The sequence below is a fragment of the Carnimonas bestiolae genome (assembly GCF_051251145.1).
Classification (GTDB): Bacteria; Pseudomonadota; Gammaproteobacteria; order Pseudomonadales; family Halomonadaceae; genus Carnimonas; species Carnimonas bestiolae.
In genome coordinates this window covers 230687-328434 of sequence record NZ_JBPCZK010000003.1, presented here as the reverse complement: position 1 = coordinate 328434, position 97748 = coordinate 230687, and the positions used below count along the sequence as shown (strand labels likewise).

Below are 97748 nucleotides of genomic sequence, written 5' to 3'. Positions count from 1 at the left end.
TGTTCCGGTTGTGATGCCAATTGCATTGCCGGGTAGCTATGTTCGGACGGGATAACCGCTGAAAGCATCTAAGCGGGAAGCCCCCTTCAAGATGAGACTTCCCTGGGGCCTTGAGCCCCCTAAAGGATCCTCGAAGACGACGAGGTTGATAGGCACGGTGTAGAAGCGCTGCAAGGCGTTAAGCTAACGTGTACTAATGGTCCGTGAGGCTTGACCATATAACCCCAAGTGGTTATGTCGAGCCGATGAAAGCGAGTTAATCCGGATACGCAGAGACGCATCTCGCTCAGCATGATTTACCGAATTCGTTGTTATCCGCGCGCGTAGAGCAGGGCACTAGCCACTAGTGAGTCGGATAGCAGCACCAGTTTTGCCTGACGACCTTAGCAAACGGGCACCACCTGATCCCATGCCGAACTCAGAAGTGAAACCGTTTAGCGCCGATGGTAGTGTGGGGATTCCCCATGTGAGAGTAGGTCATCGTCAGGCATTTATTCCAAACCCTCGATTGGTTAACACCAGTCGAGGGTTTTTCTTTGGCTGAGGGAAAGGCCGCACAGCGCGGAAAGCCGGCTGGCGAGCGGCCACCACCGACCGGGGCCATTCTTTCCTAAACTGCTAGAGCACCGAGGCGCGCGTGAGTACCAGGCACGCTCCACGGCTCACTCTAAAGACTCCGTCAACGTCACTCGCCACGGTCGGCGAGCGCAATATAGATCTTTTGCCCACTTCTTATCCTATAACGCCCCATACCCGGTAGGCCTGTCACATAGGTGTCAGATAATAATCTCCATCGATTAACGATCACGACCGCAATGCCTCCTCATCGAACGTAACTTCGGTGATTTCTATACATAACGGTGTGCATTTTTCAGGAATGGCAGCTATTGCTTTGATGTTTTTCGAGAGTCTGGACGAAAGCTTCTTCTATCGGCCTTGAATATGCTATTGAGCGATAGCTCACTAAATAAATTTTGTGGATATCATGTTCGCTGAGTTTTATCGTGGCTCGTAGTCAATCATGCGGTGAGATGTCTGCTGGTGGCGCGTGAGTGACTTGTATTTTCGACACTTGTGTTACTTTTTTGTAACTAATATTTCCGACATTTGTCAGCATTTTAATTTCTGTGAGTTATTGGGTTATAGCTCAGCAAGATCTCATTGATGATCTCGATCGAAGGGGAGGTAAAAGTGCTTTTTTTCTTGCACTTTTGGTCAGTTTATTACTATATAGAGAACGCTCACATGGATGACTCATGTGATATTGAATTCGTACAGAAGAGAGTCTCGACATGAAAAAAATCTTGGGAATGATGGCTGCCAGTGCTCTGGTGATTACTGCACTGACTGGCTGTGACAACGGATCTTCTGACGCAGCTAAAAATGCTTCCGACGCGGTAGGCAACGCTGCCGACAAGGTTTCTAACGCTGCCGATAGCGCGAAAGAAAAGATTTCTGACCTCACTGGCAAAGCTGGTGACAAAGCTTCCGATGCTGCTGACGGTGCCAGCGACAAGGCTTCTGACGCTGCTGACAGCGCTTCCGATGCTGCTGACAGCGCTAGCGACAAAGCTTCCGACGCTGCTGACAGCGCTAGCGACAAGGCTTCCGACGCTGCTGACAGTGCTAAAGACCACGCCTCTGACGCTACCAGCGAAGCTGACAAAGCATCTGACTCTAGCAACGCTAGCGACAAGGCCTCTTCTGCTATTAACAGCGCTAAAGAAAAAGCATCCAATGCTGTATCGCACGCTCGCGACAGCGCTCGTGAAGCCACCGACAAGGTATCTCACGATACACTTCACAACGGTGAGTAATCACAAGGTCTGATTGCTGCTGACTCAGCAGCATCGATCAAAAGCCCGGCACTTTTCAGTGTCGGGCTTTTTTCATTGCGGGGGAGGTTGGATGGAGCACACCTATTCACCTAAAAGTCGATCTCGACACGCGTTGCGCTAGCGTTGAGAATTGCCGTTCGGAGTTGGTTTCTCAATAAGTGACAGACTACACTACATTCGTTACGTTAGTTTACTCACGCCGCTTCGCCCTTTGCTAATATGGGTGGACACGTTAGTAATGAGTGACGCACCTTTTCTGTCTTAAGGGAGTATTGTAATGAAAAAGCTGCTGGGAATGATGGCTGCAAGCGTTTTTGTAATGACAACTCTGGCGGGCTGCGACAACGGCTCCCCGAGCGATCAGGCATCGAACGCCGCCGACAGCGCAACCGACGCAGCTAACAGTGCTGCTGATAGCGCCTCTAGCGCAGCAAGCGACGCGTCTGACGCAGCGGGTAATGCTGCCGATAACGCTGCCGATAACGCTTCTGATGCCGCTCACAACGCTGTAGACAAAGCGTCTGACGCTGCTGGCGATGCGACCGACAATGCCTCTGACGCTGCTGACGACGCTAGCGACAATGCTTCTGACGCTGCTGACGACGCGAGCGACAGCGCTTCTGATGCCGCCGACGACGCTAGCGACGATGCAGCTGACAGCTCCGATGCTGGCGATAGCGCTAAAGAAAAGGCATCTGACGCTTGGAACAAAGCAAAAAGCGCCGCTAGCGATGCTAAAGACAAAGCATCTCAGGCGATCAACGGCGATAACTAATCGATCCTTGACCGCGTAGCGTGGTAGGGCACCATGGAAGGTGCTTCGAGATCAATATTCGATTGATCGGTAAAGCCACCGCCCCCAATACAACTCACCGTTGTATTGGGGGTTTTCTTTTGCGAGACGGTAATGCTTCGGTTAGCTAGCTGATTGCCACCGAGGATATGGACGTTGCCTTGCCGGCGTAACGGCGGCCGGCTGGTTTGTTCTAAGCAATAAAAAACCCCGCCGTTAAGGCGGGGTGATTGCGAGCACAAGGCTGAGTAGCGGCGTTAGCGCTGCTCGATGCCCTGAATATACCAAGGAGCCTGATCACGCACATCGCGGACCAAATGCCACACTTCGCTGAATTCGTTCTGCTCGCCGTTCTCTTTGATAACGCCGTGGAACAGTACGGAAGCTTCAGCTTTTTGATCAAACTGCTGAATATCGCCCAGCTCTGCGAAGAGCTTGATCACCTCAGTGCTGTTGTCATCCGGCTGCTTGGCGCGCTCCTGGCGTAGCAGGTTATAAAGCTCCGGTGTTACATAGTCCTGGATGTCGGACAGGCTATTGTCGTCCCACGCTTTCTGTAGCGTCTCGAAGTGCGCCTTGGCATCTTCCAGGAAGCGCTCACGATTAAACCAGTCAGGCGTAGTCCCGTAGCTGCCACCGCCGCTCTGAGCCGTATTGAACTGCTGGGCGTGCTGCTGGCTTTGCTGCTGCTGATACTGTTGGTTTCCCTGCTGCTGATTGGCATAGGCATGTCGGCGTGAGCGCATGAATAGATAGATGCCGAAGATCACCAGCGCGATCAACAGAATGTCAGCGAAACGCAGACCATTGAACGCACCACCGAAGAACAGGGCCCCAATCAGACCGCCAGCAAGCAGTCCCGCCATCGGACCCATGAAGCGATTTCCTGCCGCTGCCGGACGCGACGCCGGCGCTTGGCGAGGCGTGGATGCCTTCTGGCCGCTGGTGGCGCTACTGGAACGCGAGTAATGGCCCATGCTGGCGCCGCCCCCAAAACGCCGCGCGTCGGCGTTATCTACCGCGATTCCAAACGTCATAAACCCGACCAGCAGGGTAATAATCAGCTGTCGCATCATTTGGCAACTCCTGGTTAATTCACGCCATATAAGGAGTCTATATCGCGAGAGCTTATTGCTCGCCGCGCGTAAAGACCCACTCGTTCTCGGTAGATAGCGCCGCATTGAATGCATAACCGGCGCCATCAAAGTGTTTCAGTTGCTCTGGATCATCCACGTTATTGTTGAGAATCCAGGCGGCCATCAGTCCCCGCGCTTTTTTGGCGTAGAAGCTGATGATCTTGAGTTTGCCGTTCTTCTCATCCTTGAAAACAGGCGAGATGATACGTCTATCCAGGCGCTTGCGATCAATTACCTTGAAGTATTCATTCGACGCAAGGTTGATTAGTACCTGGCTACCGCTGGCGTCGATTGCCTTTCTTAGATCGTCGGTCAAACGTTCACGCCAGAAATCATACAGCGTATTGCCCGCAGGATTGGGTAGCTTGATACCCATTTCCAGACGATAGGGCTGGATAAGATCAAGCGGCCTGAGCAAGCCATAAAGCCCCGACAGTATGCGCAATTGATCCTGACCACGCTCTATCACTTGCTGCGATTGGGACGTTGCGTCAAACCCTGTGTATACATCGCCCTGAAAAGCGAAGATCGCCTGCTTGGCTGGGTTTTGTGTGTCATCCAGCTTGAACGGCGTATGCCATTCAGCGTAGCGAGCCGTGTTCAACTGAGCCAGCTTGTCGCTGATGCCCATCAGCTTCGATAGCTGTGCTGGCGTGAGCTTGCGCAGGTGTTCAATCAGCGTTTTGCTCGACTCCAGATAATCTGGCTGAGTATGAGTATCGAACGGCGATGAACTATCGAAATCCAGCGATTTTGCAGGCGAAATAACGCTTAGCATACGCATGTCCTATCAGCGTGAAGATGAAAGATTACCACTAGTCGCTCACGCTCCCATTAAGGGAGCATGAAATGGAAGTGAAATAGTTTCTCACACTCAGGGGCAAGGGTTAGGGAAGCGACGATGGATATTCTCGATAGCGTCGATAACATCATCAGAGAGCTCTAGTGACTCACTGGCGATATTGCTGTCGAGCTGCTCGAGCGTGGTTGCTCCGATGATATTACTGGTCAGGAACGGGCGCGTGTTCACATAGGCGAGCGCCATCTGCGCCGGATCGAGCCCATGCTCTCGGGCGACGCCTACATAAGCCGCAGCGGCTTCAGCGGCCAGTGGCGAGGCATAGCGCTGGAAGCGTTCGAACAGCGTCAAGCGCGCGCCCTCCGGACGCTTGCCATCGAGATACTTGCCGCTCAACACCCCGAATGCCAGCGGTGAATAAGCCAGAAGCCCCACATTCTCGCGATAGCTAACTTCTGCCAAGCCTACTTCGTAGCTGCGATTGAGCAGGTTATAGGGGTTTTGCACGCTGGCAACGCGCGGTAGACCGTGCTCTTTGGCCAGTTCCAGGCATTTCATGGTGCCCCAGGCAGTTTCGTTCGACAGGCCGATGGCGCGAATCTTGCCCGCATCCACCAATGTCTTGAGCGCCTCCAGCGTCTCGTGCAGCGAGATGGCTTCTTCGTCCTGATCAGGCGTAAACCCAAGTTTGCCGAAGAAGTTGGCCGAACGTTCGGGCCAATGCAACTGGTAAAGATCAAGATAGTCGGTGCCAAGACGTTGCAGGCTGGCGTCGAGCGCTTGAGTAATCTGTTCCTTGTTAAGGCGTGGACCGCCGCGCAGATGCGTCATATCACGATTAGGGCCGGCTACCTTGCTGGCCACCACAAGGTCACTGCGATTGCCGCGCGCCTTCAGCCAACTGCCGATGTAGCGCTCGGTGAGCCCCTGCGTTTCTGCTTTCGGAGGCACTGGATACATTTCCGCAGCATCAATGAAATTGATACCGGCTTCTACTGCCCGATCCAGCTGCTGATGCGCTTCCTGTTCGGTGTTCTGCTCACCGAAGGTCATGGTGCCAAGGCACAGGCGGCTCACCTGAATACCGGTATCGCCCAGGGAAGAAAACGTCATGATCGCTCCTTGTGTGCACGGGAAAGTACGTTGGAAGAGGAGTAGGGCCAACCCGTCACAATAGCTTCATTGTGACGAGTTGGCGTAACGCCAGACATAGACAGCTTGTCTGAGCTCTGGTGCCGCTATTGCTTGCAGCATGAACGGACCAGCAGCCAGCAATCGCTGCCTTGGCGAGCAGGTGGCGTGGCAAAAATAGTCGGGCTTATTGCTCGCCAAACATGGCATCAAGCAGCGTATCAATGTTATCGCCAACGTGCAGGCTGTCCATGGTGCTCCGACTCATGAATCCATGCTGTGTGGTGTTTTCCAGAAACTCGAGCAGCGGTGTGTAGAAGCCGTCACTGTTAAGCATTGCCACCGGCTTACTGTGTAGCTCGAGATACGACCAGGTCCAGATTTCGAACAGCTCCTCGAAGGTGCCGATACCGCCAGGCAGCGCGATAAAACCATCGGAGAGGGCGCTCATGCGCGCCTTGCGGGCATGCATATCAGGCACGCGGATCAGTTCGGTAAGGCCGCTGTGGCCCACTTCGAGCTGTAGCAGACTGTCAGGGATAATGCCGATCACCTCGCCGCCAGCAGCCAATGCACCGTCGGCACAGCGCCCCATCAGGCCCACATGGCCGCCACCGTATACCAGTCGCCAGCCGCGCTCGGCAATGCGTCGACCCACCTGCTCGGCAACTTCACCCCACCGAGGAGAGTCGCCGTCACGAGAACCCATGTATACACAAACGCTGGTCATGAGCGTATTCCTTTTTGCTTTTTCGTGCGGCGTTGCCGCGAAAGTATCGGTAAGTGCGTCTATCAGGCGATGGAGGCAGCTACTTCAGGATAGTGCTGGTCGATCCATGCGCCGATCGCGTTGTGGGTGCTGAGATGATGCGCGTACTGGGTATGCAGGCAGCGGACCTGCTGCCAGTTGCTGATGCCGCCCACGCCGCGCTCCTTGAGCAGTGAGTCAAATCCCAGGGCGTTGACATCGGCTTCGATATCAGCGGTCATGAAGCGCCAACGGTCGGCCACGTAGTCTTCGTGGCTACGACGGTAGGCCGTCATCAGCTCTGGAGTTTCGAGCAAATGGGCTTCAAGCGCCTTGATCACACCTGCCGCCTCAAGGTGGGAAAGCTCTACTTTCAAGCGATCGCTGCACAACCAATAGAGCGTCGGGAAGGGGGCCTTGTCCACCAGCGAATGCATGCGAAGGGCCAGCGGCGTACCGTGACTATCGACGGCGGTAACGGCCTGAATGCCCTTGGGTTTTCGCCCGAGTTGCTCAGCAATGATCTCGAGCTGCTGTGGGCTGGGAGGAAGGTCGACGCGGGTAAGCATGAAATGTCCTGAAACGCTTGGATAAGGTGAAGTAGAGCTTGTGTGAACCATCGGTGCCACGCGCATTCAACCACTAATGGCTGCCACCGTGGTATCGAGCAAATCGATCAGCGCCTGTGGGGCTACGGCGATCTCAAGACCGCGCCGACCGCCGCTGACGAAAATTTCATCGAATGCCAGCGCACTTGCATCAATAAGCGACGGCGCGCGCTTCTTCTGCGCCAATGGGCTGATGCCTCCCACTACATAGCCGGTGGCTCGCTGCGCATCCTGCGGATTTGCCATCCGTGCCTTGCGTGCCGCAAACGCCTGCGCGACTGCTTTCAAATCAAGCTGACCAGCCACTGGCACCATCGCAACGGCGAGCCGTTTGCCATCCAGCTCTACCATGAGGGTCTTGAACACCTGCTGTTCGCTCTGGCCTAGCTCAGACGCTGCAGAGCGTCCGTAATCGCCGGCATGGTGAGCAGAAGAGAATTCGATTATCCGGTGTGCAATACGATGCTTTTCAAGCAGCGCGATGGCTGGGGTCTGCGCCATGGTTGCCTCTGGTTCTACGATCTTTTCAGTGACTATATTACCAGACCGTCACAGCAAGCGTTGTCTTTGGATATCGCTCCAGGCATCTTCGAGATAGGGGCGTAGTGGGAACCGAGCAGGTTCCGGCAGCGCTGCCAGCGCCGTATCCAGTGATGCATGGGAGCGAATTCGTAGCCAGGTATAGGCCCATGCCGCGCGTTCTTCGTCGCTGTTGGGTAGCGGGTGCCCCGGCATCTGTACCAGCAAGAACAGTGCGGTTTTAGCTATCCACAGCGGCGGCTTGTGCTGCCGCCACTGATCGACTTCCTGTGGCGTTGGATTGTCATCTGCAGGGCCGCCCAGCCCGGCGATGCGGGCAGTATCGCCAAGAATAATAGCGAGCCGCTCGATGGGCGCATCGGCATTATCGATCAGCCGTGCGACCAACTGCGGTAGGCCAGCCATCGCCTTGGCATAAAAGGATAGGTGGGTCATAGTCTGGGCAACTGATCACTCACTGGTTTGAAGGTAGTAGCATGGGATTTGATTTTACCTCGCGCTGGGATAGGCGGCTTCATCCTGCCAAAAAGTGGACGCGCTACGCTAGTGATGTGCTGCCATTGTGGGTAGCGGACAGCGATTTTGCGGTAGCACCGGTCATTGCGAAGGCGCTCGAAGAGCGCGTCAGTGAACATCCACTGTTCGGCTACACCGCGCCGCCCAAGGCGCTGATGGACTCACTCTGCCACTGGAGTCGTGATCACTACCAGTGGTCGATAGAGCCCAGCTGGCAGCAATGGCTGGCAGGCGTGGTGCCGGCGCTGCATGTGGCTAGCCTGGCATTAACAGCGCCCGGCGACGAGTTGTTAACCGTAACGCCCATCTATCCTCCGTTTCTCGACGTGGGTAAGCATACCGGGCGCAACACGCTAACGGTGCCGATGCTGCCGCCTACCGAGGAAGTTCCGCGCTGGCATTTGGATCGCGAAGCATTTGAAGATACCGTGACGCCGCGCACCCGCATGCTGTTGTGGTGCCATCCGCATAATCCCACCGGGCGCGTATTTGATCGCGAGGAGCTTGAGTGGCTGGCCGATTTTGTTGAGCGCCATGATCTGCTGGTCTGCTCTGACGAACTGCATTGTGACCTTATCGTGGAAGAAGGCGGTCGGCATATTCCGTTAGCGTCACTTAATGCGCGTATCGCGCAGCGCACCATCACGCTATGGGCCGCCACCAAAACGTTCAATATCGCGGGGCTCACAACCGCCTGTGCGGTTATTTCAGATCCTCAGCTGCTTCAGCGTTTTCGTGAAGGCTGCGACGGGCTGATGCCGTCGCACAACGTGCTGGGCCTGATCGCTACTGAAGCGGCCTACCGTGAAGGTAACCCGTGGCGCGAGGAGATGATTGAGGTATTTCGTGAAAATCTGGCGCTGCTGGGTCGTTACATCGAACGATGGCCGGGCGTTAGCTGGGTGCCTCAGCAGGCAACCTTCCTATCGTGGCTCGATTGTCGTGAGGCAGGGCTGGGCGATAACCCTCAGCAGGCGATACTCGGTAAGGCGCGAGTGGGGCTCTCGGACGGTGCTGATTTCGGCTGGCCGGGATTTGTTCGCATTAATCTGGGCGCGCCGACCGCAGTGATTAACGAGGCGCTTGAGAGAATGGACACGCTGCTAGCGCGTCACGCGTAGCGTTAGCGACGCAACAATAAAGCGCCCCGTGCAACGAGACCTTCATTGCACGGGGCGCAGGCGTTCAGTGGGATTAGTAGAGCAGGGCGAACATCTTGCGGCGATAGTCGATCGTTAGCGGATGATCGTTGCCCAATGCTTCAAACACCTTCAGCAGCGTTTTACGCGCGGCATCGTCGCCGTAAGCCCGATCCGTTTTCATGATCGCCAGCAGCCCTTCCAGACCTTCTTCGTAGCGCCCGTCTGCAATCTGGCGGAAGGCGCGTTTAAAGCGTGCCTCGCTGTCATCCTGATCGCCGAGAGCTGCAATCTCTTCGTGGGAAGGTGCTTCTCCCGCGAAGCCCAAGCGGGCTTTCAGCGCTTTGGCACGGGGCGAGCCTTGCTGATCTGCCGACAGTGAATCGAGTATCTCCTGCGCTTGAGCGGTATCGCCCTCAGCGGCAAATACCTCGGCGAGGCCAACGCGGTGCTCAGCATTGGTGGGCTCTGCTTCGATCAGTTGGGTGTAAAGCTCGCGTGCTTGTTGGGTTTCGCCGGCTTCCAGCGCCTGAGCGGCCTGTTGGTCGAGCGGCACGCCGGCGTCGGCAGGCGCTTGAATGTGCTGGCTGAGCCACTGGCGAATCTGGCTTTCCGGGAGGTCGCCCTGAAATTGATCGTAGAGCTGGCCCTGTACGATCAGCTTTACGTCAGGGATTGAGCGAATCCCCAACTGCGCGGCCACCTGGGGATTGGCGCCGGCATCCAGCTTCGCCAGCAGGAAGCCGCCGTGATATTCGCGGGCCAGCTTCTCAAGCGTGGTGACGAGCGCAGAGGAATCAGCCTGCGTGCTCCACGAAAGCAGCAGTACCGCGCCCTTCATCGAGCCTTCCAGAACCACCTGCTGAAAGTTTTGCAGATCAACATCGACAATCACGTCAGCGCTGGCGGCACCGCCCTGAGCAGCCCCGGCTGCTGATCCTTGGGTGCCAGTCGTATCGGTGGTAAGCGGCGCGCCGGTGCGCGGATCAACAATGGCCATGTTGGGTACCTGTATAGCAGTGCGTAAATGCGAAAACGGGCATTTATCGAGAATGTATCTGCCCTTGGTTATGCTGTCACTGAGCGCAGAATTCAACCCTGACACAGCGTAAGAATAGCTGAGCAGCAACAAAAAAACGGGGCACCGTAAGGCGCCCCGTCGTTATTGGCGATGTCGAACCCTGCTGATTAGTGACTTAGCAGGCTACGCAGCACGTAGTGGAGAATACCGCCGTGGCGGTAGTATTCCAGTTCGTTGCCGGTGTCGATGCGACTTTTCGCATCAAGCTCGAAGGTTTCACCATTTTGGCGCTCAATCGTTACCTTGATGGTGCCGCCGGGTTCCATGCTGGCGAGACCGGTAATGCTGAACACTTCGTCGCCGGTAAGGCCCAGACTGTTACGATCCTGACCTTCCGGGAACTGCAGCGGCAGCACGCCCATGCCGATCAGGTTAGAGCGGTGGATACGCTCGAACGATTCGGCAATAACTGCACGCACGCCCAGCAGGTTGGTGCCTTTGGCGGCCCAGTCACGCGAAGAGCCAGTGCCGTATTCCTTACCGGCCACTACTACCAGCGGCGTGTTGCTCTCAGCATATTTGACCGCAGCATCGTAAACCGCCATTTGCTCGCCGTTTTGCGGACCGTCACCCACATAGCGAGTGTAGCCGCCTACTACGTCGTCGAGCATTTCGTTGCGAATGCGCACGTTAGCGAAGGTGCCGCGCGTCATCACCTCAAAGTTGCCGCGCCGTGAGCCGTAGGAGTTGAAGTCGATAGGCTCGACGCCGTGCTCCTGCAGGTAGCGACCGGCAGGGCTGTCCTGCTTGATCGCGCCGGCGGGCGAGATGTGGTCAGTGGTGACAGAGTCGGCCAGTTTCAGCAGTACGCGTGCGCCTTTGATGTCGCTGATGGTGCTGGGTGTTGACTGCATGCCGCTGAAGAAGGGCGGGTTCTGGATGTAGGTCGAGCTGTCACTCCACTGATAGCTTTCAGAGGGCGTAACGTCGATCGAACGCCAGCTTTCGGTGCCTTCGAAGACCGCGGCATATTCCTTGCGGTACATGTCGGTTTTCACCTGCTCGACCGCATCGGCGATTTCTGCCTGAGAAGGCCAGATATCCTTGAGGTAGACCGGATTGCCGTCGCTGTCGTGACCAAGGGCATCCTTCGACAGATCAACCTGAAGGTTGCCGGCGAGTGCGTAGGCTACGACCAGGGGCGGTGACGCCAGCCAGTTGGTTTGGACCAGCGGGTGAATGCGTCCTTCGAAGTTACGGTTGCCCGACAGTACTCCGGCAACCGTGAGGTCGTGATCCTGAATCGCCTGTTCGATAGGCGCGGCCAGCGGGCCTGAGTTACCAATACAGGTAGTACAGCCGTAGCCGACCAGGTTGAAACCGAGCTTGTCGAGGGAGTCGTTGAGACCGGCGGCAGAAAGGTAGTCGGTGACCACCTTGGAGCCGGGGGCGAGCGAGGTTTTTACCCAGGGTTTAGTGCTGAGCCCTTTGGCAACCGCCTTCTGTGCCAGCAAACCTGCCGCCAGCATGACGCTGGGGTTTGAGGTGTTGGTACAGGAGGTAATTGCAGCGATCACCACGGCGCCGTCGTCAATACGGTAGCGCTGACCTTCGTGCTCAACGTTGGGATTCTCGTAGTAGGCATCGATTGCGTAAGGTGCAGTAGAACCGCCTTCGTCGGCCCATTCGCTTTTTGACTGCTGCGATGCGTCAGCGCTGGAATCGGCAAGAATCTTGCGGAAGGTTGACGTCATGGCGCTTAGCGCAACACGGTCCTGCGGGCGTTTCGGCCCTGCCAGGCTCGACTCGACATCGCCCATGTCGAGCGCCAGCGTGTCGGTAAATACCGGCTCATGGCCCGGCAGACGCCACAGCCCCTGTTCTTTGGTATACGCCTCGACCAGATCAATCTGCTCTTGGCTGCGGCCGGTCAACTGCATGTAGCGCAGGGTTTCTTCGTCAACCGGGAAGAAGCCGCAGGTAGCGCCGTATTCAGGTGCCATGTTGGCGATGGTGGCGCGATCGGCGAGGGGCAGGTCTTTCAGACCGTCGCCGTAGAATTCGACAAATTTACCGACCACGCCTTTTTCGCGCAGCATCTGCACCACGGTCAGCACCAGGTCGGTGGCAGTGATGCCTTCCTTGAGCTTACCGGTCAGCTTGAAGCCTACTACTTCAGGAATCAGCATCGATACCGGCTGGCCGAGCATCGCTGCTTCCGCTTCGATACCGCCAACGCCCCAACCAAGAACGCCAAGCGCATTGATCATGGTGGTGTGGGAGTCGGTGCCGACCAGAGTGTCGGGATAAGCGATGGTTTTACCATCGATATCACGCGTCCACACCGATTTGCCGAGGTATTCCAGATTGACCTGGTGGCAAATGCCGGTACCGGGAGGAACAACGCTGAAGTCGTCAAACGCTTGCTGGCCCCAGCGCAGGAACTGATAGCGCTCGTGGTTACGCTCCATCTCGATTTCGACGTTATCGTCGAAGGCTTCAGCGTTGCCGAAGCGGTCAACCATGACCGAGTGGTCGATCACCAAGTCAACAGGAGAGAGCGGGTTGATGCGCTTGGGATCACCGCCAAGCTCTGCTACCGCATCGCGCATGGCAGCAAGGTCAACAACGGCAGGCACACCAGTGAAGTCCTGCATCAGTACACGGGCTGGACGATAGCCGATCTCGCGGGTGGAGCGGCGCTGCTGCTGCCACTCTACCAGTGCTTTTGCGTCTTCTTCGGTGGTCGTGGTGCCATCGATATTGCGCAGCTGGTTTTCGAGCAACACCTTCAATGTAAAGGGAAGTTTGCTGATATCGCCGTAGGCTTCTTCTGCACGAGCAAGGCTATAGTAACCATAGCGCTTCTCTCCTACAGGAAGCTCGGCGAAGGTGTTAGCCGGATCTTGCGAACTCATCTCGCGCCTCCTTCATCAAGATGCCGCCTGTGTCATCAGACGGTCGTTTTTGAGCCGTTGGGCGTTATTCCATCGCCAAGATCAGGGGAAACGCTGATCGTTCCAACCTGAATTCATGGATTCGCTGCCAACGACGTGATTGCCTTCCTCAAGTGTAGACAATTTATTGCTACGACGATTGTGTCAAAAACGATTAAATTTTTGCAATTACCCATAGGTGCCACTGGCGCGACCTGTAACACCGATATTGGTTAGATCGTCGATCGTTGGAGGGTAATGGTCTGCTGCAATCATCGCTATAGGTTGCAGTTGAGCGGCGGCTTGGATACCTTGCGTAGAATTTCCGAAAGATTGCTGGGTGGACTTGGCGTCTGGGATAGCGTGGCGCTTAGTAGCGTTAACGGCTATCGCGCACCAAGCTGACGTGGCGATCTTCTCACCATTTTTTTGCTGTGCTAAGCACTTCGAGGCATTCATGTCAGAGGTTATTCATCGTTCGCTTATTATCCTTGGGTCCGGACCGGCGGGCTATTCAGCGGCTGTCTACGCAGCGCGCGCCAACCTGAAGCCAATGCTGATTACCGGCGTAGAAGTGGGCGGCCAGCTCACTACCACCACTGAAGTCGATAATTGGCCCGGCGACGCCGACGGCGTGCAGGGACCGGAATTGATGGAACGCATGCGTCGTCATGCGCAGCGCTTCGACACCGAAATCGTTACCGACTTTATTACCGAAGCCGTGTTGACCGAGCGGCCCTTCACCCTGAAAGGTGGCGAAACTACCTACAGCTGTGATGCGCTGATTATCGCAACAGGTGCTTCCGCACTTTATCTTGGCCTTGAATCCGAGAGCCGCTTCCGCGGGCAGGGCGTGTCGGCGTGCGCTACTTGCGACGGTTTCTTCTATCGTAACCAGCAGGTGGTAGTGGTTGGTGGCGGCAATACGGCGGTAGAAGAAGCGCTCTATCTTTCCAATATTGCGTCCAAGGTTACCCTGGTACACCGTCGCGATTCGCTACGTGCTGAGAAAATCATGCAGCAGCAGCTATTGGAGAAGGCCGAGAACGGCAACGTGGATATTCTGTGGAATCACGAAGTCGACGAAGTGCTGGGCGATAATTCCGGTGTTACCGGCGTCAGGGTGCGCTCGGTCAAGGACGGCAGCGTTACCGAACTCGACGCACCTGGGCTGTTTGTTGCCATCGGCCACAAACCTAATACCGATATCTTCGCTGAGCAACTAGCCATGAATGGCGGCTATATCGAGATTGCTTCCGGTACACAGGGCAACGCTACCCAAACCAGCATTCCCGGCGTATTCGCTGCGGGTGACGTCGCTGACTCGATCTATCGTCAGGCAATCACCTCGGCGGGCAGTGGCTGCATGGCAGCGCTAGACGCCGAGCGCTATCTTGATAAGCTCGACCCCACTGTGCCGCACGCCTAATGCGCAACTGACAGCGCGGCACTATCGTCGCGTGATTGTGCGACGTAAAAATATCCCGCAAACGAGACTATCGTCTGCGGGATATTTTAATGGCTGACTGGCTGAATCGCTTACTTCGGGGCAAATGCCATGCGGTAATAACGGTGTATCAGTAGTGGGGCGGGCGCTCGTCCATGCTCTGCCACTCGTGATCGCCTTCCTGTGCGTCGCGCGCTTCCTGTAATCGTTCGATCAGAAGCCGCTGACCGTGCTGCAGCTGGTCAATCAGGTGCTGCTGTTCCAGTAGACGAGTATCGAGCTTTTCGAGCCAGTCTTCCTGGTAGGTCACTCGCATTTCCAGCGTCTCGATACGCGCACTCTGTTGTTCGAGCAGTGTGTGAATTGGCATGTTACTATCAGCCCGATGCCTTGGGTCGCTCATGTGTGGGAGTCCTGCAGGTGTTTTTTTATTGAGTGAAACATTATTAAGCCCGGCCGTTCCGCGTCTTTCGAAGTGTTACGACACGCGGCACTGCTTGATTAGAGAGAATGGTAGTAATGAGTGCTAAATCGCTTCTACGTTGTATCATTATTAGTGTGTTACTGGCACTGTTGGCGCCGCCGTTAATTGGTTTTTTCGTGTCTCTTTCAGATAGCGAGTATTACTCCGCGCTACTGAACGACATTGCCTCCAATGGTGGCTTGTTAACAGTTTACCTGCTGGCAGTTGCGGGCAGCTTTATCGTACTGATTATTGCTACCCTGGCCATGCAATTACTGACGCCTCAATTGGCGAACATCGCGCAGATCGAAAACGATGATCGCGAAGTGGGCGTGGTGAAGTGGTTCAATGTCAACAAAGGCTACGGCTTTATTACCCGTGAAGGCGGCGAAGATGTGTTTGTGCATTTTCGTGCCATTCGCGGTAAAGGGCACCGTACCTTGGTAGAGGGGCAGCGCGTTCGTTATCACGCGATTGAAAATGACCGTGGTTTGCAGGCAGAAGATGTCACGGTAATTACGTAACTTTCAGCTGTCGATGTATACCAAACGCCTCCTTGGAGGCGTTTTTTTGTGCTTGTCAGCTTGTTTAGGCCACCGCATCAGCCGCCGTGATGATCGGGCCACTCGATAACGCTTTCCTGACCGTCCCGTTCAATGCGCAAGAAGCGATCCGGCGCATCGCCCGGGTGCCAGCCGCCCAGCGAGCAGCGTACTTCAACGCCTAATGCTGTATTCAGGTCGCGAGCGAGATCGATGTCTCTTGCCCAGGGGGACTCTGGACTGTCGATCCATAGACTGGCGAAGCCATCGGCCACGGATTCCATCAACAGTACCGGCAGTGGCTGCTGTTTCTCGGATAGCCCCGTGCCTGCCCACTGGCGCTTGCCGGTGCTGTCTAATGTAACGTGCAGTCGTTGCTGCAACCACTCGTTCAGCGCGGTAATTTTCAGAGGCGCCAAGTACACCTCGATATCCGGGTAGCGCTCTTCGCTCATCGAGACTCCTCGCTGCCAAGCAGGCGTGTAATGATGCCTTCGTAAATACGGGTAAGCGTATCGATATCGCGGGCCAGCACGCGTTCGTCCACCTGATGGATAGTGTCGTTGTTAACGCCCAGTTCGATGACCTGTCCTCCCAGGGTAGCGATGAAACGTCCATCGGAGGTGCCACCCGAGGTGGACAGCTCCGCCTGGGTGCCAGTGAGCGCCTGAATACTCTGCTGGGCGGCATTGACCAAATTGCCCGGCTCGGTCAAAAACGGCTGGCCCGACAGCGCCCAGTCCAACTGATAGTGTTCGCCCTTATGCAGACCATGGCGCTGCAAGATGGCTTCGGTGCGGGTCATCAACTGTTCGGCACTGCTTTCGGTGGAAAAGCGGAAGTTGAAACGAATATCGGCGCGTCCCGGTACCACGTTGGTGGCGCCGGTGCCCGCGGTGAAGTTCGATATCTGGAAGGTGGTGGCGGGGAAGAAGTCGTTGCCATCATCCCAGCGTTCGCTCACCAGCTCCGAAAGCGCCGCGCTGATCATATGAATCGGATTGCGTGCCTTGTCGGGATAGGCGACATGTCCCTGAATGCCGTTAACCACGAGGTGTCCGCCCAACGATCCACGCCGACCGTTTTTGATGGTATCGCCCAGCGTCAGGCTGCTGGACGGCTCGCCGACCACGCAGTAATCGATACCTTCGCCGCGCGCGCTTAGTGCGTCGATGACTAGCCGCGTGCCGTCGATCGCTGGCCCTTCTTCGTCACTGGTCAGCAGCAGCGCCAGCCGGCCGGTGTGCTGCGGACTGCGCTCGACGTACTGGGTAACCGCGGTGACGAACGCCGCCACGCCCCCCTTCATGTCAGAAGCACCGCGCCCGCGCAGATAGCCGTGTTCATCAATCACAGGCTCGAAGGGGGGCGTTTGCCACTGCTCAGCGGGCCCTGCGGGCACCACATCAGTGTGTCCCGCAAAGGCCAGCGTAGTGCCTTTACCGTGGGTCGCCCACAGGTTGGTAACACCGTTGTGCTCGAACCATTCGAGTTGGAAGCCCAAGGCGTTCAAGCGTTCAGCAATCAATTGCTGGCAGCCCTGGTCGTCAGGGCTGACGGAAGGGCGTGCAATCAGCTCGAAAGCGAGCGCGAGCGCTGGAGATAATGACGGCTGCGGAACGGATGGCGACATGGTGCGCTGGGTTTCCTCAGTAAGCGACGCCCGCCATGGTTTGGCAGGCGTATGTGTAGCAGGTCGGCCGACAGTAGCGCCGGCCCTCTCCATGAACGATAACCCATGCGTTTGGGCTACCGTCGGATTAGTTGTGCGCGTGCAGCGCTTCGTTCAATGCGATGGCTGTTTTGTTGGTGCGGCACTCAACACGGCCGGTAACCGAATGACGAATGAACAGCAGGTCGGAGTGTCCCGCAAGCTCGCGTGCGCTGACGGTGTTCGCCTCGTTACCTTCGTTGTCGATGACCGTTACCTTGGTTCCCGCAGTGATATAGAGCCCGGCTTCGATGGTGCAACGGTCGCCCAACGGAATGCCGCAACCTGCGTTAGCGCCTATCAGGCAGTTTTCACCGAAGGAAATCACAATATTGCCACCGCCCGACAGGGTACCCATGGTTGAGCAGCCGGCACCCAAATCAGAGTTGGCACCTACGAACACGCCTGCCGAAATGCGGCCTTCGACCATGCCGGGGCCTTCGGTGCCGGCATTGAAGTTACAGAAGCCTTCGTGCATGACGGTAGTGCCTTCACCGAGATAGGCGCCCAGACGCACGCGCAGTGCATTGCCGATTCGCACGCCAGATGGCATTACGTAGTCGGTCATTTTGGGGAATTTGTCGACGGATTCGACGTCTAGCGCACGACCTTCAAGACGCGCTTGCAGACGGCGCGCGGCCAGCTCTTCTACATCGATGGGGCCTTCGTTGGTCCAGGCGATGTTCTTAAGCACGGCAAAGATGCCGTCAAGGCGCGTGCCGTGTGGTTTCACCAGTCGATGCGAGATCAGCTGCAGTTTTAGATAGGCTTCGGGAACGCTTTCAGGGGCGGAATCCTCGTCGAGGATAACCGCCACCAGCGGCCGAGTAGCTGCCGCCAGCGACTCGGCCAGCTGTGCCTGATCATCGTGTCCGGCCCCGCGCAGCGCGGCTGCCAGCTCTTTGCACTGTGCGCTCTGGAAAGGAATCACACGCGCATCGTCAGCGGCGCCCAGTGCCTGGCGGGTTTCCTTGCCGAGTGCGACAGCGGGGGAGAGCAGCGGAGTCGGGAAAAACACTTCGAGCCACTCGCCCTTGCTATTCTGAGTGCCGGTGCCGAGAGCAAAACTGAACATACTGAAATCCTTCAACGAGAGGTAACTAAAGAAAGGTTAGCGCTGAGCAAACTGCTCATAGGCGTGCTGATCGAAGCCTACCAATAGCTGCTTGCCTGCAACGAGTAGTGGTCTTTTCAACAGCGTGGGGTGACTGATCGCGAGTGAGCGCGCTGAATCAGCGTCCAGCGAGTCACGCTGCTGCTGGTCGAGCTGGCGCCAAGTGGTGCTGCGACGATTGATCAGGGTGTCCCACGATGCATGGTCGAAGAACCAGTCCGCCAACGTTTTGTCGAGTTTGCCGTCGCTATCAGTGGCTTCTGCGCGCAAATCCACGAAGGTGTAGTCAACACCCAGCGAGTCAAGGAAGCGACGCGCCTTGCGGCAGGTGTCGCAGGTATTAAGGCCGTAAAGTGTGGCAGTCATGGCAGCGTCCTAATGTCGAAAAGCGAATTCGGGCAGATGTTACCCGTCGCAGCGATAGCGCGAGAGTGTATCAGACAAGCGTTGTTCAAGCCTCCGCATCCAGTACTTCGCGTAGGCGTTGCATAAGTGCCTGCGCTTCATTCGCCTCATCCAGCGGTTGCCCGTCGCGAGTGGTAATGAAAAATACGTCTTCGACGCGCTCGCCGAAGGTAGCGATTCGCGCATTGACGATGGAAACGTCAAATTCAACGAAGATGCGGCCTACTCGCGCCAGTAGTCCAGGTCTGTCAGCGGCCACAATCTCAACGATACTGCGCTGGTGGGCTTTATCCTGGCTGAAGTGGGTTTGGGTGGGCACCCGAAAATGCTTCAACTGGCGAGAGGTGTGGCGACTGATAATGTGGGGATACTCGTCGGGATCAGTCAACGCCTCGGTTAGCACCTCGTGAACCTCGCGCAGCGTCCCCGGCGCGCGAATCGCCTGGCCTTGATCATCCAGCAGCAGGAAGGTATTGAGCGTCCAGCCATCTTCGGTAGAAATAATGCGCGCATCGTGAATGGACGCATTGAGCTGATCAATGGCGGCAGCGGTAGCGGCAAACAAATGGTTGGCTTCGCGGGTGTTGATAAACACTTTCGTGCCGCCATCGGCAGCATCGCTTTCAGGCGTTGAAATCAATACCAGCGGGCGCTGCTGGGTTTGCAGTATGCCCAGGGTTTGCCAGACGATTTCCTGTGGTGAATAAGACAGGAAGTAATCGGCGCCAAACGAATCCCACAGTTCTCGATAGCTTTCTTCCTCGACATGGCGCGCCGCCAGCAGCTGACGCGCTTCGGTGCGAGTATCGTCAATCCAGTCGGCGCGCTCGAATGGGTGTTCCAGTCCTCTGGAGAGCGCTCGCCGGGTTTCGTTGTGCAGGGTTCTCAAAAGCGCCGCACGCCAGCTGTTCCAGAGCGTTGGGTTGGTCGCATCGATATCCGCCACGGTTAACAGGTAGAGATAGTCGAGGTACATCTCGCTGCGCACCCGCAGCGCGAAATCGCTGATCACATCGGGTTCGGCCAAATCGCGCTTCTGGGCGGTCCACGACATCAACAAATGATGCTCAACCAGCCAGCTCACCAGTTGGGTGTCGCGTGGTGACAAATCGTGACGTTCGCAGAAGCGCTGAACATCGATAGCGCCCAGCCGCGAGTGATCGCCGCCGCGTCCTTTGCCCAGATCGTGGAACAGGCCGGCGATCCACAGCAGTTCGAGCTTGGGAATATGACGGATAAGCTCGTGGGGCAACGGGAAGTCCTGCGCGGTATCCGCCGAGCGGAAACTTTGCAAACGCGACAGCACTCGCATGGTGTGCGCATCGACGGTGTAGATATGGAAGAGATCGTATTGCATCAATCCTTCGATATTGCCGAATTCAGGCAGGTAATTGCCCAGCACGCCGTAGCGTGCCATCAGTGCCAGCTGGCGCGCGACATTGCCGCCGCTACGCAGCAATTCCATAAAAAGCGTGCGATTGCGCACGTCACGGCGGAAGCTATCGTCGATCAGATGGCGATGCTCGCGAATCAGCCGAATGGTCTGTGCATTCACGCCTTTGATAGAAGGGTGCTGGGCCATCAGTAAAAACAGCTCCAGCAGTGCGCTGGGGCGCTGCTTGAAGACGCTGGCAGAACGTACCTGGATGAGATCGCGCTGGACGCTGAAGCGCTTGTTCAGCACTTCTGGTGGTGCTGCGGAGGCCGTCGCCAGCACTTCGTCGGCGAAGTGCAACAGCAGCATATCGTTGAGTTCGGCCATTGCCCCGACCATCACGTAGTAGCGGTGCATCAGCTGTTCGACGGCCAGACTGCCTTTGCGATCGCGATAGCCTAAAAGAGTTGCCACAGAGCGCTGATGATCAAACAGCATGCGGTCTTCGGCGCGATGCGTCAGCATATGCAGGGCGTAGCGTAGCTGCCACAGAAATGCCTGGCCGTGGCTGTAGATGCGCAGGTCGGAGTCCGTCATCGAATCGCGCTCAACCACGTCGTCCAGTTCTTCGGTGCCGAAGAAACGCTTGGCAATCCACATGATGGTGTGCAGATCGCGCAGTCCGCCGGGAGAGCTCTTAAGGTTCGGCTCGAGGCCGTACTCGCTATTATTGAATTTGAGGTGTCGCTGCTGCTGCTCTTCGAACTTTGCCCGGAAGAACACGTCGATAGGCCACATCTGCGTAACGTCGACGCGCCGCATCAGTGCTTCTCGCAATTCATCGCTGCCTACCAAAGTGCGCGTTTCCAGCAGGTTGGTCATGATCGTGGCATCGTTGCGTGCTTCTTCAGCGCACTCATCGAGCGTGCGAACACTGTGACCAATAGCAAGGCCGAGATCCCACAATAGCGTAACGAAAGCAGACAGCGGTGCCTGTAATGCGCTGTCGTCGCTGCTGCCAAGCAAAATCAGCAGGTCGATATCCGAGTAGGGGTGCAGCTCACCGCGCCCATAGCCGCCGACCGCGATCAGGGCGATATCCGTGTGATTGGCAGGCCACTCCATACGCCGCCAGGCGATGTTGAGCAGCTTGTCCATCGCCCAACTGCGTCCGCACACCAGATCACGGATATCGTTGCCTTGCAGAAAGCGTTGATCGAGCGTTTCCGACAGATCGCTAATGCGCTGTTTGAAGGCGGCAATGTGCTGCGGCGTGACGCGCTGTCCCGTTTGCTTATCGAGGGCGTCGAGTTCGGCTTCCAGCCCAGCGTCATCAAGGATGTCGGAGGCAGGCGTAAACCGGTAGTGATGCAACAGCATGACAGGAACCCCTTCACTAGCAGCCAGCTTGTTGGTGTATTGACGGCAATGGACTAAACGACGCGGCCACTTGTGTCAGGCGTATTCGCCGCCAAGGAAGGAAAGGTCTTCGTCTTCCCGTTTGGTTGTCACGATAACGCCGTCTGCACTAACGATTAGCGTGTGTTCCCACTGCGCCGAGAGGCTTTTATCGCGGGTAACGGCTGTCCAACCATCCTTCAGTACCTTGGTTGGCCAATCGCCGGCATTGATCATCGGCTCGATGGTGAAGCACATGCCTTCTTCGAGCACCGCGTCAGTGGAGGCGTCGTAGCCGTCATAGTGAAGGAACTGAGGGTCCTGATGAAATTCAGTACCAATGCCATGCCCACAAAAATCACGCACAACGCTGAAGCCGTTTTTTTCCGCGTGCTGTTGGATGCAGCGACCAAGCTCCGACAGTTTCACCCCGGGGCGAATCATCTTCATCGACTCGTAAAGGCACTCTTGGGTAACGCGTGACAAGCGCTGCCCCTTGATGTTTTCGCCTACGATGAACATCGCACTGGTGTCGCCGTAGTAGCCATCCTTGATGATGGTGATATCAATATTAAGGATGTCGCCTTTTTTCAGCTTCTTGTTGAAGTCAGGAATGCCATGACACACCACATGGTTAAGCGAAATACAGCTGGCGTGCTGGTAGCCGTGGTAACCGATGGTCGCTGAAACACTCTCGATATCATCTTCAATATAGCGGTGGCACAGGCGATCCAGCTCGCCAGTGGAAATGCCTGCCTTCACATGCGGCTCGATCATCTCCAATACCGAAGCCGCGAGGCGGCCGGCAATGCGAAGCTTGTCGATTTGTTCTGGCGTATGGATGGGAATGTTCATGGCGCTGCGGGGCTCCTGCGTAGTGCTCATTAGGTGGTAAGGAGTAAACGGGTTATCGGCCGCCGATGACCTTGCGAGTGCGCCGGTTTTGCGACCAAATGGAATGGCGCAAGCATATCGCCTCAGCCGCTTCTTGGCGAACGCAGAGGCAGCAGATCAACGCCGGAAAGCGGGATGTAGAAAGGTCGGCAATGCTTCTTTTTCGCCCTGTATTGTGGTATAAAGCCGCGCCTGAGATTGGTAGAGCGATGTTCTCCAATATCAGTCATGCGTTTGTCCAATGGGCAGGCGCTAAATCAAACGGGCGCATTGATTAATGCGTCTGATACTGAAATTAAAACACCACACACGTTCCGGCACATGGTCCCGGGTGCCGCGCAAGCGGTCGGATCCATGGGGTGCGTGGAGGCGTAACCCAATTCAAGGAGAAGTTCCATGGCAGTTAAAATGATCGACCTGCTCAAGGCAGGTGCGCACTTCGGTCACCAGACCAAATTCTGGAACCCGAAAATGAGCCAGTACATTTTCGGTGCGCGCAACAAGATTCATATCATCAACCTCGAATACACCCTGCCTGCGCTGAACGAAGCGGTTGCAGTGGTCGAGAAGATGGCCGCCAGCAACAACAAGATTCTGTTCGTTGGTACCAAGCGTGCAGCGGGCAAAATCATTGCCGAAGAAGCGTCTCGCGTAGGTCAGCCGTACGTCAACCATCGCTGGTTGGGCGGTATGCTGACAAACTACAAAACGATTCGTCAGTCCATCAAGCGCCTGCGTGAGCTCGAGCAGATGCACGAAGATGGCACCTTCGACAAGCTGACCAAGAAAGAAGTACTGATGGCTACGCGCGAGCAGGAAAAACTCGAGCGCTCCATCGGTGGTATCAAAAACATGGGCGGTTTGCCTGATGCACTGTTCGTGATCGACGTTGACCACGAGCGCATCGCCATCAACGAAGCCAACAAGCTTGGCATTCCCGTTATCGGTGTTGTTGATAGTAACTCCAACCCCGACGGCGTTGACTACGTTATCCCCGGTAACGACGACTCCATCCGTGCGATCCAGATTTACGTTAAAGCCATCGCTGATGCGTGTGGCAAAGCGAAAGAAGGTCGTCCTGACGAGTTCGTTGAAGTCGAAGAAACAGCCGCTGGCGAGTAATCGCCAGGGTGGGCTTGCCGCACTGGCTGTGGCAAGCCCCGATAACGACTTGCTGCTCCTCATCAACGTCTCTTGCGGGCACTTCGCCGGAGAGATAGTCAAACGCCTCAGGGCGTCCGGCGCGGGTGATGAGGCATCAGCGTAGCGCTCGCTGCTCTTCTTCACGGCGTTTCAGCCAAGGGTGGCGAGCCTTTCTAATCCTGACCAAGCGCATCCAGCGGTTGGTTGTTAGATAATCACGGAGATTCCCGACATGGCAGCGATCAGTGCTTCTCTGGTCAAGGAACTGCGCGAGCGTACCGGTCTCGGCATGATGGAGTGCAAAAAAGCGCTTCAGGAAGCCGACGGTGATATCGACGTAGCGATCGATAACCTGCGTAAAAACGCAGGCCTCAAGTCCGCCAAGAAAGCTAGCCGCGTGGCTGCTGAAGGCGTAGTAACCGTACGTGTGGCTGACGATGCCAGCTATGCCGTACTGGTAGAAATCAACTCGGAAACCGACTTTGTTGCGCGCGACGATAACTTCAAAGCGTTCGCTGATCGTGTTTCTGACGCAGTTTTCGAAAGCAAAAACGCAGATGTTGCTGCGCTAATGGAAGGCGAGCTTGAAGAAGCGCGTGCTCAGCTAGTGCAGAAAATCGGTGAAAACATCTCGGTTCGCCGCGCCGCTATCGTTGAAGCTCAGGACGGTGGTGCTGTAGGTGGTTACGTTCACGGTGCTCGCATTGGTGCTGTTGTCTCGCTGAAGGGCGGTAACGTTGAAACTGCACGCGACATCGCGATGCACGTTGCAGCAATCAACCCGGCCGTTGCTCTGCCGGAAGATATGCCGCAGGAGCAGCTTGATCACGAGAAAGCGATCATTCTTGCCCAGCCTGACATGGCAGGTAAACCGACCGAAATCGCTGAAAAAATGGTTCAGGGTCGTCTGAAAAAATACCTCGCGGAAAACAGCCTGGTAAATCAGCCGTTCGTTAAGGATCCTAACCAGACGGTTGCCAACTTCGCCAAGGACGCTGGCGGTGAAGTCATCGGCTTCGTACGTTTCGAAGTGGGTGAAGGCATCGAGAAAGAAGAAGTTGATTTCGCGAAAGAAGTCATGGAACAGGCGCGTCGCTAAGCGCGATGGCGTGTTCTCTCGGCGTTGCGCTGGCGCAGCGCCGAATTTTTATCGACAATGGCGTGCATAACTCTATGCGCGCCATTGCATGTCAGGCGTCCACCCAGAGTAGTATGAGACGGCTGACCTAACACTCGCTGATCTTCACCGGTGGCCAGGAGAAACAGATGTCCGCGAACAACGATCGCAACGCCAAATACAAACGAATTCTTTTGAAGCTATCAGGCGAAGCGCTGATGGGGGAGCTCGATTTCGGTATCGACCCCAAGGTGCTTGATAGGATGGCGTTGGAAATTGGCCAGTTGGTGGGTATTGGCGTTCAGGTTGGTTTGGTGATTGGCGGCGGAAATCTGTTTCGCGGCGCAGCGTTGAATGCAGCAGGGATGGAACGTGTTACCGGCGATCACATGGGGATGCTGGCAACCGTAATGAACGGTCTCGCCATGCGCGACGCGCTGGAGCGCGCCAGCATTCGCTCGCGCGTCATGTCGGCCATTCCCATGAGCGGCGTCGTCGAGCACTACGATCGTCGTGCGGCCATCCGCTATCTAAGCAGTGGCGACGTTGTCATTTTCTCGGCCGGTACCGGCAACCCATTCTTTACCACCGACTCGGCAGCCTGCTTGCGCGGGATAGAAATCGACGCTGATGTTGTCATAAAAGCGACCAAGGTAGACGGCGTGTACGACAGCGATCCGGTGAAGAACCCGGATGCCGTCAAGTACGACAAGCTCGACTACGACGCAGTGCTTGATCAGAAGCTCGGCGTCATGGATTTGACCGCGATTTGCCTGGTGCGTGACCATGACATGGCGGTGCGCGTTTTCGATATGACCAAGCCCGGCGCGCTGCTCAATCTGGTGATGGGTGGGCGTGAAGGTACGCTTATTCATGGCGGCAAATAGAGCGTTTTGCCGTAACCAATAATTTCTTCAACGCTGGCGCAAGTGCTGCCAGCGTATCTCTTCGCTTTAGAGGAAAGTCTTCGTGATCAAGGATATTCAGAAGGACGCCGAAAATCGTATGAAGAAGAGCGTCGAGGCGATTAATTCGGCGTTTCACAAGATTCGTACCGGGCGCGCGCATCCCAGCATTCTCGATGCAGTATTAGTCGACTACTACGGTGGCGACGTGCCCATCAACCAGGTGGCTAACGTCAACGTAGAAGACGCACGCACGCTGGCAGTGGTGCCGTGGGAAAAAAGCATGGTGCAGAAGGTTGAGAAAGCAATCATGACCTCTGACCTTGGTCTCAATCCTTCTACGGCGGGCACCGTTATTCGTGTGCCCATGCCGCCGCTGACCGAAGAAACTCGCCGCGGCTATACCCGTCAGGCGCGTGCCGAAGCTGAACAAGGCAAGGTGGCTGTACGCAACGTTCGTCGCGACGCCAATGGCGATATCAAGTCGCTGTTGAAAGAGAAGGAAGTCTCCGAAGACGAAGCGCGTCAGGGCGAGGATGCCATTCAGAAACTGACCGATAAGTACATCGCTGAAATCGATCAGCTTCTGGAACAGAAAGAGCATGACCTGATGCAGGTGTAATAAACGCTCATGTCATCAGATTCTCATCCAGTGGATGAAGTGCCGTCTGCTTCATCGCCACTACCCGGTCACGTTGCCATCATCATGGATGGCAACAATCGCTGGGCGCGCGCACGCGGGCTTTCAGCGATACGTGGCCACCATGCTGGCGTTGGTGCGGTCAGGGCAGTCGTACGGCGAGCAGCGGAGCGCGGGGTTGGCACGCTCACGCTGTTCGCTTTCTCCAGCGAAAACTGGCGGCGTCCGAGGGACGAAGTCAGCGCACTGATGGAGCTGTTTGTGCTGGCGCTTAAACGTGAGGTCGGCAAGCTTCATCGCAACAACATTCGGCTCTCGATTGTGGGTGACCGCTCCGCCTTGCACGCTTCTCTGGTGCGGCTGATTGAAAAGGCAGAAGCAAAAACTCGCGACAATACTGGGCTGCATTTGATTGTGGCGGCTAACTACGGCGGTCGCTGGGATATCGCTCAGGCGGCGCGTCATTTGGCTGAACGCGCCGCAGCCGGTGAATTTCCTCCCGATCAGATTTCCGAGCAAATGCTGGCCAGCGAGATGGAGACGCATGTTCCTGAAGTGGATCTCTGTATTCGCACCAGCGGCGAACAGCGCATCAGCAATTTTTTGCTGTGGCAGCTCGCCTATGCCGAACTATTTTTCTCCCCCGTGCTCTGGCCCGACTTTGGCGCCGAGGCCTTCGACGAAGCACTGGGTGCCTATGCATCGCGCACACGCCGGTTCGGTAAAACGGACGAGCAGATTGAGGTAGAGCGTGCTTAAACAACGATTTTTGACCGCCTTGGCGATTGGTCCAATCTCATTAGTGCTGCTGTTTACGCTAACGGGTGGTTGGTTTGCCAGTTTTGTTGGCATTATTGTCGCGCTCTCCGCGTGGGAGTGGGCCAATTTGGCTGGGTTCTCGGAGCAGCGTGACCGTCTGCTCTTCTCGCTAGCGATTTGCTTCGTCATGGCGCTACTGTGGTCGAGCGGCATCGTGTGGCAACGCTGGCCGCTGTGGTTGGCATTCTGGGGCTGGATTATCTGCTCTTTCTGGGTGATGCGTTACCCCTCGCTGCAGGAACAGTGGTCGAGTAGAGCGGTGCGCATCATCATGGGCGTAGGCGCGCTGTTGCCATGCTGGATGGCGCTCAACCAACTGCGCACTGAACCGTGGTGGCTGCTGTACGTGCTGTTCGTGGTGTGGGGTGCCGATATTTCTGCCTACTTTTCAGGGCGCGCCTTCGGTGGTCGTAAACTGGCGCCTAACGTGAGCCCCGGCAAGTCATGGGCGGGCGTGTACGGTGGTCTGGCGGGTACGGCGGTATTGGCAGTGCTGATGACCTTCATTCAGGGAATCGGTTTCGGTGGCTTCGTGTGGCTGCTGATCGTTACCTGGATCATCACCTTCGCCTCGGTAATGGGCGACCTGGCTGAAAGCATGCTCAAGCGTGCGCGCGGCATCAAGGATTCCAGCCAAATGCTGCCAGGGCATGGTGGCATGCTCGATCGCATCGACAGCCTAACTTCGGCGGTGCCTCTGTTCGCGCTGCTCGCGGCCTGGTCTGGTCACTAGCACTAGAGGCCCCAGCCGATGGGTATTATCGAAAATATCATCGCGGTGATTGTCGTGCTCGGGGTATTGATTACCTTCCACGAGTACGGCCACTTCTTTGTAGCGCGCCGCTGCGGTGTCAAAGTGCTGCATTTTTCGGTGGGCTTTGGTAAGCCGCTGTGGTCGATTCATGATCGTCACGGAACGCGCTTCTCGATTGCCGCCATTCCGCTTGGCGGCTACGTCAAAATGCTGGATGAGCGTGAAGGGCCGGTTGCGCCGGAAGAGCGCCATCGGACATTCAACCAGGCATCGGTGCTGCGACGTATCCTGATTGTGGCGGCGGGGCCGCTGGCCAACTTCCTGCTGGCGTGGGTGATCTACTGGGCGCTGTTCGTTTACGGTATTTCAGCGCTGGTGCCGGTGGTAGGGCATATAGCGCCCGATTCTCCCGCGAGTCGCAGCGGTATCGCGGAAGGCGAGCAAATCTCTCGTGTGGAAGGGCGCGAAGTGCTCACCTGGGAAGATATCAATCTGCGCCTGGTGGATCTCATTGGCCGCAGCGGCAGCGTGTCCATCGACACTACCGAACATCATTACGAGCTGCCCGTGGAACGCTATCTGGTCGGCGAAGATCCGTCGAATCCATTGCAACCGCTTGGCATGTCGGTATGGCAGCCCAAGGTCGCGCCACGTATTCAGCGGGTAGTGGCGGATAGCCCAGCAGCGCAGGCCGGCCTCAAGGCGGGAGACGTGATCACGCAGGTGAATCATCAGTCGGTCAGCGACTGGGGAGCCTTTGTTGCACAGGTTCAGCAGGCGGGTGGTCACCCCTTGCAACTGCACGTCGAAAACGACGGCGTGAGTCGTGAAGTGAAACTGACGCCGCAGCTGAAACAGGCCAGTAACGGTAAGAATATCGGCTATATTGGAGCGGCAGCCGAAATGCCGGCCTATCCCTCTCAGTATATTCGCGATATCAGTTTTTCACCGTGGCAAGCTGTTCCGCGCGCCGTTGGTAAAACCTGGGACATGATCCAATTGACCACGGTGTCGATCGGCAAGATGGTGGTGGGGCTTATATCGCCGAGCAATCTGTCTGGCCCCGTGACCATTGCGCGTGTCGCCGGTGATTCAGCGCGTGGCGGCGTTGAAGCGTTCGGCAGCTTCCTGGCGTATCTATCGATCAGTTTGGGTGTGCTGAATTTATTGCCGATTCCCATGCTTGATGGGGGACATCTGCTTTATTTTGTTGTCGAAGCGGTACGCGGGCGGCCATTGTCCGAAAAGGTACAGATCCTTGGCCTGAAAATAGGCATGCTGTTAGTGGGTACTTTAATGGTGCTGGCTCTGTACTTTGACCTAATGAGGCTGTAGCGTCGCGGTTTCGCACAACGCGTAAGAAATAAGTAAGCGTATCGCGGTTATCAATGGTGGTGTGGGTTGCCATCAATAGAAGCAATTAAGCAAATGTCAGCGTTTTTTACCGCTGGATATGCGCAACTGCGCTTGTCAGGTAGGGTGGCTTGTGTATAAGGTGCAATGCACATTTCACAGTCATTCGTCGGCTCGGTGTCGCACTGGTAGCGACATGATTCGATCCTGGTGATCCGAAAGAATCTGAATTAAGCGAAAGGACGGCATGAAGATCAAGACCCTCGGTTTGGCAGCGATGTTGTTGGGCTCGTCCCAGGTGGTTCACGCTGCGTCTTTTCAAATTTCTCACATTCGTGTCGAGGGGTTGCAGCGAGTTTCTTCGGGAACCGTGTTCAACGTCTTGCCTTTCAATGGCAATCGTCAGCTCGACGAAAGCCAGCTGAGCCAAGCGGGCAAAGCGCTATACGGCACGGGATTGTTCGACGACATCAGCTTTGAGCGCCAGGGCCAGAATCTGATCTTGCACCTCAAGGAGCGCCCGTCGGTTGCCAAGATCAATATCAGCGGCAACAAGCAGATCTCATCTGAAAACCTTAAAAAGGGTCTCGCCGACGCGGGTATCCTCGAAGGTCAGGTGCTGCAGCGTTCTACCCTTGAGGAAGTGCAGCGTTCGCTCGAAAACGTTTATCAGGATCAGGGACGCTACAACGCATCGATCAAAACATCGGTGGTGCCTCTCGATGCCAACCGAGTCCAGGTTAATATCAACGTGAATGAAGGCGGCAACGCGCGCATTCGCCAGATTAACTTCGTGGGCAACCACGCCTTCAGCGACGATCAACTGCTCGACGAGCTCGATATGGCCGACCATCCCGGCTGGTTTTTGGGCTGGTTCTCGCACGATAAGTTCTCCACCGAAGCGATGTCGAAGGATCTCGAAAAGCTGCGCGCCTTCTATCAGGATCGCGGCTACGTCAACTTCAACGTTACTTCCAATCAGGTGTCGCTATCTCCCGACAAGGCGGATATCTACATCAACATCAATGTGGATGAGGGAGAGCGGTATCGCATCAGCAACATCAACTTCGCCGGACAATTGGGCGGGCTTAGCGAGGAACAGGCACGCGGCCTGATCCAGGCCAAAGAAGGTGATGTTTATAACCAATCGAAATTGACGGCGTCGGCAGATGCGATTCGCGAAGCGCTGGGTAACGAAGGCTACACCTTCGCCAAGGTAGATGCCGTACCGCGCACCAGCGACAGCAACGACACCGCAGAAGTCACGTTTAATATCGATCCCGGCAAGCGTGCCTACGTGCGCCGTATCAACTTCAGCGGAAACACCACCACCTCCGACGAAGTGCTGCGTCGTGAATTGACGCAAATGGAAGGCGCGCCCGCATCGTCTTCCAGCATCAAGGACTCGCAAGCGCGCTTGCAGCGCTTAGGGTTCTTCAGCGATGTGAAGGTCGATACCCATCCGGTGGAAGGTCACCCTGACCAGTTGGATGTCGATTATTCGGTGAAAGAACAGCCTTCCGGCAGTATCTCGGCGAGCCTTGGTTTTGCTCAGTCCGAGGGGCTTATTTACGGTGCGTCGCTGTCGCAGAGCAACTTCCTTGGCACCGGTAATCGTGTCGATATCGGCGCGACCAAGAGTAACTATTTCACCAACCTCAACTTCTCCTATACCGATCCATACTGGACGTTGAGCGGTATTTCGCGCGGCTTCAACCTGTACTATCGCAAGTCCGATTACGACGATAGCGATATCGATATCTCGTCATACTCAAGCGACGCGATTGGCGGCGGAGTTAACTTCGGTTATCCGATCAGCGACCTGTCGCGCCTGAACTTTGGTATTGGGGGCGAGCACCTCACCCTCGATACCTACAGCGATACGCCGTGGGAAATTTATCAGTACGTCAAGGATGAAGGGGATACCTTCGACTCCTACAAACTGTCGGTCAGTTGGACGCGCAATAACCTCAACCGCGGTATCATGCCCACCGACGGCAGCTATCAGCGTCTATCGCTTGAAGGCAATGGCCCCGGTAGCGATGCCCAGATCTATAAGCTACGCTATCGTGGCGATAAGCTGTTTGAACTCAACCCTGAGTGGTCGCTCAAGTTCAGCACCAATCTCGGTTATGCCAACAAGTATGGCAAAACCGATGTGTATCCGTTCTACGAAAACTTCTACTCAGGTGGCTTGGGCTCGGTGCGCGGTTTCCGCAGCAACTCGCTTGGTCAGCGTACGACGCCGCGCGGCGACAACGACGACGACTACACCCTGGGTGGTAACATCCAGTTGGAAGGTTCTGCCGAGCTGATCTTCCCAACGCCGTTTATCGAAGATCATCGTCAGGTACAAACGTCGCTGTTCGTCGATGCAGGTAACACCTATCTGTCGCACTGCTATTCCACCGGTAAAGGTCCTGACTCGGACTGCGAATCCGGCGTCGACTTGGGTGATATGAACCTGTCGGCAGGTATCGGGTTGTCGTGGCTTACACCGGTAGGTCCGCTAACCTTCAGTGTCGCGAAGCCGATTCACAAGGCGAGCGGTTCGGAAAGCCAGTTCTTCCAGTTCTCACTGGGTCAAACCTTTTGATGCTGGCTAGTTGATAAGCAGTAAAACTTTTGTTCTCAACGGGCCAGTCAAGGCCTGCGGGTCCAGGTCATTCAGGAGAAAGAAACATGCGTAAACTTGGTATCGCTTTAGGAGTAGCAGTAGCGCTTGGTGGTGCTTCTTCCGTTGCTAATGCTGCCGGTATTGGTGTGATTGATTGGCAGGAAGCGCTGATGAGCACCAGTGCCGCCAAACAGTCAGTCAACCAGTTGAAAAGCCAGCTGGGTAACAAGCCGCAGCAGGTTCAGTCCTTGGGCCAGGAAGTGCAGCAGCTTCAGCAGCGTTTGCAGCGCGATGGCTCGACCATGTCTGAATCCGAGCGCAACGGTCTGATCAAACAGCTGCAGACCAAAGGCCAGCAGTTCCAGGAGCAGCGTGCCGAAGTCGAACAGGCACGTCAGCAGAAAGAGCAGGGCTTCCTGAAGCAGGCTCGTCCGCGTCTGGATAAAGCGATTCAAAGCGTAGCGAAACGCCATAACCTCGACATGATCATCGATCGTTCCGCCGTGATCTACGGTGATGACGCGATGGACCTGACGAAAGAGGTCACTGCTGCGTATAATAGCGGCAAGTAATTTTCAGCTATTGCATTAACGCATAGCTTCACACGCCGGTAGCGGGTTCAATCGACCTGCTACCGGCGGTCGTCAAGTGGATGCACATGACTACTACGGCTAACTCCGGCTGGACCCTGGGCGAGCTTGCTGAGCGCGCAGGGGCTGAATTGAAAGGGGATGGATCTCGTCGCGTTACGGGATTTTCCACGTTAACTGAAGCCGGCAGTAACGATCTCGCCTTTTTGGCAAATCCTGCGTACCTGAAACACCTCGCGACAACCAAGGCGGCCGCTGTGCTGGTAAGTCCCGAGCACGCAGGCGAATGCCCAACCAACGCGCTGGTACTGAAAAATCCCTACCTGGGGTTCGCAGTGCTCTCCAGCTGCTTTGCGCGCTCGACTCAACCGCCTGAAGCGGGAATACACCCCAGCGCCTGCGTCAGCGATAGCGCGGTGATCGGCGACAACGTAGCCATCGCGGCTAATGTGGTCATCGGTAATAACGTACGCATTGGCGACGGTAGCGTTATTGGGCCCGGTTGTTTTATCGGCGATGACACCGAACTCGGCGCAGATGCTCTGCTTTACGCTAACGTGACCATTTATCACGGCGTGATGATCGGTGAGCGGGTCATCATCCACAGCTCTGCGGTGGTTGGCGGCGACGGTTTCGGTTTTGCCCACGATGGTCGTCACTGGGTTAAAATTGCCCAGATTGGCGGTGTCACCATCGGCAACGATGTCGAAATCGGCGCGAGCTCCAGTATCGATCGCGGCGCTCTTGGCGACACTATCATCGGTAACGACGTAAAAATCGATAGTCAGGTGCAGGTCGCTCATAACGTTCAGGTTGGCGATCACAGCGCATTGGCGGGCTGCGTCGGGGTCGCAGGGTCGACCAAGATCGGGCGCGGCTGCCTGCTGGGCGGTGGGGTAGGCCTTGGCGGTCATATCGAAATTGCTGACGGTGTTACGCTGACCGGCATGAGCATGGTCACCAACTCTATTCCCGAACCCGGTGTATACTCTTCCGGCACGGGTGTTCTTCCGAACGCTCAATGGCGCAAAAGCGTCGTGCGCTTCAGGCAGCTTGATTCGCTGGCCAAGCGTATCGGGAAACTGGAAAAGTCATAAGCAGTTGGGATGCGGTGCGTGGCGCTGCATCCCTCGCTTTCTTTCCAAAATGTTGGGGGCCAGGGCCGACCAAGCCTTGGTCCCGATATTCTTTGGAAAAAACGCGGTTTATAGAAGTGCTGTTGCAAGGTGCAGCCTTCTTCAACACCAATAAAGGCTGTCGGCTGCGGCTCGGTCTTAAGGTTATCTTTTCATTCGACTGTCATCGTTTTGGACGATCGCACTGTTATATTGCGAGGCTTGAGCCTCAGAGGTTTCTGCATGGTCATGGATATTAAGGAAATCCAGGAATTCCTACCCCACCGATACCCGTTTTTGCTGGTTGATAGGGTGTTGGAGCTGGAGCTGGGAAGCTATATCAAAGCCTTCAAGAATGTCAGCGTCAACGAACAATTCTTCAACGGCCATTTTCCTGATTATCCCATCATGCCTGGGGTCCTGATCATCGAGGCACTCGCTCAGGCATCCGGTATCCTTGGCTTTAAAACCGGTGATAAACGTCCGCGCGACGGGTACGTTTACTATTACGTGGGCAGCGACAACGTGCGTTTGAAGCGCCCCGTTTACCCCGGCGATCAACTTACGCTGGAATCCTGGATCGTCAAGTCGCGTCGCGGCGTGTGGAAGTTCCAGTGCCGAGCTCACGTAGGCGACGAGCTAGTGTGCGAAGCTGATATCATGTGTGCAGAGAGGAAAGTCGCTTGATCCATTCCACCGCGATCATCGATCCCAGTGCGAAGCTGGCCGAAGATGTCGAGATTGGACCTTTTTCCATTATTGGTCCCGACGTTGTTATTGGCCCGGGGTGCAGGATCGAGTCTCACGTTGTTATCAAGGGTCCTACTACCATCGGTGCCAATAATCGCTTCTTCCAGTTTTGCTCGATTGGAGAAGAGTGTCAGGACAAGAAGTACAAGGGCGAGCCGACGCGTTTGACCATCGGCGACAATAACGTGTTCCGAGAAAGCGTTACGGTTCACCGCGGGACTGCGCAGGATAAGTGGAGCACGGTGATTGGCAGTGACAACCTGCTGATGGCGTATAGCCATGTTGCGCACGACTGCGAAATCGGCGACCACTGTATTCTGGCCAACGGCGCTACCCTGGCAGGGCACGTTACCATGGGCGATCACGCCATTATTGGCGGCCTTGCGGCAGTGCACCAGTTCTGCAACCTGGGTGCTCACTGCATGGTGGGCGGCATGACGGCGGTCAGCATGGATATCGTGGCGTACGCGATTGCCAACGGCAATCCAGGGCGCCTGCACGGTCTCAATGTGGTGGGCCTGAAGCGTCGCGGCTTCTCCGCCGACGCGGTAGCCACGCTGCGCGACGCGTACAAGGTGGTTTTCCGCAGCAATCTCAAACTGGCGGAATCGATCGCCGAGCTTGAGAAGCGCGACCCCAGCGATGAGCTTCAAACCTTCATCGATTCTCTCAAGCGCGCGGAGCGTGGTATCACCCGCTAACGTCGCGTTACTCGCTGCACGTTCGACGTGCAGCGATGCCTTCCTGTCGTCCCACTTTCTCGGCTGATACTCCCCACTATGACCACGCCTGCTCCTGCGTCCTCTTCTTCCGCTTCGCCTGCACTCAAGGTGTTTGTCGTGGCCGGTGAGCTGTCGGGCGATGTATTGGGTGCTGGGCTGATACGCGAGTTGAAAGCACGCTATCCGCAGGCTGAATTTCGTGGCGTTGGCGGCCCCGGCATGATCGCGCAGGGGCTTGAAAGTCTGGCGCCCATCGAGCAACTGTCGGTGATGGGGCTGGTGGAAGTGCTGAAGCATTTGCCTTCGCTACTGGCGTTGCGTAAACGACTCAAGCAAGAAGCCATCGAATGGCGTGCCGACGTCATGATTGGCATTGATGCCCCCGACTTCAACACCGACCTTGAGCTGGCGCTGCGCAACCGCGGCATAAAAACGCTGCACTATGTCAGTCCATCGGTATGGGCCTGGCGACAGGGTAGGGTGAAAAAGATCCGGCGGGCCGTCGATCGAATGCTGACCTTTCTTCCGTTCGAGGCCGACTTCTATCGACAGCATCAGGTGCCTGTCAGTTTTGTAGGCCATCCGCTCGCCGACGACCTGCCGCTGGATGACGATCAAACGGCGGCGCGTCGTGACCTTGGCATTGATCCGCACATTCCGCTACTGGCGCTACTGCCGGGTTCCCGCCACAACGAAGTCAAGCTGATGCTGCCGGTGTACCTTGAAGTATTGCGCCAGCTAAGAGGGCACCACTTCGAGTTGGAAGCGGTTATTCCAGCGGCTTCCAAGGCGCGCCGTGATGAGATTGAAGCGTTGATCGAACAGGCGAATATCGATCCCGGCACGCGTCAGGCCATCCACCTCATTGATGGGCAAGCTAGCGCGGCGATGACAGCCTCCGATGCCGTGTTGCTGACCTCAGGTACTTCTGCATTGGAAGCGCTGCTGTGTCACCGCCCCATGGTCGTCGCCTATCGCATGGCGGCCACTACCTTCTGGATCGCGCAGCGGGTCGTGCATACCGAGTGGATATCGCTGCCCAATTTGTTGGCGCAGCGTACCCTTGTGCCGGAGCTTATCCAGCACGATGCCAGCGTCGAACGCATTGTTAGCGAGCTGGCACCGCTGCTGTTTGAGGGGGCCGGTGCTCCACTGGTAGCGCGTTTCAAGGAGATGCATCAAGCATTGGCGCAAGACGCGAGTGTTCGTGCCGCCGCCGCGGTAGCAGAGGTCGTTGAAGTGGAGCGCGCCTGCGAGAACGGAGAGCCTTCCTGATGGCACTGAAGGCAACCGATTTCCCTGCGCTTGATATCCCTTATCGCGGTACGCTGCTGGCCGGCGTCGATGAAGTAGGCCGTGGCCCTTTGGTCGGCGATGTCGTGGCCGCGGCGGTGATTCTCGACCCGACGCATCCCATTACCGGGCTTACCGATTCCAAAACGCTGTCCAGCGCCAAGCGAGAAGCCTTCGATCAGCTGATTCGCTCGGGCGCATTGTGCTTTGGCATAGGCAGGGCAAGTCCTGCCGAGATCGATGAATTGAACATTTATCACGCCACACATCTGGCGATGCGGCGCGCGATCGATGCACTGCAGCCAAGCGCAGAATTTTTGCTGGTCGATGGAAATCGGTTGCCGGGCCACGCGCTGCCTGGCATGGCCGTGGTAAAAGGGGATTTGCGTCATCCGGCAATCAGCGCTGCGTCGATCATTGCCAAGGTGGCGCGCGATGCCGACATGCTCGCGCTCGAGCAGCGCCATCCCGGCTATGGCTTTGCCAAACACAAGGGCTACCCGACTCGCGAGCACCTTCAGGCGCTCGCACAGCGTGGCCCCATCGCTGAACACCGGCGCTCGTTCGGGCCTGTGCAACGAGCGCTGTCATCCTGACCTACCGCCTATCGCTTGTGCACTAAACAATCGCGGTATAGCAACTGAATCCAGCGCTGCGATGTTTTATGATGAACGCATCGGCGCCACACATTTCTATTCACCGGCCACCCCGTGGGGCGAGCAGGATTTCTACACCTATGACTCCTTTCGTACATCTACGTGTTCACAGCGAATATTCGTTATCCGATGGACTGGTTCGCCTGAAGGCGCTCAATAGCGCTACCGAGCAGATGGGCATGCCCGCAGTAGCGGTCACCGACGAGAGCAATATGTTCGGTTTGGTCAAGCTGTATACGGCCGCACAGGGGGCGGGTATCAAACCGGTTATTGGCGCTGATTTCTGGATGTACAACGCGCAGGACGAGGCGCATCCGTATCGAATCACGCTGTTGGCGATGAATAACGTCGGCTATCGCCATTTGATCGAGCTGATTTCACGGGTATGGCAAGAAGGCCAGCATCTTGGCCAGGCGTTCGTGCACAAGGAGTGGATATTCGAAGCCGCCGAGGGGCTGATCGCACTATCGGGTGCGCGTGAGGGGGAAGTCGGGCGCTTGTTGTTGGGCGGCCATAAGGAAACCGCGCGCACGGTGCTGGGAGAGTGGCAGCGCTTCTTTCCTGAGCGTTTTTATCTGGAGCTACAGCGTACCCAGCGCGAAAACGACGAAGAGTGTCTGCATTTGTCGGTGGAGCTGGCAGCCGCTACCCAAACGCCGGTGGTCGCGACGAACGACGTGCGCTTTATACACCGCGATGACTTCTGGGCCCATGAAACACGGGTGTCGATTGGTGAAGGCCGAGCGCTCGACGATCCGCGTCGCGAGCGTCGTTTCAGTGAAGAGCAGTATCTAAAGTCGCCCGACGAAATGGCCGAGCTGTTTGCGGATGTCCCCTCCGCGATCGAGAACACGGTGGCAATAGCCGCGCGCTGTAGCGTTGACGTGCGGATGGGCGAATACTTCCTGCCTGAATATCCGATTCCCGATGGCATGACCATCGAGGAATTCATCTCGAAGATTTCTCATGAAGGGCTGGATGAGCGACTCCACCAGTTGTTCGACGCACCCGATGCTATCTATAGCGGTCGCCAGCGTGCCGAGGAAGAACCCGCCTATCGCGAACGGCTCGAGTTTGAGCTCAATATCATTAATCAGATGGGCTTTCCCGGCTACTTCCTGATCGTGATGGACTTCATCCAGTGGGCCAAGGATAACCAGGTGCCAGTAGGTCCCGGGCGTGGTTCCGGGGCGGGCTCGCTAGTGGCCTACTCGCTCAAGATTACCGATCTTGATCCGCTCGAATACGACCTGCTGTTCGAACGCTTTCTTAACCCTGAACGTGTCTCGATGCCCGACTTTGACGTCGATTTTTGCATGGAGAAGCGTGATCGCGTTATCGATTACGTGGCGGATCGCTATGGGCGTGATGCGGTGTCGCAGATTGCTACCTTTGGCACTATGGCGGCCAAGGCGGTGGTGCGCGACGTGGCACGTGCCCAGGGCAAACCGTATTCGCTGGGCGACAAGATCTCCAAGCTGATTCCTTTCGAAGTGGGCATGACGCTGGCAAAAGCGGTCGAGGCCGAACCCGCACTTAAAGAGTACATCGAGAACGACGACGAAGCCGGTGAAATCTGGGAGATGGCGCTCAAGCTTGAGGGCATTACTCGCGGTACCGGTAAGCATGCAGGTGGGGTGGTGATCGCCCCCACCAAGTTGACTGATTTCTCACCGCTGCTGTGTGATGAAGAAGGGCAGGGGCTGGTGACGCAGTTCGACAAGAATGACGTCGAAACCGTGGGATTGGTGAAGTTCGACTTTCTTGGTCTACGTACGCTCACCATTATCGATTGGGCACTGGAAATGGTCGATACGGTACGCGCCCGCGATGGCGAAGAACCGTTGGATATCAGCACCATTCCCCTTGACGACAAGCGCACCTTCGATCTGCTGAAGAAGGCTGAAACGACCGCGGTGTTCCAGCTTGAGTCGCGCGGCATGAAAGAGCTGATCAAACGCCTGCAGCCCGACTCCCTTGAGGACATGATCGCCCTGGTGGCGCTGTTCCGTCCCGGGCCGCTGCAATCGGGCATGGTGGATGACTTTATCAACCGTAAGCACGGTCGCGCTGAATTGGCTTATCCACACCCGGATTATCAGCACGAGTTGTTGAAACCGGTGCTCGAACCCACTTACGGCATCATCCTGTACCAAGAGCAGGTTATGCAGATTGCCCAGGTGCTGGCGGGCTATACGCTTGGTCAGGCCGATATGCTGCGTCGCGCCATGGGTAAGAAAAAGCCCGAAGAGATGGCCAAGCAGCGCCAAGGCTTCCTGGATGGGTGCGCTGCCAATGGCATTAACAATGATTTGGCCGGCAACCTGTTCGATCTGGTAGAGAAGTTCGCCGGCTATGGCTTTAACAAGTCGCACTCGGCGGCCTACGGGTTGGTTTCCTATCAAACCGCGTGGCTCAAAACGCACTACCCGGCGCCCTTCATGGCGGCGGTTATTTCTACCGAAATGGACAACCTCGACAAGGTAGTGCCGTTGATCGAGGAATGTCGGCGCATGAAGCTGACCGTCACGCCGCCGGACGTCAATTTGGGTAGCTATAAGTTCAGCGTCAACGAAAACGGCGAAGTGGTGTACGGGCTTGGCGCTATTCGCGGCGTAGGCGAGGGCCCCATTGGTGCGATCGTCGAAGCACGTGATGCGGGCGGTCCCTTTGTGGATATCTTCGATTTTTGCGAGCGCATCGATGCCAAACGCCTCAATAAACGCACGCTGGAAGCACTCATTCGCGCCGGCGCACTCGATAACATCGGGCCTAACCGCGCAGTCATGATGGCAGCGCTCGACGATGCCATGAAGGCAGCGTCGCAAAGTCACGCTAACCAGAGCGCTGGTATCATCGATATGTTCGGCGACGTGTTCGGCAGTGACGAAGCCGCCGGTGATAACTACGCCAACTATCTCGATGCTCGCCAGTGGACCGACCGTGAACGACTAGGCGGAGAGAAAGACACCCTGGGGCTCTATTTGACCGGCCATCCCATCGATGAGTACGAGCCCGAAATCAAACGCTTCGTTTCAACACGCATCAATGAGCTCAAGCCGTCTCGCCAGCCCCAGCGCGTGGCAGGGCTAGTGGTGGGTACGCGTACCATGAAATCGAAACGCGGCGATACCATCGCCTTTGTTACCTTGGACGATCGTACGGGTCGCATTGAAGCCTCACTGTTTGGTGAAATGTACGATCAGGTTCGCGGTCAGTTAGAAGATGCGCAGGTGTTGATTGTCGAGGGAGAAGTCTCCACCGATGATTACTCCGGTGGTCTACGCATGCGCGTCAAGGAAATAACACCGATGGTGGATGCGCGCATGCGCTATGGCGAGGCGGTTGAGGTAAGCGTCGATGGCAGCCGCTTGGACGCTCACTTCGCCAAAGCATTGCGTGAAGGCCTCAGCGCTCATCTGGACAGTAATGGTTTGCCCGTGCGCATCCACTATCGCAACAGCGCCGCCAGCGGTGCGCTGCAGCTTGATGAATGCTGGCGGGTAGCGCCCAGTGATGACTTGCTGATCCGCCTTGCTGAAGTGCGAGGGCAGCAAAATGTGCGCCTTTGCTATCGCTAATTCCTACTGCTTCGACGCTGCACGGCTTTTCGTTAAGTGTCAGGCATGGGATAATGTTTCACTTTGTGTCCGGGGGAGGTTGTATGGCTCCCTCAAACATGCCGGTTTGGCGCTGCGTTCGCGCGGCTATCGGCCCTTTGTCAGAGCTTTTAGACACGCCCTATGAATCCCAATTATCTGGACTTCGAGCAACCTATCGCGGAACTTCAAGATAAGATTGAAGAACTCCGTCTGGTAGGTAACGACAGCAACATCAACTTGTCCGAAGAGATCGGCCGGCTGGAAGATAAAAGCCGCAAGTTGACCGAGCAGATTTTCCGCGAGCTAACTCCTTGGCAGGTGTCGCAGCTGTCGCGCCACCCCCAGCGCCCCTATACGCTGGATTACGTTGACAACATTTTTACCGAATTCGACGAACTGCACGGCGACCGTGCCTTCGCCGACGACTACGCGTTGATTGGTGGCATTGCGCGGCTTGATGACAAGCCGGTAATGCTTATCGGACATCAGAAAGGGCGTACCGTTAAAGACAAGGTGAAGCGTAATTTCGGTATGCCGCGCCCCGAAGGCTACCGTAAGGCCATTCGCCTGATGGAAATGGCTGAGCGCTTCAAAATGCCGGTGCTCACCTTCATCGATACGCCTGGCGCTTATCCTGGTATCGATGCTGAAGAGCGCGGTCAAAGCGAGGCCATCGCCTATAACTTGGCGGTGATGTCGCGGCTCAAAACGCCGATCATCTCGACGGTTATCGGCGAGGGTGGCTCCGGTGGTGCGCTTGCCATCGGCGTGTGCGATGAGCTGATGATGATGCAGTACTCCACCTATTCGGTTATTTCGCCGGAAGGCTGCGCTTCCATCCTGTGGAAGAGCGCCGAGCGCGCCTCTGACGCGGCGCAGGCAATGGGTATCACTGCCTCGCAGCTCAAGGAGCTGGGCTTCGTTGATACACTTATCAAGGAGCCGTTGGGCGGTGCGCATCGTCGTCCGCAGGGCGCTGCGGAAAGCCTCAAGGAATCGCTGACGGCTACCATTGATAAGCTGCAAAAGCTTGATCACAGCGAGTTGCTCGATCGACGCTACCAGCGCCTGATGAGTTTCGGCGCTCCCGCCTGATTTCAGCGCCGCCTCATGACCTTCCTTCACGCTGCCCCAAGTGACATTTCGCTTGAGGCAGCGTTGTTGTCTGTGGCTGAGCATCCCAGAGTATGGCTGGCGCTGTCGGGTGGGCTAGACAGCGTTTGCCTGCTGCGGTTGAGCATCGCTGCCCGCCAGCGCTTACAGCAGCAAGGCCGACCGGTGCCAGCACTGGCAGCCGTTCACGTTAATCACCAACTGCAACCGGCGGCGTTAGCGTTCGAGCAGTTTTGTCGCCAGCTCTGCGAAGAGGTCGGCATTGCGCTGACGGTACTGCACCCAGAGGTAAACGAGAGCGGACAAGGGCTAGAAGCGGCCGCTCGCGAGGCGCGCTATCGTGCGTTCAGCGACTGCATGGCTGCCAACGAGGTTATCTGGCTGGCCCACCATCGCAACGATCAAGCCGAAACTTTCTTACTGCGTAGCCTGCGCGGTAGTGGATTGAGTGGGCTTGCTGCGATGCCGCATCAGCGCCCGTTGGGCGAGGGAATCTTGCAGCGCCCCTTGCTTGCTCACAGCAGGGCTGAATTGGAGGCGATCGCGCGCCAGCTCGGGTGGCTGTGGATAGAAGATCCTTCCAACGATAGCCTGAAGTTTTCCCGTAATTATCTGCGCCGTTGCGTGATTCCTGCCTTGGAAAAAGAGTGGCCACAGGCGGTAGGCTCTTTGTCGGCCTGTGCCGAACAGCTTGGCGAGCAGCGCCAACTGCTGGCCGAATACGCGGCACAAGATCTGGTCGATATCGAGTTGGCTGCAGGAGTGCTCGATCAAGCCGCTTTGCTGGGCTTAGGCAACGCGCGCGCAGCGCTGGTGATTCGTCATGCGCTCACCCTGCTGCGTTTCGCAACGCCGCCCCGCGTGGTGATGGCGCAATTGCTTCTACAGCTGTCGGCGCGGTCCGATAAAGTGGCCGAGGTTAGATGGGCCGATGTGGTCGCCCGGGTGTGGCGGGGGCGGCTCTATCTGGAACGCGCGGGTGCAGCCCCAGCGAGTGATCATTGGCAGCGGCTGTTGGTGCAGTGGCAGTTAGAACGCAAAAACGCGCATGAAGGTGAAGGCGCGGTTTGCCGCGAGCTAATCTGCGTGCCGCGACAGGGCGGTGAGCGGTTGCGGATCAGGTCGCATCGCCGACGTGTCAAAAGCCTGTTGCAGGAGGCTGATATTCCGCCCTGGAAGCGTTGTTGGGTGGGGGTGGTATACTGTCAGGGGCAGAGCGATGAGCCCATCGCATTGCTGAGCGAACAGTGGACGTTGTGTGCCGATGGATGGAAAGCCAGCGCTGTAGCAGACATTGATGAGTAGCGTCTGGCGTAGTGGTAGGGCGCAATAAGAGTAGCTTTAGGTAATTTTCGTTTTTCCTCTTGCGTTGTGTTTCTGTGTTGCATACTATTCCTGCAGTTAGCCCGCTCTGGTGCTCCCAACGGCCTCTGCAGCCGATTTCACCTGGAATCTCCCTGACGCGTTCAGTCAGTCGATATCCCAATTTATCGTTCGCTTCTCGCTAGTTCCCAGGTCCATCCGCTTATTTGCCCCTGTGTTGTTTGAGGATGCGCAATTGCAGATAGAGCGTTTATCGCTATGTTTTCCATCAGTTCCAATGTCGCGGGTAAATCGATGCCTGTAGGCAATGCAACGTGCTAAATCCCCTGCCTCTGATACTCGCAGCCGATGCACGTTCTGCCGACATTTCGCGCGTACCTAACGAGCGTGAAGGCCAATTCCCTCAATGTTTCTGTAGCGTGCCAAGCGGCACGAATCTTCCCAATATGCCTCGCTGATGAATCAGCCCTTTCTCTCTTTGAAACAAGCCAATGAATCTAACTGAACTTAAGCAAAAAACCGTTCCGGAACTGCTCGAACTCGCGCAGAGCATGGGCATTGATAACGTCGCCCGCTCGCGCAAGCAGGACATTATCTTCGCCATCCTCAAAAAGCACGCTAAAAGCGGCGAGGACATCTATGGTGACGGCGTTCTTGAAATCCTGCAGGACGGGTTTGGGTTCTTGAGAAGTGCGGACAGCTCTTATCTGGCTGGTCCCGATGATATTTACGTATCGCCTTCCCAGATCCGTCGCTTCAATTTGCGTAAGGGCGACACCATCTCCGGGAAGATTCGTCCGCCGAAGGAAGGTGAGCGCTATTTCGCGCTGCTGAAAGTCAGCCAGATCAACTTCGATCGTCCCGAAAACTCCAAACACAAGATTCTCTTCGAGAACCTGACGCCGCTGTTCCCCGATGAGCGGCTGACCATGGAAATTGGCAACGGCTCGACCGAGGATTTGACCTCGCGCATCATCGACTTGACCTCGCCAATCGGCAAAGGCCAGCGCGGCCTGATTGTTTCGCCGCCCAAGGCTGGTAAAACCATGATGATGCAGAACGTGGCCAATGCCATCGTGCGCAACAATCCTGAGTGTTACCTGATTGTGCTGCTGATCGACGAGCGCCCCGAAGAGGTGACTGAAATGTCGCGCACGGTGCGCGGAGAAGTGGTTGCGTCCACCTTCGATGAGCCGCCCGCGCGTCACGTTCAGGTAGCAGAAATGGTGATCGAGAAGGCCAAGCGACTGGTCGAGCATAAGAAAGACGTTGTCATCATGCTTGACTCCATTACCCGCTTGGCGCGTGCCTACAACACCGTAGTGCCTTCTTCTGGCAAGGTGTTGACCGGTGGTGTCGATGCGCATGCGCTCGAGAAGCCCAAGCGCTTCTTTGGTGCGGCACGTAACATCGAAGAGGGCGGCAGTCTGACCATTCTCGCTACCGCGCTGGTCGATACCGGTTCGAAGATGGACGAAGTGATTTTCGAGGAGTTCAAGGGCACCGGTAACATGGAAGCCCACCTCGACCGCAAACTCTCTGAAAAACGCGTCTTCCCGGCCATTAATATCCGTCGTTCGGGCACGCGTCGCGAAGACCTGCTGTGCTCGGAAGAAGAAATGCAGCGCATGTGGATTCTGCGCAAGCTGCTGAACCCGATGGACGATGTTGCGGCAACCGAGTTCCTTATCGAGCGTCTGAAGGATACCAAGACCAACGATGAGTTTTTCGAGGCAATGAAGCGCCGCTAAGCGTTAGCGCTTATACGCCGAACAGCCGTGCTGTAGGCGCAGGAAGGGGCGAATGCTATGATGCTTCGCCCCTTTTTATTTGCAGGGTAACGTGCCCGCAACGTGATGTTGCTAAAGGCGTGAAAATCGCTGTGCCGCGGCGGACGATATCCGTCGGGTACGCTGGGTTGGATGGAAGGCATGCAATACAAGGACCTACGCGACTTTATCGCGCGTCTCGAGGAAATGGGCGAACTCAAGCGGATTTCGGCTGAGGTGGACGCCCACCTTGAAATGACCGAAATTTGCGACCGAGTGCTGCGCGACGGCGGCCCTGCGCTGCTGTTTGAAAACGTGCGCGGCCACGATATGCCGGTGCTGGCCAATTTGTTTGGCACGCCGCGTCGCGTTGCGCTGGGCATGGGGCAGGAGGATGTGTTCAAGCTGCGCGAAGTAGGCGAGCTGTTGGCCTTCCTGAAGGAGCCTGATCCGCCCAAGGGCATGCGCGATGCGTGGGAGAAAGCGCCGCTGCTGAAGAAAGTGCTCAGCATGGGCCCCAAACGTGTGCGCAAGGCCGCTTGTCAGGAAGTGGTGCTAGAGGGCGACGACGTCAATCTCGACCGTTTGCCGATTCAGCACTGCTGGCCGGGCGATGCCGGTCCTTTGGTCACCTGGCCTTTGGTGGTAACGCGCGGGCCGCATCGCAAGCGCCAGAATCTGGGCATTTATCGTCAGCAGAAAATAGGCCGCAATCGGCTTATCATGCGCTGGCTGTCTCACCGCGGTGGGGCGCTCGATTTCCGCGATTGGCAGCAGCAGCATCCTGGCGAGCCCTTTCCTGTTGCAGTGGCGCTGGGCGCCGATCCCGCAACCATTTTAGGGGCCGTTACCCCTGTGCCCGACACTCTCTCGGAGTACGCCTTCGCTGGTTTGCTGCGTAACAGTAAAACCGAGTTGGTGAGCTGCGGGCATGCCGATCTTGAGGTGCCAGCCTCCGCCGAGATTGTGCTCGAAGGCTTTATCTACCCTGATGATGTTGCCCTCGAAGGGCCCTTTGGCGATCACACCGGCTATTATAACGAAGTCGATACCTTCCCCGTGTTCACGGTGACGCGCATTACCCATCGCCGCGAGGCGATTTATCACTCCACCTATACCGGCAGACCGCCGGACGAACCGGCTGTATTGGGGCTGGCGCTAAACGAAGTATTCGTTCCCATTCTGCGCAAGCAGTTCCCTGAAATCATCGACTTTTATCTCCCTCCGGAAGGCTGCTCCTATCGGATGGCCGTCGTATCGATGCGAAAGCAGTACCCTGGACACGCGAAACGGGTGATGATGGGCGTTTGGAGCTTCCTGCGCCAGTTCATGTACACCAAGTTTGTTATTGTGGTAGATGACGATATCAACACGCGCGACTGGAAAGACGTTATTTGGGCCATTACCACGCGTATGGACCCCGCTCGAGATACGGTTATGGTCGAAAACACCCCCATCGACTATCTTGATTTCGCCTCTCCGGTAAGTGGGCTAGGCTCCAAAATGGGCATGGACGCCACCTCTAAATGGCCTGGAGAAACCAGTCGCGAATGGGGCGTCCCCATCGAGATGGATGAGCAGATAAAAGATACTGTAACGCGGCGCTGGAGCGAGTACGGGCTCGAGCGATAGCGCGTTGGTTGGACCCCGCATTGGTAAGCCGCTGCGGCTATCTGGCTAACGCATTCACCCAATCAGACGGATATGCAGCATGAGCGTGACAACCACCAACGCGACAATTGACAGCATTGAAACTCTCGCTCCCGATGTGCTGCGCATATTCCTGCGCCTCGAGGGAAAGGGAGTCGCCCACGCGCCAGGGCAGTATCTGGAAATATCAATAGAGGTCGACGGCACGCCGAAATGGGTGCCGTTTTCCATCGCCAACGCCTATCGTGGCGACGGCCTGATCGAGCTACATATCCTGCGCGTTGAAGAGAGTAAAAGTAATACTGCGCTGCGCAAGGTGCTGGAAGTGGGCAAAACGCTGGATATTCGTCTGCCCAAGGGCGATACGGTGTTCCGCTTGGGGGATTCAGCCCCGCTGCTGTTAGTAGGTGCCGGTACTGGCTTCGCTCAAATGAAGGCGATTACTGAAGCGGTGCTGGCCCACGACCCAGATCACCATATTGATTTATGGTGGGCCGCGCGCAGCTCGCGCGACCTGTATATGGATCATCTGCCCCGCGAGTGGGCGCAGCGCTACCCTAATCTTCACTATCACCCTGTGGTAGAGGAGCACCAGCCCGGCGCCGATGAGCAGGACGAACTCGAATTTCTGGTCGAGCGCATCGATCAGGCATTGGCGAATACCCTAACGGCTACCCAGCACTACAGCGTTTACATTTCGGGATCGCCGGGCATGGTGTACGCGGTCGTTGATGCGCTCGAAGCCATCGAGCCGCTCACTGAGCGAGTCTTCTCCGACGTCTTCAGCTATGCCCCAAGACCGGCGGCTGAGGACTCAACGCGCTAATGCCTCAATCGCCTGTTCTGATTACCGGCGGCGCGCAGCGGCTCGGTCGCTACATCGCCGAGCGTCTGCTCGATGAGGGTTCGCCCGTTATCATTACCTACTTGCGCGAGCGCGATGCAGTGGACGCAATGCGCGCGCGAGGCGCTATTGCGCTTCAGGCTGATTTCTCAAGCACCGCGGGTATTATCGATTTTATCGAGCGTTTGAAGGGCTGCACGTCGCGGTTACGCGCCATCATTCACAACGCTTCGATCTGGCAGCCTGATAGTCCCGACGATATCGAGCAGAGTGCCAAAGCCTACGAGCAGATGTTTCGCGTGCATATGCAAGCGCCCATGCTCATTAATACCCACTGCCGTGAGCTACTGCTGGCCGGACCAGAGCCGCTGGCTGATATCATTCACATTACCGATTATTCGGCCGCGCATGGCTCGCGTCGGCATTCAGCCTATGCGTCATCGAAAGCGGGGCTTGCCAATCTTGCCCAGTCATTTGCCACCCGCTATGCGCCTGATATCAAGGTTAATTCGATAGCGCCAGCTTCTATCATGCTGAATCGCGGCGACGACGCCAGCTACATCGAGAAGCTCAAGCGCAAGTCGGTACTCGACGTATTGCCGGGGCCTTCTGCGGTGTGGGATAGCGTACGCTATCTGCTGGATGCTCGATTTGTGACTGGCACCGTACTGCCGGTTGATGGTGGACGAGGCGTAAAATAGCCGGGCTGATTAACCAGATCACATGGCGGTATGGGTGGGGGTGTTATCAGGCAATCGCCATCGCTGGCCGAATACTTCTTCGCCATGGGGCATCGGCGTTCAGTCAGTGTGAGAAGCGTTGATACCGCTCAGGGGACTGTCGTAACCCAAATGCCGCGGCAATTTGGTGATCGCCCGGCCTCGTTAATGTGGGTGGGCAGCATTCGCCTGTAGGCACTTCCGGTGGGGTAGCGAAGTTATTTCAGGCTGAATAAGTTTTAGAATCTGCTTGCTCTGGAAAGTGTTCAGAGTATTATTGGAATCTCATTGCCTAGCGCGGTAGGTAGCGGTGCTAGCGGCAATTACTCAACATCAACGTAAACTAACGCAGAGTACACTATGGCAGCGTCAATTTTGCTCCAGAGTCCCATGCTTGGTTCGTGCCTCCAGAAGGAAGCGCGCACTGTGCTCGCGTTGTGTAACGAGAAAAGCGCTGCCTCCGGCGGCGTTAACTATTTTGGGTATTGGTTTAGCCACAGGCACGCCTAATACCCACAGGCGTGCCCACTAGAGGCCGCCTGATACCGTTACAGCAAAACCCCGGTCAGGCTTCCTGACCGGGGTTTTACTTTTGGTGCAGCCACTGCCTGATTCGCTAGATAGGAGATCACCATGACTTTTGCCACTGCTTATTATTTTAACCGTCTTCTCGAATTTCGATTCAGCGCGCATTGGCGGCCTTACGCAGTCTCGTTGCGTGGCCAACGCTCCTCCGCTCCTTCTTCACGAACACGACATTGAATCCAGCGGCGCCTGCAAAGCGCTGATATCAAGGAACCGAACTTATGACCACCGACACCACTGAACCTGTTACGTCAATGCCTGTCCAGAATGGGCAATTGCCTAGTATTGATGGCTTGCGAGATCAGTTCCCGCTGAGCACTGAAATGACGCGGCGTATTGCCCAGCAGCGCGAGCAGATTCGCGACATCATTAATGGCCGCGATTCACGCATGCTTGTCGTAGTAGGGCCATGCTCGCTGCATGAGCGCCGTTCAGCCATTGAATACGCCGAGCGTTTGGCGTCGTTGTCGCAACAGGTCGATGATCAACTGCTATTAGTGATGCGCGCCTATGTTGAGAAACCGCGCACAACAGTGGGTTGGAAGGGGCTGGTGTACGATCCGTTCCTTGATGGCAGCGATGATATGGCGTCGGGGCTTGAGATAAGCCGTGCGCTAATGATCGAGCTGTTGGAGCGTGGTGTTCCGCTTGCCAACGAATTGCTGAATCCGATGGTGGCCGGCTACTTCTCTGATCTGCTGGCGTGGGGCGCGATTGGGGCGCGCACGACTGAATCGCAGATTCACCGTGAGCTTGTGAGCGGGTTACCGTTCCCGACCGGTTTCAAGAATGGCACTGATGGTGCCTTCGGTGCTGCGTGCGATGCGATTGGTGCCTCCGCCAACGCCCATCGCTACTTCGGTATTAGCGATGCCGGCGTGCCCGCTATGCTCACTACCCTGGGTAATCCGGATACTCACATGGTGCTGCGCGGTGGACGCAGCGGCCCCAATTACGACGAGCAAAGTATCGCGCTTGCGCGCTCGGCGCTCGAGCAGGCGGGCTACCTTCCCAGCATTATGGTGGACTGTAGCCATGGCAACAGCCTCAAGGACCCCGCACGACAGCCGTCAGTGTTCGATGATGTTATACGTCAGCGTTTGCTCGGCGAAAAAAGCCTCCATAGCGTAATGATCGAAAGCCATTTGGAAGAGGGCAAACAGTCGATCTCAAGCGATATGCGCTATGGGGTATCCGTCACCGACGGTTGTCTGGGCTGGGAGAATACTGCTGCGCTGTTGCTGAAAGCGGCGGATCGCTTGCGCGCTGCTGGCTAGAAGAAGCATTCTCCTTCAGCCAGCGAAACGCATAAAAAACCGGAGCCAGGGGCTCCGGTTTTTATTGGAAAGCGTGTCAGCTTTCGCGTGCAGATTACTTCTGCAGGTGTGCTTCGATGAACCAAAGGTTCTTGTCGAGGCCACGAGACACTTCGGTGAACAGGTCAGAGGTGTCCTGATCGCCCAGTTCGTCGGTGTCATCAATTGCCTTGCGCACCAGGTTGGCTGAATCACCGTAGTGATCTGCCAGCGCTTTCAGGTGGTCTTCTACCTGATGGATGGTGGTGGGGTAGGCATTCAGGCTAGTGCTCTGGCTTACTGCCTGAACGGTACCGAAAGCAGTACCGCCCAACTGGGTAGCACGTTCTGCTACGGAATCAACGAAGCCGTCGATTTCAGCGCGGAAGCCGTCGAGCATTTCGTGAACGCCGATGAAGTTGGTGCCTTTGAGGTTCCAATGAGCCTGTTTGATGACCAACTGAAGATCGATAAGATCGGCCAGACGCTGGTTGATGATAGCCACTACCTTGGCGCGGGTGTCATCACTGAGGCCGATGCGTGTTGCGAAGAGATCGCCAGCTTTTACTTCATTGATATTGCTCGGATTTGCACTGCTCATGTGAATTATCCTTCTCGCTTGAGAATGAGGTGACAGCTTGTGCGACCACCCTGCCACAGTTAGAAAGTTGCCTATCCCCTAAACTTGCGCCCGATCAGCTGCAATTTCAAGTAGTAGAGGTGACTTTCTTTTGACGTGTTCGAGCAGTGTAGCCGCGCACTGAAGAATTCGCTAGCGAAGCCCGCCCAGAGCCTCTTTCCGCCCCTCTATGGGCATCTATCGGCCATGTTATTGCGCAAAAAACCGGAAGCTTTTGGGCTTCCGGCAAAATGACAGCGGGGTCATAGAGAGAGGAAACAGACGGCGTTTAGTCCATTGTCATTAGGCTGGCGTTACCACCGGCCGCGGTGGTGTCGACACTGGTGGAGCACTCGGCCATCAACCGTTCTGGCGGTACCAGTGCAGTGCCTTCGCCCATCGAGGTGACGATGACAATGGCGCCATCGCGCTCGGCGAGCGCCTGTTGCAGCGTCAATAGCGACTCCTTGCTACCGTGGTGAAGCGCAATCTCGAAGTCTGCCTTGAGCGGCTGGCGGCTTAGCGTGATGAATTTCTTCAGCGCTTCCGGCAGATCCTGGTACAGCTTGGCAGGTACTCGGCTGGATGCGTCCCACACCAGATGCGAGCCTGCCTTGACCACCGCTTCGAGCTGGATCAGGTACTGCTCCTGAGTGTCAGCGACGCTCAATACTGCCTCGCGTGGCAGTGTGCGGTAGGTGTTGCCTTCACCGGTGGGGCCAGGCAAGCCATACACGTCGGGGCCGAAGAACGGCTCGTCTGCCTTGGCAAAGTCGATGCCTTTGTCAGATGCCCAGTTGCGCAGTTGGGTGACTTCTCTTTCCGAGCGCTGGTCGTGAGACGTAGGCGTTGCATAGGTGCTTTCACGAGTGCCGAATGGCCATGCCAGCACGCCTTCAGGGCGCTCAGCAAGCAAACGGTAGAGGTAGAGCGGGCCGCCGGCTTTGGGTCCAGTACCGGAAAGCCCCTCACCGCCAAACGGCTGTACGCCAACAATAGCGCCTACCATGTTGCGGTTAACGTAGAAGTTACCCACGTGCGAGTGGGTGGCAACATAGTCGATGGTTTCGTTGATACGGGTATGCACGCCCATGGTCAGGCCGTAACCGGTATCGCGGATCTGCTTCAGCAAATCACCCAGATGCTCACGTTTGTAGCGCACAACGTGCAGTACCGGGCCAAACACCTCGCGCTCAAGATCGGCGATAGAGTCAAGCTCAATCAGCGTGGGCGGCACATAGGTGCCTGCGCCGTCGGCAGCGCGCTGGGCGCTTTCACCATTAAGGTTGAGCTGATGCACGGTGCGGCCTTTGCTACGCATGGTGCTGATGTGGCGATTGATGTTGTCGCGCGCTTCGGCGTCGATAACCGGGCCGACATCAGTCGCCAGCTGCATGGGATCGCCCAACTGCAGTTCTCGCATTGCCCCCTTGAGCATATCGAGCGTGCGTTCGGCTACGTCTTCCTGCACACACAGCACGCGCAGCGCAGAACATCGCTGGCCGGCACTGTCGTAGGCAGACATGACGACGTCACGAATGACCTGCTCTGGCAGTGCTGACGAATCGACAATCATCGCGTTTTGGCCACCGGTTTCGGCGATCAGCGGTACGGGTTTGCCGTTATTGCCAAGACGCTTGGCAAGCGTACGCTGTAGCAGCCGAGCAACTTCGGTAGAACCGGTGAACATCACGCCTTGAATGCGCTCGTCGTCGGTAAGCAGCGGTCCTACCTTGCTGCCTTCACCGGGAATCAGCTGCAATGCTTCGCGCGGAATACCCGCTTCAAGGAATAGCTCAACCGCGCGGATGGCAATCAGCGTGGTCTGCTCGGCGGGCTTGGCAAGTACGGTATTGCCGGCGGCCAGTGCCGCTGCCACCTGGCCGGTGAAGATTGCTAGCGGGAAGTTCCATGGGCTGATACAGGTAATCGGGCCCAGTGCCTTGTGCGAGGCATTGTCGAATGAGCTACGTACCTGCTGCGCATAGTAATAGAGAAAATCGACCGCTTCGCGAATTTCCGCCAGTGCGTTGGAGTAGGTTTTTCCTGCCTCACGCACCACGATGCCCATCAGCTCTTCGCGTTTTTCCTCAATCAGCGCGGCGACGCGATCCAGTATTTCAGCACGCTTTTCAGGCGCATAAGCGGCCCATTCCGGTGCGAAGTCGGCGGCCGTCTGAACGGCGCGCTCAACGTCGGCCGAGGCGATCTGGCGCACGCTGCCCACTTTATCGCTGTGATCGGACGGATTGATAACGTCGATGCGCTCGCCTTCGGTTGAAGTGAGCGAGGCGGCGACAATCGGTGCACCGTCGATCTGGCCGGAAGCACTTTCAATCAGGCCTTTTTCCAGCGCTTCCAACTGATCGTCACTGGTAAGCTCCATACCGCGAGAGTTGGGGCGAACATTGCCGTACAAGGTGCCCGCGGTAGTAATGTGGGGATGAGAGCGACCTAGCTGACCTTCTTCTTCCGCCCAGCGTTGTGCTTGCGCGACAGGGTCAAGAATCAGCGATTCGAGCGGCAGGCTGGGGTCAGCCACCTGGTTAACGAAGGAAGTGTTGGCGCCATTTTCAAGCAAGCGACGGACCAGGTAAGCGAGCAGCGTTTCATGGCTGCCTACCGGTGCATAGATACGACAGGGGCGATCAAGTTTGTCGCTGCTGACGATCTGGCCGTAAAGCGGCTCGCCCATTCCGTGCAGACACTGGAATTCGTACTGGCCACGATAATAGGTGGCTGGGTCGGCCATTTCATAAATGGTCGCGACGGTGCGCGCGTTGTGGGTCGCAAACTGTGGGTAGATGTATTTCTGCGCATCGAGCAGCTTGCGTGCACATGCGACATACGAAATATCGGTGTAAGGCTTGCGGGTGAACACCGGGAAGTCGTCGATACCTTCCACCTGAGTGCGCTTGATTTCAGTATCCCAGTAAGCGCCTTTAACCAAACGAATCATCAGGCGATGGTTGCTGCGTTTGGCAAGATCAACAATGTAGTCGATGACGTAGAAGCAGCGCTTCTGATAACCCTGCACAACGAAACCAATGCCTTCCCAGCCTTGCAGCTCAGGTTCGAAGCAGAGGCGCTCAAGCAGATCAAGCGACAGTTCGAGACGCTCAACTTCTTCGGCATCGATATTCAGGCCGATATTGTGCTGCTTGGCCAATTTGGCGAGACGCAGCAGCACTGGGTAGAGCTCTTTCTGAACACGGTCGTACTGGCCGCGGAAGTAGCGCGGGTGGATCGCCGACAGTTTGATCGAAATACCGGGGCCTTCGTAGACGCCCTTGCTGCCCGAATCCTTGCCGATCGCTTCGATGGCGGTCTCGTAATCCTTGATATAGCGCTGAGCGTCGGCGTCGGTCATTGCCGCTTCACCCAGCATGTCGTAGGAGTAGCGGAATCCTTTCTGCTCAAGGCGCTTGGCGTTGGAGACGGCCTTTTCGATGGTTTCGCCGGTAACAAACTGTTCGCCCATCATGCGCATGGCCATATCCATGCCCTTGCGAATCAGCGGCTCACCGAACTTGCCTAGCGCGCGAGTTAGCCCTGCGCCGAGGGTTTTATCGCTGGGCGGAGCCACCAGCTTGCCCGTGATCATGAGTCCCCAAGCGGCAGCGTTAACAAAGGTCGAGCTGCTTTTGCCGAGGTGAGCCTTCCAGTCGCCTTCGTAAAGCTTGTCGCGGATAAGCGCGTTACGGGTAGCAGCGTCAGGTACGCGTAGCAGTGCTTCGGCCAGGCACATCAGGGCGATGCCTTCCTGCGAAGAGAGTGAGAACTCCTGCAGCAGTCCCTGAATCAACCCTTCCTTACCGCGCGCAGACTCGCTGTTACGCAAGCCTTCGGCAATTTTGTAGGCAAGATCATGGACGCGTTTGGTTTGATCTTCGGGAAGCGCGACTGAATCAAGCAGCGTCGGAATTGCTTCGGTTTCCGGCAGGCTCCAGGCGCGAGTAATCGCCCGTCGTAGCTCGGAGCGATCGGGGAACGTTGTTATGTGCGCAAAGGGCTGATAGTCACCATTGGCGGCGTTCTTATCGGCACTATTGGGGAGTTGATCGGAGACGGACATTGCGCAAACTCACGGAAATTGGGTGAATGGTAGGCCTTTCTTTGTTTATTTGCCTATGATCAAGCAATATGTGGTGAATTATTCACTAAAATTTGAGTAGTTTTTAAGGAAAAATTCGTGAGCGATGAGCAGGATTACCAACTTGATCGCAAGGATGTCCAGATTCTTAACGAATTGCAGCGTGATGGGCGTATTGCCAACACCCGTCTGGCCGAGCTGGTTAATCTGTCGCCGAGCGCCGTGCTGGCCCGGGTTCAGCGGCTGACGAGGGAGGGCTTCATCCTGGGCTACGAAGCGCGCTTGAATCCCAACAAGCTGGATGCGGCACTGCTGATTTTCGTTGAAGTGTTTTTGGATCGCACGGTGTCCAACGTGTTTAACGATTTCAAATACGCGATCAAGGACCGCCCTGAAATTCTCGAGTGTCATATGGTGGCCGGTGGTTTCGACTATCTTCTCAAAACACGTCACCGCAGCATGGAGGGTTACCGTGAGTTTGCCGGTCGGGTGCTATGGGATATGCCCGGCGTTCGGGAAACCCGTACCTTCGCGGTGATGGAGGAGGTCAAGGACACGCCGCTGCTGGACATCCGGCCGACTCGGGTGTTGCGATAGTGGCGTAGCGCACTAACCACGCTGGTCGGGTGGTTTTACATAGGGAATCGTCTTCATGCACTTTTACAAGCCGAAAGATGGTCATGGGCTGGCTCATGACCCCTTCAACGCCATTATCGCGCCGCGTCCCATCGGCTGGATCTCGTCGCACAGTAGCGATGGCACGCTCAATCTCGCGCCTTACAGCTTCTTTAATGCCTTTAACTACGTGCCGCCGATTATTGGCTTCAGCAGCGTTGGGCGTAAGGACAGCGTGGCAAACATCGAGGCGACCGGTGAGTTTGTCTGGAATCTGGCCAGCGAAGCGCTTGCCGAACAGATGAATCTGTCATGCAGTGCAGTGGGGCCGGAGGTCGATGAGTTCGCGCTGGCGGGGCTTGCGCCAGCAGCTAGTCACGAGGTGGCGGTGCCAAGAGTTGCTGAGGCGCGGGTGGCGTTTGAGTGTCGTCTAAGCCAGTTGGTGCAGCTGAAAGATAGCCGCGGCAGTGACATCGAGAGTTGGCTGGTGCTTGGTGAAGTGGTGGGCGTGCATATAGATCAGCGCTTAATCGTCGATGGTGTTTTTGACACCGTCGGCGCCAAACCGCTAACGCGAGGCGGCGGTCCGGGTGATTATTTTACGATCAGCGAAGCGGCCCGTTTCGACATGCGGCGCCCGCAGTAGCACTTCTGATTCAAAGGTGCCTGATGACATGAAAAAACGCTGCGCTCAGATGAGGCAGCGTTTTTGTGTTTGGCAGGCGCTGTGAGTAGCGAATCAGCGGTGTTCGGTTCCGCCCACCACGCGCAAGCGAGTAGGTTCGGTGGTGTCGAGCCACTGATTGATGCGGCGTGGGCCGAATCCTTCGGGAGCATCCTCGAAGCCCAGCAGATAGAGCGTGTCCTGGGCCAGGCTGTGCATGCGCAAACGAAGGAACAGTTCGCGTGAGCTGAGAGTGGTTGCGATCAGCCAGGTACCATCGGTGACTGCGGTACAGGTGCCGCTTTTCTCAAGCGCAGCATTTACCTTTTCGAACCGCTCGGTGTCGGCAGGGATGTCACATACAACGACGTAGCGTTCCATGGTCGAACCTCTTGATTCATTCAATTCGTACTTTTTTTAAGCACGAGGTTGACGTGAACAGGAAATCCGACCACTATCAAAGCCATGAAGCGGGGAGGTCGGATACCTGCCTGAATTTCGCTCCGAAGGCTGCAACCTTCGAAGCTGTTGGAAACGCCCGGTGCTGCAACACCGGGCGTTTCTCGTTTATGCGTTGTCAGTTTATTCTTGGATATTCGATCGCATGATGTCGATCCTCTTGCGACCGCCTGCGTGAAGCAGGCGATCGGCACTGGTATATGGGGCTGGCTCGCTGTGTGACGATATCGGCACGTTGAGGCGCCGCTTTAGCACCCCCTGCAAGGGGCACGTGGCGCGTGCACATACTGTCCTTTGCCACTTGAAGCATGCGCGGCCTATCTTGCTGCTTTGAGTCTATACCGGACGCACGCTTAAGCCTTACGATAGTGGCCTTCGGCTACGCCCACAAGTGGATAAGATGTGACTAACTTGTGTAATTTGGTGTACAAGCGCTCTGGAGCCCAGAAGTCAACGCAGTAGCGCCGCTAAAAAATTTTCTATTGGTTTGCTTTTTTCGATTATTCGGCAAGAACTAAATTGCCTTTTCGATGGTCATGGTTATATTCCGCATAGGTCATGATGTTCCTCGCAAACGAGATTGTTTGAGTCGAAGATGAAGAGGCATACCTGAGGCTGTGATAGGGTAATGCGGCGGCGCTTGCCTTGCTTAGTGCCCTGATGAGGCAAAATTTTGGGGCAGTCGCGTTGCACGCGGCGGCTCGGTGGCCGTTGGGCATCGCATCGATAGCGCCATGGGGCGTTGCGGGCGCATGCTCCGCTTTTTGGACGGTTAGAAAAGCATAGCGGTCAACGGTACGTAATTGTTTGGGAGCATGTTTTGGAGAATCACCAAGACCATATTCTGATCATCGAGGATGATGATCGTCTGGCAGCACTGACGCGTGAATACCTGGAAGGTAATGGTTTTCAGGTAAGCGTGGAACAGGATGGTGCGAAGGGTGCCGAGCAAATTCTTGCGCTGCGCCCAGACCTTGTCATTCTCGACCTTATGTTGCCGGGCGAAGATGGCCTCTCGATCTGTCGGCGCGTGCGCCCTCAGTATAGCGGCCCAATCCTGATGCTCACCGCCCGCACTGACGACATGGACCAAGTGCTCGGCTTGGAAATGGGCGCCGACGATTATGTGCCCAAGCCAGTGCCGCCGCGCGTATTGCTGGCGCGCATGAGGGCGTTGATGCGCCGCTCCGAGGGGCTGGAAGGAGGCTCGTCGGAAGGGCGTCTGGAATTCAAGGATTTGGTTATCGATTCGGGCACGCGCGAAGCATGGCTGAATGCCGAGCGTATCGATTTGACCAGTGCAGAGTTCGATTTGCTGTGGTTTTTGGCCTCCAATGCAGGGCGCGTTCTCTCTCGCGAAGAAATATTCTCGGCACTTAGAGGTATCAAATACGACGGTCAGGATCGCTCGATCGACGTGCGGGTGTCGCGAATTCGTCCCAAGATTGGCGATGACCCCAATCACCCTCAGCGTATCAAGACAGTTCGCAGCAAAGGCTATCTCTTCGTTAGAGAGCTCTGATGTCCGCCCGGCCCCGCTCCGTCAACCAACTGCTGACCATTTTCGTTTGGCAAATGGTCGTCGTTGCTATCTGTGCACTGCTGCTGTGGGGCTATCAGGCGATACGCGACCTTCGCTATCGCGAGCAATTGGCAGCGTTGCCTACCGCCGTTATCTCCTATCTGCTCGAAGACCAAGAGCCGTCTGATCGAGCGGGTTGGCTAAACGCCAACGAAGAGAAGCTGGGGGTAGGGCTGTCGCTGTTCAACGCTCCGGCTTCCAATCTTAATTTCCGCGAGCGCACGCTGCTGCGCTGGACCGGCGTATCGGCGTCGTTCAACGGCTCCAATTGGTCGTTTTACCGTAGGATCAACAATGGAACGGCGGTGTTGGCCATCTCGTCGGTGTCGGCTTCCAATGATTTTCCCTCTCATATTTTGCAGATGTTGCGCAGTTGGGTAGAAGGTGTGCCGCCGGCGGCGCGAGAAGCACGTCTTACGCGTCTGATTGCGGCCAGCGGCCTGCCCATGACGATTGGCAGTGGCCGACCCACGGCCCTTTCCGACCTTCAGATAGAACGACTGAACCTGGGCGATCCCGTGGCGCTTATCGACGCGCATGCCCACGCCAGTTTTTATATCCTTCTTGATGATCACCGCTGGATAAAGATTGGTCCGGCGTCATTCGCCAATGGCGTGTCCTTTGGGATCGCAATACTGGTGCTGGTGCTGGGAGGAATCGGGGCAACGCTGGTAACGCTGGCATTGTTCTGGCGCGATAATCGCTCAATGCGGCGACTCGCGGCCAATGCGGAGCTGTTTTTCCAAGGCAGCTCCCACTCTTTCTCTCCCGATGACGTTAGCCTTCGCTTCCGACCAGTAGCACGTCGCATGAACGTGATGGCCTCTCAGGTACAGGCGGCGCTGCATTCTCAGCAGGAACTTATTCAGGCGGTGTCGCACGAGTTTCGCACGCCGTTGTCGAGAATTCGCTTCGCATTGCAAATGATCGGCGATGTCAGCGGCTCTGATGCCATTCAGCGCCAGTTGCTGGAAGTGGATGGCGATATCGAGTCGCTGGACAAGCTGATCGACGACATTCTCACCTACGCGCGGGTTGATAGCGCGACGCGTGGCGGGCTCGGCAGTTTTTCCGAGTCGGTCGATTTGCGTTCGGTGGTCGAGGGCATCGTGCAGCAGCTTGAGCGTGTGACCAACGGAATTACCTTCACAATAAGCGGCGGTGACGAATGCCGCATGCAGGGTGATGTGCACATGCTCAAGCGTGCGCTTCAAAACGTTATCGAAAATGCCGTGCAACACACGGTCGACAGCGTGAATATCACGCTTTGCAAGCGTCATCATGTCAGCATAGTGGTGGTTGAGGATAACGGCGAAGGCGTCCCTCAGGACGAGCGTAAGCGGATTCTCAAGCCCTTTACCCGTGTCGATGCGAGCCGCGCACGTCCTTCTGACGGGCGCTTTGCGGGAGGTGGATTTGGCATGGGGCTGGCGATTGTTGAGCGCATCGTGCTGTGGCACGGCGGGCGGGTATCGGTATCTACCTCACCCGCGCTGGGAGGCGCGCGTTTCGTTCTGCTGCTGGCGGACGACGATAGCGAGGAAGCGGGCAAGCGCTGAAGTGCTTGCGGCCGCGGGTTAGTGGTTGAGCGGCGCGGTAATTCCGCTCAGCACGCGCGCTGTGGTAGAGCGTGCGGTTTCCAGAAAGGCCTTCATCCAGTCAAGTTCGAACTGCTCGCGCCGTATCGCGGCGTATAGCGTGCCCCACACCCCTTGCTCACCCAACTTCACCGCAGCAACATAATTCCGCTCCAGATATTCTGCTAGCGCCCAGTTGGGCAGCGCCGAGACACCGCGTCCGCTTGCGACCAACTGCATCATCATCATCGTAAGCTCGGCAGTGCGTAGTTCCTGCGGATAGACGCCGGCAGGAGTTAGAAACTGATTGAATACGTCGAGACGATTTTGCTCAACCGGATAGGTAATCAGCGTTTGGTCACGCATCTGCTGAGGGGTGACGAAGCGCTGCGATGCCAGCGGGTGGTCGGGAGCCACGGCGAGCAGGCTTTGATAGCCGAATAGCGGTTCGTAGTGGATACCATCGAGCGGCAGCGGGTCGGACGTAATCACTAGATCGAGTTCTTCGCGGGTCAGGCTCGCCAGCGGCTCAAACACGTTACTGCCAAGAATATCGATTTCGACATCGGGCGCATGCTCGCGAAATTCGTCGAGTGTAGGCATTAGCCACTGGAAGCAGCTATGACACTCGATGGCAATGTGCAGGCGTGCGCTACGTTTTGCTGCCAGCCGCACGATATCTCGTTCCGCGAGGCGCACCTGGGGCAGTATCTGCTCGGCCAGCGCTAGTAGGCGTTGGCCGCTGGGAGTAAATTGCAGCGGACGCGTCTTGCGCACAAACAGCGAATCGCCGAGCCGATTTTCCAGCTCCTTGAGTTGATGCGATAGCGCAGATTGAGTGAGATGAACGCGTTCAGCGGCTTCTACCAGTGATCCCGAATCGCGCAGGGCCACCAGGGTGCGAAGATGACGAAGTTCTAGCATTATATTTTTGGCGTCTGCGTGAGGATCGTTAACAGTAGAGGTCTCGCAAGCGTCGGGCAAGTTCGCCAGTGGTGCAGCATGCCCTGCGACGACAACGCTAGCCCTTGGACGAGTGGGTAGACGATGGCGAAGGGGTGGACCACGGCGGCGACTGCTCAAGGGCCTGTTGATACACGGGACACTCCTCGCGGTGCGCACCGGGTAGATAACCGGTGCTCATCAGGAATTCATTGACTATTTCAGGCCCGGTAAAGCGAAAGGTGCGTTTGAACAGCGCTGTCCATTCATTCAGCGAGCGTGGGTGCTGAGCGTCCAGCCATCCCTTGAAACTGCCGTAATTCTCTTTCAGTTTGAGAATAACGCCAGCATTGTGAATAACGGCGTTTATCTTCAGGCGATTACGGATGATACGCGCATCGTTGAGCAGTCGAGCACGCTCTTGGTCGCCGTAGTTAGCCACTGTCGCGATATCGAAGTGTTCGAACGCGTCGCTGAATGCAGCGCGCTTTTTCAGTACCGTCAGCCATGAAAGACCGGCTTGATTAATCTCGAGCACTAGTCGTTCGAACAGGGCGTTGTCGTCCTGCACCGGAAACCCGTATTCATGATCATGATAAGGGCCGTGCCAGGGGTGATCAGGGGCTGAATCGCAGTATGAAGTCACGCGTGATCCTTAAGCTATACCTGACTCCTAGGGTATCATGGCAATGAGTCGGTCGCGCGAGTACCGTGGCCACCTTCGGTTTGATGAGGAAGGAATCTACTATGCGTTATCTACATACCATGGTGCGTATCAAGGACATCGACGAGTCACTGCATTTCTACTGCGATCTGCTGGGCTTGAAAGAGGTGCGACGCAAGGACAACGAGAAAGGGCGCTTTACGCTGATTTTTCTTGCGGCTCCTGAAGATACCGAAAGCTCTCAGCAGGTGCAGGCACCTGAGCTCGAGCTAACCTGGAACTGGGACCCCGAGGAGTACGACGGCGGCCGCAATTTCGGTCATCTGGCTTATCGCGTTGATGATATTTATGCACTGTGTCAGAAGCTTATGGATAATGGTGTTACCATCAATCGCCCGCCGCGCGATGGTCATATGGCATTCGTAAAGTCCCCTGATGGTATTTCCTTTGAGCTGCTGCAAGCGGGTGACGCGCAGCCACCGCAAGAGCCGTGGGCATCCATGGAAAACACCGGCAGTTGGTAAGTCAGGCAAGCGGCCTGGCGCAGCGTTGGTAGCGCTCCTGCACTTCTCTTTACTAGCGCCCCTTGGGAGGGCAGCACGCCATGAATACAGATCGCGTTGATTTAACGGTGGTAGGGCTTGGTAGCGTGGGGCTTGCTACCGCACTGGCTGCCGCTCAGGCCGGGTTAACGGTTGCCGTTGTCGATCCTCAATCTGCGCAGCAGCTGCGCGGCGGCGACTTCGACGGGCGCGATGTGGCGATCTCCAATGCCAGCTTGCGCTGGCTCGACTCACTGGGCATTACCCGCGAGTTGGAAAACGATCAGCGCTCATCCATTCGCGGCGCCCATGTTATCGACGACGTGATCGGCAAGAAGCTGGCATTTGGTCCGGCGGCGGGTGAGCAGGATATCGGAGCCTTCGTGCCCGAATATCGGCTGCGCCAACTGGCGTTCGGCGAACTTGAGAAGCAGGCCAATTGTCGATTCTTGCTGGGTAACAAGGTGGCGATGCTCGATCACCGCAGCGACGCGGTGGTGCTAACGCTTGATGACGGTCAAGAGCTTGGCACTCGCCTGCTGGCCGCTGTTGATGGTCGCCGTTCACCGCTGCGGGGCATGCTGGGTATCGGTGCCGCAACGCAGGAGTATGGCACTCATATGCTGTGCTGCCGTGTTGAGCACGAAGTGGCGGGAGATGGTTGGACATCGCAGCGCTTCGTCGCTGATGGCTGCATGGCGATTCTGCCGCTGTCCGAGCATGTCAGCTCGCTGGCGCTGATGGTCTCGGCAAACGATGCGGCTCAGGTTGCACACCTCGACGATGCTGGGTTCGAGCAGTGGCTGAACCGGCGTCTCGGTGATTCGCTTGGACAGGTATCGTTAGCCTCGCGTCGCTTTAGCGTGCCGCTGGGCAGTCACTATGCTGATCGCTTCGTGGCCGAGCGTGCTGTACTGCTGGGGGATGCTGCCGTCGGGATGCTGCCGATTACCGCGCATGGGTTGAACCTTGGACTGATCGGTGCACGCTCCTTCATCGCTGAAGTGCTGGCTGCGCGCAGCAAGGGCGAGGCCTTTGATGAACCTCAGGTGCTCAAGCGCCACGCGCGCCGAGCTCACGCGACGGCCAAGCCGCTCTATCTGGCCACCAACGAGATATGCCGACTGTTCAAGCGCGCTGATCCTATCTCGCTACAGGCGCGGCGAGCGCTGATGCAGCTGTCAGGGCCTTTCGAGCAACTGGTGGGGATGAACTGTGAGCAGGATAATCCGCGCGAGGTACCCTGGTTGGGCGTGCTGAAGTCGTTGCCACGCGCCCTGATCAGCCGCGGGCTGGCAAGCTAACGAAAGAGCTAGTGGCGCCCAGGTGCGAAAATGATCGCGTAACACAAAGCGGCCTCATGATGAGGCCGCTTTTTTGTGGCGGGGAGTCAATAATGGTGGCCATTAACCCTTGATAAGGACGTTAACGCTTATTGGCCATCGTGCTCTTTTGCGCTGTCGACGTCGGTAGTGTCTGTACCGGCCTCTGATTCTGCTTCTGATGCTGTGTCCCCCGTACTACCACGTCCGCCGCGTTGGCGTTTGACCAAGCGACCGGCCAGCAAGCCCACCTCGAAAAGCGCCCACATGGGTACTGCCAGCAGCGTTTGCGACATAACGTCGGGGGGGGTTAGCAGCATGCCCACCACAAAGCAGCCAACAATCACATAGCCGCGTTTCGATGCCAGGGTCTGTACCGATACCGTGCCGGTGAGTATCAGCAAAAACGTTGCGATGGGTATTTCAAAGGCCACTCCGAATGCGATGAAGAGCTTCAGCACAAACGATAGGTAGGCGCTGATATCCGTCATGACCTGCACGCCCGCAGGAGCGGTGTGCGTGAAGAATTTGAAGATCAACGGGAACACGACGAAATAGGCAAAGGCGGCGCCCGCGTAAAACAGCACCACGCTGGAGGCCAACACCGGCAGCGCCAGGCGTTTCTCTGAGCTATACAAGCCGGGGGCAACAAAGGCCCAGGCCTGATAGAGCACGTAGGGAATAGCCACGAACAGTGCCAGTATCAGGGTGAGCTTGAGCGGCGCCAGAAACGGCGAGGTCACTTCGGTGGCAATCATCTGTGAGTGCGCAGGCAGCATCGACATGAGCGGCTCAGCGACAAACACATACAGTCGATTGGAGAAGGGATACAAACACAGGAAAACCACCAAAATGGCAATCAGCGCTTTGATCAGTCGCGAGCGAAGCTCGACCAAGTGTTCGATGAGCGGAGCCTGCGGCTGCTCTTCCTGTTGATGGTGTTCGGACACGTTTATTGTTCCTGCGCCGATGATGGGGCGGTCGGCGATTGGTACTGCGATGAAGTGCGCTGCTGAGCGGTGCTGGGCTGCAGCGATTCGAGCGGATCGTTGAGAGCGCCTACGGCGATAAGCGGGCGCTTACCGGAGGAGGGCGGGGCCGGGGCTTCTCGCACCTCAGCCGGAGCAGGCGGGACCCGAGGGTCGGATGTTTCGGCGGCTACGGTGGATTCGCTCGCGGTGCGAGACGACTGAGCAGCAGCGCCGCTGGTATCAAGCGCCTCACGCACTTCCTGGTCGGTGCTTTGAATGCTTTGGCGCAGTCTGGACAGCCCGCGATCGACCTTGCTTTGGGTTTCGCGCAGCTCACGGCGTAGCTCTTCCGCCTCGAACTGGGAAGTCACTTCGTTTTGCAGATCGCTCACGGTGCGCTTGATCTTGCCGATCCAACTGCCCGCCGTCCGTGCGGCCGCAGGCAGCTTGTCTGGCCCGAGCACTACCAGCGCGATGGTGCCAATCAGCAGGAGCTCGCCAAAGCTGAAATTGAACATAGCGTGTTACTTCCGCGAGTCGTGCTGCTCGCTGTGTTCAGGATGATCTTCATGGTGGGCGGCCGGTTTGGCATCGTGCTCAACACGTGACTGAGGCGCGTCTTTCTCTTTGCCTTCGTCATCCATTGCGCTCTTGAAGCCCTTGACCGCTCCGCCGAGATCGCCACCGATGTTGCGAAGTTTTTTGGTGCCGAAAATCAGCACAATGATGCCGAGAATGACGAGAAGCTTCCAGATACTGATGCCTGCGATCATGAGGGTCTCCTGCTGCCTTGGCAGCACATTAGAATAGTGGGGGTGTCAGGGCTTTTCAGCGCGTGACGCCTTTTCAACCAGCCCGGAAGTGCCCTCGCGGCGCTCAAGCTCGGCGAGGACGTCATCAAAGGGCACGTCGAGATGCGATAGTGCCACCAGCGAGTGAAACAGCAGGTCGGCGGTTTCCTTGACCAGCTCCAGACGCTTTTCTTCATCGCCGGATGCCTGCTCGACATCCTTGGCAGCAAGGATCATCTCGGTGGATTCTTCACCTATCTTTTCAAGAATCTTGTTCAATCCCCGGTGATGAAGCTTCGCCACGTAAGACGTGTCAGGATCAGCGTGGCGGCGCGTATGAAGGGTTTTGACAAGACGTTCTAGCGTATCGTTCATAAGATTCTTAACAGGTCGTTTGGACGCGGGAAGGTGGCTTATTGGCAGCATCATTCCCACCGTGTATCCAGTCTAACGCAGCTGCCATGGTTGACGCACTTAGCGCCATAAAATCAGCACAACACCCAGTGCACAGGCGGCCAGCGCCGGCCATGGTTGTTGCTCAGCCCAATGGGCAAGCGGCTGCCAGAATAGCCCGGCCACCAGCAATACGCCGCCGTAGCGCAGCAGTCGGGAGCGGCGTCGCGTTTGCTTCAGCCCGGTGCGAATGCTGTGCATGGCGCGACTGTTATTGTGCCGCTGGCGTACTTCGATTTCATTCTGGCGCATGACCTGATGGGCCAGTACCGGCAGCTCCGGCATTCGATACACAAGATCGGGCGCTTGACGCTTGATCGATTCCCACAAGCCTTTGGGGCCGGCGCGATCCTTCATCCACTTTTCGAGGTACGGCTTGGCGGTGTGCCACAGATCGAGATCGGGATAGAGCGTACGCCCCAGGCCTTCGATATTCAGCAGTGTTTTTTGCAGCAGCACCAGCTGTGGCTGTACTTCCATGTGGAAACGCTGCGCGGTCTGGAACAGCCCCAGCAGCGCCTGACCGAAGGAAATATCCTTGAGCGGTTTTTCAAGCAGCGGCTCACATACCGAGCGCACTGCCGCCGCAAATTCGTTGGCGCGCGTGCCTTCGCCAACCCAGCCCGACTCGATATGCAGGTTTGCTACTTCGTAGTAGTCCTGATGGAAGAAGGCGAGAATGTTACGCGCGAGATAGTCCTGATCCTCGCGAGTCAAACTGCCCACAATGCCGCAGTCGATAGCGATATAGCGGGGGTCTTCCGGCGTTTCTGTCGATACGAAAATGTTGCCGGGGTGCATGTCGGCATGGAAGAAATTGTCGCGAAACACCTGGGTAAAGAAGATTTCAACGCCGCGTTCGGCTAACTTGTGCAGGTTGACGCCGGCATCTCGCAGCGCATCGACATCGGCGACCGGAATGCCATAGATGCGTTCCTGCACCATCACGCGTTTGCGCGTCATTGGCCAGTGGATCGCCGGCACATAAAGCAGCGGAGAGTTGTTGAAATTGCGCTTCAGCTGAGAGGTGTTGGCCGCTTCCTTGTTGAGATCCAACTCGTCGAAGAGGGTGGCCTGGTAGTCGTCGACCACTTCCAGCGGGCGCAGTCTGCGCAAATCGGGCACCAGCGACAAGCAGCGGGCAATGGCGCGCATCAGCGCCATGTCGCTGCGCAGCACCTTATCGATGCCGGGGCGAATGATCTTGACCACCACCTCGCTGCCATCGTGGAGGCGCGCGGCATGCACCTGGGCAATAGAGGCCGAGCCCAGTGGCGTTGAATCGAACTCAGCGAACAGATTGGTAACGTCGGCGCCCAGTTCGCTTTCGATGATCGTCCGCGCCTGATCGACTGAAAACGGCGGCACGCGATCCTGCAACTGCTTGAGCTCCTTGGCGATATCCGGCGGCAGCAGATCGCGGCGCGTTGACAGCATTTGGCCAAACTTGACGTAAATCGGGCCAAGCGCTTCCAGTGCCAGCCTGAGTCGCTCGCCGCGCGGTCTATCGCCGCGTGGGAACACCCAAATGGGGATCAGGCGAAACAGTGGTCGTGCTAGTGCTGGCAGGCGATTGACCGGCACCAGCGCATCAAGACGGAAGCGCGCGATTACCCACAGAATACGTATCAACCGCCACAGCTTGATCACGCCTGGTGCCCTCCCAGCCGTTCGGCAAGGTGACGCTTGATGCGCTCAAAGCGTGCTTCGAGCCGATCGGTCGAGACTTCAAGCTGGGTAAGCTGATCCCGCGCTCGCTCCAGCTGATCCTGACCGGCCAGCCAGCGGCCTTGCTCAAACGTATACTCGTAAAGGTCGGCGCGCAGTTGCTGGCCGCTACGCACGCCGAAGCTGGTGAGACGCCGAATGCCGGTTGCCAGCGCGTGGGCAGGGCTCTCACCGAGCTTGCTAGCGAGCGCGCCTTCCCAGTCGATATCCAGATCCATCAGCAGTGTTTGCACTTGCTCAAGCACATGGATGTCGCCGCGTACGGCAAGGCTACCGTCAAACATCAGCTGACGTGATGGTTTTCCGGCTAGCAGCTCGGCAAGGGTTTCGGCAGACAGTTCGACCGTTGCGTCGGCATCGCCTTCACTCGGATCGTCCAAACGCGACAAGCTAATGCCGTCGGTTCGAAACAGCGCCATGCAGCAGATATCAGGATGCTCAAGCCTTACGACAATGCGTTTGTCAGATAGGCGGGCGAGCCTGCCCGGCGCTGCCGGGTCGCGTGCGATAACCCGATTCAGAGTGGTTTCGATACAGGCCAACGCCAGCGGGGCAAACAGCGTCATCGGTGACTCTTCGACATGTTCCATGGAGAAGCCGGTATCTTCCCGGCTCAAAGCTTGATTCCGCGATGGAGTGCTACCACACCACCGGTCATGTTGGTGTACTCAACACGCTCAAGCCCCGCGTCTTCCATCATCGCCTTCAAGGTCGCCTGGTCGGGGTGCATACGAATCGACTCGGCCAGATAGCGGTAAGAGTCAGCATCGTTAGCGACCAGTTGGCCAACGCGTGGCAGTACGTGGAAGGAATACTGGTCGTAGACCTTCTCAAACAGCGCGTTGGTGGGTTTGGAGAACTCCAGGACCAGCAGTCGACCGCCCGGCTTGAGCACGCGGGCCATAGAGCGCAGCGCTTTGTCCTTGTCGGTAACATTACGCAGACCGAACGCAATGGTAATGCAGTCGAAGGTGTTGTCGTCGAAGGGAAGCTCTTCGGCGTTCGCCTGAACGTATTCCACTTCGTGACCAACGCCTGCATCGATCAGCTTGTCGCGGCCGACATTGAGCATCGAGGCGTTGATATCGGCCAGCACCACGCGGCCGGTCGGGCCCACACGCTTGGCGAACTGGCGGGTAAGATCGCCGGTGCCACCTGCGATATCGAGCACGGCATTGCCCTTGCGCACGCCAGAACGCTCGAGCGTGATGCGCTTCCAAAGGCGGTGAACGCCGAACGACATCAGGTCGTTCATTACGTCATAGCGTTTGGCGACCGAATGAAAGACGTCAGCAACACGGCCTGCCTTTTCTTCGACCGGAACATCCTGGAAGCCGAAATGAGTGGTTCGTTTGTCCATGCCGTTTTCCTATGGATTGCCAGTGGGGCCAGCGTCAGCGACGTTCGTCGGGAAAGTGCCGCCGACGCGTGGCCCACGACCACCCGGCGCAGCAATCAAGATGGCCGAGTGGCGTGTGAATTCGGGAGCAACTGCACAAAGCAGCCACAAGAGCTGGCAGTTTAGCGCTGCGAGGCGCTCTTGTCTTTGGTCTGGATAGGTTTCTTTGGTGCGCACGGTGCTAATGATCACCAGCACGTGCCAAGTAAAGCCTTGCCGACGCCCTAGAGTAGAGCGGTGCTGCCGTATAGCGACCGGAAGCTGGCGTAGAGGAGTGCCGGCAGCGCTGTTTCTTCAGCTAGACGCAAGCGCCGCCGGCGGCGATCAGTCAGGGATGTTGGCCGGATGCGCCGGTTGATGAGCGTCGGTGGGAACGCGCAGTTCGCGGCGTAAAATCTTGCCAACGTTGCTGCGCGGTAAATCGTCGCGAAATTCAATATAGCGCGGCACTTTGTAACCGGAGAGATGGTCCTTGCACCACGCCCGTAGCGTTTGTTCGTCGAGATCAGGATCGCGCCGAATCACAAACACCTTCACTCGCTCGCCCGAGTTATCATCAGGAACGCCAATCGCGGCCGCCTCGCTAACGCCTGGGTGGCGGGTGATTACTTCCTCGACTTCGTTGGGATAGACGTTGAAACCCGACACTAGAATCATGTCTTTTTTGCGGTCGACCAGAAACACGAAGCCCTTCTCGTCGATGCGCGCAATATCACCGGTGCGCAAGTAGCCATCATCGAAGAAGGTGGTGGCATTTTCTTCGGCATGTTTCCAGTAGCCGCTAACAACCTGCGGGCCTTTGACACATAGCTCACCGGTCTCGTTGAGCGCTAGCGGCTGCCCGTGTTCATCGCGAATGCTGACATGGGTAGAAGGTAGCGGGAACCCTATCGAGCCATTGAAGGGCGCGGCGGGTGTGGTGAGCGGCGTAACGCACACCACCGGAGAAGCCTCGGTGAGTCCATATCCCTGGATAATAGAGGTGCCGGTAGCCTCTTCCCAGCGCTGCGCCACGCTGCCCTGCAGCGCCATACCGCCAGCGATGGCAATCTTGAGTGGGCTGAAGTCGACCTCTTTCAGTTCGGGCCGGTTCAGTAGCCCGTTGTAAAGCGTATTCACCCCTGAGAAACAGGTAAAATGGTGCTTTTTCAGTACCTTGATAAAGCCTTTCATGTCGCGAGGGTCAGGAATAAGCAGGCTGCATGCCCCCAGCGAAACGAACAGCAAACAGTTCACCGTGAGCGCGAAAATGTGATAGAGCGGCAGCGCGGTGATGATCGTCTCGGGAGATTCATCGCTGATGATGTGATGAATCCAGACGCGCAATTGCGTTAGATTGGCCAGTAGGTTGCCGTGAGAAATTATCGCCCCTTTGGCGAGCCCGGTGGTACCGCCTGTGTATTGCAGGCACGCGGTATCCTGATGGGTCAGGGTGGGAGGCGTGAAGGTCAGTGATTTCCCTTGTTTGATAGCGTCAGCCAACCACTGGTGTCCTTCCAGCGACCAGGCAGGAATCATCTTCTTCAGCGAGCGAGCAGCAAAGTCGATGGCTCGTCCTTTCAGCGGCCCCATAAACTCGCCAATGCGGGCGATAATGGTCTGCTCAAGGCTATCGATCCGGCCGCACTTCTCAAGTGTGGCGGCGACATTTTCGGCGACCACGATGCCTTTCGCCTCGGCATCTACCAGCTTGTGCTTCAACTCGTCGAAGCTATAAAGCGGGTTGCAGTTGATGACCACACAGCCCGCGCGTAGTGCCCCAAACAAGACAACGGGATAGGCGAGGAAATTGGGCATCATGATGGCTAGCCGATCGCCTTTTTCAAAACCTTTGTGCTGCAACCACGCGGCAAACTGTCGAGAAAGCGCATCCAACTTGCGATAGCTGAGTCTGGTCCCCATGCAAATGTAGGCGGTGCGTTCAGGGAAGCGTCGACAGGACTGATCGAGCAAATCGGCTAGCGATTGGTAGCGATCGATATCAATCTGAGCGGGAACGCCGTTGGGATAGTGATCGAGCCAAGGAGCATCCATAGTTCGCCTCCAGTCAATGCGGGGAGTCACGGGTGGTTGAATCAAGCCTTGCGTTAATCAGTGGTCGTGCGCCGGTCAGATATCATCCTTTGCAGCAATGCGTGAGTCGGTCAGCGGTCCGCCGCTGAAGGGCGCATAGCCAGTGCCGAAAATGACGCCCGCGTCGGCCAGATCGGCGCTTTCCACGATACCGTTGTGCAATTGCTGGCGGGTTTGTTCTACCAGTGGCGTAATTAGCCGCAGCGCCAACTGGCGATCAGCGGAAACGTCGCCGCTTTCCTGATCGGCTCGTTTGTCACGTTTGCCCTCGGGCCAGTGGTAGAAACCGCGGCCGCTTTTGCGCCCCAGATGCCCTAGCTCGAGCCTCTCGGTCAGACAGCGCGGCACTTGAGCGGCATCTTGCAAAGCGCTGCCAGCTGCGTGAATGACATCGAGCCCCACCGTGTCGGCCAATGCCAGCGGCCCCATCGGCATACCGAATGCTTCCATGCTGGTATCGATGGCTGCCTTGCTGGTGCCTTCATCGAGTGCGCGCATTGCCTCAAGCAAGTAGGGCGCCAATACCGCATTGACCAAAAATCCAGGGGTGCTTTTTACCTTCAGCGGTAGTTTATCGATGGCCCCCACGAAGGCGCAGGCGCGCTGCACGGCATCGCTGTCTGCATCGCCGGTGTGGACGACTTCGACCAGCGGCATCCTGGCCACGGGATTGAAGAAGTGAATGCCGATCAAGCGTTGCGGCTGTTCGAGCCCTTCACGCAGCGCCTCCAAGGCGAGGCTGGAGGTATTGGTGGCTAGAATGGCATCCGCTTTGAGGTGTGGCTCCAGCGCTTGGTAGAGCGCGTGCTTGGCCTCTAGTTGTTCACCGATGGCTTCGATCACCACATCGGCACCGGCAACACCTAACCCTTGCGGATCAGCAATAAGGCGATCGAAAGCGGCGGTAATGGCGCGCTTATCGCGACGCAAGCGGCGCTTGAACAGCTGCTGGGCGCGGCCAATGGCGGGCGCAATGCGTTCGATATCCTGATCCTGCAGCGTGACCCTGAACCCTTTCAGCGCACACCAGGCGGCGATATCACCACCCATCACCCCGGCCCCCACCACATGCACTCGCCGCATGGGAGCAACGTTTGGCTGGCGTGCCGTGCCTTTCAACTGCTCCTGAAGTCCAAACAGCCGTATCAACTGAGGCGTCACCGGCGACTGAATCAGCGCGTCGAGCTGCTGCGGGGCCTCTAGCGGATTGCCATCGTGTTTCTCCCATACTTCCGCAATGATGCGCGGCGCTGGGTAATGCTGGTGTGGATCCTTGCGCTCGATATCACGGCGTACCCGTTTGGCAATCAATGGCTTAAGCATCGCGGTGTTGGAGGCGCGCGCCAGCCACGAGCGTTTGCGCGGTGCGATGCCGTTGAGCACAACGTGGGAGGCAGTGCCTTCAGCCACGCGCTCGGCAACCACCAGATCGACAATGCCGAGTGACGCCGCGCGTCGCGGAGCCAGCTGTTTGCCGCTGAGCAGCAGCGGCAGTGCTGCCGCAGCGCCAATCAATTCAGGCAAACGCTTGATACCGCCCCACGCCGGCAGGATGCCCAGCATGACTTCCGGAAGTCCCAGCTTTGCGCTAGGACGATCAACGGCAACGCGGTAGCGACATGCCAGCGCCAGCTCCAGACCACCGCCGAGGCAGTGACCATCAATCAGTGCCAGCGTTGGGAAAGGCAGCTTCGCCAGTTGAGAATAGGTGTCCCATCCGCTGCGAATCAGCGGTTCTAATGCTTGATAGCTGTCGACCGCGGCGAACTGGTCGATGTCAGCGCCGACGATAAAACTGCCGACCTTGCCAGAACGAATGATCAGACCTGCTGGGGGGTGCTGTTCAAGCTCACTGAGTAGCGTTGAAAGATCGCCCAGCACGATCGGCGTTAGAGTATTAACCTCGCGCCCCGCGCAGTTAAGGGTCAGTAGGGCGATGTCGTGTTGGTCGCGGCTGAGTGTCCAGTCGCCCACTGTGTTGGGTGCGTGATCATGGCTCATGCGGCAACCCCCTGGCTAAGATTCTCAATCAGCATGGCGCCGCCTTGACCACCGCCGATGCAGATAGCCGCAATGCCGCGCTGCTGCTGGCGATGCCGCAGCACGTTGAGCAGATGCAGGACAATACGCGCACCGGACGCGCCGACCGGATGTCCCAGCGCAATCGCGCCGCCATCGACGTTCAGGCGCTGTGGGTCGATCGGCCCCGGCGCCGCATAATCGAGCGCGCTCTCGCAGTAGTGCTGGTCCTTCCACGCCGCCTGACACGCCAGTACCTGTGCAGCGAAGGCTTCGTTGATCTCCCATGCGTCAAGATCATTGGGGGAGAGCTGCTGGCGTTTGAGAATGGGGGTAGCGGCATGGACGGGCCCAAGCCCCATTTGCGCAGGCGAGAGGCCGGCCCACTGGCTGTCGGTAATTTTTCCTAATGGCGTGAGCTGGTAGTCGTTGACGGCTTGCTCCGATGCCAGCATCAGCAGCGCAGCACCGTCGGTGACCTGTGAGCTGTTGCCGGCGGTAACGTTACCCGCAGGCTTATCAAACACCGGCTTCAGCTTGGCTAAACGCTCTACGCTGGAATCGTCACGAATGCCGTCATCGTGCTGATAGACCTTGCCGCTACCATCGATCAGCGCAGCGATTTCGTGATCGAAATGCCCGCCATCGCGAGCGGCCATGGCACGCTGGTGGCTTTGCACCGCAAAGCGATCCATGGCGGTTCGGTCGATGCCGAAAGCGTGCGCCAGATTTTCGGCGGTTTGGCCCATGGAAAGGCCCACCACTGGATCAGTAAGACCTTTCAGCAGCCCAATCACCGGGGCCAGATAGTGCGGTTTGAAGGCCGACAGCGCGCGTGCTCGCTCGCCCACGGAGCGCGCCTTGTACCACTGCGCCAGCCAGCGCACCATCGCGTTGGAAAATAATAGCGGCGCGTGCGAAAGGGCATCGACGCCGCCTGCCAGCACTAGCTGACTGGTGCCGCGCTGAATATTAGCGATGGCACTGTCGAGTGCCTGCATTCCCGAGGCGCAGTTACGCATCACGGTCCAGGCCGGAATACGCTCGTCGAGGCCCAGCCGCAGGGCAATTACGCGCCCTATGTTGACTTCGTCGGGGGAGGGCGCCGCACAGCCGATGATCACTTCATCGAGATGGCGGCCAAGCTCGCCATTACGCAGCAGCAGCGCACGGCCTGTTTGTACGGCAAGGTCAGCTGCTGAAAATGGTCCCGGAGCGCCCGCCGCTTTCAGGAAAGGCGATCGCATGCCATCGACAATATAGACAGGTTGGAATGTCATCGAAGCTCCTTCCGAACGGCGATACAGTGCCATCGTGGTGGGTTCAGGGCGTATTGCCATCTACTTCAGGCAAAGGTGTGCGCAAGCCGCCCAGCAGGAAGCTCATCAAGCGTGGTTCCAGGCGGGCCAGGCTCTCTTCATGAGACTCTTCGACGTCAAACAGCAGCGCCAACTGACTCGAGCCGTAAAGTGCATAGGCGGTAGCGCCCAGCATGAACTGAAAACGCCAGCTCACTTCCGCCTTGGGCACCTGCGGTAGCGCAGCATGGAAAGCGTTACGGTAGCGCAGCACCACCTGCTCGAACTGATCGGCGACGATGGCCTGAGTAAAGCTATTGGGGTTGGTAACGCTGCGCTCAATCAGTGCGACAAAGGCTCGCGCATCGGAATTTTGCTGACTGGCGAAGGTAATCAGCGGGCCGAAGTAGGCTTTGATAAGCTGCGAGGGGCGCGGCGATTCATCGCCGCTTTCCAGCTCATCAAGACGGCGCAGTCGCTCGCGGTTAAGCTCGCCCATGCGGCGCTCGAGTACTGCCTTGATCAGGCCATCCTTCGAGCCGAAGTGATAATTAACGGCAGCGATGTTTACGCCCGCATGACTGGTAATGCAGCGCAGCGAAGCGTGCGTGTCACCGTCGGCGGCGAAAACGGCCTCGGCAGCATCCAAAATGATCTCAGCGGTGGACGCTGATACGGCGAGCGGTTCACCCATTATTTACCCCGTTTCAAATAACTGTTTGAAACGAGTGTAATCGCTTACAAGGGCAGTTGAGTCGTTATAAGGCGAAAGGATAAGGCGTCCAGCGAGCGGTTACCGGGGGGAACAACAAGCGAGAGCAAGCCGATGGAGTAGCGTAGCGCTCAAGCAGAGGAAGAGCGCGCGCTTGCCGGGCGGAGCGATATGCAGCAGCGCAGGGGATCGCCTGGATCATGCAGGGATGGAAGATGTTCGAGCTCGAATCCACGTGGTCATGGCGCCGAGGCACCGCACAATCATTGTGTTGGGCACGCTAGAGCTGCTTGATTTGAATGCCCTGCGGCGCGCGCGAGGCCCCTGCGGTGTCGAGCTCTTTCAGATAGTGCTGCCACCACTCGTTGCGGTGAATAGCCAGCTCGAACAAGAATGCCCAACTGTAGATGCCGCTGTTGTGCCCGTCATCGAAAAACAGCTTGAGTGCGTAGTTGCCCACCGGCTCGATATTCAGCAGCGTGACATCGCGCTTACCGGTTTGCAGCACCGCTTGATCGGGGCTGTGACCACGCACTTCGGCCGAGGGCGAGAACACGCGCAGCAGTTCCACCGGCAGGGTGAAATGGGCAAGTCCTTGGTCGTCTGTGAGCGCGTTGGCTAATTGATCGCCTGCGTATGGGGGCGTGATGGCATCGGCGTGGTAGATGAGTTCCAGCGCCCGCTGATCACGGTGGTAATGAACATGTTGCGGTACAGGAGCGGGTTGCTCGGCTGCGCTATCGAAACGTTCGCGAGGGTCAGACGACACGGTGCGCTCCCTGAATAACGGTAATTTGACGAAAAGACGCCATCGTTAGGCAGCCAAAGTAACCTGCGGGCTGGCTAGCGATGGCGTCCTTCCTTTGCGAGAGTAGGCGCCTTTGCCTTTTTTCGGTTTCACGACGCGCTGTCGGAAAAGTGGGGTTTTAAGCGCTGCCTTGAGCGCGTTGTCGTGAATGACTCGGCCGGATTTGCGGCTTTGCTTAGCCATGGTGCTCTATGCTCCTTTGATACCTATCAGGGCGTCTATGGTACGTCCGCTGCCACGGACGAAACAAGGAAATGAAATGTGGCGAGTGGGTTTGCCGTTAGCCGCCTGCAAAAAAGCCCCGACCGTGGTCAGGGCTTGGCGTACAAGATGTTAGCGGGGCGTCTTAGAGAATAAAGCGCGACAAGTCTTCGTCGCGGGCAAGCTCACCAAGGCGCTCGTCCACATAGGCCGCGTCGATGGTCTGCTCCGCCATTTCTCCACCTTCGAACAGCGCTTCTTCCAGCAGCCGCTCCATCACGGTGTGCAGACGGCGGGCGCCAATATTTTCGGTGCCTTCGTTGACCTGATAGGCAATTTCGGCGATTCGCTTGATGCCATCGTCAGTGAAGCTGATCTTCAGGCCGTCGGTGCCCAGTAGCGAAGTGTACTGCTTGGTCAGCGATGCCGAAGGCTCCCTGAGAATACGCTCGAAGTCTTCCGGAGTCAGCGCACTCAGTTCAACACGAATGGGCAAGCGGCCCTGCAGCTCAGGAATCAGATCCGACGGCTTCGACAGGTGGAAAGCGCCCGAGGCGATGAACAGGATATGGTCAGTTTTCACCATGCCGTATTTGGTCGATACGGTCGATCCTTCGATCAGCGGCAGCAGATCGCGCTGCACGCCTTCACGCGAGACATCGCCGCCGCTGGCGTTATTGCTGCCTTTGGCCACCTTATCGATCTCGTCGAGGAAGACGATACCGTTTTGCTCGACGGCTTCGACCGCACGGCTTTTCAGATCATCGTCGCTGATCAGCTTGCCAGCTTCCTCATCAATCAGCAGCTTACGGGCTTCCTTGACCGTTAGCTTGCGCGATTCGGTCTGCTGCTTGTTCATATTGGAGAACATGTTCTGCAACTGGCTGGCCATCTCTTCCATGCCCGGTGGCGTCATGATTTCCATGTTCTGACCGGCAGGGGTAACGTCGATCTCTATCTCTTTGTCGTCCAGTTCGCCTTCACGCAGCTTCTTGCGGAAAACCTGACGAGTGTTGCTGTCCTTGCTGCCGCCGCTGTCGTATTCAGAACCGCGGGCCGGGCGCAGCAAGGCGTCCAGAATGCGCTCTTCGGCTTGATCTTCGGCCTTGTTCTTGACCTCTTCCTTGGCCTGATCGCGGACCAGCTTGATAGCCATCTCGACCAGATCACGCACGATCGATTCGACATCGCGGCCGACATAGCCCACTTCGGTGAACTTGGTTGCTTCTACCTTGAGGAAGGGCGCGCCGGCCAGCTTGGCCAAGCGGCGGGCAATTTCTGTTTTACCTACCCCGGTTGGGCCAATCATCAGAATGTTCTTGGGGGTTACTTCGCCGCGTAGATCGTCATCCAGCTGCATGCGGCGCCAGCGGTTACGCAGCGCGATGGCAACGGCGCGTTTGGCTTCTGCCTGGCCGACGATGTGCTGATCGAGGGCGGTTACGATTTCGCGAGGGGTCATCTGTGCCATGGGATCAGTCCAGCGCTTCCAGTTTGATGTTGTGGTTGGTAAATACGCAGATATCAGCCGCGATACTGAGGCTCTTCTCGGTAATTTCTGCGGCAGATAGCTCGGTGTTTTCAAGCATGCCGCGTGCCGCCGCCAGCGCGAATTGACCGCCCGAGCCGATGGTAGCGATACCGTGCTCTGGCTCAAGTACATCGCCAGTGCCGGTGATAATCAGCGATGCCGTTTTGTCGGCCACTACCAGCATGGCTTCGAGTTTGCGTAGCGCACGGTCGGTGCGCCACTCCTTGGCTAGCTCCACTGCGGCGCGGGTAAGGTTGCCCGAGTTCTTGTCGAGCTGCGCTTCGAAACGTTCAAACAGGGTGAAGGCATCCGCCGTGCCGCCGGCGAATCCGGCCAATACCTGGCCTTTGTGAAAGCGGCGAATCTTGGCAGCGTTGCCTTTCATCACGGTATTGCCTAGCGATACCTGGCCATCTCCGGCCAGCGCGACCTGGCCATTTCGGCGCACCGATACAATCGTGGTCATGCGGTTCTCTCATCTGCTTTGGTGGTATGCCGTTGGCGAAACCAACAAAGGGTGAATGGGTGAGCACTACCGCCTGCGATGACGTGCGATAAGCTGCGGTAGCGCCATGCATCGCCGAGCATGCCGTGGGCGCTGCTTGTGCGATGCGTTACTTGTGGCTAGGTGTGGGCAGCCGAGGGGGAAATCAAGAGAGAGCGATGTGGGAAAGTGCCAATGGCATTTGGCATCCGGCCAGGATGCTATCGGGGAAGTGGCGGTTATACGAAACGCTGCGCCGCGCGTGCAGCGGCCGTGCCATAGCCGCTGCCAAATAGCACCGCATGCACCAGCAGTGGATAGAGCTGATGAAGGGGGAGCCGCTGACGCCACTGGTCAGGTAGAGCGGTGCTGTGCTCGTAGCCCGCGTAGATGTCATCAATAAACGGCGCTGAAAACACCCCGAGCATGGCCAGATCGTCCAGCGGATGACCACCGTGCGCAGCGGGATCGATCAGCACAGCGCCGCTATCGCTCCATAGCAGATTGCCGCTCCAAAGATCGCCGTGAATACGCGCAGGCCCACTATCGTCGTCGAAGTCGCCAGCGGTCAGCCGTGCGGCCGCTCGCTCAATGGTGCGAGCGTCAGCTGCGTCGAGTGATCCATTATCGCGCGCCATGCGCAGGAAGGGGAGGACGCGTGCTTCGGCGAAGAAGCGGCCCCAACTGGCCCAGTCACCGTATGCCATCGGGAGGGGAGAACCGGTTGGGCCGATAAAGCCCTGTGGGCCGGGGGCATTGGGGGGCTTGGCGCCGAACGCTGGAGCCCCCGCCGCGTGGGTGGTCGCCAGCGCTATACCGAAGTCGTGCGCTTTGGCGCGGTCGGGCTGCCCGGGAACAATGCGCTCGATCGTCAGCGAGGTGGCGCTGTGGGCAATCACGCGGGCAACACGCGCTCCTTGAGCTTCGGCCAACCACTCAAGCCCGGCGGCCTCTGTGGCAAATAGCGCTGGGTCGGCCTGTTGATCGCTTTTGTGAAACACATCGCTATCAGGCATGACCGCTGCCCATTAACGTTGGCGAAGCGTAAGCGGCTCGATGCCACGCGCTTTCATCAGATCGCGCGCACGTGACAGCTCAGCGGAAGTGCTATAGGGCCCAGCCTGAACGCGGTACCAGGTGGTGCCATCACCGGTTTTTACCTGCGATACCTGGGTCACTAGCCCGAGGTCGCGGAACTTGCCCGCCATGGTGTCGGCATCGGAGCGGTTGCGATAAGAGGCTGCCTGCAGCAGGTAGCGCGCGCCGCCAAGATCGGACGACTGCTGCTGGCTACGGCTTTGGTTAGTGTTAGCCTGCTGGCGTTCGCTGCTGCTATTGGTGCTGGCCGCCTGCTCGTTGTTAGCGCGGTGCTTGGTCGGCGTCGGTGGCGGGGTGCTGATGGTGGTGTCATCGCCTTTCGGATCGGAGGGGGCGATAACTTCAGATTTTGGCAATAGCGTATAGAACTCGAAGGATGGCATACGATCCTTCTCTTTCTGCTGCTGGGCATCATCGGCGCTTTGACTATTGGCCTGCTGCTTGCCGCTGCTGTCGCCTTTCTGCTGGCTGGACGCACTGTTTTTGGACTCGTCGCCCTTGGAAGCGCTGCCTTTGGCTGCATCCTGCTGCTGACTATCATTAGTAGGAATCGGGCGCGTTACGATAGCGGCATCGTCGCTATGATCGCTTGAGCCAGAGCCGCCCATCAGCACTTTGGTGGCAATCACGCCTACCGCCAATCCAATGATAATCCACGCCCAGCCGGGAATGTGCCAGCCTCCACCAGAGTGCTGAGACGCACCGCGGCGTGCATTATTGCCTTGATGTCCACCGTTGGCACGACGCTGTTGCTGTGCCTGACTAGGGCGACGCCCCTGATTGGATTGGCGTGGTGGCATTACATCTCCTCCGGAGCACCCAGGCCCAGCAGATTCAAACCGTTGAACAACACCTGACGAACCGCTTTACAGAGTGCCAAGCGTGCATTGCGCTGGTTCTCGTCGTCAGTCATCACCTTGACAGCGTTATAGAAGGAGTGGAAGTCCGACGCAAGCTCTTGCAAGTATTGCGCAACCTGATGCGGCTCGCGGGCATGCGCGGCACGCGCCAACTGCTCGGGATAGGCCGCGAGACGATTAAGCAGGTCTTTCTCACGCGCCTCGGTCAGCTGATCGAGATGCGCAAGGCCAATCTGCTCATCGAACGGTATGTCGTTTTCAGCGGCACGTTTGAACACGCTGCACAGGCGCGCGTGAGCATACTGAAGGTAATACACCGGGTTGTCGTTGGACTGCGCCAATGCCAAATCGATGTCGAAGGTAAGCTGAGAATCAACCTTGCGCGCAACCAGGAAGTAACGGGTGGCATCGCGGCCCACTTCGTCGATCAAATCGCGCAGGGTGACGTAGCTACCGGCGCGCTTGGAGAGCTTAACCTCCTTGCCATCGCGCACCACCATCGCCATTTGATGCAACACGTACTCAGGCCAGCCCTCGGGGATGCCGGCATCGAGGGCCTGTAGCCCGGCGCGTACGCGGGTCACGGTAGAGTGGTGATCAGCGCCCTGTTCATCGATAACGGTGGTAAAGCCGCGCTGCCACTTATCGAAATGGTAAGCGACGTCGGGCAGGAAGTAGGTGTAAAAGCCATCGCGCTTACGCATCACGCGATCCTTGTCGTCACCGAAGTCGGTCGTGCGCAGCCACATCGCGCCGTCGGACTCATAGGTGTGGCCATTGTTGACGAGCTGTTCGACGGTCTTTTCGACCTTGCCGTCGCTGTAGAGCGAAGATTCAAGGAAGTAAACGTCAAACTTCACGTCGAACGCCTTCAGGTCGAGATCCTGTTCGCGACGCAGGTAGGCCACCGCGAAGTCGCTAACGGCCTTGCTGTCGTCAGGGTCTGCCTTGGCGGTCACTTCGCGATCATCGGCGCGGACGGTAACGCCTTGCATGTAGTCTCGCGCGATGTCCTTGATGTAATCACCACGATAGCCATCTTCGGGCCACGCCGGATCACTTGGCTCGAGGCCTTTGATACGCGCCGACACCGAGCGCTCCAGATTAACGATCTGGGCACCGGCATCGTTGTAGTAAAACTCTTTGGTAACCTGATAACCGGTGGCGTCGAGCAGGCGCGCAATACAGTCGCCGACTACCGCGCCGCGCCCGTGGCCCACGTGCAGCGGGCCGGTAGGGTTGGCCGAAACAAACTCGATCTGGACCTTCTCGCCTTGACCGTGATCACTGCGGCCGAAGGCTTCTCCTTCGTTCAACACACGCTTGATGATTTCGGCCGCCGCAGAAGTAGCGGCAAAGAAGTTGATAAATCCTGGGCCCTTGATTTCTACCTTCTCGACGGCAGCCGATTCTGGCAGGGCGGCGACCAAGGCGTCGGCAATCTCGCGCGGCGCCTTGCCGGCCGGTTTTGCCAGCACCAGCGCCAGATTGGTGGCGTAGTCGCCGTGCGACTTGTCACGGGTGGCATCGATGCGGATGTCGACATTGAGATCGGCGGGTAGCACACCCTCACTCTTGAGCGTTGCGAGGGCGTGATTCAGAAGCTCAAGGAGCGTTTCTTTCATGAGAAGGAGACCATTATCGGGCTGGAAGCGCTGCCGGACCGCGAAGTCGGAAGGGGGCGCAACACGAGGTAAAAATTCGTTAAGGCTGGCTATTATGGGCCAGCGCTGCGGCGCTCTCAAGTACTGACGGGATTAGCTCAGGGTGATCGGGTCAACATCGATCGACCACCTGACGCGACGGGCATCGGGGGCTTTTTCAAGCCACTGGATCAGCCAGTCGGTGGCGGTATGCAGCAAACTGCGCTTGTCGCTTTGCAGCATTAGTTGAGCGTGATAGCGATTCTGGCGACGTTCCATGGGGGCGGGCACCGGCCCCAGGCAATCCACCGCGAGCTGTTGGTCGCCTAGCCATTGCCGAAGTTGCTGGCCGGCATCGGCAAGCAGGGTTTCAACCGCTGCCTGTTGAGCACCTTCCGCGCGCAGCAAGGCGAGGAAACGGTAGGGCGGTAGCCGTGCGCTGCGCCGCTCTTCGAGTAGCTGTAGCGCGAGGGCATCATAGCCTTCGTTCGCCAAGAGCCGCAGGTTGGGATCATCGGGGTGCATGGTTTGAATCAGCGCACGGCCAGGGCGAGCACCGCGCCCAGCGCGTCCGGCCACTTGGGTAAGCAGCTGCGCGCTTTGCTCCAGTGCTCTGAAATCGCTGCCGTAAAGACCGCCGTCAGCGTTTACTACCACCACTAGCGTTACATGGGGGAAGTGGTGCCCTTTGGCGAGCATTTGAGTACCCACCAAAATACAAGGCTCACCGCTTCTGATATCGGTCAGCGCCTCATCCATGGCGCCCTTGCGGCGCGTGCTATCGCGGTCGATGCGTAGGATTCGGGTGTTCGCAAAGCGCGCCGCCAGCGTTTCTTCGGTGCGCTCGGTACCGCTGCCCAACGGATGCAGGTCGCCACTGCCACAGCCAGGACAGGCATCGGGTAGCGCGGCCACGTGCTCGCAATGGTGGCACACCAACTGAGCGGGAGAGCGATGCAGCGTCATGTGTGCATCGCAGTTAGGGCAATCGAAAATATGCCCGCACTGGTGGCAGGCCAGCGTAGGGGCAAATCCCCGGCGATTGATAAACACCAGCACCTGATGCTGTTGTGCCAAATGCTGCTCGATCGCTTGCATCGCGTCTTCGCCAAGGCCGCCGCGCTTTTGTTTGACGCGAATATCGGTCAGTTCCAGTTGGGCGAAGCTGGCGTTGGCGGCGCGCTGGGTTAGTTTCAGGTGCAGATAGCGACCTGCCAATGCGTGAGCAAGTGTTTCCAACGACGGTGTGGCGCTGCCCAGCACCACCGGTACCTGCTCTCGATGCGCCCGTACCAATGCTAAATCCCGCGCGTGGTAGCGCAGATTGTCCTGCTGCTTGAAGGAAGTATCGTGCTCTTCGTCAATAATAATTGCGCCCAGCGCGGCCATCGGCGTGAACACGGCGGAACGCGTGCCGATCACCACTCGCGCTCGACCGGCGCGAGCGGCTTCCCACACATCAAGCCGATCGCCATCGCTGACCCCTGAATGAAGCATCGCCACCGGTACGTTGAAGCGGCGCTTGAAGCGCTGCAAGGTTTGCGGCGTTAGTCCAATCTCGGGCACAAGTACCAGCGCTTGTTGGCCGCGCGCGAGTACCGCTTCGATCAGCTGCAGGTAAATTTCGGTTTTGCCGCTGCCGGTAACGCCATGCAGCAGTGCAGGCGAAAAGGTGCCCAATTGCTGGCTCAGCGCTGCAAGTGCGGTGCCTTGCTCGCGGTTAAGCGTGAGAGATGGTTCGGCCAGCACTGGCCCTGTGCTCGCTTCTGCACAAGTAAGTGGCTCAAGAGTGGACGAGATCAAACCTTTGGCGGTTAATCGATCGAGCTGATCGCGGCTGAAGCCGTGGGCCAGAATGGCAGAGGTAACAACGCCACCAGGGTGCTGTCGAAGTACCTTGAGCAGTTCAGTCTGCTTGCGCGCACGTCCCATGTCGGCATCGCTGATAACGCGGCCGGCGTCGGTGCAGTGCCAGCGCTCTCGGGTGCGTGCTTCCAGCGGACGCCCTTGACGCAGTAACACCGGCATCGCTTGGGCAAAGGTGTCGCCCAAAGAATGCTGGTAATAACGTGCGGTAAATCGGCACAGCCACAGCCATTGCGTGGGAAGGGGCGTGCGGTCAATTAACTCGACTATCTGCTTGAGCTTGTCGCGCTGCCACTCGCTGTCGCTGGCTACTTCAGCCACGATCCCTACCACTTCACGCTTGCCGAATGGTACCCGCACCCTGACACCCGCTACCCAGCCTTCTTCAGGAGCCTCGTGGGCGGGCAGATAGTCGAACAGCTTTCTCAGTGGTGAAGGCACGGCCACGCGCAGAACGGGCGAAACGTTGGCGGTACTGCCGGAGGGCGTTGCGGGGCGAGCGTGTGACAAGAATTGGCCTCAATACAAATGTGCTGCTAGAATACGCGGCTCTCGTCCGGTGGCAAGCCATTGCATTATCGCCGCCGGTGTAGAGTATCTCTATCTTCTATTCTGTGTGCGGTACCTGGCAAGGCGCGACGATCATTCCGCGCAGTTAACTTGATCAGGCAGCGGCATGCTTCGCGAGGTTTCTCATGAAAGCGTCAATCCATCCCGAATACCACACTGTTTCCGCTAGCTGCTCTTGCGGTGCCAAGTTCGACGTTCATACTACGTCCAACGAAGGCTTTAACCTGGACGTATGCTCCAACTGCCACCCTTTCTACACTGGCAAGCAGAAACAGGCGACCACCGGTGGCCGCGTAGAGCGTTTCAACAAGCGTTTCGGCGCTGCCATGAAGCGTTCCTAAAGGCTGAGCCCGGAATTTCCGGGCTGCGGTACCCAAAGCTCCGCCTCGCGCGGAGCTTTTTAGTTGTCTGAAAAACGTGCGCACGGCGGTGCGACGCTCAGCACGCCTCAACCATTCTCGCGACTTCCTGCACGGTAATTCCCAAACGTTAGCGTTTCGACGGCGCTGATTCGGTCTGGCGGTGTCTCGAACGTTTATGCGTCGCTCGCCTAGAGCGCATATTCCAGACTGACGGTGGTGGTGGTGTCAGTGGTGTAGTCCGCCTTGGGGGGCGGGTTGGTGGTGTAGTTGACCAGATACGCCAAGCGCAGATTCAGCTTCTCGCTCATGCCTAACTTCAGTGATGTCTCGGTACGTATGGTCAGGTCAATGCCCGCCGCTTCAGCAGAAGCACGTTGTTCGAAGCTCGCGGTATCAGTGAATTCGTAGGTGTAGTCGAAGCCCAGATAGCCCAGCGCGCGGTATTTGGTTGCCCCTTGCTCCAAGGCATCTCGACGTACGCCAGGCCCCATGTCGATGGACAGGTTTTGGTGTTCGCTGTTCAGCAGTTGGCGACCATAACCGCCCGCGAGTGTTAGCTGGTTAGAGTAACCGCTGAAGCGATCGACGGTGAGACGCAGTTGGCTGAACAGATAGCTGTCGTCGTTAAGGTCATAGCGCATGCGCGCTGCCCCTACATAGTGCTCGGCGGTAGTTTCATCCTTGTTGGCCGAGCTGTAGGCGTAAGCATAAAGATTGTACGACCACGGCAGATTGTACCAATTGAGATTGGTCCTACCGTTGAGCGTATGGGTGGTGTCATTGCCGCTGGCGGCGGTCAGCCCGAACTGCACGCTGCCCTTGAATAAATCATCGGTATTTTTGGGCGGCACGAAGGTAGAGAAGTCGGCAATAGGCGAATAGTTGCCGTTATAGGTGCCGCTGTTAGCGCCACTACCGGTGGGGATGTCGTAGTCTCTGACAATATCGCCCCAAGCGTTGCTTTGAACGGCACCTGACAGTGCCAGCAACACGCCTGGAGCAATCCGCATGCCCAAAGCAGAGCGCCGGCGCCTTGTAGGCTCCGGCGCTCTGCTAGGGTGATCAGAAGATCGAGTCATAGGACCCGGTTCCCTGGGAACCTGACCTGTCCTCGAGGTCAGGACTGACCGATGGTTGCTGATATCCCGGCAGATTGTCGCTGCGGAAAATCTCAGGCAGCCCACCCGGCGAACCGTCGCGCAGCAGCAGTCCTGACTGCGGATCGATGCGTCGCGTCACAATGTTGTCGGGCTGCGGCGGATTCTGACTGGGCACACCCTTCAGCGCCTGTCCCATAAACTGCATCCAGATGGGGAGGGCAGCCTGAGCGCCAAATTCGCGCACACTGGTGTTGTTGTCGTTACCCACCCAAACAGTCGATACCAGGCCAGAGTTAAAGCCTGAGAACCACGCATCGCGACGATCGTTGGAGGTACCTGTTTTACCCGCCAGGTCATCACGGCCTAGCTGCTGGGCACGACGGCCGGTACCTTTGCGAATAACGTCTTTCATCATGTCCTGAACCTGGTAAATCGATGCAGGATCTGCGATTCGCTCGGCGACTGGATAAGTACGGCCATCAATTTCAACGCTGGTGGTGCCTTCATCGCAGTCGCGGCAGGCGACGGGCGGGGTCGGCTCATCCAGCAGATTGTCGCGACCGTTCTGACCTCGGGTAATCTTGCTGATGTACCAGGGGATCACCTTGAAACCGCCGTTGGCGATTTCGGCATAGCCGCGGGCCATCTCCAGCGGGGTCAGCGAAGCACTGCCCAGCGCCAGTGAGAGTCCGTCGGGCAACTGGTTACGTGAAAAGCCCATGTTGACCAGCATATCGAGCGTTTTATTGATACCGGTCGAATTCAGCGCACGGATGGTAACCAGGTTACGCGAGCGATAGAGGCCAACGCGCAGGCGGGTAGGGCCGTTGAAGCTCATGTTGTCGTTTTCAGGACGCCAGTTTTTGCCGCCCGCTTGTGCCTGCACGATGGGAGCATCGTTGATCACGGTGGAAGGCGTCATGTTGCCGTTTTCAAGCGCCGACAGATAAATGAAGGGCTTGAACGTTGAGCCTGGCTGACGGCGTGCCTGGGTCGCACGGTTAAAGCTTGATTTAGAGAAGCTGAAGCCGCCCTGTAGGGCTCGAATAGCACCGTTATTGGGGTCGAGTACCACGATAGCAGCCTCTGCCGTGGGCACCTGAGACAAACGCCAGCGCGTGTTGTCGCCGGAGCCGCGCTGCATGATCCGAACCATGTCGCCACGCGACGCAATACGCGAGGCCGAACTGCCGCCGCGTGCCGCCCAGCGCAAATCGTTCCAGCCGATGGTGGCCAATTCGCCATCACGTCGCAGTACGCGCATCTGCTGGCCTTCACTGCTTACCACGATAGCCGGTTCGAGCGGGCCAAGTTCAGGCGTGCCGCGTAGCACGTTCACCCAGTTGGAAACGTCTTCGTCGATGCCTTTGATGCGGGTGGAGCTGCGTTCGGCTGCCTGATGAGCGGTTTCGGCCACTTCCGGCGAAGCTGAAAGCTCTTCTTCAAGCCCGCGATGATCGGCATTTCCTTTCTTCTGGGTCAGCGTAGGTGCGATGTCCTTGCGCTCCGCGCCGCGCCATCCGTGACGTTCATCGTAAGCGATCAAGCCATCGACCAAGGCGCTGTGGGCAGCCTTCTGATCCTTGCTGGACAGCGTAGTAGTGATCGAATAGCCGTCGGTGTATGCCTTGCGACCAAAACGGGATACCGCGTACTGGCGCGCCATCTCTGCCACGTAGCGAGCCTCGACTTCATTGCGATGATGAGCGGGGCGCACGTGGATGGGGGCCTGAATGGCTTCCTTGTACTGATTTTCATCGATGTAGCCGAGATCGCGCATGCGCAGCAGGATCCAGTTACGACGAATCAGCGAGCGCTCAGGGTTGGCAATCGGGTTCAGCGTAGAGGGGGCCTTGGGCAGTCCAGCGATGGTCGCGGCTTCCGGCAGGGTCAATTTATCCAGCGACTTGCCGAAATACACCTCGGCCGCAGTGGCGGCGCCATAAGCACCCTGGCCCAGGTAAATCTTGTTCACGTACAGCTCGAAGATTTGCTGCTTGCTAAGGATTCGCTCCATCTGCAGGGCGAGCAGAATTTCCCTGATTTTACGGGCGAAGGTCTGGTCGAGCGTTAGCAGGTAGTTACGTGCCACCTGCATCGTGATGGTACTGCCACCCGAGCGTATTTCGCCGCTGCCTGCCAGCTCGACAGCAGCACGTGCCAACCCTTTAGGGTCGATGCCGTTGTGATGGAAGAATTCCTGATCTTCAGCGGAAACAAAGGCGTCTACCAGCGTGGACGGAATTTGATCGTACTTGACGATTTTACGCCGCTGTTCGCCGTACTCACCGATCAGCTTGTGATCTTCAGTGTAAATGCGCAGAGGCGTCGCCAGTTGATAGTGCTGCAACCCGTTAACGTCGGGAAGGCTTGGCGAAAAGTAGATGCTGGCCGCCACAACGGCTAGCAGTACGGCTGCCGCAACGGATACGAACAGCCAGAACAGGTGGAAGATGCTGCGTTTAATCAACTTCATTCAAAACAGCCCATCGCTGGTGGGAAACGCCGCCGAACCCAGCCGCGGGCGGGCGATACGTAAGAATATTCGCATCTCGGGCAGCATCGCCTGAGATGTTGAATCGATGCAAAACGTCTGAAAACAGTCGCGCATTATAAGTAGCGCGCCTTGGAGGAGCCAGTGATAAAGCATGTCAGCATGTTGCGTGATAGTTACCAAGCGTTTGGCAGCTCTCTGGCCAGTACCATCAGACACCGCTTTCAGCGCGCTGGTTCCCTGCGCTGCGATGTTGGTGTGGCGCTTGAAGAGCATCAGATTGCGCTGGTTCAACTGATCCGACACGGCAACTCGATTCTCTCTAGCCTAGCTGACCGCGTTGCTACTGCAAATGATGAAATTCACCAGTTTGCTCAACTGTCCCAACTGCTGGGTCACTATCATCGTCAGTTGCCCGTGAGCAGCGTCTCGGTTGCGATCTCAGGAGCACGTGTACTTCGCGAGCCATTTGATGTGCCGAGCGGCGTTACGATGCTGCAGATAGAGCGCTTTTCAGCGACGCGTGCCGAACAGCTGGGGCGGCAATTGGGCGTTGATGTCTGCCATGATTTTTATCTTGTCGGAGAAGAAAGAAACGCTAGCGCCGTTAGCGGCAGGCGCGGCGAACTGGTGGTGTGTCGTCGCAGCACGGTGGATGCGCTTAAATCAGCCGTTGTGCGAGCAACCTCTGCTGAGCTGCGGGTGGTGCCGGAGTGCATCGTCTTTTCTTCTATCGTTCGCGAAGCAGAGGGCGGCTGGCTATGCTGGCGGCGCGGTCGCTGTTACGAGCTGCTGGCGAGCGGCACCGAACAGCGCTTTGTTGCTACTGCCAGCGACAACAGCCCCGAGCAGGAGCATCGCACGCTTAACGTCTTGTTACAGCAAGCGGCAGTTCAGTTAGGCACCTGTGTTATCAGCGTGGCAGGTGAGCCCTTCCTTACCGCTATCGAGCAATTAACGCACGCAACTGGTCACCGTTTTGCACCTTTCGATATGGGGCGAATATCACCTGCCTCGGGCATTGGCCCATCGCTGGACGGAACGAGTGTGGTTGCGCTGGCGCTCGCCAACGACGCTGCGAGCTCACGTTCTCTGGTAAGGGCAGGAAAGTGCTAAGCACACGCCACGTCAATCTGCTGGCCTGGCGGACTGACGCGCGTCGTCGTGTGGTAATGGGCTTGATGAAGCGCTCGGTGCTGCTGGCGATCTTTAGCGGACTGACAATGGCGCTGCTCTCTTCAGCGCTTGATCAGTATCGTGAGTATCGCCAGACCACCTTGCGAAATTCGTCAGGCTCAAAAGTGCTCGATGCTGAGTGGCGAGCTGCGCTGCCGGGCCTCGAACAGCAGCTGCAAGCGCGCCAAACGGAAGCGGGACGCTACCAAGGCTGGCTGAACTTCCGCGACGGTCAATTGCTGCTGTGGTCGCTACTAAGCACTCAGACAGCGGCTCTGGAAGCGCTTAAACAAGTGCGCTTCAGCGAAGGTCGCTGGGAAATGTCGCTAGGACTGGAGCTCGCCGACGCCGCCGAGATTGCACGTCAGTGGCAGCAGCGCGAGCCTGAGGCGATTATCGAGGTGCTCGACCGACGCGCAGAAGATGGCGGCTTTACCCGAATTCGGCTCGCTCGCAGCGAGGCTGACAGTACAGCGACATCTATGCGAAGCACGCAGCCATGAGCGGCGGGCTTGGGTGGCGGCAGATAGGGCAATTGCTATCGGTATCGCCGCGCGCGATATGTCAGCGCGCTTATCGCCTTCCGAATCAGCATGCCTGGGAATGGCGCGATCCGCTATCGTGGCCGCAATGGCTGCGCAGCACCGTTGTTCTCGCGCCCGCTGCGGCGGTATTGGTAGTGGGGTCAGCGCTGCTTGCCGCCCAGCAACTGCCACTATGGCGTTTGGCGGCACAGTCTGCGCGTCTCGCGCTTCAGCAAAATGTGGATCTACAGCGCTCTTATCAGCGCTACCTGGAATTGAGCCAAGCCGCACCGCTCCCTGCGAAGAGTTGGTATCCCACGCTCGCCACGCCCTCCAAACCGCTCGACGCACTTGCAGCGCTAGCCGATGCAAGCGGCGTGCAGATTCGTCAGGCAGAGGTATCCGGAGAGCAGGGCAATCGCACCCTAACGCTGGTGGTAGAGGGCGAATTGGCGGCGCTTGCGCGGTTGCTATTAATTTCCAGCGAGCTTGGGGCCTGGTACAGCACTGACTACCGCATCGAAGCGCAGCAGAGCGGACGGTTCTCGCTTTATCTCACCGCTCGGTGGGATTTGCTCACTCCCCCTACCGATGTCGATCGAGAAACGCTTGGCACGAAAGCTGAAGCGCAAACATTACGCGCTGAGGAGATTATCCAGCAGCTAACCAGTGAGCACGAACCGCCCGCCCAATCGCAGGTGGCATCGGTTCGCTCGGGTGTGGGGCTAGATACCGAGCCGGTCGGAAGCCTGCAATTTCGTGGTCTCTGGCGCAGCGCAAAAGGGCACTTCGCATTGCTCGAGTCGGAAACCGGCCATGTGTATCGCGTTCGGCGTGGTGACAAGGTCGGTGTCGAAGCTGCCAACGTGAGCGCCATATCCGCCCAGGGCGTAACGCTCACCTTGGGCGCTGCCGATCAACAGCGCGAGCAGATTCTGCTAACGCCGGCCCCGCGGGGTATCGCGCCATGAAGTGTCTAATCGCTTTTATGCTGTTATCGCTCATCGCAATGGGTAGCGCGCATGCCGCTACGCTTGAAGACGTTAGCTGGCAGCAGCGCAACGACTCGCTGTTAATTGCGCTCACCTTCGATGCACCACCCCCTGCCATTGAGACGATTTCCCTGGGGCAGCCGACCCGAACGCTGCTGCGGATGAACGGCACACGCACGCGGCTTGCCTTCAAGCGGGAAGGGAAGGGGGCGCTGAAATGGATATCGGTCGCTGCAGTGCCGGGCGGCAGCCAATTAATGGCACGGCTTGAGTCGCCGCACATTGCGCAGCTTGAGCAGGATGGTAAGCACGTTAACATCCTCCTGACGCCTATCGTCGCTGACTTGCCACGAGAGGCAGAGCCGCGCATTCAGCGCATTGATGCCATGCCCATTGCGCGGCAGTCACCTGATAACACCTCAGCCAACGGGCGAGTCAGCGTTGATTTTCAGCAGCTTCCTGTACGCGCCGCGTTGCTGGAACTGGCCGCGGCAGGTGGTATCGATTTACTGATAGAAGATCAGGTGGCAGGTGATGTCACCCTGCATCTTGAGGACACCTTCTGGCGTAACGGGCTGGACATGATTCTGCGCAGTCATGGCCTCGACGCTCAGCAGGTGGGGGATGCGCTAGTGATCACCCAACGGGGCGCCAAAGCTAATGCTGAAGACGACCGCAGCCCGTTGATGGTGGAAGTAGTGAAGCTTGGCTACGCGAACGGCAGTGATATCGTCGAAGTGCTAAAAGGCAAAGAGAGCGGCGCGCTATTATCGGAGCGCGGTAGCATTAGTTTCGACAAGCGCTCTAATCAGCTGGTGCTACGTGATACCGAAGCAAGACTGGCGCAAATCGAGCCATTGATCGCGCAGTTGGATCACCCGCTGCGGCAGGTCCAGATAGAGGCGAAAATAGTCATCGCGCGCGAGCAATTGGCGCGTCAGTTGGGAATCCGCTGGGGAGCGGCTGGCGGAAGTGGTGGCGCGGCGATCACCGCGCCGCGCGCTGGAAACACCGCCGAGCACAGCGGCCATGGCCCATTTCTAGGAATCGGCATCGATTTGGGTAGCAGTAACGCAACCGGTGCCAGCACTGGGGTTGGCTTCCTCGATAAAAACACCTTGTTGGGGCTTGAGCTAACCGCGCTGGAACAGGAAGGCATCAGCCATACGCTGTCGCAACCGCGTATCATGACGCTAGACCGCGAGCAGGCATCGATTCGGCAAGGGCAGGAAGTGCCGTATCAGGAAGCCGGGTCGTACGGATCGACCAGCACCTCATTTCGCGACGCGGTGCTGGCGCTCAATGTCACGCCGTATATTACCGCGCAGGATACCGTGGTCATGACCGTCGATGTCCAAAACGATAGCGTTGCCGCCGACCGTTTTAACGGGCTGCCTGCCATCAATACCAGCCGTATTACCACGCGAGTTATGGTTGAGAATGGCGAAACGGTGGTACTTGGCGGTATCCTGACCAAAGAACAGGCCCGCAACCTGAGCAAAATTCCCTGGCTTGGCGATATTCCGGGAATTGGCAGGCTGTTCACGTCGGCGGGACGTGCACAGGAGCAGGTCGAACTACTGGTGTTTATTACCCCCAGTATCATCGAACAAGAGAGAGCGCCCTGGTAGCCAGCGCGTGAAGAACAGTTGCACCGGTTGAACGGAGTGCAATCCGATAAATCACCGCGCGGCCAGGGGTTCGCTAATGAGTAGTGATGTCATGCAAGACGCACCCAATATTTTTCTGGTCGGTCCAATGGGCACCGGCAAAAGCACCATAGGTCGCCTGCTAGCCGCTGAGCTGGGGCGGCCCTTCGTCGATAGCGATCACGAAATAGAACAGCGCTGTGGTTGCAATATCCCGTGGATATTCGATTTGGAAGGGGAGAGCGGTTTCCGTCAGCGCGAAGCAGCGGTGATCGATGAGCTGACCGGCCAGCCGGGCATCGTGCTGGCAACAGGCGGTGGTGCCATTACGCATCCGCGCAGCCGTGAGCTGTTGCATCAACGCGGGCTGGTGATCTTCCTGAAAACGTCGGTTGCACACCAGCTCAAACGTACTGCCCGTGACCGTAATCGCCCGCTTCTACAGTGCGTTGATCCGGCGGCGAAATTGCGCCAGCTCATGCACGAGCGCGAGCCGCTATATAGAGAAGCAGCACACGTAATCATTAATACCGAGCGGCGCGGGCCAAAGGGCGTGGTAATGGAAATCAAACGCCAAATAGAACAGCGCGAACGATCGACGGTATAGCGCCAGTCGTGCGCGTAGTTGCGCGAATATCCTCGGCACGGTGCCGCCAAGCGCGGCGATTTGATAACACTCGTTTCACAACAGAGGCTAAGTAATGCAAACCCTGACGGTCGAGCTAGGCTCACGCAGTTACCCCATTCATACAGGCGCAGGCCTGATTGAAATGCCTGTGCTTTATACTCAGCACTTCGCCGGCCGTCAGGTAATGATCGTCACCAACGAGACCATCGCGCCGCTGTACCTTGAGCGGTTGAAGGCGCAGCTAGGTGATTATCAGGTGGCAGAGGTTATTCTTCCCGACGGTGAACAGTACAAATCCATCGAGTATCTCGAGAAGATCTGGGATGGCCTGATGGCGGCGGGCTTTAATCGACGCGCTACCATTATCGCCCTCGGAGGCGGTGTTATCGGCGATATGGCCGGCTTCGCTGCGGCCAGCTATCAGCGCGGTATCGGCTTCATTCAGATGCCCACCACGCTGTTGTCGCAGGTGGATTCATCGGTAGGCGGAAAAACCGGCGTTAACCATCCGCGTGGCAAAAACATGATCGGTGCTTTTTGGCAGCCGCGTGCCGTGATCATCGATACCAATACCCTCAATACGCTTGACCAGCGCCAGCTTTCAGCGGGCCTGGCCGAGGTCATCAAATACGGCTTTATCCGCGACAGTGATTTTCTTGCGTGGCTGGAAACGCATATCGATGCTCTTTTGGCGTTGGATACTGCCGCTCTCAATCACGCCATCATCACCAGCTGTCGCACCAAGGCTGATATTGTCGCTGAGGATGAAACCGAGCAGAGCGTTCGTGCGTTGCTCAATCTCGGACACACCTTCGGCCATGCCATCGAAACCCACCAGGGTTACGGCAACTGGCTGCATGGCGAAGCCATTAGTACCGGTATGGCAATGGCTGCCAAGTGGTCGCAGCTTTGTGGCGATATCAACGAATCTGATGTGCAGCGCGTTGAGCAGGTGCTTAGCGCTGCCCACTTGCCCATCAAAGCGCCCACCAACATGAGTGCCGAACGTTTTATCGAGCTGATGAAGCACGATAAGAAAGTCCTGGACGGCGGCATCAGGCTGGTATTGCTCGACGCACTGGGCAAAGCGCGAGTAGAAGATCAAGTTGATGAAAAAGCGCTGGCGCAGATGATCAACGATTACCCGCGCGCTAACTTGCCCCAATAACGTCGTGGTCATATAGCTATATAGCCACATGTCAGATCGTTGCCCTGAGTCAAAGCGGTTTGGCCCGCTAAAAGCCTCGCTTAGCGAGGCTTTTTTGTTGGTATCGGCACCGTTTCCTGCTGCTGCGATGCACGTTAACAGGCCACGCCTGCTCGTCTTGGCTCCTGCTTATCGATAGACGAATACCGTCTGATGCCATGTGTCGAGAGGGCTATCGAGGGATGCGTCGTTGCACGATGCGTAGTTATGTTATTTGCATGGGGTATGCAAAACTTGCATAACTAATTTGGGCTCAAATTGGCCCAAGGTTGTCCTGGGTACAGGATGCTTAGTCGTATTTATCTAATTGAAAAATAGGATGTTTTATACAGAAGGCGTGCTTCAGGAAGGGGCGGTGGCGGATTTTACTGTGTTTCAGATAACCATAAGGTTATTGCGCGCCAGTGAGCATCACCGCTATTCTCTTCCACCCGCTGGAAAGGTGGCGCTAGAGGCTGCTGTCACCGTTTTCACGGTTTTGAGAGAAAACCAATAAAAATACTCTCGTTTGATTTCGGTGACAAGTATCTCGAGGGGCGTTTCATGAACGAGGGTTTGTATCAGCCCAGTGATTTCCGTGACAACTGTGGCTTTGGCTTGATCGCCCATATGGAAGGGCAGCAAAGTTTCGAGCTATTGCAGTCAGCAATTGGCTCGCTGGCATGTATGACCCACCGTGGCGGCATCAACTCTGATGGTAAAACTGGTGACGGCTGTGGCTTGTTGTTCTCTATGCCTAAAGCCTTCATGCGCGACATCGCACGTGAAACGCTAGGTGTTGAGCTGGGCGAGCAGTTTGCTGTGGGCAGCCTGTTTTTCAGCGACGACGATGCGCGCGAAAACCACGCCCGCGAGGTATTTGAACGCGAGCTTGAGAAGCGTGGGCTAATCCTTCACGGCTGGCGCGACGTCGATATCGATGCCAGCGTGTGTGGCCCCATCGCACTGGCTTGCCTGCCGCGCATCCGCCATCTGTTTGTAGGCCCCGCTGAAGGACGCGAAAGCGATCAGCTGTTTGCGGTTGATCTATTCATGGCGCGCCGTCTTGCCGAGCAGCAGTTGGCCGACGACGAAGAGTTTTATGTCTGCTCGCTGTCGCCCAAGGTCATCTCCTATAAAGGGCTGATGATGCCGGCTGACCTGCCTACCTTCTATCGCGATCTCAACGATGCGCGCATGGAAGCATCCATCTGCGTATTTCACCAGCGCTTTTCTACCAATACTGCGCCGCGTTGGGAGCTTGCACAGCCGTTCCGTTTTCTTGCTCACAACGGCGAAATCAACACCATCGAAGCGAACCGTAGCTGGGCGAATGCGCGTCGCAAGCGTTTTCAAAGCGAACTGCTGCCCGAGCTGGGTGAGCTTGAGCAAATCGTCAGCACCAAAGGTTCAGACTCATCGAGCATGGACAACATGCTCGAAGTGCTGCTTACCGGCGGCATGGAGCTGCACCGCGCTATCCGTTTGATGGTGCCGCCTGCATGGCAAAACATGCAGACCATGGATGCCGATTTGCGAGCATTCTATGAATTCAACTCGATGCACATGGAAGCCTGGGACGGGCCGGCGGGTATCGTCATCACTGACGGGCGTCACGCTATCTGTACGCTTGACCGCAACGGGCTGCGTCCCGCGCGTTGGGTTATCGACGAGCGTGGCTTTATCACCCTGGCATCGGAAGTCGGCGTTAATCCGGTCGCTCCTGAGCTGGTGGTCGCCAAGGGCAGAGTAGGGCCGGGCCAGATATTGGCGGTGGATACCCACACCGGCGAAGTACTGCATACCGATGACGTCAGTAACCGGCTGAAATCCGAATGGCCGTTCAAACGCTGGCTGCGCGATAACGCTCACTATCTTGAGTCCGCTCTGACCGAATTGGCGCCGTTCGAGCCGATTCCGCGTGAAGAACTGCTGGCCTATCAGAAAACCTTCTTGGTGAGCTTCGAAGAGCGCGATCAAACGCTCAAACCACTAGCTGAGTTTGGTCAGGAAGCGGTCGGCTCGATGGGCGATGACACGCCGATGGCAGTTTTGTCGCGCCAGCCACGGCTGCTTACCGACTATTTCCGGCAGAAATTTGCCCAGGTGACCAACCCACCTATCGACCCGCTGCGTGAGTCGATCGTGATGTCGTTGGAAACGTGCTTGGGGGCTGAGCGCAATCTATTTACAGCCACACCCGATCACGCGCACCGCTTGATTCTCACTACACCGATTTTGTCGCCGCGCAAGTTTAGCGCGCTGACGTCGCTTGAAGATCCGGCATTCGCCAGTGCGGCGCTGTCGATGAGCTATGACCCGGAGCAAACCGGGCTGCGTGGCGCGATCGAAGCGTTGTGTCAGCAGGCCGAACAGGCCGCGCGTGATGGCAAGGTTATTCTGGTATTAAGCGATGCCGAGCTTGGCGAAGGTCAGTTGCCCATCCATGCCGCGCTGGCAGTGGGAGCGGTGCACGCACACCTCGGTAAGCTGGCGCTGCGCCCCAACGTCAACCTGATTGTCGCGACCGGCTTTGCGCGTGATTCCCATCAAATGGCAGTGCTGTTTGGTGCAGGCGCAACGGCGGTGTATCCGTGGCTGTCGTATCAGGTGATGCACGAAATGCATCAGAGCGGCGACTTGCAGGGCGATCCGGCCGAACTGCGCGAGAATTTCCGTAAGGGGCTGCAAAAAGGGCTACTTAAGATCATCTCCAAGATGGGCATCTCGCATGTTGCTTCCTATCGCGGCTCGCTGCTGTTTGAAGGTGTCGGTCTGGGCGATGAGGTGATCGAACTGTGCTTCCCCGCCATGGCGTCGCGAGTGGGCGGGATTGGCTTTGCAGAGCTGCAGTTGCAGCAGCAGATGCTCAGCCGCGAAGCCCATATCAAGCGCAAAGGCATTCGTCATGGCGGTCTGCTCAAGTATGTGCACGGCGCTGAATACCACGCCTATAACCCCGACGTGGTGAAAACACTCCAACTGGCGGTGCAAAACGGCGACTATCAGCAGTGGAAAGCGTTCGCACGGCTGGTTAACGAGCGTCCGGTGGCTACCATCCGCGATCTGCTGACGCTTAAAAAGGATCTCCAACCGATTGCGCTCGAGGAAGTCGAGCCGATCGAGGCACTGCTGCCGCGCTTCGATAGTGCTGGTATGTCGCTTGGCGCGCTGTCGCCGGAAGCGCACGCCAGCCTTGCGCAAGCGATGAACGAAACCGGCGGTCGTTCGAACTCCGGTGAAGGCGGCGAAGATCCGCAGCGCTATGGCTCGATTCAGAATTCAAAAATCAAGCAGGTAGCCTCAGGGCGCTTTGGCGTTACGCCGGCCTACCTGGCCAGCGCCGAAGTTATTCAGATCAAGGTTGCCCAGGGGGCCAAACCGGGTGAAGGCGGGCAGTTGCCGGGCACCAAAGTAAACGGCCTGATTGCGCGGCTGCGTTACGCCGTGCCGGGCGTCACCCTGATTTCACCGCCGCCGCACCACGATATCTATTCAATCGAGGATTTAGCCCAGCTGATTTTCGATCTGAAGCAGGTTAACCCATCTGCGCAGGTATCGGTGAAGCTGGTGTCCGAGCCCGGTATCGGCACTATCGCTGCTGGGGTAGGCAAAGCCTATGCCGACCTGATCACGGTATCAGGCTACGACGGCGGTACCGCTGCCAGTCCGCTGACCTCGATCAAACACGCTGGGTCGCCGTGGGAGCTGGGGCTTCCTGAGGTGCATCAGTCGCTGCGTATCAATGGTTTGCGGCACAAGATCAGACTTCAGACCGATGGCGGTCTGAAAACCGGGCTCGATGTCATCAAGGCGGCGATTCTGGGCGCGGAAAGCTTTGGCTTTGGCACCGCGCCGATGGTCGCATTGGGGTGCAAGTACCTGAAAATCTGTCACCTCAACAACTGCGCTACCGGCGTCGCAACCCAGGATGAGCGGCTGCGTGAAGAGCACTTCCGCGGCACCGTCGAAATGGTCAAGCACTACTTCCGCTTTATTGCTGAAGAAGTGCGCGAACTGCTGGCATCGCTGGGCGTGCCCACGCTGGCTGAGCTGATTGGTCGCACCGATCTGCTGGAGCAAATCGAGGGCGAAACGCCTGCTCATGGGCAGCTCGATCTCAGC

General features: G+C 57.3%; 84 protein-coding genes and 2 rRNA genes (1 of these 86 cut by a window edge). 44 read left to right on the top strand and 42 right to left on the bottom strand.

The window, feature by feature from the left end:
• The 4 genes from R84865_RS06390 to R84865_RS06375 form a co-directional block, all read left to right on the top strand.
• Positions 1-218 (top strand): 23S ribosomal RNA (locus tag R84865_RS06390); the annotation flags it as partial.
• Between the two features lie 155 nt (positions 219-373).
• Positions 374-489, top strand: a 5S ribosomal RNA gene (rrf, locus tag R84865_RS06385).
• A gap of 803 nt (positions 490-1292) precedes the next feature.
• Positions 1293-1817 carry a hypothetical protein gene (locus R84865_RS06380; protein WP_435639144.1) on the top strand — a complete coding sequence of 175 codons (525 nt, stop codon included), beginning with the start codon at positions 1293-1295 and terminating at the stop codon, positions 1815-1817.
• A gap of 298 nt (positions 1818-2115) precedes the next feature.
• Positions 2116-2613, top strand: coding sequence for a hypothetical protein (locus R84865_RS06375; protein WP_435639143.1), 498 nt, complete (start codon positions 2116-2118; stop codon positions 2611-2613).
• Positions 2614-2888: 275 nt separating this feature from the next.
• Here R84865_RS06375 and R84865_RS06370 read toward each other — a convergent pair whose 3' ends face one another.
• The 7 genes from R84865_RS06370 to R84865_RS06340 all read right to left on the bottom strand — a co-directional run bounded on the left by R84865_RS06370 (position 2889) and on the right by R84865_RS06340 (position 8028).
• Entirely contained in the window at positions 2889-3707 is an 819-nt protein-coding gene (locus R84865_RS06370; RefSeq protein ID WP_435639142.1) for a Tim44 domain-containing protein, read from the bottom strand.
• A gap of 52 nt (positions 3708-3759) precedes the next feature.
• Entirely contained in the window at positions 3760-4545 is a 786-nt protein-coding gene (gene yaaA / locus R84865_RS06365; protein WP_435639141.1) for a peroxide stress protein YaaA, read from the bottom strand.
• A 96-nt stretch (positions 4546-4641) separates the two neighbouring features.
• Positions 4642-5679, bottom strand: coding sequence for an NADP(H)-dependent aldo-keto reductase (locus tag R84865_RS06360; RefSeq protein ID WP_435639140.1), 1038 nt, complete (start codon positions 5677-5679; stop codon positions 4642-4644).
• 205 nt (positions 5680-5884) lie between these two features.
• Entirely contained in the window at positions 5885-6427 is a 543-nt protein-coding gene (locus R84865_RS06355) for an LOG family protein (RefSeq protein ID WP_435631187.1), read from the bottom strand.
• 62 nt (positions 6428-6489) lie between these two features.
• A complete protein-coding gene (locus R84865_RS06350; RefSeq protein WP_435639139.1) occupies positions 6490-7014 on the bottom strand; it encodes a DUF501 domain-containing protein in 525 nt (174 codons plus the stop codon).
• 66 nt (positions 7015-7080) lie between these two features.
• Entirely contained in the window at positions 7081-7554 is a 474-nt protein-coding gene (ybaK, locus tag R84865_RS06345) for a Cys-tRNA(Pro) deacylase (protein WP_435639138.1), read from the bottom strand.
• Positions 7555-7602: 48 nt separating this feature from the next.
• Positions 7603-8028: a hypothetical protein gene (locus tag R84865_RS06340; protein WP_435639137.1), complete on the bottom strand. Its 426-nt coding sequence runs from the start codon at positions 8026-8028 to the stop codon at positions 7603-7605.
• A gap of 41 nt (positions 8029-8069) precedes the next feature.
• Between R84865_RS06340 and R84865_RS06335 the strand changes: the two genes are divergently transcribed.
• Positions 8070-9230: a MalY/PatB family protein gene (locus R84865_RS06335; protein ID WP_435639136.1), complete on the top strand. Its 1161-nt coding sequence runs from the start codon at positions 8070-8072 to the stop codon at positions 9228-9230.
• A 73-nt stretch (positions 9231-9303) separates the two neighbouring features.
• Here R84865_RS06335 and R84865_RS06330 read toward each other — a convergent pair whose 3' ends face one another.
• Together R84865_RS06330 and acnA are read right to left on the bottom strand one after the other, a co-directional pair.
• Complete coding sequence (locus R84865_RS06330) at positions 9304-10248, bottom strand: tetratricopeptide repeat protein (RefSeq protein WP_435639135.1); 945 nt, start codon at positions 10246-10248, stop codon at positions 9304-9306.
• A 188-nt stretch (positions 10249-10436) separates the two neighbouring features.
• Positions 10437-13187: an aconitate hydratase AcnA gene (gene acnA / locus R84865_RS06325; RefSeq protein WP_435639134.1), complete on the bottom strand. Its 2751-nt coding sequence runs from the start codon at positions 13185-13187 to the stop codon at positions 10437-10439.
• A 475-nt stretch (positions 13188-13662) separates the two neighbouring features.
• On the opposite strand from acnA, the gene trxB reads away from it, so the two are divergent.
• Positions 13663-14634 (top strand): thioredoxin-disulfide reductase, encoded by a 972-nt coding sequence (gene trxB, locus R84865_RS06320; RefSeq protein ID WP_435636448.1) that lies wholly within the window; start codon positions 13663-13665, stop codon positions 14632-14634.
• 148 nt (positions 14635-14782) lie between these two features.
• Here the strand turns inward: trxB and R84865_RS06315 are convergent, their stop codons facing one another.
• The gene (locus tag R84865_RS06315; protein ID WP_435639133.1) at positions 14783-15022 is read right to left on the bottom strand and encodes a SlyX family protein; all 240 of its coding nucleotides are present in this window, start codon (positions 15020-15022) and stop codon (positions 14783-14785) included.
• 149 nt (positions 15023-15171) lie between these two features.
• Between R84865_RS06315 and R84865_RS06310 the strand changes: the two genes are divergently transcribed.
• Complete coding sequence (locus R84865_RS06310; RefSeq protein WP_435631178.1) at positions 15172-15639, top strand: cold-shock protein; 468 nt, start codon at positions 15172-15174, stop codon at positions 15637-15639.
• A 77-nt stretch (positions 15640-15716) separates the two neighbouring features.
• Here the strand turns inward: R84865_RS06310 and R84865_RS06305 are convergent, their stop codons facing one another.
• The 6 genes from R84865_RS06305 to map form a co-directional block, all read right to left on the bottom strand.
• Positions 15717-16112, bottom strand: coding sequence for a hypothetical protein (locus R84865_RS06305; protein WP_435636449.1), 396 nt, complete (start codon positions 16110-16112; stop codon positions 15717-15719).
• Positions 16109-17290 carry a succinyl-diaminopimelate desuccinylase gene (gene dapE / locus R84865_RS06300; RefSeq protein WP_435639132.1) on the bottom strand — a complete coding sequence of 394 codons (1182 nt, stop codon included), beginning with the start codon at positions 17288-17290 and terminating at the stop codon, positions 16109-16111. The genes R84865_RS06305 and dapE overlap by 4 nt, the downstream gene beginning before the upstream one ends.
• Positions 17291-17417: 127 nt before the next feature.
• Positions 17418-18443 carry a 2,3,4,5-tetrahydropyridine-2,6-dicarboxylate N-succinyltransferase gene (gene dapD, locus R84865_RS06295; protein WP_435639131.1) on the bottom strand — a complete coding sequence of 342 codons (1026 nt, stop codon included), beginning with the start codon at positions 18441-18443 and terminating at the stop codon, positions 17418-17420.
• Positions 18444-18479: 36 nt separating this feature from the next.
• Positions 18480-18848, bottom strand: coding sequence for a Spx/MgsR family RNA polymerase-binding regulatory protein (locus R84865_RS06290; RefSeq protein ID WP_435639130.1), 369 nt, complete (start codon positions 18846-18848; stop codon positions 18480-18482).
• Positions 18849-18933: 85 nt separating this feature from the next.
• Entirely contained in the window at positions 18934-21642 is a 2709-nt protein-coding gene (gene glnD, locus R84865_RS06285; protein ID WP_435639129.1) for a [protein-PII] uridylyltransferase, read from the bottom strand.
• Positions 21643-21717: 75 nt separating this feature from the next.
• A complete protein-coding gene (gene map / locus R84865_RS06280; RefSeq protein ID WP_435631172.1) occupies positions 21718-22515 on the bottom strand; it encodes a type I methionyl aminopeptidase in 798 nt (265 codons plus the stop codon).
• Between the two features lie 435 nt (positions 22516-22950).
• Here map and rpsB point away from each other — a divergent pair, with 435 nt between their 5' ends.
• The 22 genes from rpsB (at position 22951) to R84865_RS06170 (ending at position 49910) form a co-directional block, all read left to right on the top strand.
• A complete protein-coding gene (gene rpsB / locus R84865_RS06275) occupies positions 22951-23676 on the top strand; it encodes a 30S ribosomal protein S2 (RefSeq protein ID WP_435631171.1) in 726 nt (241 codons plus the stop codon).
• 253 nt (positions 23677-23929) lie between these two features.
• Positions 23930-24796: a translation elongation factor Ts gene (gene tsf, locus R84865_RS06270; RefSeq protein ID WP_435636453.1), complete on the top strand. Its 867-nt coding sequence runs from the start codon at positions 23930-23932 to the stop codon at positions 24794-24796.
• 167 nt (positions 24797-24963) lie between these two features.
• Complete coding sequence (gene pyrH, locus R84865_RS06265; RefSeq protein ID WP_435631169.1) at positions 24964-25701, top strand: UMP kinase; 738 nt, start codon at positions 24964-24966, stop codon at positions 25699-25701.
• Positions 25702-25783: 82 nt separating this feature from the next.
• Positions 25784-26341: a ribosome recycling factor gene (gene frr / locus R84865_RS06260; RefSeq protein ID WP_435631168.1), complete on the top strand. Its 558-nt coding sequence runs from the start codon at positions 25784-25786 to the stop codon at positions 26339-26341.
• Positions 26342-26350: 9 nt separating this feature from the next.
• Complete coding sequence (uppS, locus tag R84865_RS06255; RefSeq protein ID WP_435631167.1) at positions 26351-27118, top strand: polyprenyl diphosphate synthase; 768 nt, start codon at positions 26351-26353, stop codon at positions 27116-27118.
• Positions 27111-27911, top strand: coding sequence for a phosphatidate cytidylyltransferase (locus R84865_RS06250; RefSeq protein ID WP_435631166.1), 801 nt, complete (start codon positions 27111-27113; stop codon positions 27909-27911). Before uppS ends, R84865_RS06250 begins: the two co-directional genes overlap by 8 nt.
• Before the next feature lie 18 nt (positions 27912-27929).
• Complete coding sequence (gene rseP, locus R84865_RS06245; RefSeq protein ID WP_435639128.1) at positions 27930-29267, top strand: RIP metalloprotease RseP; 1338 nt, start codon at positions 27930-27932, stop codon at positions 29265-29267.
• A gap of 265 nt (positions 29268-29532) precedes the next feature.
• Positions 29533-31881, top strand: coding sequence for an outer membrane protein assembly factor BamA (gene bamA / locus R84865_RS06240; protein ID WP_435636457.1), 2349 nt, complete (start codon positions 29533-29535; stop codon positions 31879-31881).
• Positions 31882-31967: 86 nt separating this feature from the next.
• Entirely contained in the window at positions 31968-32474 is a 507-nt protein-coding gene (locus tag R84865_RS06235) for an OmpH/Skp family outer membrane protein (RefSeq protein ID WP_435631163.1), read from the top strand.
• Positions 32475-32560: 86 nt separating this feature from the next.
• The gene (gene lpxD / locus R84865_RS06230; protein WP_435631162.1) at positions 32561-33589 is read left to right on the top strand and encodes a UDP-3-O-(3-hydroxymyristoyl)glucosamine N-acyltransferase; all 1029 of its coding nucleotides are present in this window, start codon (positions 32561-32563) and stop codon (positions 33587-33589) included.
• Between the two features lie 261 nt (positions 33590-33850).
• On the top strand, positions 33851-34294 hold the full coding sequence (gene fabZ / locus R84865_RS06225; protein WP_435631161.1) for a 3-hydroxyacyl-ACP dehydratase FabZ: 444 nt from the start codon (positions 33851-33853) through the stop codon (positions 34292-34294).
• Entirely contained in the window at positions 34291-35058 is a 768-nt protein-coding gene (gene lpxA, locus R84865_RS06220) for an acyl-ACP--UDP-N-acetylglucosamine O-acyltransferase (protein WP_435631160.1), read from the top strand. Before fabZ ends, lpxA begins: the two co-directional genes overlap by 4 nt.
• Positions 35059-35136: 78 nt before the next feature.
• Complete coding sequence (gene lpxB / locus R84865_RS06215) at positions 35137-36354, top strand: lipid-A-disaccharide synthase (protein ID WP_435639127.1); 1218 nt, start codon at positions 35137-35139, stop codon at positions 36352-36354.
• Positions 36354-36968 carry a ribonuclease HII gene (gene rnhB / locus R84865_RS06210; RefSeq protein ID WP_435636459.1) on the top strand — a complete coding sequence of 205 codons (615 nt, stop codon included), beginning with the start codon at positions 36354-36356 and terminating at the stop codon, positions 36966-36968. The genes lpxB and rnhB overlap by 1 nt, the downstream gene beginning before the upstream one ends.
• 140 nt (positions 36969-37108) lie before the next feature.
• Positions 37109-40609, top strand: a complete 3501-nt coding sequence (gene dnaE, locus R84865_RS06205; protein WP_435639126.1) for a DNA polymerase III subunit alpha — start codon at positions 37109-37111, stop codon at positions 40607-40609.
• A 162-nt stretch (positions 40610-40771) separates the two neighbouring features.
• Positions 40772-41725, top strand: coding sequence for an acetyl-CoA carboxylase carboxyl transferase subunit alpha (gene accA / locus R84865_RS06200; RefSeq protein WP_435631156.1), 954 nt, complete (start codon positions 40772-40774; stop codon positions 41723-41725).
• A 15-nt stretch (positions 41726-41740) separates the two neighbouring features.
• Complete coding sequence (gene tilS / locus R84865_RS06195) at positions 41741-43048, top strand: tRNA lysidine(34) synthetase TilS (protein ID WP_435639125.1); 1308 nt, start codon at positions 41741-41743, stop codon at positions 43046-43048.
• 509 nt (positions 43049-43557) lie between these two features.
• On the top strand, positions 43558-44817 hold the full coding sequence (gene rho / locus R84865_RS06190) for a transcription termination factor Rho (RefSeq protein ID WP_025732409.1): 1260 nt from the start codon (positions 43558-43560) through the stop codon (positions 44815-44817).
• A gap of 180 nt (positions 44818-44997) precedes the next feature.
• Complete coding sequence (gene ubiD / locus R84865_RS06185) at positions 44998-46467, top strand: 4-hydroxy-3-polyprenylbenzoate decarboxylase (RefSeq protein ID WP_435639124.1); 1470 nt, start codon at positions 44998-45000, stop codon at positions 46465-46467.
• Between the two features lie 79 nt (positions 46468-46546).
• Positions 46547-47311: an FAD-binding oxidoreductase gene (locus R84865_RS06180; protein WP_435631153.1), complete on the top strand. Its 765-nt coding sequence runs from the start codon at positions 46547-46549 to the stop codon at positions 47309-47311.
• Positions 47311-48030, top strand: a complete 720-nt coding sequence (gene folM, locus R84865_RS06175) for a dihydromonapterin reductase (protein ID WP_435636463.1) — start codon at positions 47311-47313, stop codon at positions 48028-48030. Before R84865_RS06180 ends, folM begins: the two co-directional genes overlap by 1 nt.
• An 824-nt stretch (positions 48031-48854) precedes the next feature.
• Positions 48855-49910: a 3-deoxy-7-phosphoheptulonate synthase gene (locus R84865_RS06170; protein ID WP_435636464.1), complete on the top strand. Its 1056-nt coding sequence runs from the start codon at positions 48855-48857 to the stop codon at positions 49908-49910.
• A gap of 94 nt (positions 49911-50004) precedes the next feature.
• Here R84865_RS06170 and dps read toward each other — a convergent pair whose 3' ends face one another.
• Positions 50005-50529 carry a DNA starvation/stationary phase protection protein Dps gene (gene dps / locus R84865_RS06165; protein WP_435631150.1) on the bottom strand — a complete coding sequence of 175 codons (525 nt, stop codon included), beginning with the start codon at positions 50527-50529 and terminating at the stop codon, positions 50005-50007.
• A gap of 307 nt (positions 50530-50836) precedes the next feature.
• On the bottom strand, positions 50837-54622 hold the full coding sequence (putA, locus tag R84865_RS06160; RefSeq protein ID WP_435639123.1) for a trifunctional transcriptional regulator/proline dehydrogenase/L-glutamate gamma-semialdehyde dehydrogenase: 3786 nt from the start codon (positions 54620-54622) through the stop codon (positions 50837-50839).
• 117 nt (positions 54623-54739) lie between these two features.
• Between putA and R84865_RS06155 the strand changes: the two genes are divergently transcribed.
• Together R84865_RS06155 and R84865_RS06150 are read left to right on the top strand one after the other, a co-directional pair.
• Complete coding sequence (locus R84865_RS06155) at positions 54740-55237, top strand: Lrp/AsnC ligand binding domain-containing protein (RefSeq protein ID WP_435631148.1); 498 nt, start codon at positions 54740-54742, stop codon at positions 55235-55237.
• 55 nt (positions 55238-55292) lie between these two features.
• Positions 55293-55901 carry a flavin reductase family protein gene (locus R84865_RS06150; protein ID WP_435636466.1) on the top strand — a complete coding sequence of 203 codons (609 nt, stop codon included), beginning with the start codon at positions 55293-55295 and terminating at the stop codon, positions 55899-55901.
• A 93-nt stretch (positions 55902-55994) separates the two neighbouring features.
• On the opposite strand, the gene R84865_RS06145 is transcribed toward R84865_RS06150, so the two are convergent.
• The gene (locus tag R84865_RS06145; protein WP_435631146.1) at positions 55995-56300 is read right to left on the bottom strand and encodes a hypothetical protein; all 306 of its coding nucleotides are present in this window, start codon (positions 56298-56300) and stop codon (positions 55995-55997) included.
• Between the two features lie 898 nt (positions 56301-57198).
• Between R84865_RS06145 and R84865_RS06140 the strand changes: the two genes are divergently transcribed.
• The gene (locus R84865_RS06140) at positions 57199-57900 is read left to right on the top strand and encodes a winged helix-turn-helix domain-containing protein (RefSeq protein ID WP_435631145.1); all 702 of its coding nucleotides are present in this window, start codon (positions 57199-57201) and stop codon (positions 57898-57900) included.
• Positions 57900-59519, top strand: coding sequence for an ATP-binding protein (locus R84865_RS06135; RefSeq protein ID WP_435639122.1), 1620 nt, complete (start codon positions 57900-57902; stop codon positions 59517-59519). Before R84865_RS06140 ends, R84865_RS06135 begins: the two co-directional genes overlap by 1 nt.
• Positions 59520-59537: 18 nt before the next feature.
• Here R84865_RS06135 and R84865_RS06130 read toward each other — a convergent pair whose 3' ends face one another.
• The gene (locus R84865_RS06130; protein ID WP_435639121.1) at positions 59538-60461 is read right to left on the bottom strand and encodes a LysR family transcriptional regulator; all 924 of its coding nucleotides are present in this window, start codon (positions 60459-60461) and stop codon (positions 59538-59540) included.
• A 97-nt stretch (positions 60462-60558) separates the two neighbouring features.
• A complete protein-coding gene (locus R84865_RS06125) occupies positions 60559-61125 on the bottom strand; it encodes a DNA-3-methyladenine glycosylase I (protein ID WP_435639120.1) in 567 nt (188 codons plus the stop codon).
• Between the two features lie 101 nt (positions 61126-61226).
• Here R84865_RS06125 and gloA point away from each other — a divergent pair, with 101 nt between their 5' ends.
• Together gloA and R84865_RS06115 are read left to right on the top strand one after the other, a co-directional pair.
• On the top strand, positions 61227-61667 hold the full coding sequence (gloA, locus tag R84865_RS06120; RefSeq protein ID WP_435631141.1) for a lactoylglutathione lyase: 441 nt from the start codon (positions 61227-61229) through the stop codon (positions 61665-61667).
• 80 nt (positions 61668-61747) lie between these two features.
• The gene (locus tag R84865_RS06115; RefSeq protein WP_435636470.1) at positions 61748-62989 is read left to right on the top strand and encodes an FAD-dependent monooxygenase; all 1242 of its coding nucleotides are present in this window, start codon (positions 61748-61750) and stop codon (positions 62987-62989) included.
• A 128-nt stretch (positions 62990-63117) separates the two neighbouring features.
• Here R84865_RS06115 and tatC read toward each other — a convergent pair whose 3' ends face one another.
• The 19 genes from tatC to R84865_RS06020 form a co-directional block, all read right to left on the bottom strand.
• Positions 63118-63957 (bottom strand): twin-arginine translocase subunit TatC, encoded by an 840-nt coding sequence (tatC, locus tag R84865_RS06110; RefSeq protein ID WP_435639119.1) that lies wholly within the window; start codon positions 63955-63957, stop codon positions 63118-63120.
• 2 nt (positions 63958-63959) lie between these two features.
• A complete protein-coding gene (gene tatB / locus R84865_RS06105) occupies positions 63960-64496 on the bottom strand; it encodes a Sec-independent protein translocase protein TatB (protein WP_435639118.1) in 537 nt (178 codons plus the stop codon).
• Between the two features lie 6 nt (positions 64497-64502).
• The gene (gene tatA / locus R84865_RS06100) at positions 64503-64751 is read right to left on the bottom strand and encodes a Sec-independent protein translocase subunit TatA (RefSeq protein ID WP_435631137.1); all 249 of its coding nucleotides are present in this window, start codon (positions 64749-64751) and stop codon (positions 64503-64505) included.
• Positions 64752-64796: 45 nt separating this feature from the next.
• Entirely contained in the window at positions 64797-65144 is a 348-nt protein-coding gene (locus tag R84865_RS06095) for a phosphoribosyl-ATP diphosphatase (RefSeq protein ID WP_435639117.1), read from the bottom strand.
• Between the two features lie 99 nt (positions 65145-65243).
• Positions 65244-66869: a ubiquinone biosynthesis regulatory protein kinase UbiB gene (gene ubiB, locus R84865_RS06090; RefSeq protein WP_435631198.1), complete on the bottom strand. Its 1626-nt coding sequence runs from the start codon at positions 66867-66869 to the stop codon at positions 65244-65246.
• Positions 66869-67567, bottom strand: a complete 699-nt coding sequence (locus R84865_RS06085) for a ubiquinone biosynthesis accessory factor UbiJ (protein WP_435631135.1) — start codon at positions 67565-67567, stop codon at positions 66869-66871. The genes ubiB and R84865_RS06085 overlap by 1 nt, the downstream gene beginning before the upstream one ends.
• Positions 67564-68310, bottom strand: a complete 747-nt coding sequence (gene ubiE, locus R84865_RS06080; RefSeq protein ID WP_435631134.1) for a bifunctional demethylmenaquinone methyltransferase/2-methoxy-6-polyprenyl-1,4-benzoquinol methylase UbiE — start codon at positions 68308-68310, stop codon at positions 67564-67566. The genes R84865_RS06085 and ubiE overlap by 4 nt, the downstream gene beginning before the upstream one ends.
• A gap of 363 nt (positions 68311-68673) precedes the next feature.
• Positions 68674-70383: an AMP-binding protein gene (locus R84865_RS06075; RefSeq protein ID WP_435639116.1), complete on the bottom strand. Its 1710-nt coding sequence runs from the start codon at positions 70381-70383 to the stop codon at positions 68674-68676.
• A 75-nt stretch (positions 70384-70458) separates the two neighbouring features.
• The gene (locus tag R84865_RS06070) at positions 70459-72423 is read right to left on the bottom strand and encodes a 3-hydroxyacyl-CoA dehydrogenase NAD-binding domain-containing protein (RefSeq protein WP_435639115.1); all 1965 of its coding nucleotides are present in this window, start codon (positions 72421-72423) and stop codon (positions 70459-70461) included.
• The gene (locus R84865_RS06065) at positions 72420-73721 is read right to left on the bottom strand and encodes an acetyl-CoA C-acetyltransferase (protein ID WP_435639114.1); all 1302 of its coding nucleotides are present in this window, start codon (positions 73719-73721) and stop codon (positions 72420-72422) included. Before R84865_RS06065 ends, R84865_RS06070 begins: the two co-directional genes overlap by 4 nt.
• 43 nt (positions 73722-73764) lie before the next feature.
• Positions 73765-74433, bottom strand: coding sequence for a TetR/AcrR family transcriptional regulator (locus R84865_RS06060; RefSeq protein WP_435639113.1), 669 nt, complete (start codon positions 74431-74433; stop codon positions 73765-73767).
• A gap of 298 nt (positions 74434-74731) precedes the next feature.
• Positions 74732-75220, bottom strand: a complete 489-nt coding sequence (locus R84865_RS06055) for a gamma-butyrobetaine hydroxylase family protein (RefSeq protein WP_435639112.1) — start codon at positions 75218-75220, stop codon at positions 74732-74734.
• Positions 75221-75265: 45 nt separating this feature from the next.
• Positions 75266-75442 (bottom strand): alternative ribosome rescue factor ArfA, encoded by a 177-nt coding sequence (gene arfA / locus R84865_RS06050; RefSeq protein WP_435639111.1) that lies wholly within the window; start codon positions 75440-75442, stop codon positions 75266-75268.
• A 163-nt stretch (positions 75443-75605) separates the two neighbouring features.
• A complete protein-coding gene (gene hslU, locus R84865_RS06045; protein ID WP_435631127.1) occupies positions 75606-76931 on the bottom strand; it encodes an ATP-dependent protease ATPase subunit HslU in 1326 nt (441 codons plus the stop codon).
• A gap of 4 nt (positions 76932-76935) precedes the next feature.
• Entirely contained in the window at positions 76936-77457 is a 522-nt protein-coding gene (gene hslV, locus R84865_RS06040; protein ID WP_025732436.1) for an ATP-dependent protease subunit HslV, read from the bottom strand.
• Positions 77458-77714: 257 nt separating this feature from the next.
• A complete protein-coding gene (locus R84865_RS06035) occupies positions 77715-78491 on the bottom strand; it encodes a fructosamine kinase family protein (protein WP_435639110.1) in 777 nt (258 codons plus the stop codon).
• A gap of 12 nt (positions 78492-78503) precedes the next feature.
• Complete coding sequence (locus R84865_RS06030) at positions 78504-79373, bottom strand: SPOR domain-containing protein (protein WP_435631125.1); 870 nt, start codon at positions 79371-79373, stop codon at positions 78504-78506.
• Positions 79373-81058, bottom strand: a complete 1686-nt coding sequence (argS, locus tag R84865_RS06025; protein WP_435639109.1) for an arginine--tRNA ligase — start codon at positions 81056-81058, stop codon at positions 79373-79375. The genes R84865_RS06030 and argS overlap by 1 nt, the downstream gene beginning before the upstream one ends.
• A gap of 132 nt (positions 81059-81190) precedes the next feature.
• On the bottom strand, positions 81191-83452 hold the full coding sequence (locus R84865_RS06020) for a primosomal protein N' (RefSeq protein ID WP_435639108.1): 2262 nt from the start codon (positions 83450-83452) through the stop codon (positions 81191-81193).
• Between the two features lie 185 nt (positions 83453-83637).
• Here R84865_RS06020 and rpmE point away from each other — a divergent pair, with 185 nt between their 5' ends.
• Entirely contained in the window at positions 83638-83853 is a 216-nt protein-coding gene (gene rpmE / locus R84865_RS06015) for a 50S ribosomal protein L31 (RefSeq protein ID WP_435631122.1), read from the top strand.
• A 209-nt stretch (positions 83854-84062) separates the two neighbouring features.
• On the opposite strand, the gene R84865_RS06010 is transcribed toward rpmE, so the two are convergent.
• Together R84865_RS06010 and R84865_RS06005 are read right to left on the bottom strand one after the other, a co-directional pair.
• Complete coding sequence (locus tag R84865_RS06010) at positions 84063-84884, bottom strand: DUF481 domain-containing protein (RefSeq protein WP_435639107.1); 822 nt, start codon at positions 84882-84884, stop codon at positions 84063-84065.
• Between the two features lie 52 nt (positions 84885-84936).
• The gene (locus R84865_RS06005; protein ID WP_435631120.1) at positions 84937-87450 is read right to left on the bottom strand and encodes a penicillin-binding protein 1A; all 2514 of its coding nucleotides are present in this window, start codon (positions 87448-87450) and stop codon (positions 84937-84939) included.
• Positions 87451-87630: 180 nt separating this feature from the next.
• Between R84865_RS06005 and R84865_RS06000 the strand changes: the two genes are divergently transcribed.
• From R84865_RS06000 to gltB, 8 genes are all read left to right on the top strand, one after another.
• Positions 87631-88584, top strand: a complete 954-nt coding sequence (locus tag R84865_RS06000; RefSeq protein ID WP_435639106.1) for a hypothetical protein — start codon at positions 87631-87633, stop codon at positions 88582-88584.
• Complete coding sequence (locus R84865_RS05995) at positions 88578-89147, top strand: hypothetical protein (protein ID WP_435631118.1); 570 nt, start codon at positions 88578-88580, stop codon at positions 89145-89147. The genes R84865_RS06000 and R84865_RS05995 overlap by 7 nt, the downstream gene beginning before the upstream one ends.
• Positions 89144-90139, top strand: a complete 996-nt coding sequence (locus R84865_RS05990) for a pilus assembly protein PilP (protein ID WP_435639105.1) — start codon at positions 89144-89146, stop codon at positions 90137-90139. Before R84865_RS05995 ends, R84865_RS05990 begins: the two co-directional genes overlap by 4 nt.
• Positions 90136-91791, top strand: a complete 1656-nt coding sequence (gene pilQ, locus R84865_RS05985; RefSeq protein ID WP_435639104.1) for a type IV pilus secretin PilQ — start codon at positions 90136-90138, stop codon at positions 91789-91791. The genes R84865_RS05990 and pilQ overlap by 4 nt, the downstream gene beginning before the upstream one ends.
• 76 nt (positions 91792-91867) lie before the next feature.
• Positions 91868-92416, top strand: a complete 549-nt coding sequence (gene aroK, locus R84865_RS05980; RefSeq protein WP_435639103.1) for a shikimate kinase AroK — start codon at positions 91868-91870, stop codon at positions 92414-92416.
• Positions 92417-92510: 94 nt separating this feature from the next.
• Positions 92511-93605 (top strand): 3-dehydroquinate synthase, encoded by a 1095-nt coding sequence (gene aroB / locus R84865_RS05975; RefSeq protein ID WP_435639102.1) that lies wholly within the window; start codon positions 92511-92513, stop codon positions 93603-93605.
• Positions 93606-93963: 358 nt separating this feature from the next.
• Positions 93964-94140: a hypothetical protein gene (locus R84865_RS05970; RefSeq protein WP_435631113.1), complete on the top strand. Its 177-nt coding sequence runs from the start codon at positions 93964-93966 to the stop codon at positions 94138-94140.
• 47 nt (positions 94141-94187) lie between these two features.
• Positions 94188-97748, top strand: partial view of a glutamate synthase large subunit gene (gltB, locus tag R84865_RS05965; RefSeq protein WP_435639101.1) — the 5' portion only. Its footprint extends 891 nt past the window's final position; only the first 3561 of its 4452 coding nucleotides appear in the window; its start codon is at positions 94188-94190; its stop codon lies off the right edge, out of view.

Bases quoted from the DNA above. Each gene is read 5' to 3' on its own strand.
- R84865_RS06380 (WP_435639144.1), top strand. From the start codon at position 1,293: ATGAAAAAAATCTTGGGAATGATGGCTGCCAGTGCTCTGGTGATTACT.
- R84865_RS06375 (WP_435639143.1), top strand. From the start codon at position 2,116: ATGAAAAAGCTGCTGGGAATGATGGCTGCAAGCGTTTTTGTAATGACA.
- R84865_RS06370 (WP_435639142.1), bottom strand. From the start codon at position 3,707: ATGATGCGACAGCTGATTATTACCCTGCTGGTCGGGTTTATGACGTTT.
- yaaA (WP_435639141.1), bottom strand. From the start codon at position 4,545: ATGCTAAGCGTTATTTCGCCTGCAAAATCGCTGGATTTCGATAGTTCA.
- R84865_RS06360 (WP_435639140.1), bottom strand. From the start codon at position 5,679: ATGACGTTTTCTTCCCTGGGCGATACCGGTATTCAGGTGAGCCGCCTG.
- R84865_RS06355 (WP_435631187.1), bottom strand. From the start codon at position 6,427: ATGACCAGCGTTTGTGTATACATGGGTTCTCGTGACGGCGACTCTCCT.
- R84865_RS06350 (WP_435639139.1), bottom strand. From the start codon at position 7,014: ATGCTTACCCGCGTCGACCTTCCTCCCAGCCCACAGCAGCTCGAGATC.
- ybaK (WP_435639138.1), bottom strand. From the start codon at position 7,554: ATGGCGCAGACCCCAGCCATCGCGCTGCTTGAAAAGCATCGTATTGCA.
- R84865_RS06340 (WP_435639137.1), bottom strand. From the start codon at position 8,028: ATGACCCACCTATCCTTTTATGCCAAGGCGATGGCTGGCCTACCGCAG.
- R84865_RS06335 (WP_435639136.1), top strand. From the start codon at position 8,070: ATGGGATTTGATTTTACCTCGCGCTGGGATAGGCGGCTTCATCCTGCC.
- R84865_RS06330 (WP_435639135.1), bottom strand. From the start codon at position 10,248: ATGGCCATTGTTGATCCGCGCACCGGCGCGCCGCTTACCACCGATACG.
- acnA (WP_435639134.1), bottom strand. From the start codon at position 13,187: ATGAGTTCGCAAGATCCGGCTAACACCTTCGCCGAGCTTCCTGTAGGA.
- trxB (WP_435636448.1), top strand. From the start codon at position 13,663: ATGTCAGAGGTTATTCATCGTTCGCTTATTATCCTTGGGTCCGGACCG.
- R84865_RS06315 (WP_435639133.1), bottom strand. From the start codon at position 15,022: ATGCCAATTCACACACTGCTCGAACAACAGAGTGCGCGTATCGAGACG.
- R84865_RS06310 (WP_435631178.1), top strand. From the start codon at position 15,172: ATGAGTGCTAAATCGCTTCTACGTTGTATCATTATTAGTGTGTTACTG.
- R84865_RS06305 (WP_435636449.1), bottom strand. From the start codon at position 16,112: ATGAGCGAAGAGCGCTACCCGGATATCGAGGTGTACTTGGCGCCTCTG.
- dapE (WP_435639132.1), bottom strand. From the start codon at position 17,290: ATGTCGCCATCCGTTCCGCAGCCGTCATTATCTCCAGCGCTCGCGCTC.
- dapD (WP_435639131.1), bottom strand. From the start codon at position 18,443: ATGTTCAGTTTTGCTCTCGGCACCGGCACTCAGAATAGCAAGGGCGAG.
- R84865_RS06290 (WP_435639130.1), bottom strand. From the start codon at position 18,848: ATGACTGCCACACTTTACGGCCTTAATACCTGCGACACCTGCCGCAAG.
- glnD (WP_435639129.1), bottom strand. From the start codon at position 21,642: ATGCTGTTGCATCACTACCGGTTTACGCCTGCCTCCGACATCCTTGAT.
- map (WP_435631172.1), bottom strand. From the start codon at position 22,515: ATGAACATTCCCATCCATACGCCAGAACAAATCGACAAGCTTCGCATT.
- rpsB (WP_435631171.1), top strand. From the start codon at position 22,951: ATGGCAGTTAAAATGATCGACCTGCTCAAGGCAGGTGCGCACTTCGGT.
- tsf (WP_435636453.1), top strand. From the start codon at position 23,930: ATGGCAGCGATCAGTGCTTCTCTGGTCAAGGAACTGCGCGAGCGTACC.
- pyrH (WP_435631169.1), top strand. From the start codon at position 24,964: ATGTCCGCGAACAACGATCGCAACGCCAAATACAAACGAATTCTTTTG.
- uppS (WP_435631167.1), top strand. From the start codon at position 26,351: ATGTCATCAGATTCTCATCCAGTGGATGAAGTGCCGTCTGCTTCATCG.
- rseP (WP_435639128.1), top strand. From the start codon at position 27,930: ATGGGTATTATCGAAAATATCATCGCGGTGATTGTCGTGCTCGGGGTA.
- bamA (WP_435636457.1), top strand. From the start codon at position 29,533: ATGAAGATCAAGACCCTCGGTTTGGCAGCGATGTTGTTGGGCTCGTCC.
- R84865_RS06235 (WP_435631163.1), top strand. From the start codon at position 31,968: ATGCGTAAACTTGGTATCGCTTTAGGAGTAGCAGTAGCGCTTGGTGGT.
- lpxD (WP_435631162.1), top strand. From the start codon at position 32,561: ATGACTACTACGGCTAACTCCGGCTGGACCCTGGGCGAGCTTGCTGAG.
- fabZ (WP_435631161.1), top strand. From the start codon at position 33,851: ATGGTCATGGATATTAAGGAAATCCAGGAATTCCTACCCCACCGATAC.
- lpxB (WP_435639127.1), top strand. From the start codon at position 35,137: ATGACCACGCCTGCTCCTGCGTCCTCTTCTTCCGCTTCGCCTGCACTC.
- rnhB (WP_435636459.1), top strand. From the start codon at position 36,354: ATGGCACTGAAGGCAACCGATTTCCCTGCGCTTGATATCCCTTATCGC.
- dnaE (WP_435639126.1), top strand. From the start codon at position 37,109: ATGACTCCTTTCGTACATCTACGTGTTCACAGCGAATATTCGTTATCC.
- accA (WP_435631156.1), top strand. From the start codon at position 40,772: ATGAATCCCAATTATCTGGACTTCGAGCAACCTATCGCGGAACTTCAA.
- tilS (WP_435639125.1), top strand. From the start codon at position 41,741: ATGACCTTCCTTCACGCTGCCCCAAGTGACATTTCGCTTGAGGCAGCG.
- rho (WP_025732409.1), top strand. From the start codon at position 43,558: ATGAATCTAACTGAACTTAAGCAAAAAACCGTTCCGGAACTGCTCGAA.
- ubiD (WP_435639124.1), top strand. From the start codon at position 44,998: ATGCAATACAAGGACCTACGCGACTTTATCGCGCGTCTCGAGGAAATG.
- R84865_RS06180 (WP_435631153.1), top strand. From the start codon at position 46,547: ATGAGCGTGACAACCACCAACGCGACAATTGACAGCATTGAAACTCTC.
- folM (WP_435636463.1), top strand. From the start codon at position 47,311: ATGCCTCAATCGCCTGTTCTGATTACCGGCGGCGCGCAGCGGCTCGGT.
- R84865_RS06170 (WP_435636464.1), top strand. From the start codon at position 48,855: ATGACCACCGACACCACTGAACCTGTTACGTCAATGCCTGTCCAGAAT.
- dps (WP_435631150.1), bottom strand. From the start codon at position 50,529: ATGAGCAGTGCAAATCCGAGCAATATCAATGAAGTAAAAGCTGGCGAT.
- putA (WP_435639123.1), bottom strand. From the start codon at position 54,622: ATGTCCGTCTCCGATCAACTCCCCAATAGTGCCGATAAGAACGCCGCC.
- R84865_RS06150 (WP_435636466.1), top strand. From the start codon at position 55,293: ATGCACTTTTACAAGCCGAAAGATGGTCATGGGCTGGCTCATGACCCC.
- R84865_RS06145 (WP_435631146.1), bottom strand. From the start codon at position 56,300: ATGGAACGCTACGTCGTTGTATGTGACATCCCTGCCGACACCGAGCGG.
- R84865_RS06135 (WP_435639122.1), top strand. From the start codon at position 57,900: ATGTCCGCCCGGCCCCGCTCCGTCAACCAACTGCTGACCATTTTCGTT.
- R84865_RS06130 (WP_435639121.1), bottom strand. From the start codon at position 60,461: ATGCTAGAACTTCGTCATCTTCGCACCCTGGTGGCCCTGCGCGATTCG.
- gloA (WP_435631141.1), top strand. From the start codon at position 61,227: ATGCGTTATCTACATACCATGGTGCGTATCAAGGACATCGACGAGTCA.
- R84865_RS06115 (WP_435636470.1), top strand. From the start codon at position 61,748: ATGAATACAGATCGCGTTGATTTAACGGTGGTAGGGCTTGGTAGCGTG.
- tatB (WP_435639118.1), bottom strand. From the start codon at position 64,496: ATGTTCAATTTCAGCTTTGGCGAGCTCCTGCTGATTGGCACCATCGCG.
- tatA (WP_435631137.1), bottom strand. From the start codon at position 64,751: ATGATCGCAGGCATCAGTATCTGGAAGCTTCTCGTCATTCTCGGCATC.
- R84865_RS06095 (WP_435639117.1), bottom strand. From the start codon at position 65,144: ATGAACGATACGCTAGAACGTCTTGTCAAAACCCTTCATACGCGCCGC.
- ubiE (WP_435631134.1), bottom strand. From the start codon at position 68,310: ATGGACAAACGAACCACTCATTTCGGCTTCCAGGATGTTCCGGTCGAA.
- R84865_RS06075 (WP_435639116.1), bottom strand. From the start codon at position 70,383: ATGGATGCTCCTTGGCTCGATCACTATCCCAACGGCGTTCCCGCTCAG.
- R84865_RS06070 (WP_435639115.1), bottom strand. From the start codon at position 72,423: ATGAGCCATGATCACGCACCCAACACAGTGGGCGACTGGACACTCAGC.
- R84865_RS06065 (WP_435639114.1), bottom strand. From the start codon at position 73,721: ATGACATTCCAACCTGTCTATATTGTCGATGGCATGCGATCGCCTTTC.
- R84865_RS06060 (WP_435639113.1), bottom strand. From the start codon at position 74,433: ATGGGTGAACCGCTCGCCGTATCAGCGTCCACCGCTGAGATCATTTTG.
- arfA (WP_435639111.1), bottom strand. From the start codon at position 75,442: ATGGCTAAGCAAAGCCGCAAATCCGGCCGAGTCATTCACGACAACGCG.
- hslU (WP_435631127.1), bottom strand. From the start codon at position 76,931: ATGGCACAGATGACCCCTCGCGAAATCGTAACCGCCCTCGATCAGCAC.
- hslV (WP_025732436.1), bottom strand. From the start codon at position 77,457: ATGACCACGATTGTATCGGTGCGCCGAAATGGCCAGGTCGCGCTGGCC.
- R84865_RS06035 (WP_435639110.1), bottom strand. From the start codon at position 78,491: ATGCCTGATAGCGATGTGTTTCACAAAAGCGATCAACAGGCCGACCCA.
- R84865_RS06030 (WP_435631125.1), bottom strand. From the start codon at position 79,373: ATGCCACCACGCCAATCCAATCAGGGGCGTCGCCCTAGTCAGGCACAG.
- argS (WP_435639109.1), bottom strand. From the start codon at position 81,058: ATGAAAGAAACGCTCCTTGAGCTTCTGAATCACGCCCTCGCAACGCTC.
- rpmE (WP_435631122.1), top strand. From the start codon at position 83,638: ATGAAAGCGTCAATCCATCCCGAATACCACACTGTTTCCGCTAGCTGC.
- R84865_RS06010 (WP_435639107.1), bottom strand. From the start codon at position 84,884: ATGCGGATTGCTCCAGGCGTGTTGCTGGCACTGTCAGGTGCCGTTCAA.
- R84865_RS06005 (WP_435631120.1), bottom strand. From the start codon at position 87,450: ATGAAGTTGATTAAACGCAGCATCTTCCACCTGTTCTGGCTGTTCGTA.
- R84865_RS06000 (WP_435639106.1), top strand. From the start codon at position 87,631: ATGTTGCGTGATAGTTACCAAGCGTTTGGCAGCTCTCTGGCCAGTACC.
- R84865_RS05990 (WP_435639105.1), top strand. From the start codon at position 89,144: ATGAGCGGCGGGCTTGGGTGGCGGCAGATAGGGCAATTGCTATCGGTA.
- pilQ (WP_435639104.1), top strand. From the start codon at position 90,136: ATGAAGTGTCTAATCGCTTTTATGCTGTTATCGCTCATCGCAATGGGT.
- aroK (WP_435639103.1), top strand. From the start codon at position 91,868: ATGAGTAGTGATGTCATGCAAGACGCACCCAATATTTTTCTGGTCGGT.
- aroB (WP_435639102.1), top strand. From the start codon at position 92,511: ATGCAAACCCTGACGGTCGAGCTAGGCTCACGCAGTTACCCCATTCAT.
- R84865_RS05970 (WP_435631113.1), top strand. From the start codon at position 93,964: ATGTTTTATACAGAAGGCGTGCTTCAGGAAGGGGCGGTGGCGGATTTT.